Below are 114345 nucleotides of genomic sequence, written 5' to 3'. Positions count from 1 at the left end.
ACTGAAGAAAGGCAAGGGCACGCTGGTGCTGTTCCACGTCACCCCTGAGGCAACCTGGTCGAACCTGCCGATCTCTGGCAGCTTCGTCGAGATGCTGCGCCGCATCGTGCAGCTGTCGCGCAACCAGGGCGCGGCCATCGCCAATGCCGAAGCCGCCGCGGCGTCGCTGGCGCCCTATCGCATGATTGCAGCCGACGGCTCGCTGGTGCCGCCGACGCCGGACGCGCGGCCGCTTGTACCGGGCGCCGGCGCGCTGCCGGTGACTTTTGAAAACCCGCCCGGTCTCTATGGTTCCGAGACAGGTGTATTTGCCCATAATTTGCTTGAAGCCGACAGCACGCTGGCTCCGCTGGCGCGCCCGCAAATCACTGTTCCCATCACCTCGATCCAGTATGCCTTTGACGAATCGCGCAATTTGAAAGGCGCGCTGGTCGCGGCCGCCCTGGTGCTGATGCTGCTTGATACGCTGGCGGTGTTCTGGATGGGCGGCCTGTTTTCACGCCGGCCGCGTCGCGCCGGTGCCGTGGCAACCACCGCCGCGGTCCTTATTGCGCTGGGTAGCCTGTTCGGTCATGCCGACCTTGCCCGCGCCGACGACGCCACGCCGGGAGACGAGGTGGCCATCGAGGCGATTTCGAAGACCCGCATCGCCTATGTGCTGACCGGCGTGCCGGGTGACGATTCGATCAGCCGCGCCGGGCTCGAGGGCCTGACCCGCTTCCTGGTCGAAAAGACGGCACTAGAACCGGGCGAGCCGGCCGGCGTCGACATATCGAGGGACGAGCTGTCGTTCTATCCGCTGATCTACTGGCCGATCGATCCGGCCGCCCCGATGCCCAGCCAGGCCGCCATCGCCCGCATCGACGCCTATATGCAGCAGGGCGGCACGGTGCTGTTCGACACCCGCGACCAGTTCGCCAACGGCATCGGCGCCGATTCGACCAGCCCAGCGACGGAGCGGCTGCGCGACATCCTCGGCAACCTCAACGTGCCGCCGCTGGAACCGGTACCGTCCGACCACGTGCTGACCAAATCCTTCTTCATCCTGCCCGAATTCCCCGGCCGCTTCGCCGGCAGCCCGCTCTGGGTCGAGGCCTCGCTCGACGCCAGCAACGCCGAGAACCGGCCGGTGCGTACCGGCGATGGCGTCTCGCCGATCATGATCACCGCCAATGATTTCGCCGGCGCCTGGGCGGTCGACGAGAACGGCGATCCGCTGCTTCCGACCGTGCCGGCAGACCCGATGCAGCGCATTTACGCGCTGCGCGCCGGCGTCAACATCATGATGTACATGCTGACCGGCAACTACAAATCCGACCAGGTGCACGTGCCCATACTGCTCGAACGGCTGGGGCAGTAAGATGATGTCTTTTATTGCACCTCCGCGGATCGACCCTCCCAGATGGGAGGGTAAGGAATGAATTGGTCGATCTCCTTCGAACCGCTGATCTCCTGGCCACTGCTGGCCTTGGCGCTGGTGCCGCTGGCGCTGCTTGCGCTGGTCGGCCTGTGGTTTCGCCAGCGCGGCTCGGTCTTCCGCTTCGTCGCCCTTCTGGCGCTCGCCGCCGCCCTGTTCAACCCGGTGTTCCTCAACGAGGAGCGCGAGCCGCTGAAAAGCGTCGTCGCGCTGATTGTCGACCGTAGCCAGAGCCAGGATATCGGCGACCGCACCAAGCAGACCGACGAGGCACTGGCCGGGCTGCAGCAGCGTCTTGGCCGCTTCAAGCAGTTCGACGTGCGCGTCGTCGAAGCGGGTAAATCCGAAGCCGCCGAGGAGCGCACCGAGACACGGCTGTTCGGCGCGCTCGAGGGCGCCTTCCGCGACGTGCCGCCGTCGCGCATCGGCGGCGCCATCATGATCACCGACGGCGAGGTCCATGACGCCCCCCCGGCCGCGCCCGATTTCAACGCCCCGCTGCATGCCCTGATCACCGGCAACGACCACGAAAAGGACCGCCGCATCCGCTTCGAGAACGCGCCGCGCTTCGGCCTTGTCGGCAAGCCGCTCGACATGACCTACCGCGTCATCTCGACCGAAAACGAGACCGGCCCGGTCGATGTGCGCGTCTCGGTCAATGGCGAACAGGTCGCGGTCGAGCACGCCACCGTTGGCCAGGCGATGCCGCTGCAGGTAACCATTCCGGGTGCCGGGCGCAACATCGTCGAACTCGCCATCGACCGCGAACCGGGCGAACTGACCGACACCAACAACCGCGCCATCGCGCTCATCGACGGCATTCGCGAGAATCTGCGCGTGCTGCTCGTCTCCGGCGAGCCGCATGCCGGCGAACGCACCTGGCGCAACCTGCTGAAATCCGACGCCTCGGTCGATCTCGTCCATTTCACCATCCTGCGGCCGCCGGAAAAGCAGGACGGCACGCCGATCAACGAATTGTCGCTGATCGCCTTCCCGACCCGCGAACTGTTCGTCGAGAAGATCAAGGATTTCGACCTCATCATTTTCGACCGCTACCAGCACCGCGACGTGCTGCCGATCCTCTATTACGACTACATCTCCGAATATGTCGAAAAGGGCGGCGCGCTGCTGATCGCGGCCGGCCCCGAATATGCCGGCGAAAGCTCGATCGCGCGCACGCCGCTGATGTCCGCCCTGCCGGCGATGCCGACCGGCGAGGTGGTCGACAAGGCCTTCTATCCGCGCCTCACCGAACTCGGCCAGCGCCACCCGGTGACGCGTGGGCTGGATGGCTCCGCCACCGAGCCGCCGCACTGGAGCCGCTGGTTCCGCACCATCGGCGTGCAGAACCCCGAAGGCGCAGTGGTGATGAAGGGCGCCGACAACCGGCCGCTGCTGTTGCTCGACCGCAAGGGCGAAGGCCGCGTCGGCATGCTGCTGTCCGATCAGGGCTGGCTGTGGGCGCGCGGCTTCGAGGGCGGCGGCCCGCATGTCCAGCTCTACCGGCGCATCGCCCACTGGCTGATGAAGGAGCCTGAGCTCGAGGAAGAGCGGCTGACCGCCGACGGCCGTGGCATGGTGCTGGAAATCCGCCGCCAGACGATGGCCGACGATCCCGGCCCCGCGCAGATCATCACCCCGTCCGGCAAGACCTTGACCGTCAAGCTCGATAAATCCGAGCCCGGGGTCTTCCTCGGCAGCGTCGAGACCAGCGAGATCGGCCTCTATCAGGTCGCCAATGGCGACCTCACCGCGCTCGCCCATGTCGGGCCGGTCAACGCACCGGAATTCGCCGACGTCATTTCCACCGAAAGCCGGCTGAAGGCGCCGGCTGAAGCCACCGGCGGCAGCGTGCGCCGGCTGGCGTCGTCCACAGCCCTTGGCAGCGACGTGACGCTGCCCTCCATCGTGCCGGTGCGCTCGGCTGGCGCCGCGTCCGGCAACGACTGGATCGGACTGCGCACCACGGACGACAGCGTGCTCAAGGCCGTCTCGCGCGTGCCGCTGTTCGGCGGCTTCCTCGGCCTCGGCCTGCTGCTTCTGGCAATGGGTTCGATGTGGTACCGCGAAGGACGGTAGGGCTACTCTTCCGGCTCCGTCGTGAACATCAGCGGATAGCCCTTGGCCTTGCCGGCATCGGTGGCACGCGTCGCCTTGGTCTCGGCGACATCCCTGGTGAACACGGCGACGACGCAGACGCCACGCCGATGCGCGGTGATCATCACCCGATGCGCCTGGTCTTCGCTGAGTTTGAACTCGCCCTTCAGCACCGTCACCACGAACTCGCGCGGCGTGAAATCGTCGTTGATGAGGATGACCTTGTAGAGCTTTGGCCGTTCGACCTGCGGCTTGACCTGGACGCGCGGTTTTGTGGTGATTTCAGGCATTGGAACCGACCATTTGCGTAAGCGACCTTCGCCATTCTGGCACCAGCGAAAGCAGCCGTCTATTTTGATCAACGCCGCAAGCCGAGCGCGGCTATTCACACCTATGTGGGAAAGTGTCGTTTGCCGTTCAACGGCCCTGGCGACCGAACATCCGACGGCTTGGAATCTGCCGCGCGGTCGTGGCGGACGGCATATCGGGGCGAAAGCGGTTTCCACCGGCATCCGCCCGGCGTTCCAGCCAGGTCGCGATCGGCCACGCGGCGACGCAGATCAGCGTCGCGCCGGTCAGCACGACCAGCAGCCAGGTCTGTGCCGGCGTGATGTAGTCCCAGCTGGTGGAAATCGCCGGCGCGAACAGCGAAGGCTCGGTGCGTCCGGTGGCCGGATCGGGCACCGGGCTGGCGGTGAACAGGATCAGCACCCTGGCGACGCCGGTGGCAACCAGGCCGCCGATCACCATCGAGCGCAAAATGGACGAAAGCCGCTTCTTCATGCGGATTGTCCTACACGGTCGGCGTTGCAAACGGGTTAAGTGTCAGTCGAGGCGGAAGCTGCCGGTGCCAGACTTCGTCAAGATCAGTTGAACCCATCGACCCGCTTCATCGCCAACGTCAGGGCTTCAGCGGTTCGGACAGGAAGAAGGCCGCTCCAGCCGAAACCAGCTGGAGCGGCCTTGGTCAACAGGCCGGCATTTTGCGCCGGACCTTATTAGGTCTTCGGGGCGTCCTTCTTGACGGCCTTCTCGGCAGCCTTCTTGTGCTTCTTGACGGTCTTCTTGACGACCTTCTTCGGAGCAGCCTTGGCCGGAGCGGCAGTCGCCGGAGCGGTGGTCGTCGAAGCAGCCGGAGCAGCGGTCGTGGTGGCGGCGGCGTTGCCGAGAGCCGGCATCGCGAAGGCGAGAGCGACGGCGAGACCGGTTGCGGAGAGGATGGACTTTTTCATGGCTTCGTTTCCTTTTTATGCGGGCCAAGTTTCGGAGTGTTACTGAACCGGGTCGTTCGGCGTCACTCCAAGCAGCTTCAAAGCACTGGCGAGCATCCGGATGCCCTGCGCCTGTTTCTTGGCGGCGCAGTACCGGTTGCCCTTTCTCTGAAGTGCCTTTGCCGCGGTGACCTGCGTTGCCGTGGCATGGGTTTCGAGGGCTTCATCAAATTGGTGGCTAAGATTGGCGCACCGTTCGCTCCGGGTTGTGAGCGTCACCTTTGCGTCCGATTGTCCGACAGCGGCAGTGACCAGGCAGAAGCCCAGCAACGCACCCAACAAACTGATCGACAACCTTGGCATCGGTTTATCCGTAAACCCGGAGACTAGCGTCGCAGCCGATGACCTGACCGCCACGAGATCAGTTATGCCCTTGAAATTTTTCAGGAGTTTTTCTGAACTGTAGAATTTTGTTTCTGGATTGTGTCTGAGAAAGCCGGTGTGAACCCGTCATAGCCACTGGCCAACATATGGCCTGAATTCTATCGTGTGGGTTGCGACAGAAGGGCTTGGCAATCAAAGACAGAAGGGCTTGGCAACAATGACAGGGCTGCTGTGAAATCCGACGCACACATACTGATCGTCGACGACGACAAGGGTATCCGCGACCTGCTGCAGGAATTCTTCCAGAAACGGGGCCTGCACACCTCGGTTGCCGCCGACGGCATCGAGATGGAGACCATCCTGCGGCGCGTCCAGGTGGACCTCATCGTCCTCGACGTGATGCTGCCCGGCAAGAGCGGGCTGGAGCTGTGCCGCGACCTGCGCGCCCAGTATTCGACGCCGATCATCATGCTGACCGCCGTCACCGAGACGACCGACCGCGTCGTCGGCCTGGAAATGGGCGCCGACGACTATGTGCCCAAACCCTTCGACCCGCGCGAGCTTTTGGCGCGTATCCGCGCCGTGCTCAGGCGCAATGGCGCCGCCGAGCCGAAGCGCGCCACCACCAAGCAGATCTACCGCTTCGCCGGCTGGACGATGGATTGTGCTCGGCGCCGGCTGATCGCACCCGACGATGTCAGGGTCGAACTGACCATGGCCGAATTCAATCTGCTGCAGACCTTCGTCAAGAGCGCGCAGCGCGTGCTGACCCGCGACCAGCTCATCGAGCTGTCCGGCGGCGACAGCGACTATTCCTTCGACCGCAGCATCGACATCCTGGTCAGCCGGCTGCGACGCAAGATGGAGGATGACCCGAAGACGCCCAAGCTGATCCTGACCGTACGCAGCGGCGGCTACCAGTTCCTGCCCGAGACGACCTCCGAATGAGACGTTTCCTGCCGCAGACCTTGCCTGTCTGGGTGCTGCTGATCGTCATTGCCGGCCTGCTGATCAGCCAGGTCGCGACCCTCTATATCGTGTCGCGCGACCGCGCCGCCGCCAACGGCGTCGTCGACCTCTACCGGCTCAACGACCGTGCCTTCTCGCTGGTTCAGCTCATGCATGACGCCAGTCCGGACGAGCGCAAGGCGACGGCGACCGGCCTCTTCAACTCCACTTACGCGCTCACCGTTTCGGACACGCCGGCGGTCACTTCGTCGATCGCCGGCGACGACGAACTGGCCGAACTCGAAGACATCCTCGTCGGCCGGCTGTCGAAATTCGGCATCACCGATGCACGCGTGCGCCGCGATCCGGCGACGCGCGAGGCCGATGACGCGGACGGCACGGCGCCGGGACCCGACATCGGACAGGTCGAGCGTGACCTTCTGGTGCTGGCCGCCGACTTCGCCCAGAGCGACAAGCTGACGGCCTCGCTGCGCTTCGCCGACGGCCAATGGCTGAACTTCACCGAACCGATCACGCCCGTCGGCCCGATCCTGAGCTTCGACAGCCTGCCGCTTTATTCGCTGATCGCAGGGCTGGTGGTGATCATGTCGATCTGGTCGCTGCGCCGGCTGACGGCGCCCTACCGGATGATGGAAACCGCCGTGAACCGGATCGGCAAGGATCTGAAGAGCCCACCGATCGCCGAGAGCGGCAGCCGCGAGGTCCGTGCCGCCGCCAAGGCGATCAACGCCATGCAGGCGAGGTTGCGCGAATATGTCGAGGACCGCGAACATCTGGCGGCGGCATTGGCGCATGATCTGCGCACGCCGATGACCAGGATGCGCCTGCGCCTGGAGCTGTTGCGCAAATCGGCGGTCCGCGAGGCGCTGGCGCACGACCTCGCCGACGTCGAGGGCATCGCCAGCTCGGTGATCGACTTCGCCACCTTCGAGGTGACGGAAGAGAAGAACGAACGCATCGATTTCTGGTCGCTCGTGGAATCGATCGCCGACGGCTATGACGACGTGTCGTTCGACGACGAGACCCGTTCGCGCGGGCTGATCTGCATGGCGCGGCCGGTCGCGCTCAAGCGCTGCGTCACCAATCTGGTGCAGAACGCGGTCACCTACGGCAAGAAGGCGCATCTTTCGCTGCGCCGGTCGGAAGACATGATCCTGCTCACCATCCGCGATGAAGGGCCCGGGATACCGCAGGCACAGATCGACGCCGTGTTCGGCTCGTTCGTGCGCCTCGAACAATCGCGCAACCGCCAGACCGGCGGTCTGGGCCTCGGCCTGACCATTGCCCGCAACATCGCGCGCGCCGCAGGTGGCGAGATCCGCCTGTCCAACAACCCGGGCGGTGGCCTGCTGACGCAACTGCGCCTGCCGCTGGCGGCATAAAAAGCATTCAAGCAGCCTCCGCTGCCCGCGGCGGCGTCCACGAATTTGGCGTTACCGCCGCAGCACCGCGCTCAGCACATCGCGGATGCCGATGGCGCCGACGAAGCGCGACTGGTCGTCGAACAGCGCCACGGGTGCTGTCTGCGAGCGGTGCATGGCCAGCATGACGGTTTTCAGCGAGGTGCCCGGATTGGCCCAGAACACCTGCGCTACTTCCTCGGGCTGGCCTTCGACGTCGGCGCACGACACCCACACCGCCGGCTTGCCGTCGCGTTCGGCCGCCGCCACCAGCCCGTGATCGTCGATCTTGAAGCGCGTCGTCTTGCGGCGGTCGAGCCACACCCAGCCGTCCTTGCCGTGCTCCAGATCGCGACGGTCGCGCATCACGTTCCAGGCGGTCAGCACCGACAGCGGGTTCACATTGGCGATGAAGTCGCGGACATAGTCGTTGGCAGGCCGCAGCACGATGTCCTCCGGCGCGCCGGTTTGCACGATGCGCCCACCCTCCATGATGGTGATGTGGGAGCCAATCTTCAGCGCCTCCTCGAGGTCGTGGCTGACGAAGATGATGGTCTTCTTCAACTCGGCCTGCAGTTGCAGCAATTCGTCCTGCAGCTTGGTGCGGATCAGCGGGTCGAGCGCCGAGAACGGCTCGTCCATCAGCAGGATCGGCGCCTCGGTGGCGAAGGCCCGCGCCAAGCCGACGCGCTGCTGCATGCCGCCCGACAGCTCATGCGCGTATTTCTTCGACCACTGGTCGAGATTGACCAGCTTGAGCTGGCGTTGCACGCGCTCCTTGCGCTCGGCTTCCGGTACGCCGGCGAGTTCGAGGCCGAGACCGACATTCTCCTCCACCGTACGCCAGGGCAAAAGGCCGAACTGCTGGAACACCATCGCCACCTGTTTCTGGCGCAGGCGCCGCAGGGTCGCCTCGTCGCAGGTGACGACGTCGACGGTCTTGTCGCCATCCTTGACCAGCACCTGGCCGCGCGACACCACGTTGAGCCGGTTGACCGCCCGCAGCAATGTCGACTTGCCCGAACCGGAGAGACCCATCAGCACGGAGATTTCGCCCTCGTTCACGGTCAGGCTGGCGCCGGCGCAACCCAGTACATTGCCGGTCTTGTCGAGGATCTCGGCGCGGCTGGCTCCGGCGTCGACCATCTTCAGCGATCCGGCCTGGTCGGCGCCGAAGACGATATCGACGTTCCGGAAATCGACGGCGACGGTCATTTCTTGCCTCCAACGGCGATGCGGGTCATCCGGTCGAGCACGATGGCCAAAACGACGATAGCGAGGCCCGCCTCAAGCCCGAGGTCGATCTTGCGCGAACCCAGCGCCCGGTTGATTTCGGTGCCGAGGCCGCCGGCGCCGATCAGTGCGGCAAACACCACCATCGACAGCGACAGCATGATGCACTGCGTCAGACCGGCCATGATGGTAGGCAGCGCCGAGGGCAGCTCCACCTTCCACAGCAACTGGCTCTTGGTGGCGCCGAACGCCTCGCCGGCCTCGACGATCGACTTCGGCACCGAGACGACGCCGAGATGCGTGAGACGAACCGCAGTCGGGATGACGAAGATGATCGTGACGATGAGGCCGGGCGCATTGCCGAGGCCGAACAGCGTCAGCACCGGGATCAGGTAGACGAAGGTCGGCAGCGTCTGCATCAAATCGAGCACCGGCAGCATGACGCGATAGACCTTCGGCTTGTGCGCCGCCCAGATACCGAGTGGCACACCGATGGCCATCGAGGCGGCGGCGGCGGCAACCACCAGCACCAGCGTCTCTACCGTCTGCTTCCAGAGGTTCTGGTTAAGGATGAACAGCAACCCGAGAAAGACAGCCACGGCCAAGCCTCTCGATCGCTGCAGATAATAGGCAAGCAGTGCAATCAGCGCGATGAGAAGGACCGGGGGTACCAGCAGCAGCGTGTCGACCACTCCGTCGAGCAGGAAATTCAAACCGCCGGAGAGACCGCGGAAGAAGGTGTTGAAATTGTCGGTAAGGAAGGTGAAGAACGCTTTGCCCCATTCGCCTATGGGGATCTTGTAACTGACAAAGAATTTTGAAATCGGATCCATCTTGCCCCTCTTTGACAGTCGCCGTCCTTGCCGGACGGTCATCTTGTCACAGGATATGAAAAAGGGCAGCCCCTTCTAAAGTGACTGCCCTTCTTGATCGGTCACGCCGAACGCAAGACCTGCTCAGCTTCCGAGCGCAGTCTTCACGGCTGCAGCCGCGTCGCCGCCATCGAAAGTGGTCACGCCGGCAATCCATGGAGCAACCGCGTCCGGATGCTTCTTGAGCCAGTCGGTCGCAGCCGTATTGGCATCGGCGCCCTTGAGGATCGCGTCCATTATCTCGCCTTCCATGTCGAGATTGAACTTCAGGTTGGCGATGAATTTGCCGGCATTCGGGCACTCGGTGGTGTAACCCTTGCGCACATTGGTATGCACGGTGGCTGCGCCAAAGCCGCTGTCGCCCATGCCATCGAGATAGGTGATCTTCATGGCACCCATCACCGGATGCGGCGTCCAACCGAGGAACGCGATCCACTCATTGCTCTTGATCGACTGCTCGGCCTGCGTGAGCATGCCAGCCTCCGAGGATTCGACCAGCTCGAAGCCTTCGAGATTGTCCTTCGGGTTCTTGATCATGTCGAGGATGATGCGGTTACCATCATTGCCGGCCTCGATGCCGTAGATCTTGCCGTCGAACTTGTCCTTGAACTTGCCGAGGTCGGTCAGCGTCTTGACGCCGGCGTCCGCGACATAGGTCGGCACGACGATACCGTAGCCGGCGCCACTGAGGTTTTCGCTGATGGTCTCGACCGAACCGTCGGCGGTGTAGTCCTTGATGTCGTTGGTCATCGACGGCATCCAGTTGCCGAGGAAGACATCAAGATCCTTGTTCTTCAGCGACGCCATGGTCACCGGCACCGACAGCTGGATCGTCTGCGGTTCGTAGCCGAGCGCGGTGAGCAGTACCGATGCGACGCCGGTCGTCGCCTGGATGTCGGTCCAGCCGACATCGGAAAGACGCACCGCCTTGCAGCTCGCCGGATCGCCGGCAAAGGCAGCGCTGGTGGACAAAAAAGCCGCCAGGCCGAGGCCGGCGACGAAAGAGTTCATACGCGACATAGACAGTCTCCCATTGTGATTCTTTGGCGAAGCGTAGCTACGGTTTCTATGCCCGCCTTGTTTCGTCAGCCAAACACCATTCTGGTGTGGTTTCAAGCATTAAGACAATCACGATCAACGGCGCGGGCTGGCCAATCAGCGACACATCAGGCGCTTTTGCCATGCCGGACGGTTTTTTCGAAGACGGGCGGGCTTTTTCAGGGGAATGCGGGCGACCGCCCCTCCCCGTATCAGGGCAAGTCGGCTTAAAAGAGCGGCATGGCCAAGCTTTACTTCCACTACGCGACTATGAACGCCGGCAAGACGACGATGCTCTTGCAGGCCTCTTACAATTATCGCGAGCGCGGCATGGGCACGATGCTGTTCGTCGCCGGCCACTACCGCAAGGGCGACACCGGCCTGATCTCGTCGCGCATCGGCCTGGAGACGGAAGCCGAGATGTTCCGCGATGGCGACGATCTGTTCACCCGCGTCGCCGATCATCACGCGCATACGTCAGTGCATTGCGTCTTCGTCGACGAGGCGCAGTTCCTCGAGGAGGAGCAGGTCTGGCAGCTCGCCCGCATCGCCGACCGGCTGAATATCCCGGTCATGTGCTACGGCCTGCGCACCGATTTCCAGGGCAAGCTGTTTTCCGGCTCGCGCGCGCTGCTGGCCATCGCCGACGATTTGCGCGAAGTGCGTACAATCTGCCGCTGCGGCCGCAAGGCGACGATGGTCGTGCGCCTCGGCCCCGATGGCAAAGTGGCGCGCCTGGGCGAGCAGGTGGCGATCGGCAAGGACGTCTATGTCTCGCTCTGCCGCCGTCATTGGGAAGAAGAAATGGGCCGCGCCGCGCCCGACGACTTCATCGGCTTTATCAAGGGCTGACTCTGTCTCTTGGTTTTTGGAGCAATTCCCAGGGGGAGCGCTATGTGCTTTTCTTGGAATTGCACCGGGCTCATACGGTCGAGACACGCCACTTCGGAAACCGCCAACCCAGCCGCACACCCAGCGTCGCCACTGCAATCAGCGCCATGCCGGCAGCCTGCGCCGGTCCGAGCGGATGCCCATAGATCGCCCAGTCGACGATGATGGCGACGACGGGATAGATGAAGGTGATGACGCCGATCACCGGTGTCGTCAGGCGCGGAAAGGCCGAATTCATCAACACGTAGGCGATGCCAGTGTGCAGCACGCCGATGCCGAGCAGCCAGCCCCATGACGCAGGCGCAATATGTTGGCCGATGCCGGCGAACGGGGCGAGCATGACGACCCCAACCAGTGTTTGGCAGAGTACCGTAATTTCGGCGCGCTGCTGACCAAGGCCCTTGGCGAGGATCGTTGTAACGGCGTAGAGCATTGCGCCGCCCAGCGTCAGCGCAATGCCCGGCGCCCAGTTGGCATCGTCGTGGCCGTGCGCGAAGACGAGGCCGCTGGCCAGCACGACGCCGAGAAACGCACCGAGCATCCACAGCAGTTGGTCGAGCGAGATGCGCTCCTTGAGGAAGACGACACCGATCAGGACCACGAAGAACGGCTGGATATGGTAGATAATCGTCGTCGTGGCGATCGATGTCATGGCGAAGCCGGCGAAGAAGGCCGTCCAGCTCAGCACCATGCACACGCCGGCAAGTGCTGCAAGGGCAAGCCGAGACGGCGACAGCGTCCGATCCGGCAGATAGCCGCGCAACAGGCACCATAAGAAAAGGAATATCGCGCCGAACACACATCGCCAGAAGACGACGGCAACGGGATGCAGCCCCGATTCCGTGGCGAAGGCGCCGACCGTACCGGCGATCACCATTGCCAGAGCAAGGCTCGCGGCCGGAAAGCGGGCTGTCGAGGCGTCCGTCATGTGGTGGTTTCCCAGCGATCCCAGCAACCATCTGGTCACTGGCGCCACCTTCAAACAAGCGAATAGATTTGTGATGACCTATTCGATATACTGATAGCACCATGGCCGCGCCACTCGATCTCAATCTGCTGAAAACCTTTGTCGCCGTCGTCGAGAGCGGCAGCCTTTCCAATGCAGCACCCAGGGTCGGCCGCAGCCAGTCGGCGGTCAGCATGCAGATGCAGCGGCTGGAGGAGATGGTCGGCAACCAGCTTCTGGTGCGTGGTCCCAGAACCGTCACTCCCAATGCGATCGGCGAGGATTTCCTGATCTATGCGCGCCGGTTGCTGAAACTGTCGGATGAAGCCTGGGCAAGCGTCACCCGGCCTAAGGAAACAGGCAGCGTCCGCTTGGGGGTGCCCGACGATTATGCCGCCTTCCTCCTGCCGCCCGTGCTCTCACGCTTCGCGGCGGAGCATCCCCTGGTGACGGTGGAGTTGATCTGCGAACAGTCGACCGCGCTGGTGAAGACGCTGGCGGAGGGGCGGCTGGATCTGGCGATCATCACCCGCTTGCCGGAGCAGCCGCTTGAGGTGATCCGGCTGGAACGCTTCGTCTGGGTCGCCTCATCAAACCATGTCGCCTGGGAGACCGATCCGCTTCCGGTCGCCTTGTTCGAACCGGGCTGCGCCGCCAGGATGAATGTTCTGCAGGCGCTTGGCGATGCCGACCGCTCCTATCGCTGTACCTATTCAAGCGCCTCTCTGCTTGGCCTGATCGCCGTCGTCCAGGCCGGGCTCGCGGTGGCTGGCCTCGCCCTGCGCAGCGTACCACCGTCGCTGCGCATCGTCGGCGGCAATGAAGGGCTTCCGGTGCTGCCGGACCTCGAAATCGGCATCCTTCGCAACCCGCTGTCGACGACCCAGGCGGTCGAGCGGCTGAATGATTTCCTGCGCCGCGATCTGGCACAACAGGCCTGACTCGCGGGCCTGTCTTCCGCAATCCCGCCGCGATGCAGCGTTTGTTAAAGCCTCGGTACTATAAGGCCGCCAGCCAGAACTCTCCGGAGGCAGCATGTTTCGAGCCGCTTCGTCCGCCAGCATCCTTCTCCTTGCCAGCTCGCTTGTGGCCCATGCCGGCGGCGACCCGGCCCTGGGCAAGAAGGCCTTCAACCGGTGCATGGCCTGCCATGAAGCAGCCACCGACCGCGACAAGGTCGGTCCGCATCTGCTGGGCGTCGTTGGTCGCACCGCCGGAAGTGCGGAGAGTTTTCTTGGCCGCTATTCCGAGGCGATGAAGAGTGCCGGCGCCGCCGGCCTGGTCTGGGATGAAGCCAATCTCGCCGAGTATCTCAGAGCACCCAAGCTGAAAGTGCCCGGCAACAAGATGGCGTTTGCCGGCCTGGCCAAAGACGACGACATCGCCAACGTCATTGCTTATCTGAAGGCCGATCCCAAGCCCTGATCCGCTGTTCGTCAGCTCTGTAAAGCCGGCTTTCTCCTCGCATATCGCGGCCGCGATTGCTTCGGCGGTTTGCCCAATACAAAGGCATCCGTGCGCCTTCGCCTTGCAGCATGAAAGTTCAATGACAGCTGAACTATGGCTGGTCGGCAAGCTAATCACGCTAAGCCCACGCCTTCACTGGTTTTCAAGACCCTGACGAATTTTTTTGTTTTCACGCCGCCCTTATCTTCACGTCTTTCAATCCCCTGATGCCCCACATATATTCGCCGCTGTTCGCGACCAGCGACGTCATGCCGAAGCGGGAGGCCCCAATGGCGACATTGCAGAATTTCGACGCCGAAATTGCCAAGACCAAGCAGGTCGTGCAGGACATGCGCTCCAAGATCGAGCAATCCGGCACCATGCTTGATACGCTTGCCACATCAGACAAGAAGATCGGCGACGCAAATTTCGACCTCGAGAACGCCCGCATCGAGGATGTGCTGAAGCAGCAGAAGGTGATGGAAGGCAACATTGCCGACCTGATCATCGGGCTGGAGGACGCCACCAACGTCTTCGGCGCCGAGTTCGAGAGCATGAAGAACTACACCGGCTGGGAAAAATTCATTGGCATCTTCTCCAGCCAGAGCAAGCAGCGCATGCGCACCGACCGCGTTCGCAACATGTCGCTGGCCGGCAATCTGCAGGAACTGCTGGTCAAATCCGACACCATCGTCGGCATATTGAAGGCGCAGAAAGAGGTTCTCGACCAACGCTACAAGACCTCGGAAACCAGCCTGTCTCAGGTTATCGAGCGCCGCAAGACCACCATGACCAATCTCGAAGCCGTGCAGAAGCGCATCGAGGAGCTCAACCCGATGCTGCTCGACATCGAAAACAAGATCGCCGCTTCGACCAGCCAGAAAGACCGCACGCAGCTCGAAGGCGAACGCTCCAAGCTGGCGACGGAATACAACGAAAAGCAGGCCAAGGAGCAGGAGCTGCTGGCCGAGAGCCAGACGCTCGAGCGTTACACCTCGATGTTCCAGACCTTCGTCGATTCGCTCAACAACCAGATCGCCGCGCAATCGACGCTGATCAACAAGCTGACCATCGATACCGAGCAGCGCATCGTGCTCTACAAAGCGCTGGAAGATTCGCTGAAGACCGCCGCCCAGCAGGACGTCGCCCACAAGATCAACACGCTGGGCAGCCAGGTCGACAACACCGCCGAGGAAACCATGGCCGGCATCGGTGCTGCTTCGCAAAAGCACATCGGCGACCTGCTCGAGATGCACGAGAAGAACATGGTCGCTACCGCCGACATCCAGCGCCGCAAGAAGCTGGCCGACGATGCCTTTGCCCGCCGCTTCGACGAGGTGCTGAAGAAGCACAATTCGGCGAACTACGTGCAGTCTTAGGAGTGACAGGACTGCCCGCGAGCGCACAGGCATGACCCCCGAAAACGAAACGGCGGCACGGTATTTTTCCGCCATCACGGCCGCACTCAGCGGCCTTGAAGTGTTCATGCGCGACGATCGCTCGCCGCTCTACCGGCATGGCATCGTCGCCAAGATCGTCGCCGAACACATCGCCAGGCTCGACAAGTCGTTTTCCTGCTGGCGCAACCGGCTCGGCTTCATGGACACATTCCACATTTCGCGCGCCGAAAGCGGATTTCCGGTGTTCCAGAACTTGCTCGAACTGGAAAACGACCGACGCCAGGCCGACGCGCGGCTTGCCAACATTCCGCTCGCCGGCGAGTTGCGCGAGGAAATGGCCGACTTCATCCTGCGCCAGAAGGAATTCCCCGCGGCGCTGCAGAAGTCGATAGCCGAGCGGCTTTATCTCGAGGACGTGAAAAGCGAGAACACGTTCGGCCCGTTCACCTTGGCGCAAACGGCCAAGGTCTCGGTCAATCCGAAGACGGGGCGGCCTTATTATCTCGTCCACTGGGCGACGTTCGACGGCAGCGCCAACCTGCCGCTAGTCTACATGGTGACAGTGGAGGATTCGTCCGAAACGATGATTCGCCAGCTTGTCGATAGAAACGGCAAGCTGAACGAGACGATTGACATTCCGCTGCCGGTCGATGGCCTGCTCAATCCCGAGCTTGCCCACCGTTTCGACGATTTCACCGAGAAGAACTCCGCCTACACGCTGTCGCCGGCGACCATCGCGGTCAATCTCGACAAGGATTTCGAGCCGCTGCACCCCAAGCAGCTGCGCCGCGTCGTGCTCGGCCCGTTCTATTCGGCTGGCATTACCGACAACAATTCGACGGTGACCGAGGTACTCGCCAAGGTGCGCAAGCCCGAAAATGCCTGGCTGCTGACCTGGACCATCCAGGAGGTCTATTCCAAGGCCGAGAAGCCCGGCCGCAAGGGCCTGTTTTCCAGCGAGAAGACGACCCAGGAATTCTTCATCAACACCGACGATCTGGAAGCCGCGCGCCAGGGCGTGTCGAGCTATGAAAACCACGCGCTGATCCCGCACGAGGCCTATCAGGCGCTCTACGCCGCCGGCGAGGCACAGAAGATCTTTGCCGGCTACAAGGTTCACATCCTGTCCAACGGACAGGTCATCTCAGACGTCTGACCGTCACACCACGGAGCACCCTTCATGGATACCGGCCTGACCACCATCCCGGAAGCCGCCATCGAGAAGCACCGCGCTACCGCGCAGAGCTTCATCACCCGTGTCGTCGTGCTGGAGGACCCGTCTAGCTCCTCCGGCACAGCACTTGCCGGCACCAACCGCCGCTTCGTTTCGACCGTCTCGGTCGGTTCGGTGCGCCGCACGCGCGAGGTCGAGCTGTCGAAGACCGTCGGCGCCGTTCATCCCGATGATCAGCTGCTGACCATCCCGCAGCACACGCTCCTGTTTCGCGCCCGGCGCGGCACGGCGATCGCGCTGGCAATATCGGACGTCTTTGCCGAGGGCTCGGACCTTGAAAGTCTGCAGGCCAAGAACACCCGCGCGCCGCTCGAAGGCGACGAGGCGTCTACCTTCAAGAAGCTTCTGTCGGCCTCGGCTTACATTTCGGCCTTCAGCCTCGCCTCCTACCTGTTCCAGCTGATCGACAGCGACGGCGAGGCGCCCAACGACAGTCCCGAACCGGACTTCCTGTTCGACACGCCGCAGGATGCGGTGAAGTCGATCCTGGCCGGCCTCGACAAGGCGATCTCGGGATCGTCCGACGACGCCGACCTGATGACAAGGGCGCGTGCCTTCGCCCGCGTCGCCATCGACGGGCTTCTGGCCCGCAAGGGCCGCTTCGACGGCATCGGCCCGTTCGAGAGCGCGCATATCCGTATCGATGCCGACGATTTCACCCTCGATGGTTTCGACGTCGCGCCGGGCAAGCGTTCAAAACCGCTGGTGATGACATTCAAGAAGCCGGAAGAGGTCGTCGGCAATCACATCGCCAAATACCAGTCGGTCAAGCTCGCCAAGATGCTGATGGCCTACGACTTCGAGCGCGAACTCAATCCGTTCGTCGAACTCGGCGGCTTCCTGTTCACCTTCATCGGCGACGGCGCCCCCGGCACCGGCAAGACGACCCTGATCCAGATGATCGCCGGCCTCGTCAACGGCTACTGCCAGGTCGCCGGCTATCCCTTCGCCTACGAGAATTTCGGCGTCGACCAGATCTCGTCCTATCAGGGCAAATCAGGCCAGAACTGCCGCCAGTTCATCAACAATGTGCTGAACCCGCGCGTCATCGGATTCGGCACCATCGACGACATCGACCAGGTGGCGGCGCGCCGCTCAGACGACCGCGCCTCGGCCGGCCAGCAGGAAATCACCGGCGTGTTGATGGATGCCTTCGCCGGTGCCGCGACCGTGGTGCGCGGCAATTGCTCGTTCGGCATGTTCTCCAACTATCCCGAAAATGTCGACGACGCGCTGCGCCAGCGCGCCGGCGCCCGCTGGCTGGTCGACGGGCCGCAGAGCCGCAACGACTACATCGATATTTTTGTCCTGCTGGCGGGAAAAAACCACAAGATCCCGCTCGGCGACCACGATCTCTACGCCGCGCAGGAAATCCAGCGCGCCGTGACCGAAGCCTATGAGGGGCACGAGAAGCCGCAAGAAGACGGGCTGATGAAGGTCTACGAGCGCTACATGAAGGAGAACGGCGCGCCGAAAACGATGGCCGACATCGGCACCTATCTGCACCTGATCAAGGATGCCGAGCCCCGCTTCACCGGCCGCGCCATCAAAAACGTCACCGACGCCATCAAGATGCGCGCCATGGACATCGAGCTTCCCGACGACTGGTTCGAGAAGCCGGAAGTCTTCATGCGCAAGGGTTATGACGAGAAGAAAGCGATGATCGAGGAACTGCGCGGCCCCTTTTCGATGGACATGGTCATGCAGGAGATCAACCGCTACGCCGACTCGGAGTTCCGCTATTCCGACAAGTCCGACGACTCCGCCGTACAAAAGCTGCTGCGCGACGCCCGCCTGCGCGAACGGGCCGCGCGCGAGATGGAGGAGATGAAGAAGAAGGGGCTGTGGAATGCGTGAGTGCGCGCCTACCCCCCTCTGGCCTGCCGGCCATCTCCCCCTCAAGGGGGGAGATCGACTTTCACCATCGCTTTTGCCAATCTTCGACCTATCTGGAGAAGCGACACGGACGACGCTGCCAATCTCCCCCCTTGAGGGGGAGATTGCCGGCAGGCCAGAGGGGGGTGCTGGCACGCTCCTCGGGAGCGATGCACCTTGACCACAAAACCCGCCAAGAAACCCGATCTCCTGCGCGACAACGAGCTGATCTATGGCCGGCTGCTGACGGTCGACGAGCCGCATTTGATCCAGCGCTACAACAAGGCGCTCGCCGCATTCGGCTTGAAGCCGACCAAACTAAAGAGCTTGCAGATCGACCGCACCGGCTTCTCGCCTGAAGTGGCCGAGGAATGCGATGATTATGACTATCTCGATCCCAACGAGGTCAACCGCCGCTTCATCATCCTGACGCCGTCGCAGATCGACCTGCCGGTGGTGCACACCGCCTTCTCCAACACCTCGCAACTGATGTTCGAGTTCATGTCCAGGAACCGGCGCGCCATCGATGCGCTGACGATCAAGGACGTCATCTACGGCGAGATCGAGGATTCCATTCCGAAGGTCAACGACATCGAGGATTTGCTGTCGATCAGCCAGGTCGAATTCAAGGTGCTGTCGGCCGAGGATGTGCTGGGCAAGGCCGCCGAACTCGGCAAGCTCGTGGACCGGCTGAAGCAGGAGCCCGATGCCTGGCGCGACAGCGCCATGCTGAACCGGATGGTGGAGCTTGCCAAGATCTGCGGCGACATCCGCGAGAACGCGCTGGTGCCCGACCAGGTGATCTTCCGCCACAATGCCTACTGGACCAGTCACTTCGGCGGTCTCTACGTGTTCGTCGACCCTGATATAACGACGGTGATCAGCGATCCGGCCGCCCCCGGTTTCCGCCGCTCGCGGCCGTGGCAGGTCAGCTATCTCTCGATCAACGACGCCGACAAGGTGTTCAAGTTCCTCGCCACCACCGGCCGCATCGAGCTGCCGCGTGCCTCCTGGGTGGAGACCTCGGGCTATCTCGAGCACCGCGCCGAGATGGTGGTGCGCGCGCTGATCCGCGATGCCGAGCCGAACCGCAATTTGACCGATGTCGACAAGGTCTGGCTGCAGACCTGGATCCAGAGCCATGCCGACCTGATCACCAGAGACGGCAATTTTCCGTTCCTCAACGCCGCCAAGCGCGAGATCGCCCAACTCGGCCACCTCAAGATCGAGGATGTCTTCCCGCAGCAACGTTTCCTTGTCATCCGCGCCAAGCCTGACCACCCCGACGCCTGGCTGACCAACCGGCTGATCTCGGATTTCGTACCGTCGGACTTCGTTTCGCGCTACATCTTCAACAAGGACGGCTTTTATGAGGACTATGGCGGCTTCAGCGACGCGTGGCGATCGCATGTTGTGGACGTTCTCAAAACCACATATTTGAAGGACAAGGTGGCGTTTCGCACACGCCTCTACGGCCTGACTGACTAGAACGAAATGAATCGTTATGTCGTTCTAACTTCTTGTTTTGGCGCATGATGTTATCCAAAAAGCCTGCAACTTTTTGGCGTCATGCTTTGAGGGGGTGACACAGCCATGCTCGATCCGATCGTGAATTTCTTCACCCGCATTTTCCAGTGGATTGGCCGCGGCATCGGCCTGTTGATCGGCGTCATCCTGTGGCCGTTCCTGTGGGCCGGGCGCTGGTACACGCAGCGCGGCTGGATCCTCAAGGCGGCGGTCGGCCTCGCCCTGCTGGTGCTGATCGGCCTCTACGCCAATTTCTTCTACGCCACCCAATGGTGGAACAATTTCAACCCGAACTATCCCGACACCTACACGTTCGAGAAGCGCAATGTCTCCGCCGGCGAACAGGTCTCCGCCGGCGCCGGCACCGACACCGCCAAGACCTGCGGCAACTCCGGCATTGCCCAGATCGCCGCCGACCTGACCGACTTCAACGTCAACCAGAATGCCTGGATCTCGTCGATGATCCTCTACAAGCTTGGCCTGTTCGGCATCGACTGGGACAACACGCCGTGGATGGACAACAAGGCCTCCTTCCAGCGCGGCATCAACCAGGCGGTGCGGCGCACCGCGACCGAACTCGCTGACAATCTCGGCCGCGTCCGCACCACCTCGCAGATCGACAGCGATCTGCAGAATGCCCGCGGCAACCTGCAGTTCGACGAGGAGACCTGGTATTTCGGCCTGAACCCGTTCGGCCCCAAGACGCCGACACCGAGCTACTATCGCGACGCTGTGCGCATGCTGCGTTCCTTCAACGCTCGCCTTGCTACCTGCCAGGCGACATTCGACGCCCGCGCCGACAATCTGAAACAGTATATCGACCGCATCTCGTCCGACATCGGCTCGACCTCGGCGATCCTCAAGGAACGCGCCGAGAACCACAACAATGGCTGGTTCGACTTCCGCGCCGACGACCGCTACTGGTTCGCCTATGGCCAGCTCTATGGCTATTACGGCCTGATGAAGGGCGCCCAGGCCGACTTCGAGGACGTCATCAAGGAAAAGCATCTGCAGAACCTGTGGGACACAATGGACTCGCAGTTCGTTTCGGCGCTGAAGATCCAGCCTTTCATCATCGCCAATGGCCGCGAGGATGGCTGGCTGTTGCCGACGCATCTGACGACGATGGGCTTCTATGTGCTCAGGGTGCGCTCCAACATGGTCGAAATCAGCAACGTTCTGACGCAGTAGCGCTGTTCCATTAGGGACCAGGCGATGGCGAATTTGCGCCGTCGCCTCTGTCGCATTCCGTGCATTGTGCGGCTGTTTTGAGACGGCGGCGCGGCGTGTCCTCTGGCTTCTATACGGCGCGGCAACGGAGCCAGGAAGAACCGATGACAGGTCGGCCGGTCCGCAGAGGAATTTTCTCTATAGGAAACATAGTTGCATGAAAGTTGACGCCGCGGCAGCGACAGGGTTAGAACATGCCCGCGCCCGGGTCCAACCTGCCTGCGAGTAAGATCAACCCGTCCCCTCCATCGTCCAATCCAGAGGAAAGCCGTCATGGCCGAAGTGAAGTCCGACATCGAGATCGCGCGCGGCGCCAGGAAAAAGCAGATCCAGGAGATCGGCCAGAAGATCGGTATCCCGACCGAACATTTGCTGCCCTATGGCCACGACAAGGCCAAGATCTCAGCTGAATTCATCAAATCGGTGAAGGGCAACAAGGACGGTAAGCTGATCCTCGTCACCGCCATCAACCCGACGCCGGCCGGCGAAGGCAAGACCACGACCACGGTCGGTCTCGGCGACGGCCTGAACCGCATCGGCAAGAAGGCGATCATCTGCATCCGCGAGGCCTCGCTGGGCCCGAACTTCGGCGTCAAGGGCGGTGCCGCCGGCGGCGGCTATGCGCAAGTCGTGCCGATGGAGGACATGAACCTCCACTTCACCGGCGACTTCCATGCCATCACCACGGCGCACAACCTGCTTTCGGCGCTGATCGACAACCACATCTACTGGGGCAATGAGCTCGGCATCGACACCCGCCGCGTCGTCTGGCGCCGCGTCATGGACATGAACGACCGCGCGCTGCGCGAAATCATCTGCTCGCTCGGCGGCGTCGCCAACGGATTCCCGCGCGAGGGCGGTTTCGATATCACCGTCGCCTCGGAAGTCATGGCCATCCTGTGCCTGTCGACCGACCTGAAGGACCTCGAAAAGCGCCTCGGCGACATCATCGTCGCCTATCGCCGCGACAAGTCGCCGGTCTATGCCCGCGACCTCAAGGCCGACGGCGCCATGGCCGTGCTGTTGAAGGACGCCATGCAGCCGAACCTGGTGCAGACGCTGGAGAACAACCCGGCCTTCGTGCATGGCGGCCCGTTCGCCAACATCGCGCATGGCTGCAACTCGGTCGTCGCCACCACGACGGCGCTCAAGCTCGCCGACTACGTCGTCACCGAAGCCGGCTTCGGCGCTGACCTCGGTGCTGAAAAGTTCTTCGACATCAAGTGCCGCAAGGCGGGCCTCAAGCCGGCGGCGGCCGTCATTGTCGCCACCGTGCGCGCCATGAAAATGAATGGCGGCGTCAAGAAGGAAGACCTCGGCAAGGAAAACGTCGAAGCGGTGAAGAAGGGCTGCGCCAATCTCGGCCGCCACATCGAGAACATCCGCCAGTTCGGCGTGCCGGCGGTGGTTGCCATCAACCACTTCTACTCCGACACCGACGCCGAGATCCAGGCGATGAAGGACTATGTCGCCTCGATGGGCGAAGAGGCGATCCTGTGCAAGCACTGGGCGCACGGCTCGGCCGGCATCGAGGATCTCGCCAACAAGGTGGTGGCACTGGCCGAATCCGGTGCTTCGCAGTTCGCGCCGCTCTATCCCGATGCCATGCCGCTGTTCGAGAAGATCAACACCATCGTCCAGCGCATCTATCGCGGCTCGGAAGCGATCGCCGACAAGTCGGTGCGCGACCAGCTCAAGGCCTGGGAAGACGCCGGATACGGCCACTTGCCGGTGTGCATGGCCAAGACGCAGTACTCGTTCTCGACCGACCCGAACCTGCGCGGCGCGCCGACCGGCCACACGGTGCCGGTGCGCGAGGTCAGGCTTTCGGCCGGTGCCGGCTTCGTCGTCATCATCTGCGGCGAGGTCATGACCATGCCCGGCCTGCCCAAGGCGCCGTCCTCGGAAAAGATCTTCCTCAACGAGATGGGCCAGATCGAAGGCCTGTTCTAAAATCCTTCAGTTCAAACCGCAAAGGGCGCCGCAGCGATGCGGCGCCCTTCTGTTTTCGGATAACCCTAAGCAGCGCTGCGCGAGAGCGCCCGCTGGTTGGAGCCGAAGATGGTGTCGCGTTCCGGCAGCGCGCCGGTCTTCAGGCACTCGACCCATTCGGCGGTCTTGAGCACGGCGGCGAAGCGCGACTGCAGGATGATCGTGACCACGCGGTGGATCTCCTCGGCCGAGGCGTAGCCGGCGCTGTTGGCGTAAGGCACCGAGCCGGTCGCATCCGACAGGAACTCGACGGCAAAGCCCATATGCACGGCGTGGATGATGGTCGACAGGTCGCAATTATGCGTCATGTAGCCGACCACCGTGATCGTATCGATGGCGTTGGCGCGCAGCCAGTCCTCGAGGTCGGTGCCGGTGAAGGCGGAGGGCAGGTTCTTTTCGACATAATAGTCGCGCTCACGCTTGGCGATTTCGGGATGCAGTTCGCCGCCATGGCTTCCCCTAGCGAAGATCGGCGATGTCTCGGGCGCCATCTGCTTGACGACCACCACCTTGATGCCAGCAGCAGTCGCTGCATCCATCGCCCGCGCCACATGGACGACGCTGTCGCGGAACGGCGGATGCTGGATGGCAAGACTGCCGCCATCATAGTCGTTCTGCACATCGACGACGATCAGCGCCCGGCGTGGCGTGGTGTTGGCTGGGTCAGACATGGTGTTTTCCTTTCCGGCTCGAATGCGATGGACCGAAAATAGCCGGGTGGCTGGGTTGCCGAAAGTGGCCCAATTGACATCATTCGAAAGAATTGGGACAATCGCATTCAACTGCCGGAAGCACCCATGACCGACCCGATCATTGCCGTCCTCGCCTTCGACGGCATCAGCCCGTTCCATCTTTCCGTGCCCTGCCTGGTCTTCGCAGAGGACAGGACGGCGCTTGGCCTGCCGCGCTTCGACTTCCGCATCTGCGCGGTCAAGCCCGGCCCGATCCACACCGAGGCCGGACTGACAATTGCCGCGCCGCATGGGCTCGAAGGCCTCGACGGCGCCGATATCGTCATCATTCCAAGCTGGCATCATCTCGGCGAGCCGGCATCGCCGCCGCTGATGGAGGCGTTGCGCCGGGCGCACCAACGCGGCGCCTTGATCGTCGGCCTGTGCCTCGGAACCTTCGCCATTGCCGCGGCCGGGCTGCTTTCGGGCCGTCGTGCCGCTACGCACTGGGCCTATTCCGAACAGTTGCAGAAACTCCATCCCGACGTCGCCGTCGACGCTTCGGTGCTCTATGTCGACAATGGCGACATCGTGACCTCGGCCGGCGTCGCCGCCGGTCTCGACTGCTGTCTCCACATCGTGCGCGCCCGCTACGGCGCGGAAGCGGCATTGCGGCTCGCCCGCCAGATCGTTCTTTCTCCGCATCGGCAGGGCGGGCAGGCGCAATTCATCGAGCATCCGGTGGCAAGAAGCGCCGACGCCGACCGCTTCACCCAGGCCCTGGACTCAGTTCGTGCGACGCTTGGCGAGACGCATAGCCTCGACAGCGTCGCCGAGGCCGCTGGCCTGACCCGCCGCACCTTTACCCGTCGCTTTCAGAAATCGATCGGCGCCAGCTTTGGCGATTGGCTGACCAGCCAGCGGATCGAACTGGCGCAGCGTTTGCTGGAAGCGACGGAGAAATCCATGGACATAGTGGCCTTCGAAGCCGGCTTCGGCAGCGCCACCTCGCTGCGCCAGCATTTTTCGGCACGGCTCAAGACATCGCCGGCGCAATACCGGCGGGAATTCTCCAGAAGGACCGATCAGGACGAGCGCATGACGTACGTCCTATCGTCCTGACCTGTTCAGCCTCGCTTGATCGCCCGCGCCGGATTGCCGAGCACCGTGGTGTTCGCAGCCACGTCGCGCGTTACCACCGCCCCCGCACCGACGATGGCACCTTCACCAATGCTGACGCCGCCAAGGATGACGGCTGAGCCGCCGATCCAGGCATTGGCGCCGATCTCGACGGGTCGGGCGATCTCCAGTCCGGCCTGCCGCCCACTGGCCTCCTTGTGATGCTCGGCGCAATAGATCTGCACATTGGGACCGAGCAGCGTTCCCTTGCCGATGCGCACACTCGCTGTGTCGAGGATGGTGCAGCCGGCATTGAGAAAGACCCCGTCGCCGAGAAAGATGTTGAAGCCATAGGCGCAGTGGAACGGCGCCTCGATGCGGGCGCCCTCACCGGCGTTGCCGAGCAAAGTTTTCAAGCCCGGCCCGAGATTGCCGCGCTGCCGCGGCGGCAGGCAATTGTGCTCGAACACCGCGTCACGCGCGACAACACGCAAGGACTCCAGCTCATCATCGAGGCAGGTGTACCATTCGCCGGCCGCCATCTTCACGCGCTCGCTTTCGACCATGACGCGTCTCCAGTTCACGTCCTTGCAAAGCACAAGTGCGGCCAACAGAAAAGCGCCGATGCCAGTACTGGCCAAATATTGGACCTATGGTAGCCTGTGTCTCAAGGCCGTCTTGGCCCGGTGATCGAGGGGGATCGACCATGCTCTACATTCTCGCACTTCTGATCGGCGTCATTGCCGGTCTTCGCGCCATGACGGCGCCGGCTGCCGTTGCCTGGGGCGCTTATCTCGGCTGGCTGCCGGTTGCCGGCACCTGGGCGAGCTTCATGAATCACTGGGCGGCTGTCGGCATCTTCACCATCCTGGCCATCGTCGAACTGGTCACCGACCAGTTGCCGTCGACGCCGAGCCGTAAAGTGCCGCAGCAATTCGGCGCCCGCATCGTCATGGGCGCCTTCACCGGCGCGGTGATCGGCGCGACAGGCGGCGCCACCATCGGCGGCTTGATTGCCGGCGCCATCGGCGCTGTCATCGGCACGCTGGGCGGCGCTGAAGCTCGCGGCCGGCTCGCAGCCGCCTTCGGCAAGGATCCGCCCGCCGCCTTCATCGAGGACGCGGTGGCGATCATCGGCGGTCTGCTGATCGTGGCTGCGGTGGCATGACGACGAAAACCTTCGACGCCATCATCATCGGTGCCGGACAGGCTGGCCCTCCGCTGGCCGGCCGGCTGACGGCCGCCGGCAGGAGCGTGGCGCTGATCGAGCGCAAGCTGGTCGGCGGCACTTGCGTCAACACCGGCTGCATGCCGACCAAGACCATGGTCGCCAGCGCCTATGCCGCGCATCTGGCGCGCCGCGCCGCCGACTACGGCGTGACGCTCAGTGGCCCCGTCGGCGTCGACTATGCCAGGATCAAGGCGCGCAAGGACAAGGTGACGATCGACGCTCGCACCAATCTCGAGACCTGGATTGCCGGCATGGACAAATGCACCCTCTATCGCGGCCATGCGCGTTTCGAATCCGCCAACACGGTGCGCGTCGGCGACGATCTGCTGACCGCCGAAAATATCTTCCTCAACACCGGCGGCCGCGCCTCGGTCCCAGACCTGCCCGGCATCCACGACATCGACTATCTGACCAATTCCTCGATGATGAATCTCGACGTGCTGCCGCGCCATCTCATCGTCGTCGGTGGCAGTTACATCTCGCTCGAATTCGCACAGATGTTCCGCCGCTTCGGCTCGGAGGTCACAGTCATCGAAAAGAGCCCACGCCTGACCGGCCGCGAGGACGAGGACGTCTCTGCCGCCATCCTGTCGATCCTCGAAAACGAAGGCATCGCGGTCCATCTCGGCGCCGACGACATCGCTTTCGCCAGACAAGGCCAGGACATTGCCGTGACCTTCTCCGCCGGCAAACCGCCGGTGGTCGGCTCTCACGTGCTGCTGGCTCTGGGGCGGACGCCCAACACCGATGACCTCGGCCTGGAGAGGGCTGGCGTGGAGGTCGACAAGCGCGGCTTCGTCTCTGTAGACGACCAGTTGCGCAGCAGCGTGCCCGGCATCTGGGCGATGGGCGACTGCAACGGCAGGGGCGCCTTCACCCACACCTCCTACAACGACTACGAGATCGTCGCCGCCAACCTGCTGGACAATGATCCGCGCAAGGTCAGTGATCGCATCGAAGCCTATGCGCTCTACATCGACCCACCGCTCGGCCGCTGCGGCATGACCGAGGCCGCGGTGAAGAAATCCGGCCGTCGCGCGCTGGTCGGCCAGCGGCCGATGACCCGCGTCGGCCGCGCTATCGAAAAGGGCGAGACGCAGGGTTTCATGAAGATCCTGGTCGACGCAGACACGAGGGAGATCCTCGGCTGCTCGGTGCTCGGACCCGGCGGCGACGAGGTTATCCATTGCGTGCTCGACCTGATGTACGCCAAGGCGCCCGTCGACACGCTCGCGCGTGCCGTGCATATCCACCCGAATGTCTCGGAACTGTTGCCCACCATTGCTCAGGAACTGAAGCCGCTGGCTTGACAGCCTGTTGGCGACCCATTTCAAAGCTCTTCCTTTTCTGCATCGCTGCAATGCAGCAATGCCGCTTGCGCACGGCGGCGTCCTTCGCGCAGTCTGGATTTGAACCGATTCAGTCTGGACGCCCCATGCCCTTGCCGATCCTTGCGCTTGCCATTGCGTCCTTCTGCATCGGCACCACCGAATTCGTCATCATGGGCCTGCTGCCCGAGGTCGCGGCCGACCTCGGCGTGTCGATCCCTTCGGCGGGTCTGCTGGTCACCGGCTATGCGCTGGGCGTCGTCTTCGGCGCCCCGATCGTCGCGATGGCCACCGCGCATTTGCCGCGCAAGCCGGTGCTGGTCGGGCTGGCCGTGCTGTTCGTCGTCGGCAATCTGTTTTGCGCCATCTCGCCCAACTACTGGACGCTGATGGCCGCGCGCGTTTTCACCGCGTTCGGCCATGGCGCCTTCTTCGGCATCGGCTCGGTCGTTGCCGCCAGCCTGGTGCCGCGCAACAAACGCGCCAGCGCCATCGCGCTGATGTTCGCCGGGCTGACGCTGTCCAACATCCTTGGCGTTCCCGCCGGAACCGCACTTGGCGAAGCCTTCGGCTGGCGCTCCACCTTCGTTGCCGTGGTCGGTATCGGCCTGATCTCGGTGGCAGCGATCGCCTGGCTGGTGCCGTCCGATGTCGCCCAGCCAAGCGGTGGCGGCTTGCGCGGCGAACTGCGCGTGCTGGGCAAGCTGCAGGTCTGGCTGGCCATGCTGATCGCGGCGCTGACTTCCGCAAGCCTGTTCACCGTCTTCACCTACATCAAACCCTACCTCACCGAGGTGTCGGGCTTGTCGACCTCGGCAGTCACGTGGGTTCTGCTGCTGTTCGGCGCGGGCATGACCATCGGCAACATTATCGGCGGCAGACTGGCCGACTGGAAACTGATGCCGACAGTGATCGGCACGCTGCTGCTGATGGCCCTGCTTTTCGTTGGCTTCAGGCAGTTCGGCGCAATCGCCAGCGTTGCCGTCGGCATCGTCTTCCTGTGGGGCCTGCTCATCTTCGTCGTCGTGCCGCCGCTGCAGATCCGGGTCGTCGAGGCGGCCTCCGAGGGACCGAACCTCGCCGCCACGCTGAACCAGGGCGCCTTCAATGTCGGCAATGCCAGCGGCGCCTGGATCGGCGGCGTAGCCCTTTCCGCCGGTGTTTCCTATGCCAATTTGCCGCTGGTCGGCGCAGCACTCGCTTTGTTGGCGGTCACCGTCGCCGTGCTGTCGCAGGCGCTGGACCGGCGCGCGCCGGTCATCCCGCTCCCGGCTGAATAGTCTCTTGCGCCCATAGCGCGGCGGGCTGGACCAATCGACATAGGCGCCTTCAAATCGCATGTCTTCTGGTCCTTGATGGAGGAAGTCATGCAGAAATCGATCGAGCGCATCGCCGGCGAAAGCGAAGGGGTTTGCTACGAATTCCCGCTGTTCCGCTTCACTGGTTCCGACAAGGCTGCTCCTTCGGCCTATCTGCAGGCGGCGCTCCATGCCGGTGAGTTGCCGGGCGTCGTCGCCATCGACGCGCTGATGCCGATGCTCGCCAGGGCGGAGGCCGAAGGCCGCATCAAGGGCAACCTCACCGTCGTGCCCTGGGCCAACCCTGTCGGCCGGGCGCAATATCATTTCGGCGAGCATCAGGGCCGCTTCCATCTCGGCACGCGCACCAATTTCAACCGCGGCTTTCCGCTGCTCGCCGCGCCCGACACAGCCCTCTTGCCCGACACCACCCTTGGCAGCGTCGACCAGCGGCTGAAGACGCGGCTGGTGCAGCTGTCGTTCGGCCATGACATCGTGCTCGACCTGCACTGCGATGACGAGGGCCTCGCCTATCTCTACGTCCACACCAGCCTGTGGCCTGATATGGCCGATTGCGCCGCGGCCATGGGCGTCGACGCAGTCGTGCTGTGGAGCGAGGACACCGACGGCACCTTCGAGGGCGCCTCGATCATGCCCTACCAGAATGTCCCAGCTGATGTAGCCAAGCTCGACCGCCGCGTCGCCACCACGGTCGAATATCGCGGCATCCTCGATGTCGACGGCGCCTTGGCCGCCTCTGACGCCGACGGGCTCTACCGGCTGCTGACGGCACGCGGCGTGATCGCCGATAGCGCCCTGCCCGCGCCGGGTCCTTTCACCGGCTTCGTGGCGCCATTGGAAAACATCGACATGATGCCGGCGCCACGGGCCGGTGCCGTGCTCTACGACGTGAAACCCGGCGACCGCGTCGCCAAGGGCGCGCGCCTAGCCACCATCGTCCATGCACCGGGTGAAACCGATGGCCGCACCGAAGTGTTTGCGCCGCAGGATGGCATCATCCTGACCCGCCGCTCGCGCCGCATCATCCGCGCCGGCGAGGATCTGTTGAAGCTGGTCGGCGACAGGAAGAGCGCCGACGCCCGGTCGGGGACGCTGGAAGATTGAGAAAGCTTTGCCTCGTAGTTTGCCGAAGCACTCCATAGCTTCGTCATTCTAGGGCGAAGCAAGGAGCGAAGCGACGCGGCGCAGACCCTAGAATCCATGCCGCGACTTCAAAGCGTCGCTACGTTCAGAATTCTGTTCCGCTGCGCCCTTCAACTGAGGTCGCGGCATGGATCCTCGGGTCTCCGCGACGTCGCTTCGCTCCTGCTCCGCCCGTGGATGACGAAGTTGCGAGGCTTCGGCCAATCCCAAACCCGTTGCATGCAGCATCACCGCCTAGCCCGAAATAGCCAGCCGCGCCTTCGCCTCCAGCCATTCGGCCATCTGCCGGTAAGGCACCGGGCCGTGACTGATGCGGGCGACACCCAGTTCCGCCAGCCGCTGGCGCGGCGGCACATGCGCCAGCGCGATGATGTTGACCGGCAACGCGATTGCCTTGCAGAGTGTCTCGATCAGGCCCTCATCGCCAAGGCCCGGCGCAAAGAAGCCGTGCGCGCCAGCTTTTTCGAAGGCCTGTGCGCGCTCTATGGCCTGGTCGAGCAGGGCGTCATCATGCGCATCCGGTTTCGCCTTGAGGAAGATGTCGGTTCGAGCGTTGATGAACGCCGGTATCCCGGAAGCCTTGACGGCCGCCGCCGCGGCTTCGATGCGTTTTACCTGAACAGCGATGTCGTGCAGGCCGCTGCCACCGACAACCTGGTCTTCGAAATTGAACCCAACAGCGCCGGCCCGCAGTGCCGACGTTACCGTGCGAGCAACAATTTCCGGGTCGACGCCGTAACCACCCTCGAGGTCCATGGTCACCGGCAGGTCGACGGCAGTGACGATGCGCTTGATGTTGTCGAGCGCCAGCTCCAGCGGGATTTTCTCGCCATCGGCATAGCCGAAGGCGGCCGCCACCGGCCAGCTTCCGGTGGCGATCGCCTTGGCGCCCGCTTTCTCGACGATCTTGGCCGAACCCGGATCCCAGACGTTGTAGAGAACGATCGGGTTTCCCTTGACGTGGAGGGAATGGAACGTCCGCGCACGCTCGATCTGCTCGGTCATGATTGTTTTCTCGTCTTCCTGCTGTTGATGAACATTCTAAGCGCCATAGCCGGTTCTGGCGATGTACCATGAGGCGCAGAAGCGACAGCCACCGGACAGGCTTTTCAAACCTGTTGCGTATCCTCCCTTTCGCAGCTATGGATTTTGCCATGAACATGCGTTCGATCAAGACCATTTGGTGGTGGGCCTGCTGACAGCGGCCTGTTCGAACACGTGCGCGTGAAAAGAGAGGGTGGCCGCAACGGAAAGTCCGGGCGGCCATTTGTTTTTTCCAAGCCATTCCCGGGTCCGTTGCCCAAGAAGCTGATGGAGACGGCAATGACGATGAAGGTTCTGGAAAACGGCGCGGAAAGTTTCGTGACCGCGGGTGGCATAACCATCACGCGCGCGCGCCACGACCGGCCCTATGCAGGTGCGATTGACGCCTATGTCGACGGCCTGAATTCGCGCCGCGGTGCGGTGTTTTCCTCCAATTATGAATATCCCGGCCGCTACACGCGCTGGGACACCGCCATCATCGATCCGCCGCTGGTCGTCTCGGCGCGCGGCCGTGCCATGCGCATCGAGGCGCTGAACGGCCGTGGCGAGACGCTGTTGCCGGTCATCGGCAAGACGCTGGGCGACCTCGCCGACGTCACCATCGCCGAGACGTCGGAGAAACTGATCCGCCTCGACGTCGCCAAGCCCGGCCGTGTCTTCACTGAAGAGGAGCGCAGCCGCGTGCCTTCGGTATTTACGGTCCTGCGCGCCATCACCGCTCTGTTCAAGACCGAGGAAGACGCCAACCTCGGCCTCTACGGCGCCTTCGGCTACGACCTCGCCTTCCAATTCGACCCGGTCGACTACAAGCTCGAGCGCAAGCCAAGCCAGCGCGATCTGGTGCTTTTCCTGCCCGACGAGATCCTGGTCGTCGACCACTATTCGGCCAAGGCCTGGACCGACCGCTACGACTATGCCGGCGACGGGTTTTCAACCGAAGGGCTGCCGCGCGACGAAATCGCCGAGCCGTTCAAGAGCCCCGACCGCATCCCGCCGCGCGGCGACCATGAACCCGGCGAATACGCCGATCTGGTGCGCAAGGCGATGGATTCGTTCAAGCGCGGCGACCTGTTCGAGGTCGTGCCCGGCCAGATGTTCTACGAGCGCTGCGAGACGCAGCCATCCGAGATTTCGCGCAAGCTGAAGGCAATCAACCCCTCGCCCTATTCCTTCTTCATTAATCTGGGTGAAGGCGAATACCTGATCGGCGCCTCGCCCGAAATGTTCGTTCGCGTCAACGGCCGCCGCGTCGAGACCTGCCCGATCTCGGGCACCATCAAGCGCGGCGACGATGCCATTTCGGACTCCGAGCAGATCCTGAAACTGCTCAACTCGAAGAAGGACGAATCCGAGCTGACCATGTGCTCGGACGTCGACCGCAACGACAAATCGCGGGTCTGCGAGCCGGGTTCGGTGCGCGTCATCGGCCGCCGGCAGATCGAGATGTATTCGCGCCTGATCCACACCGTCGACCACATCGAAGGCCGGCTGCGCGAAGGCATGGATGCCTTCGATGCCTTCCTGTCGCATGCCTGGGCGGTCACCGTGACCGGCGCGCCGAAATTGTGGGCCATGCGCTTCATCGAGCAGAACGAGAAAAGCCCGCGCGCCTGGTATGGCGGCGCGATCGGCATGGTCAATTTCAACGGCGACATGAACACCGGCCTCACCCTGCGCACCATCCGTATCAAGGACGGCATTGCCGAAGTGCGCGCCGGCGCCACATTGCTGTTCGACAGCATTCCCGAGGAAGAAGAAGCCGAAACCGAACTGAAGGCATCCGCCATGCTCTCCGCCATTCGCGACGCCAAGACAGGCAATTCCGCCAGCACCGAGCGAACCACCGCGCGCGTCGGCGACGGCGTCAACATCCTGCTCGTCGACCACGAGGACTCGTTCGTTCACACGCTGGCCAATTATTTCCGCCAGACCGGCGCCAATGTCTCGACCGTCCGCTCGCCGGTGCCGGAGGAAGTCTTCGACCGGCTGAAGCCCGACCTCGTCGTGCTGTCGCCCGGCCCCGGCACGCCGAAAGATTTCGACTGCGCCGCCACCATCAAGAAGGCGCGCGCCCGCGACCTGCCGATCTTCGGCGTCTGCCTTGGCCTGCAGGCGCTGGCCGAGGCCTATGGCGGCGAACTCAGGCAGCTGCATGTGCCGATGCACGGCAAGCCGTCGCGCATCCGCGTTTCCAAGCCGGGCATCATCTTCTCCGGCCTGCCCAAGGAAGTCACCGTCGGCCGCTACCATTCGATCTTCGCCGATCCGGTTCGCCTGCCCGACGATTTCATCGTCACGGCCGAAACCGAGGACGGTGTCATCATGGCCTTCGAACACCGCAAGGAGCCGATCGCCGCGGTACAGTTCCACCCGGAATCGATCATGACGCTCGGCCACAATGCCGGCATGCGCATCATCGAGAACATCGTCGCCCACTTGCCCCGCAAGGCCAAGGAAAAGGCCGCCTGACGATCATGGCCGAAGCCGAGAACACGATGGCGATCGCGGCCAAGGCGGCCGCGAAGCGCAAAATCGCCAATCTCGCCTTCTGGTCGATTATCGTCGCTTTTGTCGTGCTCGCGCTGAAGGCTGCCGCCTGGTACGTCACCAGCTCCGTGGCGCTCTACTCGGACGCCTTGGAATCGATCGTCAACGTCATCGCCTCGGTTGCAGCCTTCTGGGCGATCCAGGTCAGCCACAAGCCGGCCGACCAGGACCACCCTTTCGGCCATCACAAGGCCGAGTATTTCTCGGCGGTGCTGGAAGGCGTGCTGATCGTGCTCGCCGCCCTTTTGATCCTCAACGAGGTCTGGCGCCACTGGCAGACCCCGGCACCGCTCGAACAGCCCTGGGAAGGTCTTGCCGTCAACGGCGTCGCTACAGTCATCAACGCCTTCTGGGCCTGGACGTTGATCCGCGCCGGCAGGGCGGAGAAGTCACCGGCGCTGGTTGCCGACGGCAACCACATCATGACCGACGTGGTCACCTCGATCGGCGTCTTCGGCGGCTTGGTCGGAGCGATCCTGACCGGCTGGCAGATTCTCGACCCGGCACTTGCCGTCCTCGTGGCGCTGAACATCCTGTGGCAGGGCTGGCACGTCATCGGTTCGTCGATGAACGGCCTGATGGACCGCGCCGTCGACACCCAGGAACACATGCGCATCCGCGACGTCATCTCGGCCAATTGCAAGGGCGCGCTGGAGGTGCACGACCTCAAGACGCGCATCGCCGGCCGCGCCACCTTCATCGAGTTTCATCTGGTCGTCGATGCCGACATGTCGGTCGGCGCCAGCCATGTCATCTGCGACCGGATAGAGGACGCGCTGAAGGCCGAAATCCCCTCGGTGCGCGTCACCATCCATGTCGAGCCCGACGACGAGGCCAAGCTCCCCAAGGGCACGACGGCCGTGCCGTTTGCGTGAGGCGGTCTCCCGTCACGACCTTGGAAAATTAGCCAAAGCCCCTCGACTTCGTCATCCACGGGCGGAGCAGGAGCGAAGCTCCGTCGCGGAGACCCGAGTATCCATGCCGCGACCTTGGCCTCAGAGTGCAGCGGAACAGAATTCTGCACCGCAGCAGCGCTCGGATGTCACGGCATGGATCCTATGGTCTGCGCCGCGTCGCTTCGCTCCTTGCTCCGCCATAGGATGACGAAAACGCTGGGTGCTTACGGAGCGCATGCCGATTGCGGCATCGGCTGCAGCCGATAGACCTTGTCGTCGGATTTCGTCTTGCCGTCGGCGGCCTTCGAACACAGGTCGACGATCGCGAGTGCACTGTTGGGATTGGCCAGCATCATCGTGCCATCGGCACCACGCTTGAGGAAAATCTCCTTCTGCGCGATGTCGCAGGAGAAATCGCTCATCTTCGAACTGGCCGCGCAGCGCCACTGGTCGGCTTCGCCCTGGCAGGAATAAGTCTGCGTCACCTCAGCCGATTTCTGCTGTGTGGTGACGGTAACGGCAATGTCGGCGCCGTCTGGCCAGTTGGCGGCGTCGCCACCCGAGGCGAAGGACGCCAGCTCTACCTTGCCGCGGAAAACCCGGATCGACTTGGTGAGCTGATCGGGGTGCGAGCCGAGATGCGCTGCATCGTAGTCGCGCCCATAGCAGAATGTCTGGTCCGGCTTCAGCCGCTCGCGCAGTGGAACCCCGAGCGCAGGGGCGATCGGATCGATGCGCGCGAACTCGGCCTTGCAGGTCACCGCCGGCATCGGGTCGAGGCGGAAATTGTCGTCCTCCGAGCCGAGCGCCTGCCTGTCATACTCCGCTGCGCCAAGCTCCTCTTCCGATCCGGCATCGAGATAGATGTCGGGCTGCAGATCCGAGAGGAACAGCCGGCCCTTGTCGTCGACCTTCAGCGACGCAAGCGTCCGGTCGCATTCCATGCCGCAATGGATCGGGCCTGTCTTGCCGTCCTCGGATGCGTGATTGCACCAGCCGCCGGCCCATTCAGGCGCCTTGGCGCCGCGCACGGTGGTGGCGATGAAAGCATTGTAGGACGTGTCGGAATTCGCGGTCGGTTCCTCGTTCGGCCGGCTGACCGGATCATGGCCGTAGTAGAAGAAGATCCGCGCCACCTTCTGCTTCGGGTGCGCCTTGAGATGCCCCGCATCATAGACGCGGCCGAAACAGGCATCAGCGCCGTTCGGACTGAGTTCGGTGAGCTTCAGCGCATCGTCGGCGGAGGCCGGTCCGGCAAGCAAGCCAAGCAGCGCCGCGCCAAACCCGGCGCCGGCGACTGTCTTCCATTCCCCTGCCCTGAACGCCATGTGATCTCTCCTCCGCATCGACAGGACGCAACGTCAATTTATGCTAGTATTGCGGCCGCAGCCACGCAATTCGCGGCGGGCCGCCAAGCGAAGGAGGATGCCATGCGTCGGCGCGACATGTTCCGCGCGGTTCTTGCCGGAACCGGAACGCTTCTCGGTTTGCGGGCAGCACAGGCAGCCGCCACCGAGCCCACAAGGCAAAAAGTCGCCTACCACTTGAGCGACACCGACAAGGTCAATTTCGTGCTCGGCAACATCAAGAACCACTATGAGGGCACCGGCGGCAATGTCGACATCGTGCTGGTCGTGCATGGTCCGGCCTTGGCCAGCTTCAAGTCGAAGGGAATATCGGCCGCGATTTCCGGGCGCTTCGCCGGCCTGGTGCGGCAGGGGCTGGAATCCCATGCTTGCGCCAACACCATGCAAGGCATGGATATTTCGCTCCCCGACCTGCTCGCCGGGTTTCATGCCGCCGACAAGGGCGGCGTCGTCAAACTCGCCGAACTGCAAGGCCAAGGTTACGCCTATCTGCACCCGTAGAGCGGTTTGCTTGGCGCAAATTCCCCAAGGGAAAGCGCTACTCCTTTTCCCGGGAAACCGTTTCACACGTTTCCTTGAATTGCTCAAAGGCTTGAACACCGGGGTGGCAAGGGCCTACGAAGGACAGGCAGACGTCCCGGAGGAAGAACCGTGCCAGCCACCACACTCAGCATACCCGATCTTGCCGGCAAGGCAGTGCTGGTCACCGGTGCGTCGACCGGCATCGGAGCGGCGCTCGCGCTGGCCTATGCAGCGCAGAAATGCAAGGTGGCGCTGCACTACAATTCGAGTCAAGACGCCGCCGAGAAGCTCGGCCTGACGATTGCCGACAAGGGCGGCGAGGTGTTTCTCGTTCAGGGCGATTTCTCCGTTGCCGCCGATGTCGAGCGCGTCGTCGAGGATAGCGCGCAATATTTCGGCCGCCTCGACGGGCTGGTCAACAATGCCGGCGGCATGCTTGGCCGCATTCCCTATGCCGAGCAGACCGAGGCGCATTACGACGCTGTGATGGATCTCAACGCCCGTTCGGTACTGACTGCTTCGCGCAAGGCGATCCCGTGGCTGAAGAAACAGGGCGGCTTCATCGTCAACACCTCCTCGATCGCCGCCCGCAATGGCGCCGGCGGCGGCGCCGGGCTTTACGGCTCGGCCAAGGCCTTCGTCTCCAATGTGACGCGCGGCATGGCCAAGGAACTGATCGGCTTCGGCATCCGCGTCAACGCGGTGGCGCCCGGCACCATTCTCACCCCGTTCCACGAGCGCTATTCGACCGACGAGCAGATCAAAGGCATGGTCGCCACCATTCCGCAGGGACGCGCCGGCACGGCGCAGGATTGCGTCGGCGCCTATCTGTTCCTCTCTTCCGATCTTCTCAGCGGCTACATCACCGGCCAGGTGATCGAGGTGAATGGCGGCCAGTTGATGCCTTGAACGGCTATCGGCATACTGGCGGTCTGCACGCTCTTGTCGAAACCTCAAAGGGAGACAACGGAATGTACGGACTGATCGGCAAGATGCGGGCGGCGCGCGGCCAGCGCGACGCGGTCATGGATCTCCTGCGCACCAGTACCGGCGCCCTGCCGGGCTGCCTGAGCTATATCATCGCGCGCGACCCCGCCGATGCCGACGCGATCTGGGTCACCGAAGTGTGGACCGACGCCGAAAGCCACAAGGCCTCGCTGCAGCTTCCCGAAGTCCAGGCGGCGATCGCCAAGGCGCGGCCGTTCATCGCCGGTTTTGAATTCCAGGTCGAAACCCACCCTGTCGGCGGCTTCGGCCTGGCCGACGGCAAGACGGGGTGAGTTCGATGCCAACTTTGAGGAGCAACCTTTGACGCAGACAGTAAACATTCGCGATGCGAAAGCCCATCTGTCGCGCCTTGTGAGACGTGCAGCCCAAGGCGAGTCGTTTGTTATTGCCAAAGCCGGCAAGCCGTTGGCCAGAATCGTGCCGATCGAACAACCGGCTCTGCAGGCGCGACGGGTCGGTTTTATGGCCGGCCAGTTTTCCGTCCCCGACGATTTCGACCGCATGGGTCGCAATGAGATAGAGCAACGGTTCGACGCCGGCTTATGAAACCTGTTACTCGACACCTGGACGGGTGAAACAATAGTTTTCTATGAATCGCGGTTCGCATTTTTCGCCCTGCGGGTCTAAGAGCGAAACATGGATTCCTCGGCCGAGCAGCGCTCCCCGGACCTGCCCACACTCGAGCGCATGGCGCGGATGCGCAAGCTCTGGCAGTGGCTTGCCCTGCTGGTTGTTTCCCTGCTGTTTGCCGGCGCGCTGGAACTCGCCACCCTGCCGGCGGCACTGCTGATCGGGCCGATGCTGGCGGCCATCGTCGCCGGCACCAATGGCGCCACGGTGCGCGTGCCGCGCCTTCTGTTCGGCGCCGCCCAGGCGATCGTCGGCTGCCTCGTCGCGGCGTCGATCTCGGCCGACATCTTTCCGGTCTTCTACAAGGAATGGCCGCTGTTTCTCGGCGTCGTGGTGGCGACCGTCACGGCCTCCAGCCTGCTCGGCTGGCTGATCAGCCGCTGGCGCATCCTGCCCGGCACCACCGCTGTCTGGGGCTCGTCGCCGGGTGCGGCCACCGCCATGGTGCTGATGGCCGGTGCCTTCGGCGCCGACCAGCGGCTCGTAGCCTTCATGCAATATCTGCGCGTCATCTTCGTCTCGATGACGGCAGCGCTCGTTGCCAAGATGTTGGTCGACACCTCGGGCGTCGAAATCCCCGCCATCGTCTGGTTCCCGCCGATCGACGCCCAAGCCTTCGCCGCCACCATCGGCATCGCGTTTATCGGCGGCTTGGCGGGAAAGCTGTGCCGGCTGCCTTCGCCCTTCTTTCTCGGCACCTTCGTCTTCGGCACCGTCGTCCATCTCGGCTTGGGCGTGGAAATGCAATTGCCGGAATGGCTGCTGGCTGTCAGCTACGCCATGGTCGGCTGGTCGATCGGGCTGAATTTCACCAGGGCGATCCTGCGCCATGCGACACGCGCGCTGCCGCAGATCATCGCCTCGATCGTGGCGCTGATCGCCTTTTGCGGCGGCCTTGCCTTCATGATCAGCCATCTCCTGGGCATCGATCCGCTGACCGCTTATCTGGCGACCAGCCCTGGCGGCATGGACAGCATCGCCATCATCGCCGCCGCAGCGCAGAACGTCGACATCTCCTTCGTCATGGCCCTGCAGTCGGCACGCTTCCTGATCGTGCTGTTGGTCGGCCCGAGCGTCGCGCGGCTGGTGGCGAGAAGCGTCAGGCAATAGGCAAAACCGACGCCAGAGACGGTCATAAGCCGCGGATTATTCCTCGCCGCCCTCATCCTCGCTTTGCGCGTCGCGGCGCCAGTAGGCGGTGACCAGGTGCCGGTTGCGCGATAGGTTCCATTGCTTGCGCACGATCTTGCGGATCTCCCGGAAATCGCCGAATTCGCATCCGGCCCAGACATAAAGACCGTCGGCAAGCGCCATGTGGCTGCGCTCCCGCAAGGCGGCTGGCAACAGGCCGGCGGTGCCGGCCTCTCGGCCGTGCCGGTAGAGCCAGATGATATCGACATTGTCCCCTTGCGCCAGCGCGATCCGGTCATCCGGGCCATCGACCTCGATCAGTGCCTCGGCGCGGGTTGACGCCGGCAAATGCTCCAAAATCCGGCCGATGGCTGGCAGTGCGGTGTCGTCGCCGAGCAGAAGCAAGGTCTGCGCCACCGGGGCGTCGCCGCCACCGGGTCCGATCATGCCGATCACGTCTCCTGCCTGTGCGCTTTGCGCGAAGGCGGCGGCGGGCGTCTCCTGGCCTGGATGCAACACGAAATCGACGTCGAGCCAACCGCTTGCGGCGTCCACCGCCCGGATCGTGTAGACCCGCACGGCAAGCGCATCGTCGCCAGAAGGCCAGACGATCAAGCCGTCAGCGCCCATCGTCGGCCAAACCAGCCGGCGGCCAGGCGGCGGCAGCAGCAGCCGCATGTGCAGGCCGCCATGGCTAAATCGGCTGAGATCCTTGCCGGCGAAGCGCAGGCGCTGCATGTGCGCCGATATCCGCGTTGACGACATCACCGCGATCTCGCGGAAGAAGACCGGCGTACCGGCGTCGCTGCCGTCACCTTGCCAATGGATGCCCTTGGTCGTGCCGAGATGTTCGGCGACATGGCCGGCGACCGTCATCTTCATGTAGGACAGGCAGGTTTCGTCTGTCGCCGCGACCCGGATCAGCACGCTTTCATCATCAAGCGTAGCGCTCAACGAGCCGTAGTAGAGGCGGAGCTCCCACTGGTCGGCAACGCCAGTGTCAATCTCGAATTCGCTGTGCTCTGCGCGCAGCCGGTCCATCACCAACCTGATCGCCGCGTCGCTGATCCGGGTTTGCGCGCTAAGTTGGTCCATCGCTCAGTCCTTCGCAACAATTCGGCAAGCGCCGCAGCGCCACCGCCGTCAGCGACATGCCACAGCCGCTGCGGCGTTTCCACATAAACTTGATTATCAAATTCATATTTAGCGATGAACGCCTACCGCGCAGCAAGCCGCTCGGGAAGGAAGTCGACGAAGACGCGCACCTTCGGCGACAAATGGCGATTGGAGGGCCACAGCATCCGGAACTGGCCACGGCCGTCGACATGACCGTCGAGGACGGTACGCAGCCTGTCTTCGTGCAGCGCCTCGCGCACCAGGAAATCCGGCATGCAGGCTATGCCGAGGCCGGCGAGCGTGGCGCCCTTCAAGGCTTCCATGTTGTTGCAGGTCAGCATCGAGCGGATCTGCGGTTGGGCGCTTCCGGTAATGAACGGCCACTCCAACAGCCTGCCGCTGTTGAGGAAGCGGAAGTTTATGCCGAAATGCCTGATGAGATCAGCCGGCTCGCCGGGTGTGCCATGGCGGTCGAGGTAGGAGGGCGCCGCGCACAACAGCATGCGAAAGGGCGCAACGGGCCTGGACACCAAGCGTGAATCGGGCAGCTCGCCGCTTCGGATCGCGACATCGATGCCCTCGTCGATGACGTCGACGATCCGATCGTTGAAATCGATGTCGAGCTCTATCTCCGGATAGCGGGCCATGAACTCCGACAGCACCGGCAGCAGCAAATGATAGGTGACGATCGGAGTGGATATGCGCAGCCGCCCACGCGGTGTTTCCCGTGTCCGCGACAGCATCGCCTCGGCATCGCCGATGTCGTCGAGGATGCGGCGCACCCGCTCGTTGAACAGCTTGCCCTCTTCCGTCAGGCCAATGCGCCGCGTGCTGCGCTGCAGGAGCCGCACGCCGAGCTCCTGTTCGAGCCGCGCGACGCTCTTGCCGACGGCGGAAGCCGAGATGCCGAGCGCCCGCCCTGCAGCGACGAAACTGCCGAATTCGGCGGTGCGGGCGAAGGCCAGGAGCCCGTTGAGACGATCCATCGTGTCATTCCATTCGAGCGTTTCAGTCCGATATACCAGGAGATATAACACCATTCTTCCTGAAATGCCGACGACCTATCTTGTCGTCACGACCGGCTCCGCAAACGCGCGGCCGACCGGCGAGTGCTGTTTCAGATAGGGAAATCCATGACTTCTAGGACCACAACCGGCTCTGCCGAGAGATGGCTCGTGCTCTTGTCCGTGTGCCTTGCCGCGATGACGATGCCCTTGACCTTCACCGGTCCGGCCGTCGCTCTGTCGCGCATCGCGGCCGATCTCGGCGGCAGTCCGATCGAGCTCAACTGGGTGACAAACGCCTTCATGCTGACCTTCGGCGCCACCCTGATGGCGTCGGGCGCTCTGGCCGACAATCACGGCCGCAAGCGCCTCTTCCTCCTCGGCCTCTCCCTCTATGTCCTGGCGTCGCTGGGCGCGATGCTGGCGCCGGACATCATCTGGTTTGACATTTTCCGGGCCGCGCAGGGGATCGGCAGTGCGGCCGCCTTCGCTGGCGGCGCCTCGGCACTCGCCCAGGAATTCGAAGGGCCATTGCGGCTGCGCGCCTTCAGCTTTCTCGGCACCAGTTTCGGCGTCGGCCTCGCCTTCGGCCCGATCGCGTCGGGCCTGCTTATCTCTGCATTCGGCTGGCGGTCGATCTTTCTTCTGGTTGCAGCACTCGCGATTGCCGCCGCCATGCTCGGCCTGCGCACCATCAGGGAATCGCGAGACCCGGATGCGACTGGCCTCGACTGGGCGGGAGCCGGCACCTTCACGATCGCGCTGGCGTCGCTGACCTATGGCGTGCTCCAGGCCCCGCAGAGCGGTTGGGCCAATCCCCTTGTCGTCACCATGCTCGCAGCGGCGGTGCTCTTCTTTGCCGCGTTCGTTATCGTCGAGCGACGCGCACAACGGCCGATGCTTGACCTCACGCTGTTTGCCTATCCCCGCTTCGTCGGCGTCCAGTTTCTGGCTGCGGCACCCGCTTACGCCTTCGTCGTCCTGCTCGTCCTGTTGCCGATCCGCTTCATCGGCATCGAGGGCATGAGCGAGATCAAGGCCGGGCAATTGATGATCTGCCTATCAGGCCCGCTGCTGATCCTGCCGATGCTAGCCGGACAGCTGGCGCGCTGGATCGCGCCGGCCACGATCTGCGGCGTCGGCCTGCTTGTCGCTGCCGCCGGGCTTGTCTGGCTGAGCCTGACACCACCGGTCGATAGTGCGCTGGGGGCGCCGCTGATGCTGATCGGCGTCGGCATCGCCCTGCCCTGGGGATTGATGGACGGGCTTGCCGTCAGTGTCGTGCCGAGAGAGCGCGCCGGCATGGCGGTCGGCATCTTCAACACCACCCGCGTCGCCTGCGAGGGTGTGGCGCTCGCGATCGTCATGGCGACCCTTTCCGGCTTTACCGCCGCGCAGGTCGCCGCCGAGGAAACGGCATCTTCGACGGAGGCGGCGGCGGCAGCCCAGCTGCTGGTGACCGGCAATCTCGGCGAAGCAGCACAACATCTGCCCCAAGCCGGAGCCGCTGTTCTGGTCCAGGCCTACGAGACGGCGTTCGACAGGCTGCTGATCGTGCTGGCGGCAATCACCGTCATGACCGCCATCGTCGTCTTCCTTGGCCTGCGTCGCGGATCGGCTTCAGGTGAAAGTGTCGACGTCCAGGCAGTGCCGCAGGAAGGGTAGCAGTCAGCGGACGGCCCCCGCTATCAATCGAGCCTGTGCATCAGGTCCTCATCCAGCCAGCGGCCGAAGAAATAGACCAGTTGCTTGTGCCACCACGGCCAGTCGTGGCTGACATCGCCACCCCAATAATCGACCCAGGCGGGAATGGACTTGTCGCGCAGGATTTGTTCCAACCTGCGCGTCTCGACCAGCATCCGCTCTTCCCATGCGCCCTGCCCGCAGCAGAAGATCAGCCTGAGCGCCTTCAGCCGGGTCAGCAGTTTGGGATCGACGATGCCGGGCAGATAGTCCAGCGGCGAGTTGTAGAAAATGTCGCCCTCGAGCGCTTTGCCGAAGAAGTCGCGCGCCGAATAGACGCCCGACAGCGCGATGATGCCGCTGGCAAGTTCGGGAAAGCGGAAGACGAAGTTCGACGAGTGATAGCCGCCCATCGAACAGCCCGAGAACAGCGGCTTCAGCTTGCGGCCGCCATTGGCCTGCTCGGCTGCGGACAGGAACTCCGGCAGCGCCTCCTCGCGCACATAGCGGAAATAGGCTTCGTGGCGGGCGATGCGATGGGCCGCGTCGGCATGCTTGTCGAAGAAGGATTCCGAATCGACGCCGTCGACCGTGAACAGCTGGATGCGGCCGGTGTCGATGAATTCGGCCAGTGCGCCCACCCCGCCGGAATCCTCGAACTGGTAGAACCGGCCCTGCGAGGTCGGAAACACCACCACCGGCCGGCCGGCATGGCCGTAGCGCTTGTATTCCATGTCGCGGCCGAGCTGGCTCGAGAAATTCTTGTGATAGGAGATGTCCATCGCCTCACGCCTTTTCCGCGTGGATATAGGCGACTGCCTCGCGCAACGCTGCTTCGTCCTTCGAGCGCATCTGATAGGCGTAATTTCCCATGGCGCGGCTGAAAACCTCTTCGATGGCCTGATGGTGGACGATCTTGTCGCGGTGCGCGGCTAGCACGTCCTCATGGCTGTGCAAATAGTGGAGGCGTCGCTTGCGGCTGGCATAGGCGGTGAAGTATTTGCCCTCGTAAGGGCCGCCGGCGGCATCTCTGACCACCATATCGGCCCATGCCGCATAGACGTCGACGTCGAACGTATAGTTGATCGCATCGGTCATCCAGGCGCCGGGCGGACGCATGTTGACCTCCAGCGCGATGACCCGGTCGTCCTTGGTCTCGAACAGCTCAATGTGGAAGAAGCGTTCGCGCACGTCGAACGCCTTCAGTATCTTGCGGCCGGCCTCCTCGATCGCCGGTCTAACCTTGGGAAAGCAGGTGTAGCTCATGTGGCGGTCCTTGTTGACCACCTCCATGATGCTCTGGTCATAGCGATGGCTGGCCGCCAGCACCACCTCGCCGTCGCGGTTGACCAGCCCGTCATAAGTCACCACCAGTCCCTCGATGAACTGCTCCATGACGAAGGTCACGTCCTCGGGCTTGTCCCGGAAGAACTGGTCGAGTTCCTTGGCGTTGGAGATCTTGAAGGTGTTCGATGCGCCGGAACCGCTGTCGGGCTTGACCACCACCGGATAGCCGACGCGCCGGATGAAAGTCATGGCCCCGGCACGGTCGGAGCATTTGCGCTGCGCGATGGTGTCGACGCCACTCTTGCGGAAGAAGGCGCGCATGCGGCTCTTGCGCTTCAGATTCTTCACGAAATCGAGCTTGGTGCCGTAGATGTTGAAGTCGGAGCGGATGTTGGCTTCCAGCTCCAGCCAATGTTCATTGAGCGATTCGAAACGGTCGATGCGGCCCCATTTGTGGATGAAATGCCCCATCGCCCGGAACACCGGATCGTAGTCTTCCATGTCGGCGACACGGTAATATTCCGAAAGCGCCGCCTTCAGCTTGGCGTCGAGTGCGTCATAGGGTGCGTCGCCGATGCCGAGCACCCTGGCTCCGGCCTTCTTCAAACGGTCGCAGAAATCCGCGCCGTTGGCGGGAAAATGCGGGGAGAAGAACACGAAATTCATGGACAACCCCATCGCAACCCGTCGATGCCCAAGTCTGGCGCATTTGCAGCGCCTGGGGAAGGGCACGTGCGGTGGGGACAATATCCAGCAAAATCCGGCCAGCAATGCCAAGGCACCGAACTCGGGTTCCCTCGCAGCCTTCGGCGCGTTGGCTGACGGAGCATCAAACGAAAAACCCGCCTGTGCGGCGGGTCACTGGCGCAGATCAGCACCATGGACAAATATGTACCATAGCTGAGGTCACCGAGTCAAGAAAAAATTCCTATCGTGGAAAGCTGCCGGCACAAAAGCTGCCAACACTGCCGACTCGCTGTCATCAGCATTACCCGCAATGCGGCCCCACTTGCCTCCCACAAGCCGCTCCTATATGAGATCAGCCATGAACACGCGCGCCACCAACGCTTCCCGTCCGACCGGTTTTTCCGGCGAGACCGTGCGCGCGCTGGCTTCGACCCTGCTTCTTCTCGGCCTTATCGGCGATCGCCGGGTTCGCTGAAGGAGCGCCCGGCGGTCGAACCGCCGCGCAAGCGCATGCTCCTTGGCAATCACATCAAGCGAACGAAATTCTGGTAAAGGCGCCGCTCGCCATCAATCCCCCTGAGGGTGGATCCATGAGCCGCCGGGAGAAACGACGATGAACGCACGAGAAGAAATCCGCTCCGATGCCGCGGTAGCCGACACGGATTCGGAACGAAGCATCCAGAACAAGGGCATGTCCGACGCAGCCCGCAAATATCAGCCCTATCCGACCGTCGGCCTCACCGACCGGACTTGGCCTTCGAAGGTGATCGACAAGGCGCCGATCTGGTGCTCGGTAGACCTGCGCGACGGCAACCAGGCTCTGATCGATCCGATGGGCCACGAGCGCAAGGCACGCATGTTCGGCCTGCTGCTCGACATGGGCTTCAAGGAGATCGAGATCGGCTTCCCCTCGGCCTCGCAGACCGATTTCGACTTTGCCCGCTGGTGCATCGAGGAAGGCAACGTGCCCGCCGACGTCTCGCTGCAGGTGCTGGTGCAGTGCCGGCCGGAGCTGATCAGCCGCACCTTCGAGGCGCTGAAGGGCGCCACCAACCCGATCGTCCATTTCTACAATTCGACCAGCGAGCTGCAGCGTCGCGTCGTCTTCGAAAAGGACGTCGACGGCATCAAGCGCATCGCCACCGACGCCGCCAAGATGATCACCGACATGGCGGCCAAGGCCGGCGGAGGCTTTCGTTTCGAGTATTCGCCGGAGAGCTTTACCGGCACCGAACTCGAAGTGGCGCTGGAGATCTGCAACGCCGTCACCGAGATCGTCAGGCCGACGGCGGATAACAAGCTGATCGTCAACTTGCCGTCGACGGTCGAGATGTCGACCCCCAACATCTATGCCGACCGCATCGAGTGGATGTGCCGCAACCTCGACAACCGGGAGAACCTGCTGGTCTCGCTGCATCCGCACAATGACCGCGGCACCGGCATCGCCACCACCGAACTCGGCCTGATGGCCGGCGCCGACCGTGTCGAAGGCACGCTGTTTGGCAATGGCGAGCGCACCGGCAATGTCGACATCGTCACGCTGGCGCTGAACATGTACACGCAAGGTGTCGATCCGTTGATCGACTGCTCCGACATCAACCGGATGAAGGACGTCTACGAATATTCGAACCAGTTGAAGATCCCCGAGCGCCACCCCTATGTCGGCGAACTCGTCTACACCGCCTTTTCCGGTTCGCACCAGGATGCCATCAACAAGGGCATGAAGGCGCTGAAGAAGGCCAATACGAGCCTGTGGGAAGTGCCCTATCTGCCGATCGATCCGGCCGATGTCGGCCGCAGCTACGAAGCCATCATCCGCATCAACTCGCAGTCCGGCAAGGGTGGCATCGCTTATGTGCTGCAGGCCGATTACGGCCTCAACTTGCCGCGCAATCTGCAGATCGAATTTAGCCAGGAAATCCAGGCGATCACCGACGCCGAGGGCAAGGAAGTGCCGGCCAGGCGTATCTACGAGCGCTTTCTCGAGACCTATGTCGATCAGCCGGCCGCGCGGCTGAAATTCCTCGATCACCACACCTATCCCAGCACCGAAATCAAGGGCCGGCGCGTCGTCGAGGCGGTCATCCTGGACAATGGCAAGGAAGTGACGATCTCCGGCACAGGCACCGGTCCGATCGACGGCTTCGTCGATGCGCTGTCGCGCCATGTCGGCGTCGAGATGTCGGTGCTCGACTATTCCGAGCACTCGATGCAGCGCGGCTCGAACGCGTCAGCCATTTCGTATGTCGAGATGGAGTATCCCCAGGGCAAGCTGTTCGGCGCTGGCATCAACACCAACATCGTCGCCGCCTCACTGGAGGCGGTGATGTCTGCCGCGAACCGGATCGTCGGTAAAAAAGCCGGCTGACGCCCGACGGGAACAAAGATCGGAACCCTCCCAACCTGGTGAACGGTTCCGATCTTTCGGGCCATTAACCACCGCGGAATTATCCGGTGGGTACGTGATCGCATAACGGGGTGTATACTTGTGTGGTGGTGCGGGACCTATATGATCGCGCCTCAACCTGTGCCGACTTCGAGAGGATCGACACTTGCAGCATGCCACGCCTGCCGCCCCCGCAGTGCGCGAGACACTGGAGCGACTGCTTGCCAGCCAAACGTTCGGCCGATCCGAACGTGCGCGCAAGCTGCTGCGTTATCTTGTCGAACGTGAACAGGCCGGCGAAGCCGACAGGCTCAAGGGCTTTTCCATTGCCATGGATGTTTTCGGCAAGGACGGCGACTTCGATCCGTCCACCGATGCCGTGGTGCGTGTGCAGGCAGGCAGGCTGCGCGAGCTTCTGCAGCATTATTTTGCCAATGAGGGAATTGCCGAGCCGGTCCGCATCGCCATTCCGCGCGGCGGCTATGTTCCTGCCTATGAATTGAACGCGATCCGCCTGCCGGGTCTTGCCGAGGCTGTTCCCGAACTCAGGCTGGACGGCGCCGTATCCGCCGATCGGTCCAACGAAGCCGGCACGGGCATGCTGGACGCGATGTCTCTGGCTTCCGTACCGTCTTCGCCTGCCCCCTCGGTGGCGCGCCATCTCCGCTTTTTCTGGATGGCGATCGCCCTGGTCATCGCCATGCTGGGCGTACTGATCCTTCGCCAGGGCAGCACTGCCTTGCTGGCAGGCGGCGACATCTCGGCAGCGCCGGAGATCGCTGGCGCAACCGCAAGCGTCACGGCATCGGCAAGGGCTGATGCCCTTCCGCAAGTCTATATCGGACTCAAGGCCGACGGCCCCGACGCCAGCCGTGTCGCCGCATCGCTGCGCGCCGGCCTGAGTGGCTTCGATACCATCGACTTCATCGGCCGCGACACCGTCGGCGATCCGGCTGACGACGCTGCGAGCTTCATATTCGACGTCCTGCCCGGACCGGACGCGGGCGACATCACGATCGAACTGCAAAGCATGGCGTCCGGACGAGTGCTTCTATCGCGCAATCTCACCCCCGCCGACAGCGCACCTGCCGCGGTCGAAGACCGTATCGCCGACATGCTGAGCTCGGCACTCCCCGCCTCCGGCACCATCTACAACTATATTGAGCAGACCGGCACGCCAAACGGCCTGACGCAATGTCTGCTGCTCAACGGCAAATATTATCTCGACCAGAACGCCAGGACCCATGAGGCAGCCTACCGTTGCCTCGAGAAGCTGGCCAATGGTGGAACCAAGTCCTCGCTCGTCTATTCGGAACTTGCTTCCCTGCATCTCGAGGCGGTGTCCGACCATTACGCCTATCCGCCCAATGCGACGATTGAGACAGCCGTCGAGTTTGCCCATCGCGGCGTGCAGATGGGTCCGACCAGCCCTTATGCGCATCGCTCCTACGGCTATGTCAGTTCGCGCCTCGGCAATACGGACGAAGCGATCCGCTGGATGCGCAAGGCCTATGAACTCAACCCCTACGACCTCGGCATGGCCGCCGCTTACGGCTACGGGCTGATCTTCGCCGGACGATATGCCGAGGGAACGCCGATCCTCGATCATGCGGCGGAGACCTTCAGCGGGCACCCGACATGGTGGGACTACGGGCTGTTCGTCGGTGAGTTCATGCTCGGCGACATGAACAAGGCGGTCGCGGCCAGCATGGCACTGAGAACGACGGCAACGAAATCACACTATCTGGCGGCACGGCTGGTCGGCGCCAAGGCAGCCGGACAGGACCACCTGGTGAGCACGCTGCTGAAACAGCTGACCACCGAGTTCCCCAAATTTGCCGCCGATCCGCGGGCGACTTTCGTCGAGCGGAAATATCCGGCCGACCTGACCGACCGGCTGGTCCAGGCACTCCGCGCTGCCGGGCTCGGCAGCCCAAGCTGACACCATCGACGTCCGCGCACTGGCTGCGCCGCGTCCCGATGGATTTCCTGCGCTCCGATCGCCGATTGCCGATTGGTGGCCAAGTTCTGTACACAACCGTACGATCGCGAAAATTTTACTGGTCATCACGTTGGACTAGGAGCAATTCAGCCATCATTGGTGTCGCGCATTCTGCAATAACAAAAAAATCAGCTTTCATGACCGCATCACTTTTTGCCGCCGAAGAGGGTGTTGGCTCGAAGGCCATCGTCCTGCTGCACGGTTTCGGCGGCTGCCATGATGTATGGCGCGAGGTGATTTCCGCCCTGACGCCTTCCACGCATACGCTGGCCTATGATCTGCCTGGGTATGGGATGTCGCTCAATTTTCCCGCCGCCGGTCCGGCCAGGGTGGCGGCCAAGGCCGTGCTCGCCGATCTCTCTGAGCGTCGCCTGAAGCGCGTTCATCTCGTGGGCCACTCGATGGGCGGTGCCGTGGCGGCGCTGATGGCGCTGGCCGAGCCTGAAAAGATAGCCTCGCTGACGCTTCTGGCGCCGGGCGGCCTTGGCCCCGAAATCAATGGACCGCTATTGCGCCGCTATGCCGAAGCCTCGGATCGGTCCGAGATCCGCTCCTGCCTCGCCGTCATGTCGGGACCTTCAGCCCCGCCACTCGAACATATGGTGGACACCCTTTGGGAAATGCGCAGGCGACCCGGCCAACTCGAAAAGCTGGTCGAGATCGCAGCCGCCATGACCGTGGACGGTCGGCAAGGCGTCATCCCGCACGATCGCCTCGATGGACTGAACATGCCAGTGATGGTGGCATGGGGAACCAACGATGCGGTGCTGCCCTTTACCCAGGCGGATGACCTGCCGGCGCATTTTCACGTGCACCACGTGCTGGAGGCCGGCCATATGCTGGCTGAGGAAGCCCCCGGCCTTGTTGCCGAGATCATTCGCCGCAACACCAATCGTCGCGCCAGGCCACATCGCCAGAAATTCGCCGCAGCAGCCAGCTGACCTTTTTCGCGCACGACAACCTTCCTAGGCACCCCGGGGCCGTCGATCTCGCCAGTGCATTTTGCCGGCGGCTGTGTTAACCCAGTCTTAACCAAACCCACGAGGCAGACGCCGATGAAGGAAGCAGGCGAGAAGACCATCGACCAGTCGAGGAAACTGTCCGATGCCATCCGTGATGTGAAAAATGCCTTCGCCGACCGCGACGACGTCGTCGTCGACATGCGCGAAGCGCATCGCATGCGTCTCGATCTGCTTGCCGCCGAGTTGGCGCCGGTTTTTGCCGATGTTCCGGCCGACATGGACAATTTCGACTTTGTCGTCTCGTCCGGCTTGCAGCCGCGCCTGTGGATCGACGCCATCAGCCATGTCGCCATGGGGCGCGACCGCCGGACCTATCGCTTCCTCAAGGACACCCGTATCGGCCGGGTGGTGCTTGCCGAATCCACCGAGATGAAGCCGGTTGCCGATTCCGTGACACGCTATGTCGCCGAGCGCATTGTCGAGCGTCAGAGGATGCTGGAAGGCGGCGTCGAACCGGCCGTCGCCGGCATGAAACGTGCCTATGTGCCGGAAGCCGAACCGCCGCTGCGCGCGACGGCGCGCGGCAAACGCTGGTCGGCCTTTCTGTCCGGGCTTGGCCTTGTGGCTGCCGGTGCCCTGGTCGGTCTTCTCGTGTCCATCGTCCTATTCTGGGACCGCATCGTCGCCATGGTAGTCAGCTTGCGGCCATAGCGGCGCCAGTCACGGCACCGAGTTCCAGCGTCTGCAGATCGGATGGCGGCATGGACGGCCCGGTCAGGCCGCGCCGCGTCAGCCGGATCCGCCAATTGCCCGTCTCGCCGTCAATGTCGAACAGATTGTACTGCGCCGCCGGGTTCTTGCCGCCCGGCGCCTGGCCGGCGGCGGCGACGCCGACCGCTGGGATCCTGACGCCGCGATCGCCGATGAAGAACAGCGACGGCAGATGTGAATGGCCGTGCAGGACAAGGTCGGCGCCGTGGCGGCGAATGATCTTGTTGAAGCGGGCAATGCCGAACAGCCGCTTGTGCTGCGGGACCGCGCCGCGCACCGGCGGATGATGGATCATGATGGCGCGGAACAGCCCCTGTCCGGCGGTATCCCCGAGGATTTTGCCGAGCCGCTTCGCCTGGCCTTCCATGAAGAAACCATTGGCCATGAAGGGTGCCGTGGCGCGCGCCGTCGAGACACCGATCAGCGCGACGTTGCCGCGCACGCGCAGATAGGGAAATGCGTTACGATCGACCGGCGTGTTGACGCCGTCGCCGCTCATCCACGCCGCCCAGGATCGGCAGACCTTGTCGAAGGCGCCTGGCACATAGGCGTCGTGGTTGCCCGGAACGACCGAAACATCATGCGCCGGCCCCAGCGTCTCCAACCAGTGCCTGGCCATCTCGATCTCGCCGTCAAGTGCCAGATTGACCAGGTCGCCGGTGACGGCGAGGTGGTCAGGCGTGTTCGCCTTGATGTCGGCGACGATCGTGTCAATGACCGCATCATGCATATGGCGGCGGCGGTTGCGCTGCCAGTTGACATAGCCGAGCACGCGCTTGGAGGCGAGATCGCGATAGGATACATCGGGGAGCGGCCCCAGATGGACATCGGAAATATGCGCGAGCCTGAACATACAACCTTCATAGGCGACCCGCGCGCGGCTTTCCACCCACGGTTTCGCTATCAATGACGAGCCCTGAAGATGCCTTCCGCCAGACCGGCTGGCCAGGTTTGAGGGCCAGGCTGTTCCATCTCTATTTCGTGCTGCGGAGGCCGATGACGCTTGGCGTGCGCGGCTTGATCCACGACAGGGCGTCCAGGTCCGTCTTCCTTATTCGCCATACCTATGTACCGGGCTGGCAGCTTCCCGGCGGCGGCGTCGAAGTCGGCGAGACGATGAACGAGGCACTGGCCCGTGAACTGGCCGAGGAAGGCAACATCGCTCTCACCGCCCCGCCGGTGCTCAAATCGATGCATTTCAACCGCCGCTCCAGCCGCCGCGACCATGTCGGCTTTTATTTGCTTGAGCATTTCAGCCAGACGGCGCCGAAGCTGCCGGACCACGAAATCGCCGAAGCCGGCTTCTTCCCGCTCGACGGCTTGCCCGAGGGCACGATGCCGGCGACGCTGCGCCGGATCGCCGAGGTTTTTGACGGCGAGCAGCCCTCGCCCTACTGGTAGATCAGGCTGCCGCTTTCTCGAAGCGCGCCCGGTCATGCCGTGCGGCATAATCCAGATCCGGTCCGACAGGCACGATCCGCGTCGGATTGATTGTCTGGTGGCTGCCGTAATAATGCGCCTTGATATGATGCAGATTCACCGTCCCGGCCACATCAGGCACCTGATAGAGATCGCGCAGATAGTTGGACAGGTTCGGGTAGTCGGCGATACGGCACAGATTGCATTTGAAATGGCCGACATAAACCGGATCGAAGCGCACCAGCGTGGTGAACAGCCGCCAGTCGGCTTCGGTGATACGATCGCCGACGAGATAGCGCTGCTTCGACAGCCGCTCCTCCAGCGTATCCAGCGCTGTGAACAATTCACCGAACGCCTCTTCATAGGCACGTTGCGTGGTGGCGAAGCCGGCGCGATAGACGCCGTTGTTGACCGCGGGATAGACCAGCGCATTGATCCGATCGATCTCGCCGCGCAACGCCTTCGGATAGAAATCGAGGCTGGCGTCGCCCCATTCGTCGAAGGCTGAATTCAGCATGCGGATGATTTCGGAAGACTCATTGGAGACGATGGTTTGTTCCTTTTTGTCCCACAGCACCGGCACCGTCACCCGGCCCGAATAGGCGGGATCGGCCTTGGCATAGATCTGGTGCAGGAAGTCGAGGCCGTAAAGCGTGTCGCCCGTGGCGCCATCCTCAGCCAAAAACGTCCAGCCGTTGGCGCCCATGAAATGATGCACCACTGACACCGATATGACGCCTTCCAGCTTCTTCAGCGCGCGAAAGATCAACGTCCGGTGGGCCCACGGACAGGCAAGCGAGACATAGAGGTGATAGCGGCCGGGCTCGGCCTTGAAACCGCGCGTCCGGCCTTCGGCAGGCGCCCCGTCAACGGTGATCCAATCGCGCCATTGTGACTGCGCCCGTACGAACCTGCCACCGTTATCCGCCGTATCATACCAGCGATCCTGCCACCTGCCGTCGACCAGCAATCCCATGCAAATCTCCTTGCGTCCTTTTTGCCTATTTAGGCGCAAGGTTGGCCTGTCGAAGGCGTCAGGTGCTGAACAGACCGTCACTTGGCCGAAACGACGGACAAAAACGGCCGATTGCAGCGGCCGAAAATTGATGCTAGCGGACAATCCGCATGTTCGACTTTGCTTTGATCCGGTTTGACCGACGACGAAAGGGCGCCCGCGCTTGATGAAGCGCTGACTGGCGAATGCTGCCGTTTGCAGCAACCTTCCTCCTTACCGGAACGCAAAGACCATGAGCCTTGCCGACGTGAAATACCTGCCGGAAACCCCGGCGCATGACCTCCAGATCGAAGCCATCAACGACGAAGCCTTCGGGCCGGGCCGCTTTGTGCTGGCCGCCTACAAGATCCGCGAAGCCGGAGGGCACGAACGCTCGCTGTCCTTTGTCGCCGTCGACGGCGACATTGTCGTCGCCTCGGTGCGCATGACCCGCATCGCCGCCGGTGCCGGCCGCGCATTGATGCTCGGGCCGCTCGCGGTACGGCCGGCCTTCAAGAATCTCGGCATCGGCCGCCGGTTGGTGGCGATCGCGCTGGAGGCCGCCGCCCGGGCCGGCGCACCTGCCGTCATGCTGGTCGGTGACGAGCCCTATTACGGGCCGCTCGGTTTCAAGCGGATTCCGCGCGGCCAGATTTCGATGCCGCGCCCCGTCGATCTCGACCGGCTGCTGTCGCACGAGATCGCGCCGGGCGCGGTAGCCAGGCTCTTGGGCGAGGTCGGCCACGCCGATCAGGCCAGGGTGGCCGATCCTACCGCGGCGATGGCTTGACCTTTCCCTTCGATCTGGCGCCTGATCCATCCCACTGTTCCCGAGATCAAAGGATGACGCCATGAACCCGAACGGCCAGATCGCGATCGTCACCGGCGGCGGCTCCGGCCTTGGCGAGGCAACGGCGCGCGCGCTGGCGGCCAAGGGCGCCCGCGTCGCCATCTTCGATGTCGGTATCGATCGCGCGGCCAAGGTCGCGGCCGAGATCGGCGGTATAGCCGTCCAGTGCGACGTCAGCAGCGCCGACAGCGGGACCGCTGCCCTCGCCGACGTTACGGCCAAGCTTGGCCAGCCACGGATCCTGGTCAACTGCGCCGGCATCGCCATCGGCGTGAAGACGATCGGCAAGGATGGTCCCCACCCCCTTGATCAGTATCGCAAGGTGATCGAGGTCAATCTGATCGGCACGTTCAACATGATCCGCCTCGTTGCCGAGCGCGCGTCGAAGCTCGAGCCGCTGCAGGGCGGCGAGCGCGGCGTCATCGTCAACACCGCTTCGGTTGCCGCTTATGATGGCCAGATCGGTCAGGCCGCCTATGCGGCTTCCAAGGGCGGCGTCGTCGGCATGACGCTGCCGGTGGCGCGCGATCTTGCCCGTTCCGGCATCCGCGTCTGCACCATCGCACCCGGCATCTTCAAGACGCCTATGATGGCCGGCATGCCGCAGGAAGTTCAGGATTCGCTGGGCGCCGCCGTGCCATTCCCGTCGCGCCTGGGCGAACCATCCGAATATGCCGCTCTCGCCCTGCACATCGTCGAGAACCAGATGCTGAATGGCGAGACCATTCGCCTCGACGGCGCCATTCGCATGGCGCCGAAATAGAAGGTCATGAGCGCCGGCCTGTCCGCTGCCGCTAAAACCGGTCCGCTGGCCGGGCTGAAGGTGATCGAGATGGCCGGGCTCGGCCCGGTGCCGCTGGCCGGCCTGATGCTGTCGGAGATGGGCGCGCAAGTGTTGCGCATCGAACGGGCGGGGACGAGCCAGTTCCTGTCGCTGCCGGATGAGTACAACATCGACCGCCATGGCCGCGCCGTCCTGCGCCTCGACCTGAAGCGCCGTGAAGGCACCGATCTGTTACTGCGCCTTGCCGAAAAGGCGGACATGTTGCTCGAAGGCTTTCGCCCGGGTGTCATGGAACGGCTCGGCCTCGGCCCGGAAGCGGTGCAGGCGCGTAATCCGGCGCTGATCTACGGCCGTATGACCGGCTTCGGCCAGGACGGTCCGCTCGCCGGCCGCGCCGGCCACGACATCACCTACCTCGCCTATAGCGGCGTGCTGCACGCCATCGGCCATGCCGACGGCCGTCCCGTCCCGCCGCTCAACCTTGTCGCCGACTATGGCGGTGGCGCCATGATGCTGATTGCCGGCGTGCTGGCCGCCCTGTTCCAACGTTCTCGCACGGGCAAGGGTGACGTCATCGACGCAGCGATGGTCGACGGCGCCTCGATGCTGGCGGTGCCCCTGCACGCCTTGACGGCGGCCGGCTTGTGGAGCGACAAGCGCGGCGCGAACCTGCTCGATTCCGGCGCCCCGTTCTACGACACCTATGAGACGGCGGATGGCGGGCACATCGCCATTGGCTGCCTCGAGCCGCAATTCTTCGCCGAATTCGCCAGGCTGCTGCCGCTCGACGAGCACTTTGCGTCCGGCCAGTACGACAAGGCCCTGTGGCCGCCGATGCGCGCCGCCATTGCCGAACGGGTCCGGCAGAAAGCGCGCGACAACTGGGACCTGCTGTTTGCGCAAACCGATGCCTGCGTGGCCCCCGTCCTGTCGCTGCAAGAGGCGAAGCACCACCCGCACAATCGGGCGCGCAACGCCTTCGTGATGGCGGGCGCACTTGAGCGCCCTGCCCCGGCGCCGCGTTTCTCCGGCTCACAGCCGACACCGGCGATCAGGCCCGCCGACAGCGATCTCGCCCCGTCGAAGGTGCTGGCACGTTTCGGGTTTTCGAAAAACGAGATCGACGACCTTGCCAAATCCGGTTTGTTTGACAGATAATTGGAGAAAGAAAATCCACTTATTGAGTGATGCCTTGGACGAGCCGAAGAAGGACGTGATCTGCGAGACGGACGCCGAAGCGATCCGGCTGGCGAAGACGCTTCTGCGCAACGCCCGCTTTGGCGCGCTGGCGGTGATCGAACCGCAAACCGGCTCACCGCTGGCCAGCAGGGTCGGCGTGGCCACCGACATCGACGGCGCGCCGCTGATCCTGGTGTCGATGCTCTCGGCGCACACCGGCGCCCTGCTTGCCGATCCGCGCTGCTCCCTTTTGCTTGGCGAACCCGGCAAGGGCGACCCGCTTGCGCACCCGCGCCTGACACTGGTCTGCCGGGCGGCACGGCTCGATCGCGGATCAAGCGAACACGCCCGCGCCGAGCGCCGTTATCTCAACCACAATCCCAAGGCGAAACTTTACGCCAGTCTCGGCGACTTTTCGATCTTTCGCCTCGAGCCGCAACGCGCCAGCCTCAATGGAGGTTTCGGCAAGGCCTATCATCTCGATCGGTCGGATCTGCTCACCAGCGGGCCGATCGTCGAGGAGCTTGCGGCGAGCGAGCAATCCGCCATCGATCACATGAACGCCGACCATCTTGACGCAATCGCCGTGTATGCCCGGCATTTCGCGACAGCATCCGCCAACGGCTGGACCATTACCGGCTTCGATGCCGATGGCATGGATCTGGTATCGGGTGATGACACTTGCCGGGTTTTCTTCCCGCAACCCCTGGTGGCAGTGCGCGAATTGCGACACGTTCTGGTCGAGATGGCCAAGAGCGGCCGGGCCTCGGTCGACGCCGGAGACTGGACTTAATTATGTTTGATCAAAAGCAACACTTGAGATTTAAATGAAATGCTCTACCTTTTGCTGGTGGCGCTGAATCGCCAGCGTCGGTTGACAAGTGAGTTTATGGAATCAGACGCCATTGCCCCCATGGCGTCGGGATGAACAAGAAGCATGGGGCATCAATGGTCTCGACAAAGCTAATCGTCAACGCCGAATCCGCGGCCGAATTTCTCATGCTGATGGGCAATGAGAAGCGGCTGTTGATCATGAGCTATCTCGCCGACGGTGAAATGTCGGTCGGCGCCATCGCCGAGAAGGTGATGCTCAGTCAATCGGCATTATCCCAGCATCTGGCCAAGTTGCGTGCGCTCGACCTCGTCGACACCCGCCGTGACAGGCAGATGATTTACTATTCCTGCAAATCCGACGCCGTGCGCGAACTGCTTGTCATGCTGGACGGCATTTTCGGCAGCGGCAAGGATGACTTGTCCCAGATGGCGCACCGTTTGCGCCGTGCCGGAACCTGACCACATAGCGCCGATCTCGCCGGTGATTTCAGAGCGACATGCGCCCATCCGGGGCGTACAGAGCTGGCTGATTGTCCCGAATTGTCGCATCGTGCTTTCCAAACAAGGTGAGCGCCGGGAAGCGGTCCGGATTTTCGGGCCGATGCGACGGTCGCGAGGAATGCATGGATCCCATTCGCATCGACGACCCGCAAGATCCGCGCGTCGCTGCCTATCTCGACATTCGCGAGCGTGACCTCGCCGGCCGGCAAGGCCGCTTCGTCGCCGAAGGCAAGGTGGTGCTCGACCTGCTGCTCTCGACCGGGCGCTTTGCCGCCGAATCGATCCTGGTCCTGGAAAACCGGCTGGCAGGTCTCGACAACATCCTGAGCAAGGCGCCCGCCGACCTCCCGGTCTATGTCGCCACCAGCGCGGTGATGGACGCTATCGCCGGATTTCATATGCATCGCGGAATCCTGGCCATTGGCCGCAAGGGAGAGCCGCAGCCGGCCGAAGACCTGCTCGATGGCTTGCCGCCTCGGGCGCTCGTCGTAGTGCTCGTCGGTATCGCCAACCATGACAATGTGGGCTCGATCTTCCGCAATGCCGCCGCCTTTGGCGCTGACGCGGTTCTGCTGGATGCGACATGCTGCGACCCGCTCTATCGCAAGGCGATCCGCGTTTCGGTCGGCGCCGCGCTCAAAATCCCCTTCGCATCGTTCTCCGACACCGCCGGCTTCACAACGATGCTCGCCCGACGTGGCTTCGAACAATTCGCGCTGTCGCCACGCGGGAAGACCGACATCCGCGATGCGCAGCGCAGTAAGCGCCTGGCGCTCTATCTCGGCACCGAGGGCGAAGGCTTGCCGGACAACCTGCTCGCAAGCCTGCGCAACGTGCGGATTACCATGGCGGAAGGCTTCGACAGCCTGAATGTCGCCGCGGCTTCAGCCATCGCGCTGCATCATTTTTCGGCTAGAGCAATTCTAGGAAAAGTGTGAAGCGGTTTTCCGTCCAGAATTGCGTCAAAGCAAAGAGTTAGGGCATTTCGCCGTTTCCGTGAAACGGTGAAATACTCTAAAGAAGCCTGATTCAGCTTGTCGCGTCAGCCTTCTGCAGCGCGCGCACGCGGTCGGCAAGACTGCGGTCATCGTTGCCGGAGCGGGCGTCCGACGGTACCGCCAATGCCTTGGCGATCGGCGAACCAGGCCCCTCGAGCTTGGCCGTCAGATGGACGACCTCCGCCGCCAGTTCGTTCATCTGCTCGCGCAAGGCGGAGCTGCTGTCCGTGGCCTTGGACACTGCCAGTGCGGTGAGATCCGCCTTCAGCCGCTTGTTCTCTCGCGCCAGCGCCGCCAGCCTCGCCTCGAGCTGCTCACGGTCACTGTCGAGCTTGGCGATTGCCTTGTCGAAATCATCGCTCCCCGCGACATCGCCGCCCTTGCCGACCAGCCGCAAGGCTGGCGCGCTGTCTTCGGATTTCGATCTTTCGCGCATGCGTGCCAGTTCCTTTTCGCGGCGGTCGAGTTTGTCTTCGCGATCGGCAAGTGTGGCCAGCAGCCGCTCGACCTTCTTGTCGAGCTCGGCGGTCCTTTTCTTCTCGGCTTTCAGGGCCTCCCGCGCGGCCTTGCTTTCAGCCACGATTTCCTGGCCGCGCCTGTCGGCTTCCTTGCGCTGGCCGCGCAGCATCGCAATGTCACTGGCGAGCTTCTGCATTTCGGACTCTCGCGCCACGAGCTCGATCTGCCGGCTGCTCGAGGAAAAACTGGCGTCGTCATACATGCGCTCCAGCTTTTCCAGCTCAACTGCGCGCTTTTCCAGCTTGCGCTCGGTTTCCTTCAGCCGCTCCGAAAGCTGCTGCAACTCGCCCTCTCGTTGACGCAGCGCTTCGTTCTTCGCGCCCAGCTCGGTCAGCGCCTGGTTCTTGTCCGTCCGCTCGACCGCCAGGCCCTTTATGGCCTCGCGACCGCGATTGATCTCGACGAGTTGTTCGGCCGCCTTCTCTCGCAACGCCTTGACGCCGATTTCCAGGCGGCGCGTCGTCATAGCGTATTCGGCGCGGATGCGATCCTTGTCCGCCTGGATCTCGGTTTGCGTCAGAGGGATCGAGGATTCGACGCGTCTGCGTGTAAGCGCGACCGCACGACGCCATATGGCCGGAGCCACCATGAGCGCCAGAAAGCCAGCGCAGAGAAAGCCGAGGACGAAGAACAGGACCGACTGGACCAAGTGACTACCCGTTGTGGCCGGTAAGCATCAAACCAGATAAACCAAAAGCGCATAGAGCGCTTGACTGTGCCACGTTGACATGGCGGAAATCCAGCGTTGCGGCAAGGGTTTGCCGCAACGCCACGAGTTTAATGCATGTCGACCCAAAAGCGGTCCCGGTTTTGGGCAACGACAGCCAAGGACTTCAGCTTAGAACGGATTCCAGGTGGCGCGCTCGGTAAGCTTCAGATAGCCGAGATTGACGCCAAGCCGGGCACCGACACCGGTGCGGATCGGCACCAAAATCACATTGTTGTTCTTCAGCACGTTGAAGCCGACGCCAGCCACCACATAGGCCGAACCGGCGACGCCGCCATAGCGGTTGTAGAGGCTGCCCACATCGTCGAGATTGTAGACCAGCATCATCACCCGCGACCCCTCGCCGCCGAAATCCCAGCCGAGTGACGGGCCTTGCCAGAACACTTTGTGGTCGCCGGCATTCTTGGTGTAGAGCGTGCCTTCGCCATAGGTCAGGCCACCGATCAGCGCACCCGAGCCTTCTTCGCCCAGCAGATAGCCGTTGGGCAGGCCGTAGGAGGCAAAAATCTTCTCGATCACCGTGGCGAGCCCGCCCGATGTCGCGCCAAAAAATTTGTGACCGGAATCGACAATCTCCTGAGCGGTGTATTCCTGGGCCCGCAGGGCTGAAGTCGAGAAGACGAGAACGCCCAGGAGCGTGACCGCCATTGAGAAGACACGGAGAAAGCTCCGGTCGTAGTATCGGGAAAACATGCTTCCAATCTCCGTCAGGGAGCACCTTCGCCGACGCCTCGCACCCCGTACGGCTCTTTTAGCCGGCCGTTAAGGGTAACTGTTAGGGGCAAACTATGCCGTAATCCTTTTTCAACCATTAAGCTCACACATGAACATGGCGGTTCGAAGGCTGTTTGGGGTCGCTCAAGTGGGGCCGGCAGCCTGCGTGAACACGCCATTTGCCACAACCACAATTTGGATTTGTTGCTGCACGCACGGGCGCTGTGTATTCAGAAAGCCCGAGGAGAGAGTGCGTGATTCGTGTGGCAGGCGACGATCGATCGCCCGGCCACGAGTTGTGAGATTTTGCAGGGATTTTTCGCCGATGGCCGATCTGTTCACCCTTTCCGCACCCGATCTGGCAGCGCTTTTGTGCAGTCGGGTCTGCCACGACATCATCTCGCCGGTCGGCGCGATCAACAACGGGCTCGAATTGCTTGATGAAGGCGGCGCCGACGAGGACGCCATGAAGCTGATCCGCCAGAGCGCCCGCAACGCTTCGGCCCGCCTGCAGTTCGCCCGCATCGCCTTCGGTGCCGCCGGCTCGGCCGGCATGTTGATCGATACCGGCGATGCCGAAGCGGTCGCCATCGCCTTCCTCAAGAACGAAAAGCCGGAACTGACCTGGAACGGGCCCCGCGCGTTGCTGCCCAAGAACAAGGTCAAGCTGCTGCTCAACCTGATCCTCGTCGCCAATGCCGCCATTCCGCGCGGCGGCAAGCTTTCCGTGACGCTGGAAAATCTTGAGACCGAACCGCGTTTCGCGCTTGCGTCGGCTGGCCCGATGCTGCGTGTGCCGCCGAAGTTCCTCGAACTGCATTCCGGCCACAAGCCGGAGGAACCGATCGACGCGCATTCCGTGCAGCCCTACTACACGCTGCTTCTGGCGCGCGAAGCCGGCATGACGATATCGATCCACGCGACGCCGGAAGAAATCGTGCTTTCTGCGGCCTGATTGCGCAGCCGATAAAGCGAAGTATTTCTACACTGAAATCTGTAATTCCAGCTCATCGACTTGGGAGGCATCTGTTCGTCCAGGCAGTGCCAAAGCATTCGCGAATAAAAGCAGGCACCTGCCCATCTTTGTAAAAATTTTACCTAACGCCTTTTCGGCTTCTTTACCAGATTGGCCTATGGTCCGCCCTGGATGCCCCCGACGCTACCGGACTGCCAGAAGGCAAAGAGGACCCGGAAATGAAACGCTGCATGTTCGTCGACGATTCAAGCGTCATCAGGAAGGTTGCAAAACGCATCCTGGGCGGCTCCGAAATGATTGTCATCGAGGCTGCCAGCGGACTTGACGCGCTGGAGATGTGCGCCGCCGACATGCCCGACATCATCGTCGTCGATGGCGCCTTGCCCGACGTACCGGCGGTCGATCTCATCCGTCGCGTCCGCGCCATGGAGAGCCCGATAAGGCCGCAGATCCTGATTTCCCTGGTCGAGCTCGATATTGCTTCGATCATGCGGGCCAAGCGCGCCGGCGCCCAGGGCTATCTCTTGAAGCCGTTCAACCGCCCGCAACTGCTCGAGCGCTTTCGCACCTTGAAGAGCGCACCTGATTCGGCACCCTTGAGCAATTCCAGAAAAAGTGCGTGACGGTTTCCTGCTCGGAAGCCCAAAAACAGACCGTTACCAGCCCGTCATGCAAAAACCCGGCCGAAGCCGGGTTTTTTTTGAAAAGATTCGAACGATTCGTCGCTCAGGCGCTGACGCGAATGTCTTCCGGTTCGCGCAGCACATAGCCGCGCCCCCAGACCGTTTCAATGTAGTTCTGACCGCCCGATGCCGCATCGAGCTTTTTGCGCAGCTTGCAGATGAAGACGTCGATGATCTTCAACTCAGGCTCGTCCATGCCGCCATAGAGGTGGTTGAGGAACATTTCCTTGGTCAGCGTGGTGCCTTTGCGCAGCGAAAGCAACTCCAGCATCTGGTATTCCTTGCCGGTCAGGTGCACGCGCTGGCCGCCGACTTCGACGGTCTTGGCATCGAGGTTGACCACCAGGTCGCCGGTGGTGATGACCGACTGGGCGTGGCCCTTGGAGCGCCGCACGATGGCATGAATGCGGGCAACCAGCTCATCCTTGTGGAACGGCTTGGTCATGTAGTCGTCCGCGCCGAAGCCGAGGCCGCGCACCTTGTCCTCGATGCCGGCCATGCCGGAGAGGATGAGAATAGGTGTCTTGACCTTGGAAAGGCGAAGCGTTCTCAAGACCTCGTAGCCCGACATGTCAGGCAGGTTGAGATCGAGAAGAATGATATCGTAGTCGTAGAGCTTGCCTAGATCGACGCCCTCTTCGCCGAGATCGGTCGTGTAGACGTTGAAACTTTCCGATTTCAGCATCAGTTCGATGCTTTGTGCGGTTGCACTGTCATCTTCTATCAGCAGAACACGCATTTCATTCCCCTTTTCTGCTGCCGGACCATTTCACGACCCGTCCGGACCCGGAGCAGTGGTTGCCTTGTGCAGAGGCTGCCATTGAATGGTTAACAAATCCTAATTTCCCGTCGATGACGGTACCAGATTTTTTAACCTCTTTCTACACCCTCTTGAATCTAATAACGAATCTCAGAACCAAATTCCTAATGCAACACATTAACAACCTGGACTAAGCGACTCCAGGGACTCATCGACGTCGCTTCCGCATCGGTGGCCGGAATTTTTACCCGGCCTTAAGTCCTGACCCGTATGATTAACAATGCCCGTAAACGAATGGTTACCGTCGGCAAAAAACTTTAGGGTTTTGTTTCCCATAGTTCGGGGAAAGGCGGTGGACACGGGTGCGGCCTGGGCGTTTCCAGGTGGTTTGGACGATAGATGCGGGTGTGCGTTTCCGGGAGTACCGAATCATGAAGTCACGTGAAAACCTCGTTCGGCTGAAACAGTTTCAGGTGAATGAGAAGCGGCGGCAGCTGCTGCAGCTCGACATGATGATCGCCGAGTTCGAACGCATGGCCGTCGAACTGGAGCTTCAGATCACCGCCGAGGAAAAGAAGGCCGGCATCACCGACATCAACCATTTCGCCTATCCAACCTTCGCCAAGGCGGCTCGCCTGCGCCGCGACAACCTCAGGAATTCCCAAAGCGACCTCGCGCAGCAGCGAAGCGCCGCCGAATCATTACTCGGCGAAGCTGAAGCGGAGCTTTCCAAGGCGGAAATGCTGGAATCGCGCGACACGAAGATCCGCGAAGCGGAAGTCGGTGGCCGCAGCGCCATGATCGGCTAAGACCTGGCGGTTTGCCGCGCCAACGCCCGCCATCAGGCTGGCGCATTGTCGCGGCTTGCGGCTCCGGCGGGAAAAATGAATCCGCCCTACGCGGCCCAATCCCCTTCACTCTCGGCAATTGCCCTTGCACGGGCATCCTTGATATCCGGCGCATGCTGCTCCGCCCATGACCTGATCTGGGTAAGCAGTCCCGCCAGGTTCTGGCCGAGCTCGGTCAATTCATATTCGACGCGCGGCGGAATGACCGGGAAGATCTCGCGCCGCACCAGGCCGTCGCGCTCGAGCACCCGCAGCGTCTGCGTCAGCATCTTCGGCGTGATGCCTTCGAGCTTGCGGGCGAGCTCGCCATTGCGCAGCCGGCCTTTGCGCAGTGCACAAACCACCAGATAGACCCATTTGCTGGCCAGCATCTCCAGCACGGTGTGCGAAGGACACGTCCGCCGGAACGCATCATAGCCGAAACCGCAATCATCTTCACTATCCATGGGGTGCGTATGTATCAGGAAGGTACATACTGGACAAGAGACTATTACTATCCAAATGATAGTGGCATCAACCGAGCAGGAGACATCTCAATGCGTGCCGTTATCCAGAAATCCGTCGGCGGACCCGACGTCCTTGTCATCGCCGATCAGCCGGATCCCACGCCAGAGGCCGGCGAAGTGCTGGTTCGCGTCAAGGCCGCAGGCATCAATCCGGTCGACGGCGCCGTCCGTGCCGGCTACTACCCCTTGCTCGGCGAGCCGCCCTTCATCCTGGGTTGGGACATCTCGGGAACTGTCGAAGCACTCGGCCCCGGCGTCACCGGCTTCAAGATCGGCGACGAGGTGTTCGGCATGCCGCGCTTCCCCAAGCAGGCGGCGGCCTATGCCGAGCTGGCTGCCGTGCCTGCCGATCAAATCGCACTGAAGCCGAAGGGCGCGGACCACCTCCAGACGGGCGCCTTGCCGCTGGCCGGCCTCACCGCCTGGCAAGGGCTTGTTCGTCACGGCCGACTGAAATCGGATCGGCGCGTATTGGTGCATGCGGGAGCCGGCGGCGTCGGTCATCTGGCGGTGCAGATCGCCAAGGCGCGCAGCGCCTACGTCGTCGCCACGGCCAGCCCGGGCAAGCTCGATTTCGTCCGCAAACTGGGCGCCGACGAAGTCATCGACTACACCAAGGGCGATTTCACCGATCAGATCCGCGACATCGATCTGGTGCTGGATCCAATGGGCGGCGACCACGCCCAACGCTCGCTGAAGGTGCTCAAGCGTGGCGGCGTGCTGGTGTCATTGCTCGATGTCAGCGACAACACAAGGGCCCAGGCCGGCGCGCGAGACATTCGGGTCGAGCGTATGTCCGTCGTGCCCGACAGTGAGGGCCTGCTGGAACTGGCTCGGTTGATCGATGCCAACAAGCTTGCCGTCCATGTGGCGAAGAGCTTCCCGCTGGACCATGCGGGAGCCGCTCACGCCTTCCTCGCCACCAAGCCGATCGGCAAGGTTGTGCTATCGCTCTGAGCGGGAGCGGTGAAAAACAGAAGGGCGCGGGGTTAGCCGCGCCCTTCGTCTAAATTCGCAATGGTCAGTGCCGGTATTGCTGGATGCGTGTGGTGCGCAGCCCGGCAAGGCCATATTCGTCGATCGACGCCTGCCAGGACAGGAATTCCTCGGTGGTGAGCTTGTAGCGTTGGCATGCCTCGTCCAGGCTCAAAAGCCCGCCGCGCACGGCCGCAACCACTTCCGCCTTACGCCGGATAACCCAGCGACGTGTATTGGTCGGCGGCAGATCGGCAATCGTAAGAGGGCTGCCGTCAGGCCCGATAACATATTTGACTCTCGGTCTAACCAGATCGGTCATCGTACTCTCTACAAAAAACTCAAAGACCCAATCCCCGCCACGTTACCGCCACAGCTTTAAAAATTGCCTAAGCAGACCCTAATGACTAGGTAAGGATCATGAACGCCGCGTTAGTCTTTTCGCCGGCATTTGAAACATCTGCCCGCAAACCCTGATTTGCCGGGGAAAATGCATCCCCTGGCCGAGATCGGACGCAACCGGTGAATCGCCCTGCACGCTGGCGCGCCGGTAAAGCTTGACCTATATTCTCGACATTGGCATTGAGGCGCCGTGCAGAACGAAAGCATCATGAACAGTCTCGATCTTCCCGGACGTCCCGAAAACACCCGCATCGTCGTCGCCATGTCGGGCGGTGTCGATTCCTCGGTCGTCGCCGGCCTGCTGAAACGCGAGGGCTACGACGTCGTCGGCGTCACCTTGCAGCTCTACGACCACGGCGCGGCGACGCACCGGGCCGGCTCATGCTGCGCCGGGCAGGACATCGACGATGCCCGCCGTGTCTCCGAGACGCTCGGCATCCCCCATTATGTGCTCGACTACGAGGAACGCTTCCGCAAGGCGGTCATCGATCCCTTCGCCGAGAGCTACGTCGCCGGCGAGACGCCGATCCCGTGCGTTTCCTGCAATCAGACGGTGAAGTTCGCCGACCTCCTGGCCACCGCCAAGGAGCTCGGCGCCGATGCGCTGGCCACCGGCCACTACATTCGTTCCGGCGCCAATGGCGCCCACCGCGCTCTCTACCGTCCGGTCGACGCCGACCGCGACCAGAGTTATTTCCTGTTCGCCACCACGCAGGCACAGATCGATTATCTGCGCTTTCCCCTTGGCGGCCTGTCGAAGCCTCAGGTTCGCGCCATTGCCGAGGAGATGGGGCTGGCGGTTGCCGCCAAGCAGGACAGTCAGGACATCTGCTTCGTGCCGCAGGGCAAGTATTCCGACATCATCGCCAAGCTGAAGCCAACCGCGGCCAATCCGGGCGACATCGTCCACATCGACGGCCGCGTGCTCGGCCGCCATGAGGGCATCCTGCGCTACACGATCGGCCAGCGCCGTGGCATCGGCATCGCTTCCGGCGAGCCGCTTTACGTCGTCCACCTCGATGCCGACCGCGCTCGCGTCGTGGTCGGCCCGCGCGAGGCGCTGGAGACGCACAAGATCTATCTGCGCAATATGAACTGGCTGGGCGACGGACCGCTCACAGACGTCCCTGCTGGCGGCCTGGAGCTGTTCGCCAAGGTCCGCTCGACGCGGCCGCCGCGCCCGGCCGTGCTGCATCATCGTGCCGGTGCCACATGGGTGGAACTGATCGACGGCGAGTCCGGCATCGCGCCGGGCCAGGCCTGCGTGCTCTACTCCGACGACGGCAACGAAGCTCGCGTGTTCGGCGGCGGCTTCATCGAGCGTTCGGAGCGTGGCGCCGAGGCCGAGGCGATGCTGACCCGGCTTGCCGCCAGGCCGGCCCAGATACCTGCCGAATAAGGTTCCCGCCGAATAATCCGCGCTTCAGGAATTCGACTTGGTGTGGGTGACCGTGCCGGCGGTCAGGATGCGCAGCACCCTGATCGCTTCCTCGCCGCTGGTACGCGGTTCGGCACGCGTCTCGATGCACTGGATGAAATGCTCCAGCTCGCGTGTCAGCGGCATGCCCTGGGCAACCGCGACATAGGACGGCTCATTGGTGGTGAAGGCCCATTGGCCGCTGTCCTGCCACACCGCGTGGCGGTAGACGGCTAGCTTGCGTTCCCATGGCTCGACGTCGTCGAACACCGCCATCGCCTTGGTGCCGACCACGGTCAGCCGCCGCTCGCGATAGGGATTGAGACGCGAGGTGAAGAGATGGCTGCGCAGGCCGTTGGGGAAGCGCATGTGCAGATGCGCGAAGTCGCTGAGACTGTCGAGCAGAGCGGCCCCCTCGCCGCGCACCTCGATCGGCTCCGTGCCGGTGATCGCCAGGATCATCGACAGATCGTGCGGCGCCAGGTCCCACAGCGCGTCGTTCTCTGTGTGGAACTTGCCGAGGCCGAGCCGGTGCGAGTGGATGTAGCGGACTTCGCCGAGTTCGCCCTTGTCGATCAGCCCTTTCAGCGTCTCGAAGGCGGGGTGGAACCGCAGGACATGGCCGACCATGAAAACGCGGCCATTGTCCTTGGCCGCCTGCACCGCACGCTCGGCGTCGGCAACCGTCAGCGCGATCGGCTTTTCCACCAGCACGTCCTTGCCGGCCGCGACGGCACGCACGGCAAGGTCGGCATGGAATTGCGGCGGCAGCGCCATGACGATGGCGTCGATATCGTCACGCACGAACAACTGGTCCGGCTCGATCGCCAGGCAGTCCTGCTCGCTGGCGAAGCCTTCTGCGCGGGCCCGGTTGGTGTCGGAGACCGCGTGCAGCGCGCCGAGCGCCTTGAGAGTGCGGATGTGGTTGCTGCCCCAGTATCCGCAACCGAGGACTGCTATGCGCGGCTTCATCTGTTTCAAACTCTAAAAACTCTTGGCCGAGACATAGCGACGTGCCCCTTCGAACTCAACCCCGGCGGCGGCAACCAAATGTCCGCACGGCAAAGCTTTTCGATAATGACGATAAGCCGGCAAGCCGGTTGCTTCGAAGCTTGACAGGCTCACCCTCCCAACCTTATATCCGCGCGACCTTGGCGAACGCCCCCGACATGCCTTTCGATTTGAGGCGGATTTCGGGTCTTTCGCCGCCCTGGCGGGGTAGCTCAGTTGGTTAGAGCACGGGAATCATAATCCTGGGGTCGGGGGTTCAAGTCCCTCTCCCGCTACCACTTCAAACCCCACTATCGTACGCAATGGCCGATTGTGGCGGGCTGCCCAATGCGGTGTCCTGTGCGATAGCGGCTATATCTGACCTTCCTAGTAGAAGCCTTCAGCGACCTACAGCATCTCGCTCAGTGACGCCAATGCGGCTAACGATGCCGTCACCAGACATTCTCGCCGTCACCCACGCGTATCGGCTTCACCCCTCGGGAGTTTCGCGCTCGCCTGCCGGGCTTCGCCTTCGATCTCGATCTTGCTCCGCGCTTGAAGATCGAAGCGCACGGTTACAGTGCGCATGCGCGCATGCAGGACTCCGTCCAGCGTACCGCGCATTTCATGCAGATAAGTCAGCGACGATTTCCCAAGCTTTTCTATAACGCTGCGAACGGTGACCAGAGTTCCCACCGCGGTTTCATGCACGTAGTCGATCTCCATCCTCACATCCGCCCAGCCGAGGGTCGGCGTCAAACGAGGATCGGCAATCCTGCCCAGCAACTGGAAACTGGCGTCATCAAACATGGCCACATAATGACGAACGTTGAGATGGCCCATCGCGTCGCACATCCAAGGATGCACGACGCCGACATAGGTTTCGATGCCGGGCGTCAAAACCCGACCTCGTTTGCGCCCTTGAGATCCAGCAGTTGACGGGCTTCGTCGGGCGTCGCGATTTCGAGCGATAACTCGTTGAGAATGCGCTTTATCTTGGCAACCTGTTCGGCATTGCTCTTAGCGAGCGTGCCCTTGGCGACATAGAGGCTGTCTTCCAAACCGACCCGTACATTGCCGCCCATGATCGCGCCCATCGTGCAGAGATTTATCTGGTGCTTGCCCGCGGCAAGGATCGACCAGAGATAGTCGTCTCCGAACAGCCGATCAGCCGTCCTGCGCATGTGCATCATGTCTTCTGGGTCGGCGCCGATTCCGCCCAGCAGCCCGAAGATCGTCTGGACGAAAAGCGGCGGCTTCAGCAGCTTGCGGTCTAGAAAGTGCGCAAGCGTGTAGAGGTGACTGACATCGTAGCACTCGAACTCGAACTTCGTGCCGTAGGCCTGGCCGACTTCGACGATGATACGCTCGATCTGCTCGAACGTGTTGGAGACGATGCCCTTCTTTGTGTCTTCCAGGTAGCCCTTCTCCCAGTCGTACTTCCAGTCGGTGTATTTCGGCGCGATGTGGTGCAGGGCGAAATTCATAGATCCCATATTGAGCGAGCAGAGTTCCGGCTTCGAAGCGTGCGCGGCTTCAAGGCGCTCTTCGAGGGTCATCTTCAGCCCGCCGCCGGTGGAAATGTTCATCACGGCGTCGGTCTGCTGCTTGATGCGCGGCAGGAAATCCATAAACAGCTTTGGATCAGGGGTAGGCTTGCCGGTCTCCGGATCGCGGGCATGCAGATGGATCACCGACGCTCCGGCTTCGGCTGCTCCGACAGCGGCGTCGACGATCTCGGACGGCGTTATCGGCAGATACGGGCTCATCGTCGGCGTGTGGATCGAGCCGGTGACCGCACAGGTTATGACGACTTTCGGCGATTTCTTCATGGTTGAACTCTCCCTTGTCTGCCTTTTGTTGTTATCTATCGAGCGCGAGGCAATCCTCACGACCACAGCCCAATCGAACCGCCTCGCCCGCATTGAGTTCGGACCGAGACGACGATGCGGCAAGCTTGACAATGAATTTCAGGCCGCCCGCCGTCACAGCGACGAGCCGGATGTGATCCCCGACATAGACGGACTGAACGACGGTTGCCGCAATCACGTTGAGGGCGGTGGAGCCATCGTGCAATAAGGACATGCGCTCGGGCCTGATCGACAGCGTCACCCTGGCGCCCGCAGGGGGCGTCGCGCCAGGGGAAATGGCGTTCAACACCAGATCGCCATCGTCGAGACGGACGGCCACGCCACCGTTTTCACCGCCGGCAACCACCGTGCCGGACATGCGGTTGTTCTCGCCGATGAAGCTCGCCACAAAGCTGCCCGTCGGACGCTCATACAGTTCGCGTGGTGTCGAAAGCTGCTCGATGCGGCCGGCGCTGAACACCGCGATCCGGTCCGACATGGTCAGCGCCTCGGTCTGGTCGTGTGTCACATAAACGAACGTGACGCCAAGCCGGGCATGGATATCCTTGATTTCGAACTGCATCTGCTCGCGCAATTGCTTGTCGAGGGCGCCGAGCGGTTCGTCCATCAGGACAAGATTCGGTTCGAAGATCAGGGCGCGGGCAACCGCGACGCGTTGTTGCTGCCCACCCGAAAGCTGCGCCGGACGCCGGTTGCCGAATTCGGGCAACTGGACCATGTCGAGAACGTTCCTGACACGTCGCGTCACCTCGTCGCGGCTAAGTTTGCGGACCTCGAGCGGGAAAGCCAGGTTTTCGGCGACCGTCATGTGCGGGAAAAGCGCGTAGTTCTGGAACACCATACCGATGCCGCGACGATTGGCGGGAACGTTGTCGATGCGCTGACCGTCAATGAGGATTTCGCCCTCGGTCGTATCTTCGAATCCCGCAAGCATCATCAACGCCGTCGTCTTGCCAGACCCGGAAGGCCCCAGCAGCGTCAGGAATTCGCCGCGCATGATTTCCAGGTCGAGCTGACGCACCGCCTGGGCCGTCTGCCCGTAGCGCTTGCTGACGCCACGAAACTCGACATGAACCGGGCCACGCGGGGATCCGCCCATCACCGCGCCTGCGCCTTGGGATCACGGCGTGCCGAAGCCGGGCGTTTGCGCGCAGGCTGAGCCTCAGCCGCCGCGGCGGCGCGAAGAATGATGTCGGCGGCCTCGCGCAGGTCGGCCACCAGCGCCTTGCGCGCAGCCGCGCCATCGGCGCGACGCAGCGCCGCGAGCATTTCGTCATGATGGTCCAGGCCCAGGCCGTAGGTCACGTCCGAGCGGACGATGTTCAAGAACGGTCCTGCTTGCAGCCACAATTTCTCGATGATTTGCTGGATGAGAGGTGACCGCGCGGCATGGTACATCGTGAAATGGAAGCGCCTGTTCAAGCCGAGATAGCTAGCCATGACATTGCTCTCGACGCATTCGCGCATCAGCCCGTTCAGCTTCGCCAATTCATCGAGTTCTTCGGGCGTGATGGTCGTCGCGGCCCACTCGGCCGCCGTTCCTTCGACGCTGCAGCGCACACGCACCAGATCCGAAATACGCGCCACCGTGGCCTCGGGGACGATGACGCCCCGATTTGGGTGGTCGAACATCGCCTCGTCGCTGACGAGTTGCCGCAAGGCCTCGCGCACCGGCATGGCGCTGGTCCGGTACTGTTCGGCAAGCTGTCGCACGACCAGTCTTTGGCCGGGCAGGAAGTCACCGTTCATCAGTGCTTCCTTCAAGCCCATATGGACACGAACATGAGCTGTCTTTTGCGCGGCCGAGCCGGCATTGGCATCCTTGCGATCCAGCATCAGTTTGTCCGGCGCGGCAGTATTTTGAGGTTGCTCGACAGGAAATCGTCGAATGCGCCGGCGAAGCCGTCGAGTTCGGCGTCGCCGAATGGCAGTGACAACGCCAGCATGCCGCGCGGCGTCACGTAGTACCCTCGCAACAGCATTTCGATATGCCAAAGCGCAATCACCGAAGGATCGGCATCGTCGAGCCGCGCCGGAGTGTCCACCGGCCCCCTGACGAAATGCAGGTTCATCAACGACCCTCGCCCGATGACGATGCCCTCGACGCCACGCCTTTCAAGGGAAACGTTCATCGCTTCACGCAGGCGGTCGCCGCGCGCATTGATCGCGCGGCTCGCCTCTTGCGTCAGCACCTGGGTCAGACCGGTGAAGCCAGCAGCCATGCTGAGAATATTGTTGTTGAACGTCCCGCCATGCGAGAACGAACCGGGCAAAGCCGGATCGAAGCGATCGACGAGGTCGGCGCGTCCACCGAATGCGCCAAAACTGGCGCCGCCGCCGATATACTTCCCGAGCGTCACGAAATCGGGAAAAATCCCATGCGCCCCGTGGAGCGCGCGGTAGTCGAGGCGCGAAGTCATGACCTCGTCGAAAATCAGCAGCGCCCCGGTCTCCTTCGTCGCCGCGCGCAGCGCTTCCAGGAACTCACGCGTCGCCGGGATGCAGCCGCCGCCGCCCATCATCGGCTCGACGATCACCGCGGCAAGCTCGTCGCCCTGTTCCTTTATGAGCGCCACGGCGCCGGCACTATCGTTGTAGTCGGCGAAGACAAAGGGGAACGGTAGATTGAGTGGCGAGCCGCCATGCGCAAAGGTGAGTACACCACCGTGGTAGCCCTCGCGGAATGCGAGTATCTTCGAGCGCTGCGTGATGGCGCGAGCCGCCGAAATAGCCATGATGTTGGCTTCAGTGCCGGAATTGCAAAAGCGAACGCGCTCGATTGCCGGAAAGCGGTCAACCACCGCGGCAGCCAGGCGCGCTTCGTAGCGGTTGGGCGCACCCAGCATGATGCCGCCCTCTATGACGTTCACCAGGGCCGCCGAAATCGCCTTGTCGGAATGACCGTAAAAACCGGCACTGTATTCCGAGACCAGGTCGACATAGATGTGCCCGTCCAGATCGGTCACCCTGCAGCCTTCGCCGGAAACAAACGATACGGGGAATGGCGGATACCATAGAACAGCCCTCGTATTGCCGCCCGGCAACGATGCCGCGGCCTCGTTCTGCCGCGCCAGGCTGTTCGGGTTGGCGTCAGCGAAACGCTGTCGGGCCTCGTCCAGAACAGCAGCGAGACTGACATTGGCGCGCACGTCTCTAGTGCCTTGCAGCATTCGATCAAATCCCTTTGGCTTTTTCACTTTTTTGCACCGTATCGCAAATTCCTGTTGCTAATCAATCCATTTTGCGCTTGAAATTTGATCAAATATACGACGAAAGAAAGGGGAACTGCAATGAGGACTTATCTGCAAGCCGTATCTGCCGCCGCGATCTGCCTCGCGACCTCGAGTTTTGCCGTGTCCGCGGCCGAACCCGTCACAGTGGTCGGCTGGGGTGGTACATGGGATAAGGCCTACAAGGATGGGGTCTGGGACAAGTACACCGAAAAAACGGGCGTTCCGATCGTCATGGAAGAATGGGGCGGCGAGGTCGCCAAGGTGCGTGCCCAGGTGCAGGCGGGCAACATCACTTATGACGTCGTCTCGGTCGAAGCGCCCGCCATGGAAGTCGGCTGCGCCGAAGGCCTGTTCGTTCCGCTGACGCCAGAAATCACAGGCGACGCGGCCAATTATTTGCCGGGCACCCTGCACGAATGCGGCGTCGCGTCTGATACCTGGGCCACGGTCCTTGCCTATAACACAGATGTCTACAAGGGCGACGCCGCGCCGAAGAGCTGGGCGGATTTTTGGAACGTCGAGAAATTTCCGGGAAAGCGCGGCCTCTACCAGCAGGCGCAGTTCACGCTGGAAAACGCGCTGATGGCCGACGGCGTTAAGCGCGAGGACATGTACAAGGTGCTGGGCACGCCGGAAGGCGTCGACCGGGCTTTCGCCATGCTCGACAAGATCAAGGCGCACGTCGTCTGGTGGTCCACAACGACGCAGGGCATCCAGAACCTCGACAGTGGTGAAGTGGCTCTCAGCGACGGGTTCAATGCGCGCATCACCAACGAAGCCATCAACGAGAAGAAGCCCTATACGATCGCATGGGACGCTGGCTTCTTCTATGGCACCGACTACTGGGCGGTGGTGAAGGGCGCGCCGCACCAGCAGGCCGGGCTGGATCTCCTCAAGTGGTTCTCCATCCCTGAAAACCAGGCCGGCTTCTCGAAACTCTATGCCTATGGCACCGGCCGCAAGGAAGCCGCCGACCTCATTCCCGCGAATTGGAAGGCCAACCTGCCGACGTCGCCGGAGCACCTTCAGTACGGCGCCTCCTATGACAACGACTTCTGGACCGAGCACAAGGAAGCACTGGAAGAACGCTTCAAGGCCTGGCTCGCGAAGTAACCTAGGCATGTTGGTCGGGGCAAAGCCGGCTATGAAGCGGCGTCAACGGGGCGGCATGCTCGCCCTGTTGACGGCCCCGCTTATCCTGTTCGTCGTCATTCTGTTTCTGTGGCCGGTGGCGCGCTTCCTCGCTCTGGCCGTCGACAACTCGGATTTCTCGAACAACCTGCCGCGTACAATTGCCGCTCTGGCGGGCTGGAAAGCAGATAGCGGCCTGCCTGGCGAACCCGTCTTTGCAGCACTCGTCGAGGACCTGGCCGACGCGCGGCGCGCCGGGAAGGAAGGCGTCCTGGCGCAACTCGTGAACCAGCGCGTCGTCGGCAGCCGTTTCCTCGTCATCAAGACGGCAAAGGATGCGGCCGACGGCAAGCTGACTATGCGTCCCGTGCGCGACGAGGTGCTCTCCAAACAGGCCGGCTGGAAAGACATCGATCTCTGGCAGGTCATCGCGCGTCAACAAAGCGCGCGAACGGACTATTATCTGCTTGCGAGCCTGGACCTGAAGCGAGGCGCGGACAATTCGATCGAAGCCGTTTCCGCCGACCGCGCCATCTTCGTCGACGCGCTGCTGCGCACGATCTGGATCAGCATCGTGGTGACCGTCATCTGCGCGGTGCTCGCCGTGCCGCTGGCGCAGGCAATTGTCAGCGCGCCGCCGGCCTGGTCGAAGCTCATGTTCGCGCTGATCCTGTTTCCGCTCTGGACATCGCTGCTGGTGCGCACCGTCATCTGGATTATCGTGCTGCAGAAGAACGGACCCGTGAATTCCACGCTGCTTGGCCTCGGCATCGTCAGCGAGCCGCTCAATCTCATTTACACACGCTTTTCGCTCTATTTGGCGATGGTTCAGGTTCTGCTGCCCATGATGGTGCTCTCCGTCGTCGCTGTCATGCGGCGGGTTCCGACCACCTACATGCGCGCGGCACTTTCGCTGGGTGCGCCGTGGCTCACGGCATGGCGCCGCGTGCAGTTGCCGTTGATCCTGCCAGGAATCCTGTCTGGCGGGGCGATCGTTTTTGTCTTCGCTCTCGGCTATTACATCACCCCGACGCTTGTCGGCGGGCCGACCGACCAGATGATCTCCAGCTACATAGCTTTCTACACGAACAGCACACTGAACTGGGGCATGGGTGCAGCGCTTTCGCTGCAACTGCTGATGATCCTCGTCCTGTTTGCGTTGCTGTTCTGGACGGCGTCCGTCCTCTTCCGCCGCAAGGCGCATGTCGCATGAGCGCCGACCGCTTCCGGAAGTGGCTGATGTATGCCTATGCGGCGACGTTGCTGGCGTTCATCATCCTACCCCTGCTGATCGTGATCCCTATGTCGCTGACCTCGAGCAATTCGCTGGCATTTCCGACGCCGGGCTGGTCGCTGCGCTGGTATGCCGAACTGTGGGTCGACCAGCGTTGGCCGAACGCGCTGTGGAACTCGATCGTCATCGGGATATCCACCACGGTTCTGGCGTTGCTGCTCGGCATACCTGCGGCGATCGGACTCGCCTGGGGCAATTTTGCCGGCAAACGGATCCTCTACGCGGTCATCGCCGCGCCCTTGGTGACGCCGGTTGTCATCGTCGGCGTCGCGGCCTTTTCATTCTTCGCCACACTGGGACTCGTCGGCAACAAGCTATCGATCATTCTGGTGCATACGGCGATGGCCGTGCCTGTGATGCTGACGACTGTCGTCGCCAGCCTTTCGACCTTCGACCGGACATTGGTTCGCGCGGCGGCATCGCTCGGCGCCGGCACCATGCGCACATTCTTCAAGGTAGTGCTGCCGCTGATAGCGCCGGGCGTCATTACAGGGGCCATCATCGCCTTCATCATCTCTTTCGACGAAGTCGTCGTCGCAAGTTTCCTCTCGACAGGCGCGGAGCGAACCTTGCCTCGCATGATATTCTCCGGGGTTCGCGAGTCCATCAGCCCTGCTATCGCGGCCGTCGCTGTGCTGCTGATCGCCTTCTCGGCGACCCTGCTTGGTGTCATCGCCATCCTTCAGAGCCGCTCGCAAACTCTCCGCGCAAGGGCATCGGCATGAGACTGGTTCCATCGGTGCAGCAGTTGGAGACAGAGATGACGGCCTGGCGGCGGCATCTGCATGCCAATCCAGAACTCGGCTTCGAAGAGTTCGAGACGGCGCGTTTCGTGGCGGACAAACTGCGCTCGTGGGGCATCGAGACGATCGAAGGCGTCGGTCGGACAGGCGTCGTGGGTACGCTCAGGGGCAGGCTCGGCGCTGGTCGCGGGCTTGGCATCCGAGCCGACATGGACGCCCTGCCGATGACCGAGGCGCGGCCGCTGCCGCATGCGTCCCGCATTCCCGGGAGGATGCATGGCTGCGGCCATGACGGTCACACGACGATGCTGCTCGGCGCAGCCTCGGCGCTTGCCCGCTCGCCCGACTTCGCCGGCACCGTGCATTTCATTTTCCAGCCGGCCGAGGAGGGCCGAGGTGGGGCACTCGCCATGCTGAATGAGGGCCTTTTCGAGCGTTTCCCCTGCGATGAAGTCTACGCGCTGCACAATTGCGAACGGCCGCTGGGCGAGATCGCCGTCCACCATGAGACGGTGGCAGCGGCGGCCGATCGCTTCGAGATCGTCGTGCATGGAAGGGGCGGCCATGCGGCGATGCCGCATCTTGCGATCAATCCACTTCCCAGCGCCGCGCGCATCCTGCTGGCGATAGAAGCCCTGCCCGGACGCCTGACCGATGTGCACTCTCCGGCAATCGTCACCGTTGGCGGCCTGCGCGCCGGCGAAGCCTTCAACACCATCCCCGATGCGGCGTTTCTGACCGGCACCGTGCGCACCTTCGACCATCAGGTTCAAAAGACGCTGGAGACGGCAATCCGCCGCATCGCGAAAAACGAGGCTGAAGCTTTTGGCGCCAGCGTCGATATTCGCTACGAAACGCCCTTCGCGCCGACGATCAACACTCCGGCGCAAGCCGACGCGATGATCGCGATTGCGAACGAGGTGATGGGCTCGGAACGTCTCGTCGTCGATCCGCCTCCCGAGATGGGTTCTGAAGATTTCTGCTACATGTTGGAACAGCGGCCGGGCTGCTATTTCTTGCTTGGCCAGGCGGACGACGCGCACCAGGCCGCCGCGCACGACACCAATTACGATTTCAACGACGCTATCCTGCCGATGGGCGCCAGTCTTTGGGTCAGGCTGGTGGAGCGCCGCCTGTCCGCGGCAGGCGCATCGTGATGCAGTTGCCGGAAAAAGACATCCGCTGGCGGAGCCATTGGCTGCGGCAGGCATTGCCCGAGGACCCGGACCTTGCGCCTCCGCTCGAAGAGACAACGCAGGCCGACATCTGCATCGTTGGCGGCGGGTATCTCGGACTGTGGACCGCCATTCGCCTCAAGCAGCACAATCCAGGCTTCGATGTTGTCATTGTAGAGCGCGACATTTGTGGTGGTGGCCCGAGCGGCCGCAATTCCGGAATGGTGCTTTCGGCATGGACCAAATACAGCGCGCTTGCCGCGCTGCGCGACGGAAACGACGCGCTTTCGATCATCAAGGCATCCGAAGCCGCGATCGGCGGCATCGAGGCTTTCTGCAAGGCAGAGGCAATCGACGCCTGGTTCGATCGCATCGGCTGGATCTGGGGCGCTACGTGCGAAGCACAGCTTGGCGCCTGGGACGACGCGTTAAACAAGCTGGCAGCGCATGGCTACGTTCCGGCGCGGCGAGTTTCGCGCCCTGAGATCGCGGCGATGGCCGGTACGACGAGCCACCTTGGCGGTGCGTTCGACGCTTCGTCGGCAACTGTGCATCCAGGGTTCCTGGTGCGCGGCCTGCGTCGTGCAGCGCTGAACCGCGGCGTTCGGATCTATGAAAAGTCGCCGATGAAGCGGTTTTCACGACGTGGCAAGCTCACGGTGGAAACGGCGAAAGGAACTGTGTCCTGCGGCAAGGTCGTGCTTGCCATGAATGCCTGGTCCGGCGCGATTCCGGAACTGGCCCCTGCGATCTTCAACATCTCCAGCGACGACGCCATGTCACAGCCCATTCCAGACCTTCTCGACAAGGTCGGCTACCGCCGGGCGCCGCTGATGATCGATTCCCGCGTCTTCGTTGGCGGTTGGTCTCCGACGCGCGATGGTCGGCTGTCCGTCGGCGTCAGCGGTGGCGTCATTGGCTTCGGCGGCATCGTCGACCAGCGTTTCCATGGCCTGTCGCCACGGGTCGCCGAAATGCGTCGCGCGCTGCGGGATGGCCACCCAGCGCTCGCCGATTTCCCGCTCGAGACATCGTGGAACGGCCCGATCGACCGGACGGTCAGCGGCGTGCCGCTGTTCGGCGCTTTGCCCGCTAACCGCGATGTCGTCTACGGCTACGGCTTTTCCGGCAATGGCACGACAATGGCTTATATCGGCGGCGAGATCCTCACCGGCCTGCTGACTGACGGCGAATCGGAACTGACGCATTCGGCGCTGGTGCGTCCGGTGGCGCGCGGTTTCCCGCCCGAACCCTTTCGCTTCGTCGGTGCGCATTTCGTCCGTGGCGCGGTGCGTCGGCGCGACGATCTCGAACATGCCGGGCGCAAGCTGGATCCGGTGACGAGATGGCTCGCCGGGATGGCTCCGTCCGGCGTCACTCCCTCCAAAGCCAATCTTCGCGCAAAGAAAGGATGACGATGTCCAAGGCCAAGATTTTCAAGCACAGCGAGTTGACTCTGAAGCCATCAGTCACGCCGACCGGAACGTCGTCGATCGCGCGCGTGATCAATGCCGAGATCAGCCGGACCATGGGCGGTGGCATCGAGTATCTGGAGAACGCCTCGATCGACTGGACCGTGACCTATGACGAGGTGCTGTTCATCCATGAAGGCACGCTGACGATCGAACTGGATGACGGCCGCCACGAATGCCGCCCTGGCGACATCGTCTGGCTGCCCAATGGCACGCATCTGAAATACATCGCAACCGAACGCACCGGCTATTTTTACTGCCTGTACCCGTACGACTGGGCCGCGCGGCAAGGGACGTTAGAACCTTGAAAGTGACAGGCATATCATAGGTTGGCTTTTTACGGCGCCGATCCGCCTGGCAGACGGCGGATTGTCATTATAGCAACATGCATATTAGCTATTCCTTGACAATCTGCCTGGGCTCTGGTTTCCTGATTTAACGGGTGTTTAACCAAGTTCGTTGCGTTTTTTACGGACGGTGTTCGCATGTCGACGTTGGTCGTGGCGGACCCGCGAGGGGTATATCTCGCCGGTCTGGAATGGGTTTTGCAGAAGGCTGGACACGATGTCGTCGCCCAGTGTCGCCGCCCTGTGGACGTTCTCGCTCATGTGGAGCGCCATCAGCCTGATATCGTCATCGTGGGCGTGGATCTCGCGGACCAGCAAACATCAGGTCTCTCCTCACGGCTGAAGGCCGGCAACAGCGCTCTCGGCATCATCTTCATCGTGCAGCCAACCGGCAGGCTCGATGTCAAGGAGATACAGACGCTCGACGTCGACGGCCTGTTTCTGGACGGCATCAGCCACCGCTTTCTCATCGAATGCGTGAATGCGGTGGCGGCGGGCAAGAAGTGGATCGACAACAAGATCGTCCAGCAACTGCTGATGCCCGGGTCGCAGCCGCAGCCAATGTCCCGGCTGACCGGGCGGGAGACCGAGATCGCCGATCTCGTCTCGCGCGGGCTGCGAAACAAGACCATCGCGCAGCGGCTGCATTTATCCGAAGGCACGGTGAAGATGCACCTGCATCACGTCTACGAGAAGCTGCACCTCGGCGGCCGGGCGGAACTGGCCTGGATAACGCACGGCAAAAGCCTCGCCCCCCCCCCAGGAACGGGCCTCCTCTGAAAGCAGCACTTTTTTGACGGGCATCGACGTGAGGCCGGCAGCGGGCCGGAAAGCCGCGCGATGGCATCGGCCGCGATTGCGACAGCCTGCTCTCGGTCCGACCCGCCTGATAACCGGGGCATTGGAGATTGGCTTGGCAGTTGCTGGCTCTCCCCTCCTCCGGTTCCTTCAGCCAAAGAGGCTGGTTGTCGGAAAGCCGCCACAGCATACACCGCAAGCCGCCGCTTTGCATGTCGCCTAGTTTGAGTCCAGAGCCTTGGTGTCTTGAACGTCCGGCCCCTCGAAGGGGGCCGGATCGTCTGCGTTGAAGCTAATGAAGGCTGCGAGAACGTCATCAAACGATGAAGTCCTGGCTTGCGAGGATGCTCAGTGTTTGCGTAGCAGCATCCCCGTCGAGGTCGGTGTTTGCCAGAGTGAATTCGAACGGCTGATCGTCAACTGGGCCCTCGATGCTCGTCGAGAAGTCGAGGATGCGAACACCCGAGTTGGCACCGCCGACGTGGAACTGAACGTAGGCCGTGTCGAAGGCTTGCCCACCATCGTCATCGATGGTCACGGTCTGATTGCCCGAGCGCAAGCCAGTAACGTTTTCGATGGTGTGATCGATCAGATTGCCGCCATCGTCGTAAAGCCACGATTCTACGGTGATGGCGTTGATGTTTCCAATTCCTGCGACCGCGAAGGTTAGATTGTTGATGTCAGACCCGTCCGCAGTGGAGAAGGTGAAGCCCTCGTTGTTATTGATCTGCGAAGCCTGACCGCCTTTCACGCCGAAACCAACTGCATCGGGGTTAAGGTCGTCAGCCGCTACAGTCGGGCCTCCCAGTGGAGTGGTGTTGAACGGCACAAAGGCTGCCTCGGTCGCGTCCGCTGCGGGCGTAGCGTTGAAGATCAGGCCGTCAAAGACGATGCTGCCGGTGTTATCCACCGTGGGTACTGTCAAGGTCTCCTGGGGACCGCCCGACTTGACCGCATTGAAGTTGAGGTCGGACTGCTCACCCTGGGGTGTGAAGAGCACGTCGAAGGTGTATCCCGAGTCGGTCACGTTCAGTTGGTAAAGATCCGTATCGGTGGCCACGTCGTGGTACGTCAGCGTGGTTCCGTCGTTGGTGAGAATCTCCTCGATGTCAGCGCCACCGAGATCGGTATATTGGGTGATGGTGACGTGTGAGCCGTCGGCTCCGGGAGTAAGGTCGAACGTCCCTGTGTCCTGTTGATTGGCGGCCAATCCGACCTGGAACGGCGTTGCATCACCAGTGATGCCGTCGAACGTCGGCCCGGCATCCTCGAACACGAGGTGCGTCCCGAGATCCTCGTGGTTGACGACCGTCACCTCGCTCGATGATGGGAACGCGACTTCAAGGTTCTCAACGCGCACGCCGGAGGTGCTTTGTTTCGTGTCGTAGGTAAATCGAACGTAGATTTGGTCGACGCTATCCTCCGTTTCGATGGTATAATTCTCAAAGGCGGCGCTGCCGGAAGGTAAAGTTACTGTGTCAATGCCATGATCAACTATTGCTCCATCATCGATAGCCCACCACTCAATGTTAACAGTCTTCACGCCGCCTATGCCCTGGATGTCGAACCTGATGCCGCCGATCTCGTTCGCATCCGCATCAGGATCAGAGGAGGTCCAGGCCGCGTCTTGAACGAAGAAGCCCTCATTATGATTCAACTGAGAGGCTTGGCCGCCCTTCACGCCGAAGCCGACGGCGTTGGGGTTCAGATCATCATTGGTTCCGGAGTTGATTGGGACTGTCGTTGGGTCGATCACCGTCCCAGAGAAGATGAGTCCATCAAACCTGGCGCTGTGGTTGTCAGTGGGATCGGCTGTGGCAACTGTGAGTGTCTCCTGCGGGCTACCTGACGGGATTGACGCAAAGTCGAGTGTCTGAAACGTGGTTACGAGTTCGGTGGTCGTTACATCCAGTGTTATTGTGCCATCGGCAAACGACAGGATGTCGTCGTCGTCAATGACAGGAGGATCACCAGGAACGTTGTGCTGCAGCGGTTCGTATTGAATGAGGTAAATTTGCGCCGAGGACAGGTCAGTCTCATCAAGCGCAACCGCGAACGCCAATGCGCCAGCGGGATCGGCGTCACCATTCCCGTCGGCCTCGCGCCCATAAATGATGCCGTCTTGGTTGTAGAGGAAAATTTCCACACCGTCGACGGTAAAGAGGCCGCTCGACGTGCCGTCAGCGGGGATCGACAGCGCCAGATCGGTCGCTCCGGTTGTGTCAAGGAGGGCGGTGTTGACGGCCACCTGCGGGAAGCCTGTCGCGGGGTCGGTAGGACTGATTCCAAGCACGCCGAGAGCGGTGAGCGCGTCGCTCAGCGTCTGGTCGAGGAGGACATCATTATCATCGGTGACGGTCTGTACGCCGATCTGCTCGTCGAGAACGAGATTGGTGGCGGTAATCGTAGTCATAATCTTCCTCCCAATTGTGATCGAGCTGTTCCAGGGTCAGTTGGGATTAGGTCAGGGCGCGCCGAAAATGGTGGATTTCGAGAACCGGAACAGAGCACGCCTTGACGTGCGTAAGTTCCGGAGGCGTAGAAAGCTACGATTGCCCGTCCGCCATCACTTAAGATGCCCCTTGAAATGCTAACAAACCCCAGATGCTCAGGGGTCAATTTGGCGCAGCCTGAGGATGGCAAGTCAACTTTCCGTCTGGTAGTATTCTGACCTATATCGAACGATATATATCGTTTTCGATAGGGTTGCTGTCGTCAGTATAAATGGGAATATTGACCTGGCGGAGAAGCGCCGTAGTGAATGCCGGCGCCGGAGCAAACCATATGTGTCAAAAGCCTTGGCCCGATCGGCGTCGCCCTCTATGTAGGGCACGTCGCTTAGCGCTCGCCGGAGCTTATCGGGTTGCGCAGCCCGGCGAGCGCGGATGAGCTTGGCCGTGTTGGGTGATCAGGCGCGGTTCTTGAAGCGCCCGCACTCATTGACAGTCTCGATGATCTCACAGTGATGCGTGAGACGATCCGAGTTCATCGAGGACGACGAAGCCGAGGCGAGTGAGATAGTCGGCGCGACACTCGGTCTTGAGCTGGTTGAGCAGATCGACGACGTTGCACCTATACCACGTTTACGAAAGCTGCACCTCGGCAGCCGGGCGGAGCTGGCCTGGATGGCGCATGGCAAAGGCGCTGCGCGTCCAGGAACGGGCCTCCTCTGACACCAGCACTTTCAACTGGCATCGACATGAAGCTGGCAAAGGGGCCGGAAAGCCGCGTGATGGCATCGGCCGTGATACCCGCCGCAGCGCCTGCGCCGGCCTGATCTATCGAAAGGTATATATCGTTCGATCAGGTGCGGACATTGATCTCAATACTATCGAACCGGGAATGGACGCCTCCTCGTCGGCGGCGACACAATCGAGGATCAAAGGCCGCAGTTCAGCGCGTCAGCGCGCCAGCGGATGCACTCGGGTAGGGCATCTGGGGGGATCCCCTTTTCTTGATGCGTTCAAAAAGGGGGGAATCTCGATGGCACTCACCAGCAACTTATGGCTGGACTAACTGCAATCCCTTGCGCCGGATGTCACTCCGCACACCAGAGAAATAGCGATGAAAACCAAGCAACAGCCCCCTGCCCTGCAGGTAGTGATGAAAGAGGTCAAACGCGCCATTCGGCCGCTGATCTGGTTCAGCGGAGGCATCAACGTGCTGATGCTGACCGGGGCGCTTTACATGCTCCAAGTCTACCACCGCGTGCTCGGCAGCCATAGCCTGGAGACGCTGGTGATGCTTTCGCTGATGGCGGCGGCCGCGCTCGCGACGCTCGCCGGGTTGGAAGTAATACGCGGGCGTCTTCTGGCCAAGGTCGGTTCCTGGATGAATGCGCGGCTGGGACCGGTTCTGCTGACTGCATCGGTGGAATACGCCGCCTCGGCGCCCGGCCAGGCCAACGCCCGTCCATTGCGCGATCTGGACCAGGTGCGGAATTTTTGCACCAGCCCGAGCGTCTTCCCGATCCTCGACGCTCCTTGGGCGCCGCTGTTTTTCGCTGCCATTTTTGTCATGCACCCATGGCTTGGATGGCTGGCGCTCGGCGGCGGGATCGTCCTGTTCGCTTTGGCGCTGCTCAACGAATACGTCACGCGAAAGCCCTTGACCGAGGCTGCGGGTGCGCAGTCGCGGGCCTATGTGCAGGCCGAGGCTGCAATCCGCAACGCCGAGGTCGTCCAGGCCATGGGCATGCTGAAGCCCCTGTTGGAGGGCTGGAAGGCACAGCAGGACGAGGCGAACAAAGGACAAGTTCTTGCCGCCAACCGGGGTGGGGCCATCGCGGCTATCGCGCGTTGTCACCGGCTGGCCCTGCAAATGGCGATACTCGGCCTCGGCGCCTATCTGGTACTTCGCAACGAGGCCTCGCCCGGTATCATGATCTCCGCCTCGATCCTGATGGGCCGCGCATTGTCACCGGTCGAGCAAGCCATCGGCACATGGAAGGCGACGCTCGGAGCGCGTGCCGCCTACCGGCGTCTCACCGCTGTCGCCGGACAGCACCGGGAATCCACACCGGTTCTGCCGCTACCACGACCGAAAGGCAGGTTCGAGGCCGAGAACATTGTGCTTGCCCGACAGGGTGGCGAACATATCCTGAAAGGCATCAACTTCCGCCTCGAGCCGGGTGAAGCGATGGCGTTGATCGGTCCGAGCGGGGCTGGCAAGACGAGCCTGGCGCGCATACTCGCCGGTGCCTGGCGCCCGTCCGCGGGGCGCGCCTTGCTGGACGGAACGGATGTTGCCCAATGGGCGGCGGAAGACCGTGGCCGTCATGTCGGCTACCTACCGCAGGACATCGAACTCTTCGCCGGCACCGTGTCCGAAAATATTTGCCGCTTCGCGACGCTCAACCCGGCGGTCTTCAACAAGGTGGTCGAGGCCGCGCAGTTGGCAGGAGTCCACGAACTGATCAAGGGACTGCCGAAGGGTTACGCCACCGAGATCGGCGAATCCGGCGCCGTCCTGTCAGGCGGGCAGCGCCAGCGCATCGGGCTGGCGCGGGCACTCTACGGCGACCCCGCGCTGCTTATCCTCGACGAACCCAATTCCAACCTCGACAGAGAGGGCGAGGAGGCATTGATTGCTGCTCTCGGCGTGGCCAAGGCCACAAACACAACCGTTATCCTGATCGCGCACCGCCCCAACCTTTTGGACAAGATAGACAAGATACTGGTGCTCAACAGAGGTCAGCAGGATCTCTTCGGGCCGCGCGACCATGTCTTCAACGAACTCGCCAACCGTGTCAGCAAGGTGGCCCATCTGCCCAAGGCGGCCCAGTTGCCAGCCCTTGAAGTGGTCAAGGAAATCAAAGAGGTCAAGGAAGCATGAGCCGCCCCCCCGGATTGAACGTCGTGCCGCTACCCCTTCCCCCGCCCTCGCTGCTGGAACCGGTGCCGCTGCGTCTCACCGGCGTGACCTGCACCGGGTTCGCGATCATGTTCCTGTTCTTCGGCGTGGCCGGGGGCTGGGCGGCACTGGCGCCGTTGGACAGCGCCGCCGTGGCGCCGGGCGTTATCAAGGTCGCCGGCGACCGCAAGCTCATCCAGCACCTCGAGGGCGGCATCATCGCAGAGTTGAACGCCGCCAATGGGGATATCGTCAAGACCGGCAAGGTCCTCGTCCGGCTCGACAACACGCAGGCAAAGGCGCAGCTCGACCTGATCCAGAACCGGATAGCAACGCGTGAGGCGCTGGCCGCGCGTCTCAGGGCCGAGCGTGACGGCAAGGCCGAGATCGAATTCAATCCGGCGTTGCTCGCAAACCCCGCCACCGCCGTGAAGGACGCGGTGGCCGCACAGCGTGACGTGTTTGCCGCGAAGCACCACAATCTGAAGGACGAGCGGGAAATTCTCGGCCAGCGCCGTCACCAGGTCGAGGAAGAGATAACGGGACTGGAGCAGCTTATCGTCACCGAAGACAAACAGATCGAGGCAATCGAGGATGAAAGCAAAGACCTTGAGGGGCTGCTCAAGAAAGGGCTGACCACCCGCGAACGGAACCTGTTGCTCAGACGCCAACAGCGGGAGATCGAAGGGGAGCGCGCTACCAACATTGCCGCAATCGCCCGTGCCGGAAGCGCCATGGCCGAGATTGATATGCAGATCCTGAACCTCAACACAGTGCGGCTGAACCAGGCCGTCGATGAGTTGAGCAAGGTCGAGGCGGAGTTGTTCGACCTCGGACAGCAGGAGCGCTCCGCCAGGGACGTGCTTGACCGCACCAACGTCGCCGCACCGGTTGACGGCATCGTCATGGACCTGAAGGTCCATACGGCAGGCGGCGTCGTGAAACCCGGTGAGACATTGATGACGATCGTGCCGCTCGGACAACAACTCGTGGTCGAGGCTATGGTCAAGCCGGAGGATGTCGAGACGATCGCACCCGGACAGCTCGCGCGCGTCAGCTTCCCGGCGTTCGCTCGCTACAACCTGCCGCCGCTCGAGGGCGTCGTGGAGATCGTGTCGGCTGACCGCATGGTTGAGGAACGCAGCGGCGCACCTTATTTCGCCGCGACGGTTGTGATCGACAAAAGCGAACTCGGCAAGCTGGAGGGCCGCAAGCTGCTGCCCGGCATGTCGAGCGAGACGATGATCCGGACGGGGGCTCGCACCGTGCTCTCTTATCTCGCCGAGCCAATCACGCAGAACTTCCGCCGGGCCATGCGGGAAAAATAGCCGTAGGCCGCTGAACCGGATTCAGGAAAGCAACATTCGCACGGCCGTGATCGCCAGGAAAAACGCAAAGGCAAGTTTCAGGTAGCGCGGGTTGAGCGCGTGGGCGAGCTTGGCGCCCAAGGGTGCAAACAGAAAGCTCATGGGCGCTATGATGGCAACCGCCGGCAAGCTGACATAGCCCAGGCTGAGCGGAGGCCTGCCTGCAATTGCGAGACCCGACCAGATGAAGCCGGCCACCGCTGGAAGCGCAATAAGCAGGCCAAGCGCCGACGATGTGCCGACGGCCCGGTGCACCGGAAAGGAAAAACTGGAAAGCGTCGGCACCGAGAGTGTGCCGCCGCCAATTCCCATGAGCGAAGAGACAAAGCCGATCACAGCAGCGATCGCGCGGTTGATCCAGCCGCTTTGCGGCAGGTGATCGGAGATCACGAGGTGCTTCGGCAACGCCATGTTGACGGCCACCAGCAGGCCGACGACGCCGAAGACCAGCCGCAAGCCGGCGCCCGGGATGAATTTCGACATGATGCCGCCGACCAGGGCACTGACGAAAATCGCCGGTCCCCACAGAGTGAGCAGAGGCCGATCGACATTGCCGCGCCTGTTGTGCGAACGCATCGACGAGATCGAGGTGGGGATGATGACCGCGAGCGAGGTCGCGACCGCCAGATGGCTGATCACAGCAGGCGAAAAGTGGAACAGGCTAAGCACCCAGAACAGCACCGGGACGATGACGATGCCGCCTCCGACTCCCAGCAGACCGGCGAGCACGCCGGAGGCCATTCCGGTCATGGCCAGGCCAGCGACCAGCATTGCAATCGTCAGCCCGTCGAAAACCGACGTGTCGAATCCGAAGTCCACTGTGATTTCCCTTTGATTGGCCGCGCCCGTCCGCTGCCGCGACCGCGATGCAGGTCGCCCGGAAATGCGCAACAGTTTTTGGGATGCGCTTTTGGTTAGTGGCGCACCATCCCGGCGTCGACATTGAGCGTCTGGCCAGTGATCCAGCGCGCATCGTCGGAGGCCAGGAACGAAACCACGTCGGCGATATGTTCCGGCTGCCCTTTGCCTTTCATGGCCTGAAGCATCTCGACGAAGCCGAACGCCTCGTTGTGCGGGCTCGCCTTGACGCCGTCGCTCTCGATGAGGCCGGGCGTCACCGCATTGGCGGTGATGTTGTATTTGCCAAGCTCGGTGGCGAGCGCCCTGGTGAAACCGATGACGCCACCCTTGGCCGCGACATAGGCCGCCATGTTCGGCGTGCCGGCAAAGAAGGTGTTGGATGCGATGCTGATCACCCGTCCGGCCTTGCCTGCCGCACGCATCTGGTCCGTACCGGCGCGGCTGACGATGAAGGTGCCGGTCAAATTGACGTCGATGATCTTGCGCCAATGGTCGAGATCGACATCGTCCCAGGCGACGAACGGCACGATGCTGGCATTGTTGACCAGGATGTCGATGCCTCCGGTCAGGGTCTGGATTTCGGCGAAGAGCGCCTTGACGGATGCCGAATCGGAAATGTCCGCGGCGATCGCCCTCGCCTTCCCGCCTATCGCCGCGGCCGCCGCCCTGGCGCCTTCGGCATTGATGTCGCTGACGATGACGGTGGCCCCGTCGGCGGCAAGCCGCGCTGCGATCGCCTTGCCGATACCCTGCGCGGCGCCCGTAACCAGGGCCGTCTTTCCCGCAAGCCGTTCAGTCATGAAAGTGCTCCCTCAATCCGTGGTGATGTCTGTTCAGGCGTCGGCGTCGATCACGGCCAGCGCCGCGTCGATACCCTTGCCGATCGCCAGTTTCTGGCCGGCCGCGTTCATGGCGCCGCCCAGTGCCGTCAGCGCCGCGATCGCATAGATCGGCTGGGCTGTCGGTCCCATATGGCCGATGCGTGTCAGCATGCCCAATGTCTCGCCGCGCCCAGACGAAAACACCACGCCGTAACGGGCGCGCGCGGCCTGGCGAAGCGCTTTCTCGTCGACACCTTCGGGCGTGCGGACAGCGGTCGTGGTCGGCGACGCGATGCTATCGCTGGCAGCCCAGATCGACAGACCCATCGCGGCAACGCCGGCGCGCATGGCCTTGGCGGTGAGTGCATGGCGCCCCCACACAGCCTCCGGTCCCTCATTGAGATAGAGGTCGAGCGCGACATCGAGCCCGTTGATCTCCGAGACCGACGGCGTGAATGGAAACGGCTTGTCCCGCGACCACGCATGCTCCCAGTCGACGATGCTGAGCATCGACGCGCGCGGCGCCAGGGGATTGGCCTTCATCTTGGCCCAGGCCCGCTCGCTGACACCCATCATCGTGAGGCCGGGAGGCGCGCCCAGGCATTTGTTCGGGCCAGTGACATAGATATCGGCCTTGCAATCCTCGGGATGCGTCTTCATGCCGCCAAAGGACGAGACGGCATCGACGATGAGGTAACCGCCATGGGCTGAGACCAGCGCGCCGATGGCGTCAATCGGATTGATGGTGCCGGACGGCGTGTCGTGGTGGCAGACGGAAACGACGGTGATCTCCGGATGCGCCTTCAGCATTGCCTCGACCGCCTGCGGATCGATCGCCTCGTTGTAGGGCACCTCGATCTCGAGCAGATGTGGCGAATAGCGCTTCGCCCAATAGCCGAACCCCTTGCCGTAGACCCCGGAGGCAAGATTGAGCACGACATCGTCCGGCGTGATCAGCGAGGCCGCGGCGGCCTCCAGGCCAAGCACCGGCTCGCCATGCAGGATGACCGGCTTGTTCGACAGCCGCATCGCCTTTTGCGCCTTGTCGACCACACCCTCGTAAAAAAGCTGGAACGCCGGGTCGTAGTCGTAGAGCACCGTGCGACCGAGGCCGCGCAGCACTTCGGCATAGGCGTTCACCGGCCCCGCGGTCAGGGTGATGACGGGATCGGCGTGTTCGAGATAGCGCATCGTCTTGTCTCCCGATTGCAGGCGGTCAGCCGTAGAATTGCGTGCCGGTCCTGTAGGTCTTGAAGTTGTCCATGTCGTGCGAGTACATCAACTCGGCGCCATGGTCCTCGGCGAGTTTCTTCACCTTGCGCATCGAATTGACGCCCGCCACCGGATCGATATGGAAGGCCGCCTGGCACAGCGTTTCAAGGCTCTTCTGCGTATAGGCCGCGTCGATGGTGAACATGATCGGCTTGCGCTTGGGGAACTCTACCAGCAGGCTGTAATGGCCGATCGAATGACCGGGCGTCGAGATCAGCCGGACACCCCTGGCAAGCTCGACGTCGCCATCGACGCCTTCAAAGGTCGAGTTCGCCCGTGTCGTGCCCGCCAGCAATTGCCCGGTCGCGCCACGCGCTTCGGCAGCCTCCGCCGAAAAGCTCAGATCGGAATAGCCAAGATGTTCGAAGGGCTCGGGATTGCAGGCCTGCGGCACTTCGGTCCGGTGACAGATCTTCTTGGCATGCGGAAAATACTTGTTGCCGCCGCAATGGTCGAAGTGGAAATGCGAATTGACGACGACGTCGATGTCCTTCGGTTCGAGGCCGAGCAGCGCCAGGGCGCCTGGGATGGTCTGGTGCTTTTCCTGGATCGGCTTTTCGAACGGCAGCACCTTCATCACGTGGTCGTAGTCGTAGCCGGTGTCGATGAGGAACCGACCCTCGGCATGCTCGATCAGGATCGAATAGACGGGGAAGCGCACTTCACCGCCAGGGCCGCGATTCCAGAACACATGATAGCCGTCGAGAACGAGCGAGCCGCCGTCGAGCAGGTAGACCTTGGTATCCGACATTCTTGCCTCCTTTATTGGCGCGGGTCCCGTCCGCGCATGAATTGTGCTCAGCGCGCGCCGCGCTCGTATGGAATGCCGAGCGCCGCCGGCAGGCTGGCGCGCCGGCCGAACAGAACCAGCATGATCATCACCGCCAGGAACGGCAGCATCTGGATGATGTCGGTCGGTATGTTGATGCCGGCCACCTGCATGGCCGTCGTCAGCGACAGGCAGACGCCGAACAGCAACGCGCCGAACAGCACCCAGATCGGGCGACCGCGCGCCAGCATGGCCAGCACGATGCCGAGAAAGCCCGCGCCATTGGTGATGAACGGAATGAACAGCCCAGCCCCGACATTGGCGAGATAGGCGCCGCCGAGCCCAGCCAGCGCTCCGGTCGTCAACACGGCGATGGTGCGGGTCCGCACGACATCGATGCCGGCGACATCGAGCGCGGCCGGCTTGTCGCCTGCCGCCTGCAAATTGAGGCCGAGTTGCGTGCGCCGATAGAGGTAGCTCATGCCGAAAACCAGCGCGACCGCCAGATAGACGATCAGATGATGCTTGAAGAATGCAGGCCCGATGACCGGGATGTCCGAAAGCAGCGGAATGACGGTCGCATCCGCCGCGGGCAGGCGCGGGTAGCTGCGTGAGAACTGGAAATGGTGGAGCAGTGCCGTCAGGCCCTCTAGCCCCAAGGTCAGCGCGATGCCGATGACGATCTGGTTCAGCCCGATGCGCACGCAAAGCAGCGCCATGACAAGCGCCACCGCAGCACCCCCGACGGCACCGGTGAGAAAGCCCAGCCACAGCGACCCGGAATAGAAAGCGCCGACAAAGCCGAGATAGGCGCCGGCCAGCATCATGCCTTCGATGCCGATATTGAGCACCCCCGCCTTCTCGGAGATCTGCTCGCCGAGCCCGGCAAGCAGCAGCGGGATCGCCGCGGTGACGGCGCCGAACAGGAGCGCGCTGAGAAAGACTTCGCTGAACAGCCCGGTCATGCCCTAGGCCCTCCGCGACTGGTTGTATCGGTGATCGAAATGTTCGGCGAGCGCGAGCACGATCAGCACGATGGAAACCAGCACCAGCGTGAAATGATTGGGAACGCCAAGCCGGCGCGCCGCGCTCTCACCGCCGATCGAAAGCACCGAAAGCAGGAACACGAAGCCTATCGCAGCAAAGCCGTTCATGCGGGCGAGAAACACGGCGGGTATCACGGCAAGCCCATAGGCGGGATTCCAGTCGGCGCGGACATTGCCCTGGACGCCGATGATGTCGACGGCGCCGGCAAGGCCGGCCAGCCCGGCCGAAATGGCGAAGACGGCGACGGTCAGGCCGGGGACACCGAGCCCCGAGTGAACCGCCGCGCGTGGATTGGCGCCGACGATCCTCAGCTTCAGCCCGAACGCCGTGCGCGTCATCACCAGATGCACGATGACGATCGCCGCCAGCCCAAGCAGCAGGCCACTGGTGATGGTCGTTTCGAACAGGCGCGGCAACCGGTCTTCCACCGGAAGCGTACGCGTCTGCGGCACGGTCGTGTTGGGGTCGCGAAACGCCAGCTTGACCAGCACATTGGCGAGCGAGGTGCCGAGGAACGTCATCATCAGCGTGGTGATGATCTCGTTGACGCCCTGATAGGCACGCAGCAGGGCCGGCACCAGCGACCAGATCATCGCCACCACCATGGCGATGAGGAACGAGCAGACCAGCGCCAGCCAGGCTGGCATGATCTGAACGAACACGGGAGCGCTGGCAGCCGCCGTCACCGCGCCAAGCAGGAACTGGCCGTCGCCGCCGAGATTCCACATGCCCGCGCGAAAGGCGACGATCAGGCCGGCGGCAAGAAACAGCAGCGGCGCCATGCGCGTCAGCGTCTGCTGGATGCCGAGCGGCGAGAACAGTCCCTTCTCCAGCACGAAGCCATAATAGGCGAGCGGGTCGACGCCGACGGCAAGCAGGATACAGCCGGCTATGACGAGAGCGATGAGGATCGGGCCGAGCGTCATCAGCAGCCGATGCAGGATGTCGCGGCGCGTCGCCGCCCCGCTCGTGGCATCGAGTGCGGTAGCACTGACCGTGGGGGCGGTGTCGATGCTCATGCGGCAAGTCCGATCATCAGGCGACCGACCTTGGTGCGGGCGTCGTCTACGTTCTCGACGGTGCCTACCAAAGCTCCGTCGGCGATGACGGCGATACGGTCGCACATGCCAAGCAATTCCTCGAGGTCGGTGGAGATCAGCAGCACGGCGAGGCCACGCGCCGCCGTGTCGCGGATGCGCTGGCGCGACGCCAATGTGTTGGCGAGATCGAGCCCATAGGTCGGCTTGTTGAAGATCACCACCTTGGCGCCCTCAGCCAGTTCTCGCGCCAGAAGCACCTTCTGGATGTTGCCGCCGGACAGCCGCGCGACAGGCGTCTTCAGGCTCGGCGTACGCACGTCATATTCGCGCACGAGCTGGGCGGCGCGCTTGTCGATCTCCGCGCGTTGCTCGACGCCGTTGCGCCAGAACGGGGCCGCGCCGACCTGCTTGAGGAAGAAGTTGATCGACACCGGGAAGGTTCCGACAGTGCCCTCGCCCAGCCTGTCGTCGGTCAGGTAGCGAAGGCCGCGCCGGCGGCGCTCGCCGACGCTCAGCGTCTCGATGGCGGCGCCTTCCAGCCGCACCGAGCCGCCGGCAGCTGTACGCTGGCCGGCCAGCGCTTCCGCCAGCTGCTTCTGGCCGTTGCCGTCGATGCCGGCTATGCCCAGGATCTCGCCCGGGCGGATGTCGAAGGAGATCGACGACAGGCCCGGTGCATTGTCCGTCGGTGCTACCGCCAGATCCGTAACCTGAAGCAGCGGGGCCGCTTCTGCTCGGGCAGTGCGGACCGGACGCTCGACGGCTTCCGGATCATCCTTCTGCTTGCCGAACATCAATTCCACGATCTCGGAGACGATCTCCTGTTCGCCCAGCGTGCGAAACCGCTCGGGCGGGATCTCTCCGACCTTGCGGCCAAGCTTCAGCACCGAGATGCGGTCGCCGAAGGCAGCCGCCTCCTTGAGCTTGTGGGTGATGAAGACGATCGCCAGGCCCTGCTCGACAAGGCGGCGCATCAGCGCGCCCAGTTCGTCGATACCTTTCGGCGTCAGCATGGAGGTGGACTCGTCAAGGATGAGCAGCCGGCTGTTGCGCAGCATCGCGCGCAGGATCTCGACCTGCTGCTGCTCACCGAGCGACAACTCCGATACCTTGGCTTGAAGCTTGACGGTGATGCCGAGCGTGCCGGTGATCTCGGCGACGCGCGCCGCCAGTTCCTCGGTCCTGGGGCGCTGCCACCACGGCCCGCCAAGCAGGAGGTTCTCCGCCACCGTCAGCGTCGGCACCAGCATCATGTGTTGGAATACGGTGCCGATGCCGAGTGCCAGCGCATGGCGCGGCGACGTGATCGGCGTCGGTTTGCCGTCGACCAGTATGCGTCCTTCGTCCGGCTGCTGCAGGCCGGACAACATGCCGATCAGTGTCGATTTTCCAGCGCCGTTCTCGCCCAGCAGCACATGCACTTCGCCCGGGCGGATCGACAGGTCGACGCTGTCATTGGCAACGATGCCGGGGAACCGTTTGGTCACGCCTTCAAGCGCGACGATGTCGCGCCCGGCAACGGACGATGAAGAAAAACCGCTCATGAAAGCCCAGCACCAAAAAAACGGGAATCGTCCGGAGGGGTGAACGGATCACCCCTCCGGCAGTTGACCGTGATCGCCTTACTGGGCGACGCTGGTCATCAGTGCCCTTACGGCGGCCGCGTCATAGACCGGCTCGACCTTGATCTTGCCGGAAATGACGTCCTCGCGCAGCGCCTGGATTTCCGTCCAGACATTGTCCGGGATCGCAGCGGTCTTCAGCAGCTTGACCGAGTCGTCCTTGAGGCCGATCGTATAGTGTTTGGTGCCGAACGTGTCGGCCTTCAGGTCGGCAATCATCGCCGCATAGACCGGCTCGATGTTCCACACCACCGACGACAGCAGGAAGCCCTTGTCGATCGGTGTCTTGTCGCCGATGACGTCGATAAAATAGACCTTGCCGCCATCGGCTGCCTTGGTCGTCTCGACCGCCTGCAGCATGCCGAAGCTCGAACCGTTGCCCTGGCCGAAGATGATGTCGGCACCGGATGCGATCACGCTTTCGGTGACGCGCTTGCCGCCGGCCGCGTCGCTGTAGGCGGCAGGGCCGATCACCGCATAGGTGATCTTGACGTCAGGGTTCTCCGCCTTCACGCCTTGTGCGAACGCCGCCGACTGCGAATTCCACGATGGCGGTTCGCCCGAGACGACGATGCCGACCGACTTGGAACGCGACACCTTGCCGGCGAGACGGCCGGCCAGATAGGCACCCTCGTGGCCGCTCAGCGTGTAGTCGGCGACGAGGCCCTTCTCCAAGCCGGCTGGCGTGTCGACGATCGCCACCGGAACTTTCAGTTCCTTGGCGATTTCGGGCGCCGAGGTGTTGTAGCCGCTGGCATGAGCGATCAGCAGGCTGGCGCCGTCGGAGGCAAGCTCCCGCAGGGTCGGACGAACGTCGCCATAGCCGAGGCCCTGCGCCACGACCACTTCGACGCCGGCGGCCTTGCCTGCCGCCTTGGCGGCGTCGATGCCTTGCTGGTTCCAGCCATAGTCCGTGCCTTCTTCGGGCGTCAGGATGGCGATCGACTTGACCTCGCCGGCAAGCGCGCCGCTCATCAAGACACCGGTCAATATAACTGCACTTACACTGCTCTTAAGAAGCTTTAACATGTTACCCTCTCTGTTGTTTCACCAATCAATATTCTTATTGTTATTGCGCGAAAGCGAGATAGACTGCCGAGGAAAATTACATTGGAGCTCAGGCAAAGTGAAGATCCGTTATGCCCTTCCGGTGATGCTGGCGTTGTCGTCCTTCGCCAACGCGGTTGAGTTGCACCATGTCACCGTCCGCACCGGCACTGACGGGCTCGACATGGTTCCGTTGACGATTTCGAATGCGGGCAGCGAAGGCCTCTCCTGCAACGCCGACTTCGCCCACTGGTATTCAGCCGGGATCGCAACGATCGAGCCGGGCAAGAAGACGCGCGTCGAACTCTGGTTCGATGTGAAGACCGGCACGTTCACGATCCTCAACGACAAGCGCGAGAACCTGCCCGTCGAGCGGCTGTGGTGCGGTCTGGCGAGCCGAGCATATGCCACCCGCGTGCAGGTCACGCTCGACCGCACCGATGCGGCGAAAGGCGAGCGTGATGTGTCCTGCGCCATGGCGCAGGACAGCCTGGTCTGCCGGTAGGCGCTCATCGAGCTTTCCGTTCGAACACCGCGCACCTCTTATTCTTTTGTCAGGAATGCGTCGGTGAAAACGTCGTCCGCCGACAGAGCCGCCTTGAGCACGCCCTGGTCCGTCAGTGTCTTGAGGGTCTCCTCCCACTGCGTCTTCGTCATCCAGCCGAGACCGTGTTCCTTGGTGTCGGCGCTGCTGAACGTCGATGCGATGTCGGCGTTGATCTGCGCCAGCAGCACGTCCTTCTTGTCCGCATAGCCGGGCGCTGCCTTGGCCGTGATCTCGGCAGCTTCTTCCGGATGAGCCACGACATAGTCGAACGCCTCCCTGTATGCCTTGACGAAGCGGCGCACGACATCCGGCTTGTCCTTGATCATCGCTTGCGAAGTGAACAGGCCCGAGCCATAGGCTTTCCACCCATGGTCCGCCCCCATCATGATGCTGAGCGAGCCGGGGCCTCCGGCCTTAGCCTCCAGTTCGGGAACCTCGGCATCGATATAGCCGACGACCGTCTGAACCCGGCCAAGCAGCAGATAGCTTTCATAGGGAGGCGAGACGCTGTTCAGCGTCATGTCCTTTTCGGTCAGGCCGTTGGCGGCCAGGAAGCCCTTGAAGAAGATGTAGGTGGAGCCGGCCGGATGAATGCCGATGGTCAGCCCCTTGAGGTCGGACGGCTTGGTGAGCTTCAGCGTCTTGGCCAGCGAAATGATCCCCAGCGGCGAGTGCTGATTGACGGCCGCCAGCGCCACGACCGGGACATTCTGCGACCGTGCGACGGCAAGCGTGGGAAGATCGCCGAAGCCGAAATCCGCGTTCTCATTGCCCACCAGCCGCATTGCGTCCGGCGAGCCGGATCCCTTGCGGATCTCGGCCACATCGATGTCGTTCTTGGCGAAGAAGCCCTTTTCCTTGCCGACAAAGAACATGGCATGATTGCCGCGCACCACCCAGTCGAGCTGAACGTTGACCTTGTCCGCCGCCAGAGCAGCGTTGGAAAAACCGAGTGCTGCAACAAACGCCGCGAAGGTAGCGGCCTTGATAAGTGAGCGTCTCAGCATTTTTTGTTCCCTTTTATGAATTTGGTTGATCGAGCGGACCTAGGACTGGCTGAATTTCGGCGCCCACGGCACCACGATGCGTTCGAGGATTTCGGCGGCGTAGTAGAAGGCGATGCCAAGCACGGAAACGAGCAGCAGCGCTGCGAAGACCAGCGCCGTGTCGAGCTGGGTCGAAGCGAACTGGATGACGTAGCCGAGACCGTCCGACGCCCCGGCGAACTCACCGACGATGGCGCCGATCACGCTCAACGTGGCGGCGATCTTGGTTCCGGCCATCAGGTTCGGCAGCGAATGCGGAACACGGATCCTGAACAGGATCTGCGTCGGGCTGGCTCCGACGGAATTCATCAGCGACAGCAGCGAGCGGTCGACCGATTGCATGCCCGCCAGCATCGACAGTGTCACCGGGAAGAAGGCGATGACCAGGATGAGGCCGATCTTGGGCGCCAGCCCATAGCCGAACCAGAGGATGAAGATCGGCGCGAGCGCGACTTTCGGCACGTTCTGGAACAGCACCACCAGTGGATACAGCGCGCGTCCCAGCCAGTCGAAGCGCACGATGACCAGCGCAATGGCAATGCCGACCACGACCGAGACCAGGAAGCCGAACAGGATCTCGCCCGCGGTCACCAGCGTCGCTTGCATCAGCGTGCCCCATTGCGCCACCAGCGACTTCGCGATCTCGGACGGGGCGGGAATGATGAAGGCGGATATGGCAAAGATCCGCACGGCGGCTTCCCACGCCACGATCGTCACCAGCAGCAGGATGACCGCCGGTAGCCAACTGCCGGTCGCCGCACTCCAGCTGGAGGCGAGGCGCGGCTCGGGAAGGTCCGTGATGGGTTGGTCGCTCAAGACGCGCCTCCCGGCTGATGGCTGGAGCGCAGCATGGTTCGCAACTGGACCACCAGCCTGACGAACTCCGGATCTTCGCTGACCGACAGGTCGCGTGGATAAGGCAGCGCAATGTCGAGGCTCTCGGTGATCCGCCCGGGCTTGATCCCCAGCACGTGCACATGACGCGACAGATGGATGGCCTCGTCGATGGAATGGGTGACGAGCACGATCGTCTTGCCGGTACGCTGCCAGATTTCCAGCAGCGACTGCCCCATCGAATCGCGGGTGATGGCGTCGAGCGCGCCGAACGGTTCGTCCATCAGCAGCACCGCCGGATCGAGCGCCAGGGCCCGTGCGATGGCGACCCGTTGCCGCATGCCGCCCGACAGTTCGTTTGGGCGCTTGTGGGCGCTGTCGCCCAGCCCCACCAGTTCCAGCATCTCCTGCCCGCGCGCCCGCAAATCCGAGCGCGACAGCGACTTGTCGGCGATGCCGAGCAGCAGCGACGCATTGTCGACGGCGTTCTTCCAGGGGAGCAGGTTGGCGTCCTGAAAGACGAGGCCGATCATACACTTGCGCGCCGCCTCGACCGGTGCGAGCCCGGCGATCGCAACGCTGCCCTGGGTCGGCTGCACCAGCCCGGCCAGCACCTTGAGCAAGGTGCTCTTGCCGCAACCGGAAGGGCCGATAAGGGAGACAAACGACCCCTTCGGCACAGAGAGATCGATGTTGCTGAGGATCAACTGCCGGGCGATGACCACCGAAACGCCCTTGGCGGAGATCAGATTGTCATGGCGGATATGGGCCGGCCTGTCACCGGCGGCTCGAATGGTTTCAATGCGCATGGCTTGTCGCCCCGCGCGCTTTCGTCGGCCGCAGCCACGCCGTCTTGATGGCGAAGGCACCCTTCACACAAACAGCCGACCGGTGGAACTCCTCGAACCGGCCTGCCCTCTGCGCACCGTTTGACATTAGCTACTCCCGGCCTTCCAGGATGCGCCGCACCGCGACGAGCTTGCGCGCCCGTTCGCCTTGCAGCGCCTTTGTCTGCTCGGGCGTGTAGGCAAACATGCCCTCGCCCGACTTGATGCCGAACTTCAACGCAGCCGTCTTCTCCAGCACCATCGGCGCGACATCGTCGCGGTTGGAGAGATCGGCATTCAGGAAGGATGAGACGGATTTGTAGATATCCAGCCCCGCCATATCGAGCAGCGCCATCGGACCGATGACGGCGATCTTGTAGCCGATGCCCCAGGATACGCAGGTGTCGAGGTCTTCCGGCTCGATGACGCCGCGCTCGACAAGATCAACCGCCTCGCGCAGCAGCGCATAGAGCACGCGGTTCTCGACGAAGCCTGGAACATCCTTCTTCACCACCACCGGCAGCAGGCCGATCGAGCGGATAAGATCGCGGATAACAGCCACGGTTTCAGGTGCGGTCTTCTCGCCGCCGATCACCTCGATCATCGGGATGATGTGCGGCGGGTTCGACCAGTGCATGCCGACCATCCGCTCGGGATGCGAAATATGCGCCTGCAGCTTGGTGATCGGGATGCCCGACGTGTCGGAAGCGACGATGACGGACGGGCCGATCAGCGGATCGATGTCGCGATAGGCCTGCGCCTTGATGTCGATATTCTCGGGCACGTTCTCGATCACCAGTTCGGCGCCATCGACGGCCTCGGCGATCGTCTCGACGAATCGCACGCTGCCGGCGCCTGTCCCGGGCGCCTTGATGTCGAGACGATCGAGCACGCCGCCGGCGAGATCGAGCATGCCGCGGGCACGCTCGACCGACGCCTGTGAAACATCATACGCCGTGACATCGAGGCCGCCGCGCGAAAGCCGCGCGGCGATGCCTGGACCCATCGTTCCCAATCCGATGAGAGCGGCGCGCCTGATCATTATGCGGCCTTTGCGGGAGCAGCAGTGGTTGCCGCCTTGAAGGCCGGCCGGGCGGCGATCGCGGCCACCCAACGCTCCAGATCGGGCATCGACGGCCGGTCGATCTTGAAGTCGACGCAGCGCTTCAGGATCGGCGCGCAGGCGATGTCGGCAAGGGTCAGCTTGTCCAGCGCCAGGAAGTCCTTGCCGGCCAGGTGGCCATCGACGATCTTGAGTTGCGCGACAAGGTCCTTCACCTGTTCCTTGTATTCGGCGGTCTGTTCCTCGGGTGTGAGCTTGGCGCCCTTGAAGGCCGCCAGGTAGCCGGGATTGACCGCCGCCAGCAGGAAATCCATCCAGCGCTCGACCTCGGTCTTTTCCGCCGGCGTGGCGCCATTCAACTGTTCGCCACCGAATGCCGCGAGATAGCGCAGGATGGTGTTGGACTCCCAGATCACGGTGTCGCCGTCGACCAGCGTCGGCACCTTGGAGGTCGGGTTGAGCGCCTTGTATTCCGCCGTCTGGGTGTTCTCGAACTGGCGGCCATAGTCCTCGCGCTTGTAGGATGCCCCAAGCTCTTCGAGCATGAAGAGCACCTTCTGGACGTTGCCTGATGTCTGGCGGCCTAACAGCTTGTACATGTCGTCTCCTCGATTGTGTCCAATGCCTACTTGCTCGCTGGGAGCGGCTTGTAGACGATCGCGTCCATTTCGATCTTGGTGTTGATGACGGCCTTTGCCTCGACGGTCGTGCGCGCCAGCACGGCATCGCCGATCCCTTCGAGGAACGCCTTGTTGTAGCGGCCGAAATCGCGCGTATCCTCGAGATAGGTGGTGATCCGCACGACATCCGACAGCGTCGCGCCCTCATGCGCGATGACGCGCGCGATGGTCTTCAGCGTGGCCAGCGTCTCTTCCTCGATCGTGCCGCTGATCATGTTGTTGTTGTCGTCCTTCGGCACCTGGCCCGAGACGAAGATGAAGTCGCCGGCACGCACCGCCGGATGAAACGGCAGGTTCGGGTTCTTGTTGCCGATGGCGTAATGGCTGGCGGATTTTCGCGTGCTGTCGCTCAATGCCTGCTCCTAGAGAACACTGGTTTCGATGATGTCGACGCCACGGATGCGATCGATCAGGTAGACGATGCCGCGGTCGTCGATGGTCACGTCGTTGGACGAGGAACGCTCCGCCCCCTCGGGCGCGTCGGGCACGAAATGGCCGACCTCCTTTGGCGCGAACGGGTCGGCGATGTCGACGAGGCGCAGCCCCTGCGCGAACCATGCAAACGGAATGATCGTGCCCTTGAACCGTTCGGAAGGCTGATGGCAGCCGGTCATCTGCGGCTGCGGTGAACCATCCGGGTCGAGGCCCGGCACCTGGAAGGTCGAGATCGGCAACGGGTTGGTCTCGTCGGTGATGTCGTAGATCCACGTGAAGGCCGGCGGTGATGGCCGAAGCTTGGCGACGTCCTCGTCCGCCACCACCATGATGTTGCGGCCCTTGAGCGGCTGTGGAATCGGCAGGCAGGTGTGGGTGGGATGCGGAAAGCTCGGGCTCGAATTGACGTGCGAGACCAGCTTCGGCTTGGTGATGTCCGAAATGTCGAGGATGAACAGGCCGTGATGCCAGTAGCTGACATACAGCCGGTCGCCCATGCGCAAAGGATGGTGGCAACGCGGCGTGACATAGTCGTGCCAGGGGTATTCCTCGCCGCCACCCGTCCACTGGCCGGGTATCCACCAGCGTCCGACCTCGACCGGCTTTGTGGGATCGATCAGGTCGAGGATCATCACGATGTTGCCGACATAACCGTCGGCGGTCGGCGAGATGTAGACGTAACGGCCGTCGAAGTCGTAGCGGTGGACGCCCTTGCCGCCGGTTATCCATTTCGAGATGAGCTTGGGCTGTGCCGGCTTGGTTGTGTCGTAGAGTGCCAACCCGCCGCCGAAATCGGCCGGGCCGGCATCGCCAAAGCGCTCGTGGTTGATGATCATCAGCCCGTCCTTGGCGCGCACCTTGTGCGAGTGCCAGCCGGGCGGAACATCGATCGTGGCTATCTTGCGCGGATTGCGCGGGTCGGAAATGTCGACCAGCGTCGTACCGCTCGGCGGCCGCATGTGGCCGATATAGAGGATGTTGCCGTCGACCCAGACCTGGCCGCCGCCTGGGCAGTCGACATGGCCGATCTGCTTGGTGTTGAACGCCGAAACCAAATGCATACGCCCTTGCTGCTGAAACGTCATTTCAATGTCCCCGCCCCCATGGGGGGCGGGGCAGTAGGATGGGAACTAGACGAGACGGAGCAGATCGCCGGCCTGGTTGCGGCCCCAGCGCTTGTAGAGGAGCAGCGCCTTCTGCGTCGGCGCATCGGTGGCGCCGAAGAAGATCACCGGCTCGCTCGACGAGCCGTTGACATGCTCGACCCAGGAACCGCCGGGTATGGCGATGGTGTCGAACTGGTTCCAGTCATATCGTTTGCCGTCGATGATCGAATGGCCGTTGCCGCGGAACGGCGCCAAGAGCAGGCTGGCGGTCTCGCGCTGCGGCAAGGTCTTCTCGCCGGGGCGCAGCATCTGCACGTAGAAATTGATGGTGTGGAAGACGGGTCCGCCGGTCGTCGGATCGACATAGTCGATGACGATGCCTTCATGAGGGTCGCCATCCCAATCCTTGTGAGCGTCTAGGACCGCTTCCATCTTCTCCCAGCGATAGACATACATCGGAGACGACAGGCCGCCGCCGCGCTTGTGGTCGACGAAACGCGGCATCAGGCCGCCCTCGCCATAGATGCGCTGTGAATAGTCACCGGGATAGCGGGCGGTCTGCACCTTCTTCTCGACTTCCTTGCCGTCGACCATCTCGGTGTATTTGTGGTCGAAATGGACGGCGTGCAGCGTTTCGACCAGCGGCAGGTCGAGCACCGACAGGTTGACCGCCTGCTCGCCGCCGACGGTGCCATGATTGTGCCAGGCGTCGTTGGGCGTCAGCACCATGTCGCCGGGGCCGAAGACCACGTCTTCGCCCTCGACGCCGGTGAAGTTGCCCTTGCCGGTCAGGCCGAAGCGGATGGCGCTCGGCGAGTGCTTGTGCGGCGGCATGATCTCGTCGGGATCATTCAGGCGGTAGGCGGTGTACATGGTGCTGACCGATGCACGCTTGGGCGCAAGGCCAGGATTGACCAGGATCAGCGAGCGGCGCTCGCTGTCGTCCATGGTCACCAGTTCGGCGGCGCGTTGCAGCAGCGGCTCGATGTCCGAATAGGACCACACGAAGGGAACGGCCTTCGACGTCGCCATCAGCTGCTTGATCTCGTCATGATCGACGCCTTCCGACGTCGCCCAGAACGGAAACATGTTCTTTGCGTAGAGGGCGTCATAGAGGCCCTTGAGTGCTGCCTTCTTGTTGGTGAGCACATCGTTAGCTGGTTGCGCCAGGGACATATCGGACACCTCTCGTCACGAAGAAAATACTTCTAACCAACTCAACCGTATTCGCATTGGTTTTGCGCGACAATACCCAAATTGCGAATTTTATAAGTTTTTGGTTGAGGTGCATTTTTGAGAGGCAAATGCCCAGAAACAGGCAGAAATAGCCCAAGAATGCTCGAAATATGCCTTGAAATCAGGGCATGAAGCCGCCTCGTCACGGCCAGGCGGAGGCACATGACGGTCCAACCAACGCAGTTTTCAATCTCAACCAAAAGACTTTGGTTGTATTCCGGCCGCCTCTGTCAGGCCGCCACGCTCTGTTGGGCGCGGCTGCGGATCAGATCCGCGGCCTTTTCGGCGATCATGACGACCGCCGCATTGATGTTGCCGCAGACGAGGTCGGGCATGACCGAGGCGTCCACGACACGAAGTCCGGCGATGCCGCGCACCCGCAATTCCGGATCGACCACCGATGCCGCATCGACGCCCATGCGGCACGTGCCGGCCGGATGATGCACGGTGATCGAGGTCTTGCGGATATGCTCGTCGATCTCTTCGTCGCTCTCGCATTTCGGGCCGGGGAAGAACTCCGCACCAACGAACGGAGCCATGGACGGCTGGCTGGCAAGGTTGCGCGCAACACGAAAGCCGGCGCGAAGCGACTGCCAGTCGCGCTGCGAGGACAGGAAATTCTGATGGATCAGGGGCGCGGCGACCGGATCGCTGGACGCCAGCCTGACGCTGCCGCGGCTCTCCGGCTGCACGGCAACGATACGGGTCGCAAAGCCGTCGGCGAACGGCGCCTTGAACGGCGACATGTAAGGCCATGCTCCAAGCGGTGCGGCGGTGAAAAGCAGCTGTACGTCCGGCAACGGCCGGCTTGCGTCGCTCTTCAGGAATGCCACGACGCCGCCAGGCACATCTCCCGAAAAGCCCTTTCCGGTGAGATAGGTCTTGACGAAATCCAGCCCGATACGATCGGCCCGCATCATCTTGAGAAACGGTCCCGGTTGTTTGCGACGATACATCAGGATGACCGAAACATGGTCCTGCAAATTCTTGCCGACCTGCGCACGATCGACTTTCGTCTCGATGCCATGCGCCGCGAGCTCGCCGCTGTCGCCTATGCCTGACAGCATCATCAGCTGCGGCGTGTTGATGACGCCGCCGGCAAGCAGGACCTCGCGCCGCGCCACAACTTCATGGCTCGCCCCGCCTCTGGTGTAGGCAACGCCGGTTGCGCGCCCATTCTTCAGCAGGATCTTCGTCGCCATCGCGCCGGTCAGCACCTTGACGTTGCCGCGACGCATAGCCGGCCGCAGATAGGCGGTCGCGGTCGAGCAGCGGCGGCCGTTCGCAATTGTCATCTGCAGGCGGCCGAAGCCTTCCTGTATGGCGCCGTTGTAGTCGTCGGTCTGCGGATATCCGGCATCACGGCTGGCCGTCGCGAACGCATCGATCAGTTCGTCCTTGTAGCGGCAGAACTGGGTGTTCAGCGGCCCGCTGCCGCCGCGATACCGGCTTTCGCCTCCTTCCCAGCGCTCCTGCTTCTTGAAGTAGGGCAGCACCTTGTCGAACGACCAGTCCGTCAGGCCGCTTGCCGCCCAGCGATCATAGTCGCCGCGATTGCCGCGCACATAAGCCATGGCGTTGGTTGAGGAAGAGCCGCCGATGACCTTGCCGCGCGCGCATTCGACCTTGCGGCCGCCGACATTGGCCTCGGGCTCGCAGAAATACATCCAGTCGTGGCGGCGTTCGGTCAGGATCTTGCCCCAGCCGAGCGGGATGTGGATCATCGGATCGCGGTCCCAATCCCCAGCCTCCAGCAGAAGCACCGACACGGCAGGGTCTTCGCTCAGCCGGTTCGCCAGCACGCAGCCGGCCGATCCCGCACCGACAATGACGTAGTCAAAGGTTTCGCCAGCCGGCATGCGTGATCCTCGGGAGAAAGACGGTCCGCCGCGATGGCAACCGTCGACATGGGCAGTCAACCATCGCGCAACTGGTGTTGTCAACCATTGCGTACAGTTGTAGATTGGTTGAATTGGTTGAGTGCCGTCGAACAGGTTTTCGTGTCACAATATGATGTCGGGACGTTGAGTCGTCGGTCTGCCGATCGGACAGGAGATTTGGTTTTGAGCGCATTCGAGCCGCAGGTCGGACCATCGGATCTCGACGACATCATCGCCGCGGTCCGCCAGTTGCAGCAGGGCGGCGGCAAGCTTCCGTCCGAGCGCGATCTTGCGGAACATCTGAGCGTCAAGCGCCATCAGCTTCGCAAGGCGCTTGAAGTGCTGCGCCTTTCGGGCGACCTCAAACCGGCGCGCGCCAGGCGGGCGCCGACCGCCCTTCCGAGATATGGCGAGGAATTGGTCAGGGTAACCAATCCGATCGAGGTCCTGGAATTGCGCCTGATCATGGAGCCGGGCCTTGCCCGACTGGCGTCGCTGCGCGCCTCTTCTTTCGAGACGGCGCGGATCCTCGACGCGGCAACCACGCCTGAGAACGCCCCGTCGGGTGAGGTCGACTTCGCTTTCCATCTCGCGATCGTTGCCGCGGCCCGCAACCACCTCGCCGCGGAATTCTACAAGATGCTGCGCCAGGTCGGTGTCGATGCGCGGGTGAAGGTTGCGCGCACCGCGGCACCCACCTGCCCCAAGCGGATCGCCCACCGCGACGGCGAGCATCGCCTGATCGCCGAAGCGATCTCGCAGCGCGATCCCGAAGCGGCAGAGACCGCAATGCGCGCGCACCTTTTGTCCGTGCAGAGACAGATCATGGAACGGTCGAATGCCGGCGCCTTTGCCGCGTGATCGTATCAGCTTCCGACATTGAGCCTGTGCGGGGAATTCCAAATTGAAACGTCATTTCGACGTGCTGGTGATCGGTGCGGGATCCGCCGGCTCGGTTGTTGCCAGCCGGCTCAGTGAAGACCGGTCGTGCCAGGTCGGCCTCATTGAGGCCGGGGCGATGCCGGCCGATCCCGACATCGCCGATCCGCTTAAGTGGACGATGCTCCAGGGCCGCGCCTACGACTGGAGCCACCGGACCGTGCCCCAGCCCTTCACCGCCGACCGCATCCATGAATGGCCGCGAGGCAGGATAGTCGGCGGCTCGAGCTGCCTGCATGCAATGGCCTATGTGCGCGGCCATCCCGATGATTTCGAACCCTGGGCGCAAGCCGGCGGCGAGCGCTGGTCCTATCGGGGGTTGTTGCCGGGCTTCATCCGCAGCGAAGCCTTCACCGCCTTCGATGCGCCGACACGCGGCAAGAGCGGCCCGCTGGACGTCTATCTGCCGGACGCCGAGGTCAGTCCGGTCGTGCGTGCCTACATCGCCGCCGGGCGATCCCTGGGCGCTCCCACCCTGAGCGACCACAACAGCGGCGAACTGGTCGGCACCAGTCCCAATTCACTCAATATACGTGACGGCAAGCGCCTGAGCGTCGCCGACGCCTATCTGCCGTCGCAGGTCATGGCGCGGCCGAACCTGACCTTGCTCGCCGGCCACGAGGTCGAGCACCTGGTGCTGGACGGCCACAAGATCACGGGCGTGAGCGTGGTGTGCGAGGGTGAGACCAGGACGCTCTGCGCCGACCGGATCGTTCTTTGCGCCGGCGCCGTATCCACGCCGCTCATCCTCATGCGGTCGGGCATTGGCTGTCCCGATACGCTGAAGCAGGCTGATATACGCTGCCTAGCCGATCGGGGCGATGTGGGCCGCAACCTGCAGGATCATCTGCTGGCTCTCGGAAATGTCTACAGCACGAAAAAGCCGGTGCCGCCCTCCCGCCTGCAGCACTCCGAATCGCTGATGTATCTGCACAGCGACGATCCGACCCGCTCTACGGGAAGTCCCGATATCGTGCTCGCCTGCGTCGTCGCCCCGTCCGCGGCCGAGGGCCTGAAGACCCCGCCCTATGGCTCCGCCTTTACCATCCTGTGCGGCGTCACCCATCCGACAAGCCGAGGGCGCATCACACCAAGCGGGCCGGGCCGCAACGATGCGCCGGTCATCGACCCACATTATCTCGAAACCGAACACGACCGCGCGACATTCAGGATGGCGTTGAAGCGGGCGCGCATGGTCGGCCATCATGCGGCTCTGGACGAATGGCGCGATATGGAGATCCTGCCAGGCGCCCCGGTTCAGTCCGATGCCGAACTCGATGCTTTCATTGCCAGGGCTGCTTCCACCCATCACCATCCGGCCGGCACGTGCCGGATGGGTCGTGACACTGAGGCCGTCGTCGATCCTGACTTGCGGCTGAACGGCTTCGACAATGCCTTTGTCGTCGACGCCTCGGTGATGCCGGCGATCCCGAGCGGACCGATCAATGCCGCGATCGTCGCCGTAGCCGAAACCTGGGCGGCGTCTTCACGGGCTACCCCGTCGTCAGCGTAACCGCGGCCGCGTCCGACAATTCCCCTGGGTTCCGAATGGCTCTGGTTCCCGGCGAATGTCAGCTATGGAGATGCGTCAGTTCAAACGCGGCTCCGTCCTGGACGCCGGCCATGCGCTGCTCGGCGGACCGGAACATGTCCGCGAACTCCACCTGGTTTTCGAACACCACGCCGCCGACCTTGACGGTCAGGGCATCCTCGGTCCCCTTTGGCGCGAAATAGACTTGCGCGATCCGCGCCTCGATACGCTGGCCGATTTCCCTGGCTTCTGCTTCGGTCGCACCGGCGAGGAAAACCCCGAACATCGACGTTCCCATGCGTCCAACCAGATCCTCCGCGCGCACCGACGATTGTATGGTCGAGGCTATGAGCCGCAAGGCTTGATCGCCCCATTCAAGACCAAAGCGCAGGTTGATGGACCGCAGATGCTCCGAATGGATGACCAGGAAGGCGCCCGATTTAGGCCCCGGCACCGACGGCCTTGCCGTTCTTTTTTCGACCATCGACGTGAAGACCGCTCCGTTCAGGCAGCCGGTCGTGGTGTCGAAGGTTGCCGACTTGTCGAGTTCCCGGCGATAGCGACGAAGCTCGATCTGTTTCAATCCAACGAACAGAAAAAGCGGAACACCAAGGACAACAGGCAACAGGATTGCCGTGATCATGCTGCGCCCAAATGGCGTCAGCGCCTCGGAGAACAGGAGCAGATAATTGAGGCCGACGGAAACGCCCAGGATTGCAGTGGTTCCCAGAAAGGTCAACAAAGCGACGCCTTTCCATGCCTGGTCGGTGGTGCTCGCCATAGTCTTTGTCACTGGCCGATCTCCTGTGGATGGGCTGGTATAGGGCCGGTGTGTTGCAATTTCAGTTTCAAGGAACCTTGCAATTTAATCGATTGCGCGATGACCCCATCAAGGCTGCGGACGAAATCGGCTTGCTCCCAATGCATGACCTCGGCTTTGGGAAAAGGACATGCATAAAAGACAGACGCAAAGCTGCGCCCGTGGCGGTGAACAGACAAGCATCAGGGTTGAATGGCAGGCTATTGTGCCGGGCCGAATATGCCCATCTCAGCCTTTCTGGCTGTCGCCTCCGCCTTGCCGTAGATGCCGCTCGGCAGCGCCGTGGCCCAGCCGTTGGAGACAAGCCAGGCGCCAACATCCTGCTTGCCTAGCCTGCATGGCGCGGCGACGGCAAAACGCTCGACGTCCGGAGGTACGAAACAGTGCAGCCCGCGTCCCCTCAGCCAGGAATTGAAAACGGCGCGTGCGCGCAGGCCGCAAGGCCAGGTGACGTCATGAAACGAGCAGGAGCTGTCGAGATCGATGCCTCGCACTCCGCTGATGACCACCTTGCGGCCCATGGATTCGAACATCGCCGACGATGTGGCAACCGGGCGGTAGAGCAAGACCTCCCGCCAATCCCCAGGCATTGGCGTTTTCGGGGGCACGGCGAGACCGAGCTCGCTGAGTGGCGGACGGGGCTCGGTCCGTTCGATCTCAGCGGGATCAAGCCGTGGCGGAGCGATCAGGTCTTGAGCAACCTTGCGCGCCGGCTCCAGGCGCTGTGCGCCGGCTACCGGGGCAACCGGCCGGATAGGCTGCGTATCGTCAACATCCCGCGACGGGGCACGGACAGGCCGATCGACCGAAAGCAACGCCCCACCTTGAATGATCAGCAGTATCCCGGCCAGAAGCAGCAGGCTTCCGAGCGCGATCGCCAAGCGGCTGCGGCCCGGCCTGCCCATCAGCTTGAACAGGATCTCAGGGATTTGCGCCGGTCAGAAACCCGACGTCGATTTGGCAACCAGCTTGAGCGCACCTTTTTCAATCCGATAGAACGGCATCGAGCGTTCGCTGGATCCGTCGGCCCGAAACCGGAACAGGCCGGTCGACCCGCGAAAGCCGTTTGGATTCTCGAGAACCTTTTTGCTGAAGCCATCAGGCCCGATCGCGCTGGCAATCCCTGCCGTCAGGGCAACCATGTCATAGGCATAGGCCACATTGACGTCAGCCGGATAGTTGTATGCCGTCCTGAAGCGGTCGGCGATCGGCCCGGTTTCACTTGGATCGAGCGTGGCGATAAACGCCCCCTCTAAGAGCGGATCCATGGGGTGCTCCAGCCAACGGTTCGTTCCGACGACGGAGACAGTCTTTCCCGGAATGCCCTTCGATTTGAGGGCGGCAAGGACAGGCGACGGACTGCCATTGCCGCTGGCGACAATGACGGCGTCGGGGGCGTCCACGAGTGAGCCCATTTCGTCGACCGCCTTCGCGGCGCCGTCGCCGGCGGAATATCGGAGAGTGACCGCGAGCGCCGCGCCGTAGATGCTGAGGCTGTTTGCGACCCGCTTCTCCATGGCGCCGGCGTTTGGGCCATCCGCGACAAGCAGTACGAACTTCTTGCTGCCTTTCGCGGCTAGTCCCGCAGCGCCCGCGGCGGCGCTGTCCGCTTCGCCAAGGAGCACGGCATAAACCCCGGCGCCACCGGCGAAATTATCGGCGAGCGCCAGGACCGGTGGCCGCTTCGATCCAGACAGCGTGGCAATATGCTGGGCTGCCGTCAGTTCGGTCGGGCCGATCACGACCTTCGAGCCCGTCGTTATGGCCGTTATCGCCATTTTGCCGGCCAGTGCGCTGTCGCCTTTGGTGTCTTCTACCGTCAGCGTAAGCAGTCCATTGCCAATATCCGTCATCGCCAGCTTGGCCGCATCCAGCATCTTCCTGCCGTTTTCGCCCGCTGTTCCGGAGCCGGACAACGGCAGCAGCATCGTGACTTTGGTCGAACCGGTGCCCAGCGACTGGGTCGCCTGGACGGGACCGGTAACAGCGGCCCCATTCTGCCCGGCAGGCGCGGCAACCGCCGCCGGATCGAGCACTTCGGACACGCCGCCTTTCGACTGGCAGCCCGACACGATCGCGGCGAGCGCCAAGGCGATTGCCCATGTCCGCGGACAGTGGACCTGTCGGCCAGCTTCCATGAATGCTCCACCCCTATGTGCCGCCGGATATTGTTCCCGGTCTGGTCTCCAACGCATGTTACGGCGGACTTGCAGTGCCGTCTGTAGTTCTTTTAGCCGCCGAAAAGCCTGCCTCTGAGCGTCCTGATCTGCCTTGCTTGCCCGGCACTTCGATAGTCGGCGCATTTCATGTATCGCGGCCCGGGCACGAACAGGCGGCGCACGCAAACGCCCTTTGCCCCCTTCCCCGGCCAGAATTGGGCAGCGGCTCCACCCTCACCGCCTGAAAAGGCGGAAAAGCCGAACGTCGCCACCGGCAACGGCCCGGTCACTTCAATCCCCTCCCTTGCCAGGATTGCCCGCGCACGCTGGCAGTAGCGGACCGAAAGGGCCGAGAACCGGCTTTCATTGTGCCCGGCGCGATACTTCATGACGGTGGTGCACAGATCGCCCCCGGCCAGCCTGTTGGCCTGTGCAAGATATCTGACTCCCAGCGCGATGTTGGTCGCCGGCGCGCTCAGATCGTCCAGAGAACCTCGAAAGCCGAGCATCCTGGCCGTCGCCGGCATCACCTGCATCAGGCCGACTTCGCCGTCGGCGCCTTGCACGCCGGGATCGAAGCCGCTTTCGATCTCCATCACCGCATGCGCCAGCAGCGGCTCCAGGCCATGGATCGATGCCTGGCAGCTGGCAAATGCCTTGAATGCCTGCCGGGTCCACTCCGTGGCCGGATCACAGCGCACTGCCTGCTTCAGGCCGGACGAAAGCTGTTGTTTCACGGATGGTCGTTCCAGCCAGTTGGCACTGGCCGGCGTGACCGTTTGGACAAGGCCAAGCAACACGATCGCGCCCGCGACCGCCTTCAGGAAGGATCCGTCGGCTGTCATGATGGCCAACAGGCGTGGTTCGCCTAGCCGGTCAGTGCATGTACTCGACCATGCGATCGTGAAAACACTCGCATTTGTTGAGGGTGTCTTCGTCCTTGTAGTTCGTCTTGAGGTAGCCGTAAGCCATGCCGCAGGCGACCTTGGCTTCCGATGCCCAGACGAAGACGGGACGCGACGAGTTGATCCACTCCGAACTGTTGGCGGCGGCGACCGACTCGTCCATCAGCTTCACCACTTGCTGCTTCAGATCGACGATGTTGTCGTTCAGCACCAGGTTGGACGTCCCCACGACACGGCAATAATCGCCGGTCGGGCCATCGATGATGTCGGCGGCATACCCCGTCGACCCGACTGCCAGCAACAGCGTCGCAGCGGAAACCAGCAGTCTTGCAGAACGTTTCATGTTGAGCTCCCCTAGATATTAGCGATGTATAACATAGTCGCGTGGCCGTGCGCCATGGCGTTAAACCACGTTTGCAGTCGTCGTATGCTGGGTTACGCCATCGTCGTAGAGCAGCGTGATGGTGTTGGCAGCGGGCAGGTTCGTCAGCGTTGCCACGTCAATGAAATTGGCTCCGCCGGTTGTCCCATTCGCATCTACGCTGAGCGTGCCCGTCCCCGCATCGTAGTTCACGAAGTCACCGATATTAGCCCCTCCGGGTGCTGTGTCGAACAGCCCGGTCAGGTCGATCTTGTCGCCCTCGCCGCCATTGAAGTCAGTGATGAGATCCTTGATGTCGAGATGATCGAGCTTGAACGTGTCGGCGCCAGTGCCTCCGGTAAGCGTGTCTTGGCCCGCGCCACCGATGAGCAGGTCGTTGCCAGCACCTCCATCGAGCGTGTCGTTGCCAGCACCACCGTCAAGGAAGTCGTTGCCACCTCGCCCAATGATGATGTCATTGCCGCCATTGCCGTTAAGATGGTCGATGCCGGACGTTCCATAGATCTGGTCGGCCAGTGTGGCATCGCCATTCACCGTGATCCCGGGGTCGCCTGGATCATGCGAGAAGAAAGAGAAGCTCACTTTGCGCGCCTGGAAATTGCCGCCATCATTGTCGAAATAAGACAGGGTCCAGTTGTCGCCGACTGACGGCGGATGCGTGATCAGGTAGCTGGCAAGCGTTGTGGAGGTGGCATTGCCGCTGCCGTCCAGAAGGTAAATGTGGTCGTAGTCGACGGTCGCCTTCATCAAACCTGTGGTCGGATCGTAGAACCAGCTCTGCTCGAAAGTCCCAGGGCTGGTGTCATCTTCGACGATCGCGAAGCGATCCGAGCCAATTCTGATTTCGACTTGCACTTCCTGCTCACGATGCGAGCCCGCGCTGCTGTCTCCGTAGACACCCGGATTCCGTTCGCCCAAGGGAATAGGCGTGATGAAAGGCGACTCCTGGAAGTCGGTATAGACCACTACCGTCGAGTTGTGTGGATCAGCCAGGATTGCGCTGACCGTCGCTTGCGACAGGGAGAGCGTTGTGATCTGATCGTTGCCCGACGTAAGCGGACTGTTGCCATTGCCAATCTGCGACGTGTCGCTCGGCAGGCTAGTCGGCGGCACTTCGTGGATGCCGACCGTCTGCGCTATGTGAGTATGACCGTCATATACATCCAGCGACAGGTTGTTGTTGACCGTGTCAGTTTGCGATGCTGTTGGCCGATAAACCAGGTCGTCCAGCAAATCGATACCGCCGGACGGATTGTAGAGCACCGTGCCGGCTGTTAGGGCGACATAGGTCACGCCGTTGAAATAGAATGTGCCGGTGGGGATCGTTCCCGTGGCGGTGACAATGAGGTTATCCCCGTCCGCATCCGTCGGAATGGAAACCAGCAACGGATACCCATTCGGATAGCTAGGCGTGCTCAAGGTCTGCTGCGCCGGGTCGCTCGACATCCAGTTCTGGGTGTTCGCGACAACGGGTGCGTCATTGATGTCCGCCAGGTTGATGGTCAGCGTCGTCGTCGACAGGTCGCCGTCGCCGTCCTTGATGGTGTAGACGAACACGTCCGTGGTGTTGGCGCTGATGCTGTGGGTCGTCGACTGGTAGGTATAGGAGCCGTCGGCGTTGAGGTGCAAGGTGCCGTGCAGGCCGGCAATGTCGGTGTTAACACCGGTCGTCACCGCCGTCGTCGTATTGCCGCCCGCTGCCCGCACGCCGTCGATGGTTGCACCGTCGGCGCCGGCAACGTCATTGACCAGCACGCCCGCCGCCGCCGTCACGGTCAGCAGAGCGCCTTCGTTTACATTGCCAGTGTCGGCATGTGCCGTCGGAATGTCGTCGGTGACGTCGATGGTGATGGTGTTGGTGATCGTGTTGCCGTTGGCGTCGGTCGCCTGGTAGGTGAAGGTCTCGACATTGTTGACGGTGTTGGTGCCGTTGTTGGCATCGGCGCCGTCGACCGGCGTGGTCAGCGTGTAGCTGTAGGTGCCGTTGGCGTTGAAGGTCAGCGTGCCGTGCGTGCCGGTGCCGCTGCCCACCAGGGCGTAGGTGTAGGGGCCGGTGCCGCCCGACACATTGTCGACGACCGTTCCGGCGATGGTCTCGGCGGTGCTCGACGGGTTGCTGCCGATCGGCAGCGCCGCCTCGTTGACCGTCAGGTCGTCATTGGAGGCGGCAAGGCCGCTATCCGACAGGTTGATGGTCAAGGTCGTCGTCGACAGGTCGCCGTCGCCGTCCATGATGGTGTAGACGAAGGTCTCCGTCGCGCCGGCCGGCGGGACCACGTTGGGCAGGCCGTCATAGCTGTAGCTGCCGTTGGCGTTCAGTGTCAGCGTGCCGTAAGTGCCGGGAATGCCGGCGCCAAGCCCGCCGCTCACAGGAACCGCGGTGTTGCTCCCGGCGGCCACGCCGACAACCCCGCCGCCCGCCGCCGCGCCGTCGGCGCCGAACACGTCGTCCGTGCCGTCCGTCAGCACGTTGCCGCTCACGATGCCGCCCTCGACAACGCTGTTGGTGTCGGCATGTGCCGTCGGAATGTCGTCGGTGACGTCGATGGTGATGGTGTTGGTGATCGTGTTGCCGTTGGCGTCGGTCGCCTGGTAGGTGAA

The 114345-nt window shown here is 62.7% G+C and carries 108 protein-coding genes and 1 tRNA gene (1 of these 109 only partly in view); 56 read left to right on the top strand and 53 right to left on the bottom strand.

Translation table 11 applies throughout. From position 1 onward, the window contains the following. Positions 1-1360, top strand: partial view of a DUF4159 domain-containing protein gene (locus tag NKJ11_RS06590; protein ID WP_352610493.1) — the 3' end only. Its footprint begins 1463 nt before the window's first position; 1360 of the gene's 2823 nt are visible here — the last part of the coding sequence; its start codon lies off the left edge, out of view; the stop codon is at positions 1358-1360. Between the two features lie 57 nt (positions 1361-1417). Then, on the top strand, positions 1418-3496 hold the full coding sequence (locus tag NKJ11_RS06585) for a membrane protein (RefSeq protein ID WP_023809856.1): 2079 nt from the start codon (positions 1418-1420) through the stop codon (positions 3494-3496). 2 nt (positions 3497-3498) lie between these two features. Here the strand turns inward: NKJ11_RS06585 and clpS are convergent, their stop codons facing one another. The 4 genes from clpS to NKJ11_RS06565 form a co-directional block, all read right to left on the bottom strand. Further along, on the bottom strand, positions 3499-3804 hold the full coding sequence (clpS, locus tag NKJ11_RS06580; RefSeq protein WP_023809857.1) for an ATP-dependent Clp protease adapter ClpS: 306 nt from the start codon (positions 3802-3804) through the stop codon (positions 3499-3501). Between the two features lie 127 nt (positions 3805-3931). Continuing rightward, positions 3932-4297, bottom strand: coding sequence for a hypothetical protein (locus NKJ11_RS06575; RefSeq protein WP_023809858.1), 366 nt, complete (start codon positions 4295-4297; stop codon positions 3932-3934). A 215-nt stretch (positions 4298-4512) separates the two neighbouring features. Next, the gene (locus NKJ11_RS06570) at positions 4513-4746 is read right to left on the bottom strand and encodes a hypothetical protein (RefSeq protein ID WP_013529962.1); all 234 of its coding nucleotides are present in this window, start codon (positions 4744-4746) and stop codon (positions 4513-4515) included. A 39-nt stretch (positions 4747-4785) separates the two neighbouring features. Beyond that, positions 4786-5088, bottom strand: coding sequence for a hypothetical protein (locus tag NKJ11_RS06565; protein ID WP_023809859.1), 303 nt, complete (start codon positions 5086-5088; stop codon positions 4786-4788). 252 nt (positions 5089-5340) lie between these two features. Here NKJ11_RS06565 and NKJ11_RS06560 point away from each other — a divergent pair, with 252 nt between their 5' ends. Together NKJ11_RS06560 and NKJ11_RS06555 are read left to right on the top strand one after the other, a co-directional pair. Beyond that, the gene (locus tag NKJ11_RS06560) at positions 5341-6057 is read left to right on the top strand and encodes a response regulator (protein ID WP_013529960.1); all 717 of its coding nucleotides are present in this window, start codon (positions 5341-5343) and stop codon (positions 6055-6057) included. Beyond that, positions 6054-7460 carry an ATP-binding protein gene (locus NKJ11_RS06555; RefSeq protein ID WP_023809860.1) on the top strand — a complete coding sequence of 469 codons (1407 nt, stop codon included), beginning with the start codon at positions 6054-6056 and terminating at the stop codon, positions 7458-7460. Before NKJ11_RS06560 ends, NKJ11_RS06555 begins: the two co-directional genes overlap by 4 nt. Before the next feature lie 51 nt (positions 7461-7511). On the opposite strand, the gene choV is transcribed toward NKJ11_RS06555, so the two are convergent. The 3 genes from choV to NKJ11_RS06540 form a co-directional block, all read right to left on the bottom strand. Beyond that, a complete protein-coding gene (gene choV / locus NKJ11_RS06550) occupies positions 7512-8693 on the bottom strand; it encodes a choline ABC transporter ATP-binding protein (RefSeq protein ID WP_023809861.1) in 1182 nt (393 codons plus the stop codon). Beyond that, positions 8690-9544 (bottom strand): choline ABC transporter permease subunit, encoded by an 855-nt coding sequence (choW, locus tag NKJ11_RS06545; protein ID WP_127266555.1) that lies wholly within the window; start codon positions 9542-9544, stop codon positions 8690-8692. The genes choV and choW overlap by 4 nt, the downstream gene beginning before the upstream one ends. A 123-nt stretch (positions 9545-9667) precedes the next feature. Beyond that, positions 9668-10603 carry a choline ABC transporter substrate-binding protein gene (locus tag NKJ11_RS06540; protein WP_023809863.1) on the bottom strand — a complete coding sequence of 312 codons (936 nt, stop codon included), beginning with the start codon at positions 10601-10603 and terminating at the stop codon, positions 9668-9670. A gap of 258 nt (positions 10604-10861) precedes the next feature. On the opposite strand from NKJ11_RS06540, the gene NKJ11_RS06535 reads away from it, so the two are divergent. Beyond that, positions 10862-11473 (top strand): thymidine kinase, encoded by a 612-nt coding sequence (locus NKJ11_RS06535; protein WP_023809864.1) that lies wholly within the window; start codon positions 10862-10864, stop codon positions 11471-11473. A 70-nt stretch (positions 11474-11543) separates the two neighbouring features. Here NKJ11_RS06535 and NKJ11_RS06530 read toward each other — a convergent pair whose 3' ends face one another. Further along, a complete protein-coding gene (locus NKJ11_RS06530) occupies positions 11544-12440 on the bottom strand; it encodes a DMT family transporter (protein WP_128303731.1) in 897 nt (298 codons plus the stop codon). A gap of 101 nt (positions 12441-12541) precedes the next feature. Here NKJ11_RS06530 and NKJ11_RS06525 point away from each other — a divergent pair, with 101 nt between their 5' ends. The 8 genes from NKJ11_RS06525 (at position 12542) to NKJ11_RS06490 (ending at position 23123) form a co-directional block, all read left to right on the top strand. Next, positions 12542-13399, top strand: coding sequence for a LysR substrate-binding domain-containing protein (locus NKJ11_RS06525; protein ID WP_128303730.1), 858 nt, complete (start codon positions 12542-12544; stop codon positions 13397-13399). A gap of 94 nt (positions 13400-13493) precedes the next feature. Continuing rightward, complete coding sequence (locus NKJ11_RS06520; RefSeq protein ID WP_352610496.1) at positions 13494-13883, top strand: c-type cytochrome; 390 nt, start codon at positions 13494-13496, stop codon at positions 13881-13883. Between the two features lie 311 nt (positions 13884-14194). Beyond that, positions 14195-15283 (top strand): hypothetical protein, encoded by a 1089-nt coding sequence (locus NKJ11_RS06515; RefSeq protein ID WP_127266549.1) that lies wholly within the window; start codon positions 14195-14197, stop codon positions 15281-15283. 31 nt (positions 15284-15314) lie between these two features. Beyond that, positions 15315-16460 (top strand): hypothetical protein, encoded by a 1146-nt coding sequence (locus NKJ11_RS06510; RefSeq protein ID WP_352792939.1) that lies wholly within the window; start codon positions 15315-15317, stop codon positions 16458-16460. Positions 16461-16484: 24 nt separating this feature from the next. After that, entirely contained in the window at positions 16485-18395 is a 1911-nt protein-coding gene (locus NKJ11_RS06505; RefSeq protein WP_352610500.1) for an AAA family ATPase, read from the top strand. A gap of 195 nt (positions 18396-18590) precedes the next feature. After that, positions 18591-19901 (top strand): DUF6638 family protein, encoded by a 1311-nt coding sequence (locus NKJ11_RS06500; RefSeq protein ID WP_352610501.1) that lies wholly within the window; start codon positions 18591-18593, stop codon positions 19899-19901. 105 nt (positions 19902-20006) lie between these two features. After that, positions 20007-21131, top strand: a complete 1125-nt coding sequence (locus tag NKJ11_RS06495; protein ID WP_013529949.1) for a DUF2333 family protein — start codon at positions 20007-20009, stop codon at positions 21129-21131. A gap of 312 nt (positions 21132-21443) precedes the next feature. Continuing rightward, positions 21444-23123: a formate--tetrahydrofolate ligase gene (locus tag NKJ11_RS06490; protein ID WP_023809872.1), complete on the top strand. Its 1680-nt coding sequence runs from the start codon at positions 21444-21446 to the stop codon at positions 23121-23123. A gap of 65 nt (positions 23124-23188) precedes the next feature. On the opposite strand, the gene NKJ11_RS06485 is transcribed toward NKJ11_RS06490, so the two are convergent. After that, entirely contained in the window at positions 23189-23833 is a 645-nt protein-coding gene (locus NKJ11_RS06485; protein ID WP_352610502.1) for a cysteine hydrolase family protein, read from the bottom strand. A gap of 126 nt (positions 23834-23959) precedes the next feature. Between NKJ11_RS06485 and NKJ11_RS06480 the strand changes: the two genes are divergently transcribed. Further along, entirely contained in the window at positions 23960-24955 is a 996-nt protein-coding gene (locus NKJ11_RS06480) for a GlxA family transcriptional regulator (protein ID WP_352610504.1), read from the top strand. 5 nt (positions 24956-24960) lie between these two features. Here NKJ11_RS06480 and NKJ11_RS06475 read toward each other — a convergent pair whose 3' ends face one another. After that, positions 24961-25518: a sugar O-acetyltransferase gene (locus NKJ11_RS06475; protein ID WP_352610505.1), complete on the bottom strand. Its 558-nt coding sequence runs from the start codon at positions 25516-25518 to the stop codon at positions 24961-24963. 140 nt (positions 25519-25658) lie between these two features. Here NKJ11_RS06475 and NKJ11_RS06470 point away from each other — a divergent pair, with 140 nt between their 5' ends. From NKJ11_RS06470 to NKJ11_RS06455, 4 genes are all read left to right on the top strand, one after another. Continuing rightward, entirely contained in the window at positions 25659-26120 is a 462-nt protein-coding gene (locus NKJ11_RS06470; protein WP_352610506.1) for a DUF4126 domain-containing protein, read from the top strand. Beyond that, entirely contained in the window at positions 26117-27493 is a 1377-nt protein-coding gene (locus NKJ11_RS06465; RefSeq protein ID WP_352610507.1) for an FAD-containing oxidoreductase, read from the top strand. Before NKJ11_RS06470 ends, NKJ11_RS06465 begins: the two co-directional genes overlap by 4 nt. A gap of 125 nt (positions 27494-27618) precedes the next feature. Further along, positions 27619-28791, top strand: a complete 1173-nt coding sequence (locus NKJ11_RS06460; RefSeq protein WP_292702147.1) for an MFS transporter — start codon at positions 27619-27621, stop codon at positions 28789-28791. Between the two features lie 87 nt (positions 28792-28878). After that, entirely contained in the window at positions 28879-29934 is a 1056-nt protein-coding gene (locus tag NKJ11_RS06455) for a succinylglutamate desuccinylase/aspartoacylase family protein (protein ID WP_352553384.1), read from the top strand. 273 nt (positions 29935-30207) lie between these two features. Here NKJ11_RS06455 and NKJ11_RS06450 read toward each other — a convergent pair whose 3' ends face one another. Beyond that, positions 30208-30978, bottom strand: coding sequence for an isocitrate lyase/PEP mutase family protein (locus NKJ11_RS06450; RefSeq protein ID WP_023809880.1), 771 nt, complete (start codon positions 30976-30978; stop codon positions 30208-30210). 318 nt (positions 30979-31296) lie between these two features. Between NKJ11_RS06450 and NKJ11_RS06445 the strand changes: the two genes are divergently transcribed. Together NKJ11_RS06445 and NKJ11_RS06440 are read left to right on the top strand one after the other, a co-directional pair. Next, a complete protein-coding gene (locus tag NKJ11_RS06445; RefSeq protein WP_352610508.1) occupies positions 31297-33486 on the top strand; it encodes an anthranilate synthase in 2190 nt (729 codons plus the stop codon). A gap of 5 nt (positions 33487-33491) precedes the next feature. Next, complete coding sequence (locus tag NKJ11_RS06440) at positions 33492-34439, top strand: cation diffusion facilitator family transporter (protein ID WP_352610509.1); 948 nt, start codon at positions 33492-33494, stop codon at positions 34437-34439. 245 nt (positions 34440-34684) lie between these two features. Here NKJ11_RS06440 and NKJ11_RS06435 read toward each other — a convergent pair whose 3' ends face one another. After that, positions 34685-35788, bottom strand: coding sequence for a hypothetical protein (locus tag NKJ11_RS06435; protein ID WP_352792938.1), 1104 nt, complete (start codon positions 35786-35788; stop codon positions 34685-34687). A 102-nt stretch (positions 35789-35890) separates the two neighbouring features. Between NKJ11_RS06435 and NKJ11_RS06430 the strand changes: the two genes are divergently transcribed. The 5 genes from NKJ11_RS06430 to NKJ11_RS06410 all read left to right on the top strand — a co-directional run bounded on the left by NKJ11_RS06430 (position 35891) and on the right by NKJ11_RS06410 (position 39097). Continuing rightward, entirely contained in the window at positions 35891-36328 is a 438-nt protein-coding gene (locus NKJ11_RS06430; RefSeq protein WP_023809884.1) for a DsrE family protein, read from the top strand. A 150-nt stretch (positions 36329-36478) separates the two neighbouring features. After that, positions 36479-37258, top strand: coding sequence for an SDR family NAD(P)-dependent oxidoreductase (locus tag NKJ11_RS06425; RefSeq protein ID WP_023809885.1), 780 nt, complete (start codon positions 36479-36481; stop codon positions 37256-37258). 62 nt (positions 37259-37320) lie between these two features. Continuing rightward, positions 37321-37629 (top strand): putative quinol monooxygenase, encoded by a 309-nt coding sequence (locus NKJ11_RS06420; protein WP_352792937.1) that lies wholly within the window; start codon positions 37321-37323, stop codon positions 37627-37629. A gap of 28 nt (positions 37630-37657) precedes the next feature. Continuing rightward, complete coding sequence (locus tag NKJ11_RS06415) at positions 37658-37903, top strand: type II toxin-antitoxin system Phd/YefM family antitoxin (RefSeq protein WP_023809887.1); 246 nt, start codon at positions 37658-37660, stop codon at positions 37901-37903. A 90-nt stretch (positions 37904-37993) separates the two neighbouring features. Continuing rightward, positions 37994-39097 (top strand): AbrB family transcriptional regulator, encoded by a 1104-nt coding sequence (locus NKJ11_RS06410; protein ID WP_352792936.1) that lies wholly within the window; start codon positions 37994-37996, stop codon positions 39095-39097. A 36-nt stretch (positions 39098-39133) separates the two neighbouring features. On the opposite strand, the gene NKJ11_RS06405 is transcribed toward NKJ11_RS06410, so the two are convergent. Beyond that, positions 39134-40213, bottom strand: a complete 1080-nt coding sequence (locus NKJ11_RS06405) for an SIP domain-containing protein (RefSeq protein ID WP_352792935.1) — start codon at positions 40211-40213, stop codon at positions 39134-39136. Between the two features lie 122 nt (positions 40214-40335). Continuing rightward, entirely contained in the window at positions 40336-41220 is an 885-nt protein-coding gene (locus NKJ11_RS06400) for a LysR family transcriptional regulator (RefSeq protein ID WP_352792934.1), read from the bottom strand. A 147-nt stretch (positions 41221-41367) separates the two neighbouring features. Here NKJ11_RS06400 and NKJ11_RS06395 point away from each other — a divergent pair, with 147 nt between their 5' ends. Further along, positions 41368-42903, top strand: coding sequence for an MFS transporter (locus NKJ11_RS06395; protein WP_352792932.1), 1536 nt, complete (start codon positions 41368-41370; stop codon positions 42901-42903). A gap of 23 nt (positions 42904-42926) precedes the next feature. Here NKJ11_RS06395 and NKJ11_RS06390 read toward each other — a convergent pair whose 3' ends face one another. Beyond that, complete coding sequence (locus NKJ11_RS06390) at positions 42927-43703, bottom strand: esterase family protein (RefSeq protein ID WP_352792930.1); 777 nt, start codon at positions 43701-43703, stop codon at positions 42927-42929. A gap of 4 nt (positions 43704-43707) precedes the next feature. After that, complete coding sequence (locus NKJ11_RS06385) at positions 43708-44874, bottom strand: ATP-grasp domain-containing protein (RefSeq protein ID WP_023809892.1); 1167 nt, start codon at positions 44872-44874, stop codon at positions 43708-43710. Between the two features lie 712 nt (positions 44875-45586). Between NKJ11_RS06385 and leuA the strand changes: the two genes are divergently transcribed. The 4 genes from leuA (at position 45587) to NKJ11_RS06365 (ending at position 50956) form a co-directional block, all read left to right on the top strand. Continuing rightward, positions 45587-47263 carry a 2-isopropylmalate synthase gene (gene leuA / locus NKJ11_RS06380; RefSeq protein ID WP_352674810.1) on the top strand — a complete coding sequence of 559 codons (1677 nt, stop codon included), beginning with the start codon at positions 45587-45589 and terminating at the stop codon, positions 47261-47263. Between the two features lie 184 nt (positions 47264-47447). Beyond that, positions 47448-49223: a tetratricopeptide repeat protein gene (locus NKJ11_RS06375; protein ID WP_352792928.1), complete on the top strand. Its 1776-nt coding sequence runs from the start codon at positions 47448-47450 to the stop codon at positions 49221-49223. Between the two features lie 197 nt (positions 49224-49420). Further along, entirely contained in the window at positions 49421-50224 is an 804-nt protein-coding gene (locus NKJ11_RS06370) for an alpha/beta fold hydrolase (protein WP_352793017.1), read from the top strand. A 114-nt stretch (positions 50225-50338) separates the two neighbouring features. Further along, positions 50339-50956 (top strand): hypothetical protein, encoded by a 618-nt coding sequence (locus NKJ11_RS06365; protein WP_352553357.1) that lies wholly within the window; start codon positions 50339-50341, stop codon positions 50954-50956. Here the strand turns inward: NKJ11_RS06365 and NKJ11_RS06360 are convergent. Continuing rightward, positions 50940-51869, bottom strand: a complete 930-nt coding sequence (locus NKJ11_RS06360) for a metallophosphoesterase family protein (RefSeq protein WP_128303702.1) — start codon at positions 51867-51869, stop codon at positions 50940-50942. The two genes, NKJ11_RS06365 and NKJ11_RS06360, sit on opposite strands and share 17 nt — an antisense overlap. Before the next feature lie 53 nt (positions 51870-51922). Between NKJ11_RS06360 and NKJ11_RS06355 the strand changes: the two genes are divergently transcribed. Further along, complete coding sequence (locus NKJ11_RS06355) at positions 51923-52417, top strand: NUDIX domain-containing protein (RefSeq protein ID WP_352792927.1); 495 nt, start codon at positions 51923-51925, stop codon at positions 52415-52417. A 1-nt stretch (position 52418) separates the two neighbouring features. Here NKJ11_RS06355 and NKJ11_RS06350 read toward each other — a convergent pair whose 3' ends face one another. Then, positions 52419-53411, bottom strand: a complete 993-nt coding sequence (locus NKJ11_RS06350) for a glutathione S-transferase family protein (protein ID WP_352792925.1) — start codon at positions 53409-53411, stop codon at positions 52419-52421. A 271-nt stretch (positions 53412-53682) separates the two neighbouring features. Between NKJ11_RS06350 and NKJ11_RS06345 the strand changes: the two genes are divergently transcribed. From NKJ11_RS06345 to NKJ11_RS06320, 6 genes are all read left to right on the top strand, one after another. Then, positions 53683-54219 (top strand): GNAT family N-acetyltransferase, encoded by a 537-nt coding sequence (locus tag NKJ11_RS06345; protein WP_352674685.1) that lies wholly within the window; start codon positions 53683-53685, stop codon positions 54217-54219. Between the two features lie 61 nt (positions 54220-54280). Beyond that, positions 54281-55042 carry a 3-hydroxyacyl-CoA dehydrogenase gene (locus tag NKJ11_RS06340; protein ID WP_128303701.1) on the top strand — a complete coding sequence of 254 codons (762 nt, stop codon included), beginning with the start codon at positions 54281-54283 and terminating at the stop codon, positions 55040-55042. 6 nt (positions 55043-55048) lie between these two features. Continuing rightward, positions 55049-56221 carry a CaiB/BaiF CoA transferase family protein gene (locus NKJ11_RS06335; protein WP_352792923.1) on the top strand — a complete coding sequence of 391 codons (1173 nt, stop codon included), beginning with the start codon at positions 55049-55051 and terminating at the stop codon, positions 56219-56221. A gap of 34 nt (positions 56222-56255) precedes the next feature. Next, positions 56256-57035, top strand: coding sequence for a HugZ family pyridoxamine 5'-phosphate oxidase (locus tag NKJ11_RS06330; RefSeq protein ID WP_352793016.1), 780 nt, complete (start codon positions 56256-56258; stop codon positions 57033-57035). A 155-nt stretch (positions 57036-57190) separates the two neighbouring features. Then, positions 57191-57535, top strand: coding sequence for an ArsR/SmtB family transcription factor (locus NKJ11_RS06325; protein ID WP_023760638.1), 345 nt, complete (start codon positions 57191-57193; stop codon positions 57533-57535). A gap of 164 nt (positions 57536-57699) precedes the next feature. Then, complete coding sequence (locus NKJ11_RS06320; protein ID WP_352721701.1) at positions 57700-58515, top strand: TrmH family RNA methyltransferase; 816 nt, start codon at positions 57700-57702, stop codon at positions 58513-58515. Between the two features lie 91 nt (positions 58516-58606). Here NKJ11_RS06320 and NKJ11_RS06315 read toward each other — a convergent pair whose 3' ends face one another. Next, entirely contained in the window at positions 58607-59743 is a 1137-nt protein-coding gene (locus tag NKJ11_RS06315; protein ID WP_352630089.1) for a coiled-coil domain-containing protein, read from the bottom strand. Positions 59744-59932: 189 nt separating this feature from the next. Further along, positions 59933-60469 carry a DUF1134 domain-containing protein gene (locus NKJ11_RS06310; RefSeq protein WP_245273156.1) on the bottom strand — a complete coding sequence of 179 codons (537 nt, stop codon included), beginning with the start codon at positions 60467-60469 and terminating at the stop codon, positions 59933-59935. Between the two features lie 391 nt (positions 60470-60860). On the opposite strand from NKJ11_RS06310, the gene chpT reads away from it, so the two are divergent. Then, positions 60861-61490, top strand: a complete 630-nt coding sequence (gene chpT, locus NKJ11_RS06305; protein WP_024504504.1) for a histidine phosphotransferase ChpT — start codon at positions 60861-60863, stop codon at positions 61488-61490. Positions 61491-61729: 239 nt separating this feature from the next. After that, positions 61730-62134: a response regulator gene (locus tag NKJ11_RS06300; RefSeq protein WP_032901484.1), complete on the top strand. Its 405-nt coding sequence runs from the start codon at positions 61730-61732 to the stop codon at positions 62132-62134. 103 nt (positions 62135-62237) lie between these two features. On the opposite strand, the gene ctrA is transcribed toward NKJ11_RS06300, so the two are convergent. Continuing rightward, the gene (ctrA, locus tag NKJ11_RS06295; protein ID WP_006203583.1) at positions 62238-62933 is read right to left on the bottom strand and encodes a response regulator transcription factor CtrA; all 696 of its coding nucleotides are present in this window, start codon (positions 62931-62933) and stop codon (positions 62238-62240) included. Between the two features lie 452 nt (positions 62934-63385). Between ctrA and NKJ11_RS06290 the strand changes: the two genes are divergently transcribed. After that, positions 63386-63763, top strand: a complete 378-nt coding sequence (locus NKJ11_RS06290; protein ID WP_013529907.1) for a flagellar export protein FliJ — start codon at positions 63386-63388, stop codon at positions 63761-63763. 86 nt (positions 63764-63849) lie between these two features. On the opposite strand, the gene NKJ11_RS06285 is transcribed toward NKJ11_RS06290, so the two are convergent. Then, a complete protein-coding gene (locus tag NKJ11_RS06285) occupies positions 63850-64248 on the bottom strand; it encodes a winged helix-turn-helix transcriptional regulator (RefSeq protein WP_023809911.1) in 399 nt (132 codons plus the stop codon). Positions 64249-64338: 90 nt separating this feature from the next. Here NKJ11_RS06285 and NKJ11_RS06280 point away from each other — a divergent pair, with 90 nt between their 5' ends. Continuing rightward, positions 64339-65265 carry an NADP-dependent oxidoreductase gene (locus NKJ11_RS06280; RefSeq protein WP_023809912.1) on the top strand — a complete coding sequence of 309 codons (927 nt, stop codon included), beginning with the start codon at positions 64339-64341 and terminating at the stop codon, positions 65263-65265. A gap of 64 nt (positions 65266-65329) precedes the next feature. Here NKJ11_RS06280 and sciP read toward each other — a convergent pair whose 3' ends face one another. Then, complete coding sequence (sciP, locus tag NKJ11_RS06275) at positions 65330-65605, bottom strand: CtrA inhibitor SciP (protein WP_013529904.1); 276 nt, start codon at positions 65603-65605, stop codon at positions 65330-65332. 288 nt (positions 65606-65893) lie between these two features. On the opposite strand from sciP, the gene mnmA reads away from it, so the two are divergent. Further along, complete coding sequence (gene mnmA / locus NKJ11_RS06270; RefSeq protein ID WP_352792922.1) at positions 65894-67084, top strand: tRNA 2-thiouridine(34) synthase MnmA; 1191 nt, start codon at positions 65894-65896, stop codon at positions 67082-67084. A gap of 24 nt (positions 67085-67108) precedes the next feature. Here the strand turns inward: mnmA and NKJ11_RS06265 are convergent, their stop codons facing one another. Further along, on the bottom strand, positions 67109-68074 hold the full coding sequence (locus tag NKJ11_RS06265; protein WP_352792921.1) for a Gfo/Idh/MocA family protein: 966 nt from the start codon (positions 68072-68074) through the stop codon (positions 67109-67111). 240 nt (positions 68075-68314) lie between these two features. Here NKJ11_RS06265 and NKJ11_RS06260 point away from each other — a divergent pair. Further along, positions 68315-68391, top strand: a tRNA-Met gene (locus NKJ11_RS06260). Positions 68392-68563: 172 nt separating this feature from the next. On the opposite strand, the gene NKJ11_RS06255 is transcribed toward NKJ11_RS06260, so the two are convergent. The 5 genes from NKJ11_RS06255 to NKJ11_RS06235 are packed head-to-tail and all read right to left on the bottom strand — an operon-like array spanning position 68564 to position 73133. Continuing rightward, positions 68564-68992, bottom strand: coding sequence for an acyl-CoA thioesterase (locus NKJ11_RS06255; protein WP_352630095.1), 429 nt, complete (start codon positions 68990-68992; stop codon positions 68564-68566). Next, entirely contained in the window at positions 68989-69924 is a 936-nt protein-coding gene (kce, locus tag NKJ11_RS06250) for a 3,5-dioxohexanoate:acetyl-CoA acetone transferase (protein ID WP_352440332.1), read from the bottom strand. The genes NKJ11_RS06255 and kce overlap by 4 nt, the downstream gene beginning before the upstream one ends. A 31-nt stretch (positions 69925-69955) precedes the next feature. Next, a complete protein-coding gene (locus NKJ11_RS06245; protein ID WP_352792920.1) occupies positions 69956-71062 on the bottom strand; it encodes an ABC transporter ATP-binding protein in 1107 nt (368 codons plus the stop codon). After that, positions 71062-71799 (bottom strand): GntR family transcriptional regulator, encoded by a 738-nt coding sequence (locus NKJ11_RS06240; RefSeq protein ID WP_352630102.1) that lies wholly within the window; start codon positions 71797-71799, stop codon positions 71062-71064. The genes NKJ11_RS06245 and NKJ11_RS06240 overlap by 1 nt, the downstream gene beginning before the upstream one ends. Next, on the bottom strand, positions 71799-73133 hold the full coding sequence (locus NKJ11_RS06235; RefSeq protein ID WP_352630104.1) for an aspartate aminotransferase family protein: 1335 nt from the start codon (positions 73131-73133) through the stop codon (positions 71799-71801). Before NKJ11_RS06235 ends, NKJ11_RS06240 begins: the two co-directional genes overlap by 1 nt. Before the next feature lie 120 nt (positions 73134-73253). Here NKJ11_RS06235 and NKJ11_RS06230 point away from each other — a divergent pair, with 120 nt between their 5' ends. From NKJ11_RS06230 to NKJ11_RS06200, 7 genes are all read left to right on the top strand, one after another. Further along, a complete protein-coding gene (locus NKJ11_RS06230; protein ID WP_352630106.1) occupies positions 73254-74309 on the top strand; it encodes an ABC transporter substrate-binding protein in 1056 nt (351 codons plus the stop codon). Positions 74310-74340: 31 nt separating this feature from the next. Next, the gene (locus tag NKJ11_RS06225; protein ID WP_164893116.1) at positions 74341-75540 is read left to right on the top strand and encodes an ABC transporter permease; all 1200 of its coding nucleotides are present in this window, start codon (positions 74341-74343) and stop codon (positions 75538-75540) included. Further along, positions 75537-76346, top strand: coding sequence for an ABC transporter permease (locus NKJ11_RS06220; protein WP_128306010.1), 810 nt, complete (start codon positions 75537-75539; stop codon positions 76344-76346). Before NKJ11_RS06225 ends, NKJ11_RS06220 begins: the two co-directional genes overlap by 4 nt. Continuing rightward, positions 76343-77521, top strand: coding sequence for an amidohydrolase (locus tag NKJ11_RS06215; protein ID WP_352630108.1), 1179 nt, complete (start codon positions 76343-76345; stop codon positions 77519-77521). The genes NKJ11_RS06220 and NKJ11_RS06215 overlap by 4 nt, the downstream gene beginning before the upstream one ends. Continuing rightward, positions 77521-78954, top strand: coding sequence for an NAD(P)/FAD-dependent oxidoreductase (locus NKJ11_RS06210; protein ID WP_352440328.1), 1434 nt, complete (start codon positions 77521-77523; stop codon positions 78952-78954). Before NKJ11_RS06215 ends, NKJ11_RS06210 begins: the two co-directional genes overlap by 1 nt. A gap of 2 nt (positions 78955-78956) precedes the next feature. Continuing rightward, positions 78957-79319 (top strand): EutQ-related cupin domain-containing protein, encoded by a 363-nt coding sequence (locus NKJ11_RS06205; RefSeq protein ID WP_164893115.1) that lies wholly within the window; start codon positions 78957-78959, stop codon positions 79317-79319. A 177-nt stretch (positions 79320-79496) separates the two neighbouring features. Beyond that, positions 79497-80138, top strand: coding sequence for a response regulator transcription factor (locus NKJ11_RS06200; protein ID WP_352792918.1), 642 nt, complete (start codon positions 79497-79499; stop codon positions 80136-80138). Between the two features lie 334 nt (positions 80139-80472). Here NKJ11_RS06200 and NKJ11_RS06195 read toward each other — a convergent pair whose 3' ends face one another. After that, positions 80473-82569, bottom strand: coding sequence for a hypothetical protein (locus NKJ11_RS06195; protein ID WP_352792917.1), 2097 nt, complete (start codon positions 82567-82569; stop codon positions 80473-80475). 719 nt (positions 82570-83288) lie between these two features. On the opposite strand from NKJ11_RS06195, the gene NKJ11_RS06185 reads away from it, so the two are divergent. The 3 genes from NKJ11_RS06185 to NKJ11_RS06175 are packed head-to-tail and all read left to right on the top strand — an operon-like array spanning position 83289 to position 86836. Further along, positions 83289-83672 (top strand): hypothetical protein, encoded by a 384-nt coding sequence (locus NKJ11_RS06185; RefSeq protein ID WP_352792916.1) that lies wholly within the window; start codon positions 83289-83291, stop codon positions 83670-83672. Positions 83673-83720: 48 nt separating this feature from the next. After that, positions 83721-85490 (top strand): type I secretion system permease/ATPase, encoded by a 1770-nt coding sequence (locus NKJ11_RS06180; RefSeq protein ID WP_352440324.1) that lies wholly within the window; start codon positions 83721-83723, stop codon positions 85488-85490. Beyond that, positions 85487-86836 carry an HlyD family type I secretion periplasmic adaptor subunit gene (locus NKJ11_RS06175; protein WP_352792915.1) on the top strand — a complete coding sequence of 450 codons (1350 nt, stop codon included), beginning with the start codon at positions 85487-85489 and terminating at the stop codon, positions 86834-86836. The genes NKJ11_RS06180 and NKJ11_RS06175 overlap by 4 nt, the downstream gene beginning before the upstream one ends. 21 nt (positions 86837-86857) lie before the next feature. Here NKJ11_RS06175 and NKJ11_RS06170 read toward each other — a convergent pair whose 3' ends face one another. The 8 genes from NKJ11_RS06170 to NKJ11_RS06135 all read right to left on the bottom strand — a co-directional run bounded on the left by NKJ11_RS06170 (position 86858) and on the right by NKJ11_RS06135 (position 95282). After that, positions 86858-87694 carry a sulfite exporter TauE/SafE family protein gene (locus tag NKJ11_RS06170; protein WP_352792914.1) on the bottom strand — a complete coding sequence of 279 codons (837 nt, stop codon included), beginning with the start codon at positions 87692-87694 and terminating at the stop codon, positions 86858-86860. Between the two features lie 95 nt (positions 87695-87789). Further along, positions 87790-88536, bottom strand: a complete 747-nt coding sequence (gene pldH, locus NKJ11_RS06165) for a pyridoxal 4-dehydrogenase, SDR-type (RefSeq protein ID WP_352792912.1) — start codon at positions 88534-88536, stop codon at positions 87790-87792. A 33-nt stretch (positions 88537-88569) separates the two neighbouring features. After that, positions 88570-89748, bottom strand: coding sequence for a pyridoxamine--pyruvate transaminase (gene ppaT / locus NKJ11_RS06160; RefSeq protein ID WP_352792910.1), 1179 nt, complete (start codon positions 89746-89748; stop codon positions 88570-88572). A gap of 25 nt (positions 89749-89773) precedes the next feature. Beyond that, positions 89774-90580: a 4-pyridoxolactonase gene (gene pldA / locus NKJ11_RS06155; protein WP_127290290.1), complete on the bottom strand. Its 807-nt coding sequence runs from the start codon at positions 90578-90580 to the stop codon at positions 89774-89776. A gap of 47 nt (positions 90581-90627) precedes the next feature. After that, positions 90628-91563: a putative B6 ABC transporter permease subunit 1 gene (locus NKJ11_RS06150; RefSeq protein WP_128305800.1), complete on the bottom strand. Its 936-nt coding sequence runs from the start codon at positions 91561-91563 to the stop codon at positions 90628-90630. A 3-nt stretch (positions 91564-91566) separates the two neighbouring features. Further along, the gene (locus NKJ11_RS06145) at positions 91567-92664 is read right to left on the bottom strand and encodes a putative B6 ABC transporter permease subunit 2 (protein ID WP_352792909.1); all 1098 of its coding nucleotides are present in this window, start codon (positions 92662-92664) and stop codon (positions 91567-91569) included. Continuing rightward, entirely contained in the window at positions 92661-94229 is a 1569-nt protein-coding gene (locus tag NKJ11_RS06140) for a putative B6 ABC transporter ATP-binding protein (protein ID WP_128305801.1), read from the bottom strand. The genes NKJ11_RS06145 and NKJ11_RS06140 overlap by 4 nt, the downstream gene beginning before the upstream one ends. A 78-nt stretch (positions 94230-94307) precedes the next feature. Beyond that, positions 94308-95282: a putative B6 ABC transporter substrate-binding protein gene (locus NKJ11_RS06135; protein WP_245486387.1), complete on the bottom strand. Its 975-nt coding sequence runs from the start codon at positions 95280-95282 to the stop codon at positions 94308-94310. Between the two features lie 151 nt (positions 95283-95433). Between NKJ11_RS06135 and NKJ11_RS06130 the strand changes: the two genes are divergently transcribed. Then, a complete protein-coding gene (locus NKJ11_RS06130) occupies positions 95434-95859 on the top strand; it encodes a hypothetical protein (protein ID WP_128305803.1) in 426 nt (141 codons plus the stop codon). 38 nt (positions 95860-95897) lie between these two features. On the opposite strand, the gene NKJ11_RS06125 is transcribed toward NKJ11_RS06130, so the two are convergent. From NKJ11_RS06125 to NKJ11_RS06085, 9 genes are all read right to left on the bottom strand, one after another. Beyond that, positions 95898-96908 (bottom strand): ABC transporter substrate-binding protein, encoded by a 1011-nt coding sequence (locus NKJ11_RS06125; RefSeq protein WP_352792908.1) that lies wholly within the window; start codon positions 96906-96908, stop codon positions 95898-95900. Between the two features lie 39 nt (positions 96909-96947). Further along, positions 96948-97763 (bottom strand): ABC transporter permease, encoded by an 816-nt coding sequence (locus NKJ11_RS06120; protein ID WP_023809932.1) that lies wholly within the window; start codon positions 97761-97763, stop codon positions 96948-96950. After that, positions 97760-98590 carry an ABC transporter ATP-binding protein gene (locus NKJ11_RS06115; protein WP_023809933.1) on the bottom strand — a complete coding sequence of 277 codons (831 nt, stop codon included), beginning with the start codon at positions 98588-98590 and terminating at the stop codon, positions 97760-97762. Before NKJ11_RS06115 ends, NKJ11_RS06120 begins: the two co-directional genes overlap by 4 nt. 130 nt (positions 98591-98720) lie before the next feature. After that, positions 98721-99650 carry a 5-formyl-3-hydroxy-2-methylpyridine 4-carboxylate 5-dehydrogenase gene (gene fhmpcd1 / locus NKJ11_RS06110; RefSeq protein WP_352610530.1) on the bottom strand — a complete coding sequence of 310 codons (930 nt, stop codon included), beginning with the start codon at positions 99648-99650 and terminating at the stop codon, positions 98721-98723. Beyond that, the gene (locus NKJ11_RS06105; protein ID WP_023809935.1) at positions 99650-100270 is read right to left on the bottom strand and encodes a glutathione S-transferase family protein; all 621 of its coding nucleotides are present in this window, start codon (positions 100268-100270) and stop codon (positions 99650-99652) included. The genes fhmpcd1 and NKJ11_RS06105 overlap by 1 nt, the downstream gene beginning before the upstream one ends. Before the next feature lie 26 nt (positions 100271-100296). Then, on the bottom strand, positions 100297-100704 hold the full coding sequence (locus NKJ11_RS06100) for a RidA family protein (protein ID WP_023809936.1): 408 nt from the start codon (positions 100702-100704) through the stop codon (positions 100297-100299). A gap of 9 nt (positions 100705-100713) precedes the next feature. Beyond that, positions 100714-101871: an LVIVD repeat-containing protein gene (locus NKJ11_RS06095; protein ID WP_050592656.1), complete on the bottom strand. Its 1158-nt coding sequence runs from the start codon at positions 101869-101871 to the stop codon at positions 100714-100716. Between the two features lie 45 nt (positions 101872-101916). Continuing rightward, positions 101917-103068: a cupin domain-containing protein gene (locus tag NKJ11_RS06090; RefSeq protein WP_027039500.1), complete on the bottom strand. Its 1152-nt coding sequence runs from the start codon at positions 103066-103068 to the stop codon at positions 101917-101919. Between the two features lie 290 nt (positions 103069-103358). Next, on the bottom strand, positions 103359-104987 hold the full coding sequence (locus NKJ11_RS06085; RefSeq protein ID WP_128305807.1) for a GMC family oxidoreductase: 1629 nt from the start codon (positions 104985-104987) through the stop codon (positions 103359-103361). Positions 104988-105191: 204 nt separating this feature from the next. Here NKJ11_RS06085 and NKJ11_RS06080 point away from each other — a divergent pair, with 204 nt between their 5' ends. Next, a complete protein-coding gene (locus NKJ11_RS06080) occupies positions 105192-105869 on the top strand; it encodes a FadR/GntR family transcriptional regulator (RefSeq protein WP_023809939.1) in 678 nt (225 codons plus the stop codon). A 43-nt stretch (positions 105870-105912) separates the two neighbouring features. Continuing rightward, a complete protein-coding gene (locus NKJ11_RS06075) occupies positions 105913-107460 on the top strand; it encodes a GMC family oxidoreductase (RefSeq protein WP_023809940.1) in 1548 nt (515 codons plus the stop codon). 58 nt (positions 107461-107518) lie between these two features. Here NKJ11_RS06075 and NKJ11_RS06070 read toward each other — a convergent pair whose 3' ends face one another. From NKJ11_RS06070 to NKJ11_RS06045, 6 genes are all read right to left on the bottom strand, one after another. Further along, entirely contained in the window at positions 107519-108271 is a 753-nt protein-coding gene (locus NKJ11_RS06070; protein WP_128305808.1) for a GGDEF domain-containing protein, read from the bottom strand. Positions 108272-108498: 227 nt separating this feature from the next. Continuing rightward, positions 108499-109179, bottom strand: coding sequence for a thermonuclease family protein (locus NKJ11_RS06065; protein ID WP_352792907.1), 681 nt, complete (start codon positions 109177-109179; stop codon positions 108499-108501). Between the two features lie 57 nt (positions 109180-109236). Then, complete coding sequence (locus NKJ11_RS06060) at positions 109237-110436, bottom strand: type 1 periplasmic-binding domain-containing protein (protein ID WP_128305810.1); 1200 nt, start codon at positions 110434-110436, stop codon at positions 109237-109239. Between the two features lie 92 nt (positions 110437-110528). Further along, entirely contained in the window at positions 110529-111302 is a 774-nt protein-coding gene (locus NKJ11_RS06055; RefSeq protein ID WP_352793014.1) for a lytic transglycosylase domain-containing protein, read from the bottom strand. A 31-nt stretch (positions 111303-111333) separates the two neighbouring features. After that, positions 111334-111705, bottom strand: a complete 372-nt coding sequence (locus tag NKJ11_RS06050) for a hypothetical protein (RefSeq protein WP_023809946.1) — start codon at positions 111703-111705, stop codon at positions 111334-111336. Positions 111706-111765: 60 nt separating this feature from the next. Then, positions 111766-114345 (bottom strand): cadherin-like domain-containing protein (locus NKJ11_RS06045; protein ID WP_352792905.1); only part of this gene is annotated, 2580 nt, incomplete at its 5' end.

The sequence above is a fragment of the Mesorhizobium sp. M0243 genome (assembly GCF_040321775.1).
Classification (GTDB): Bacteria; Pseudomonadota; Alphaproteobacteria; order Rhizobiales; family Rhizobiaceae; genus Mesorhizobium.
Note: the sequence above shows the minus strand (reverse complement) of the source record. Positions and strands in the feature narration are given on the sequence as shown.

Coding starts and splice junctions, on each gene's coding strand:
- NKJ11_RS06585 (WP_023809856.1), top strand. CDS start 1,418: ATGAATTGGTCGATCTCCTTCGAACCGCTGATCTCCTGGCCACTGCTG.
- clpS (WP_023809857.1), bottom strand. CDS start 3,804: ATGCCTGAAATCACCACAAAACCGCGCGTCCAGGTCAAGCCGCAGGTC.
- NKJ11_RS06575 (WP_023809858.1), bottom strand. CDS start 4,297: ATGAAGAAGCGGCTTTCGTCCATTTTGCGCTCGATGGTGATCGGCGGC.
- NKJ11_RS06570 (WP_013529962.1), bottom strand. CDS start 4,746: ATGAAAAAGTCCATCCTCTCCGCAACCGGTCTCGCCGTCGCTCTCGCC.
- NKJ11_RS06565 (WP_023809859.1), bottom strand. CDS start 5,088: ATGCCAAGGTTGTCGATCAGTTTGTTGGGTGCGTTGCTGGGCTTCTGC.
- NKJ11_RS06555 (WP_023809860.1), top strand. CDS start 6,054: ATGAGACGTTTCCTGCCGCAGACCTTGCCTGTCTGGGTGCTGCTGATC.
- choV (WP_023809861.1), bottom strand. CDS start 8,693: ATGACCGTCGCCGTCGATTTCCGGAACGTCGATATCGTCTTCGGCGCC.
- choW (WP_127266555.1), bottom strand. CDS start 9,544: ATGGATCCGATTTCAAAATTCTTTGTCAGTTACAAGATCCCCATAGGC.
- NKJ11_RS06540 (WP_023809863.1), bottom strand. CDS start 10,603: ATGTCGCGTATGAACTCTTTCGTCGCCGGCCTCGGCCTGGCGGCTTTT.
- NKJ11_RS06535 (WP_023809864.1), top strand. CDS start 10,862: ATGGCCAAGCTTTACTTCCACTACGCGACTATGAACGCCGGCAAGACG.
- NKJ11_RS06530 (WP_128303731.1), bottom strand. CDS start 12,440: ATGACGGACGCCTCGACAGCCCGCTTTCCGGCCGCGAGCCTTGCTCTG.
- NKJ11_RS06525 (WP_128303730.1), top strand. CDS start 12,542: ATGGCCGCGCCACTCGATCTCAATCTGCTGAAAACCTTTGTCGCCGTC.
- NKJ11_RS06520 (WP_352610496.1), top strand. CDS start 13,494: ATGTTTCGAGCCGCTTCGTCCGCCAGCATCCTTCTCCTTGCCAGCTCG.
- NKJ11_RS06515 (WP_127266549.1), top strand. CDS start 14,195: ATGGCGACATTGCAGAATTTCGACGCCGAAATTGCCAAGACCAAGCAG.
- NKJ11_RS06510 (WP_352792939.1), top strand. CDS start 15,315: ATGACCCCCGAAAACGAAACGGCGGCACGGTATTTTTCCGCCATCACG.
- NKJ11_RS06505 (WP_352610500.1), top strand. CDS start 16,485: ATGGATACCGGCCTGACCACCATCCCGGAAGCCGCCATCGAGAAGCAC.
- NKJ11_RS06495 (WP_013529949.1), top strand. CDS start 20,007: ATGCTCGATCCGATCGTGAATTTCTTCACCCGCATTTTCCAGTGGATT.
- NKJ11_RS06490 (WP_023809872.1), top strand. CDS start 21,444: ATGGCCGAAGTGAAGTCCGACATCGAGATCGCGCGCGGCGCCAGGAAA.
- NKJ11_RS06485 (WP_352610502.1), bottom strand. CDS start 23,833: ATGTCTGACCCAGCCAACACCACGCCACGCCGGGCGCTGATCGTCGTC.
- NKJ11_RS06480 (WP_352610504.1), top strand. CDS start 23,960: ATGACCGACCCGATCATTGCCGTCCTCGCCTTCGACGGCATCAGCCCG.
- NKJ11_RS06475 (WP_352610505.1), bottom strand. CDS start 25,518: ATGGTCGAAAGCGAGCGCGTGAAGATGGCGGCCGGCGAATGGTACACC.
- NKJ11_RS06470 (WP_352610506.1), top strand. CDS start 25,659: ATGCTCTACATTCTCGCACTTCTGATCGGCGTCATTGCCGGTCTTCGC.
- NKJ11_RS06465 (WP_352610507.1), top strand. CDS start 26,117: ATGACGACGAAAACCTTCGACGCCATCATCATCGGTGCCGGACAGGCT.
- NKJ11_RS06460 (WP_292702147.1), top strand. CDS start 27,619: ATGCCCTTGCCGATCCTTGCGCTTGCCATTGCGTCCTTCTGCATCGGC.
- NKJ11_RS06455 (WP_352553384.1), top strand. CDS start 28,879: ATGCAGAAATCGATCGAGCGCATCGCCGGCGAAAGCGAAGGGGTTTGC.
- NKJ11_RS06450 (WP_023809880.1), bottom strand. CDS start 30,978: ATGACCGAGCAGATCGAGCGTGCGCGGACGTTCCATTCCCTCCACGTC.
- NKJ11_RS06445 (WP_352610508.1), top strand. CDS start 31,297: ATGACGATGAAGGTTCTGGAAAACGGCGCGGAAAGTTTCGTGACCGCG.
- NKJ11_RS06440 (WP_352610509.1), top strand. CDS start 33,492: ATGGCCGAAGCCGAGAACACGATGGCGATCGCGGCCAAGGCGGCCGCG.
- NKJ11_RS06435 (WP_352792938.1), bottom strand. CDS start 35,788: ATGGCGTTCAGGGCAGGGGAATGGAAGACAGTCGCCGGCGCCGGGTTT.
- NKJ11_RS06430 (WP_023809884.1), top strand. CDS start 35,891: ATGCGTCGGCGCGACATGTTCCGCGCGGTTCTTGCCGGAACCGGAACG.
- NKJ11_RS06420 (WP_352792937.1), top strand. CDS start 37,321: ATGTACGGACTGATCGGCAAGATGCGGGCGGCGCGCGGCCAGCGCGAC.
- NKJ11_RS06410 (WP_352792936.1), top strand. CDS start 37,994: ATGGATTCCTCGGCCGAGCAGCGCTCCCCGGACCTGCCCACACTCGAG.
- NKJ11_RS06405 (WP_352792935.1), bottom strand. CDS start 40,213: ATGGACCAACTTAGCGCGCAAACCCGGATCAGCGACGCGGCGATCAGG.
- NKJ11_RS06400 (WP_352792934.1), bottom strand. CDS start 41,220: ATGGATCGTCTCAACGGGCTCCTGGCCTTCGCCCGCACCGCCGAATTC.
- NKJ11_RS06395 (WP_352792932.1), top strand. CDS start 41,368: ATGACTTCTAGGACCACAACCGGCTCTGCCGAGAGATGGCTCGTGCTC.
- NKJ11_RS06390 (WP_352792930.1), bottom strand. CDS start 43,703: ATGGACATCTCCTATCACAAGAATTTCTCGAGCCAGCTCGGCCGCGAC.
- NKJ11_RS06385 (WP_023809892.1), bottom strand. CDS start 44,874: ATGAATTTCGTGTTCTTCTCCCCGCATTTTCCCGCCAACGGCGCGGAT.
- leuA (WP_352674810.1), top strand. CDS start 45,587: ATGTCCGACGCAGCCCGCAAATATCAGCCCTATCCGACCGTCGGCCTC.
- NKJ11_RS06370 (WP_352793017.1), top strand. CDS start 49,421: ATGACCGCATCACTTTTTGCCGCCGAAGAGGGTGTTGGCTCGAAGGCC.
- NKJ11_RS06365 (WP_352553357.1), top strand. CDS start 50,339: ATGAAGGAAGCAGGCGAGAAGACCATCGACCAGTCGAGGAAACTGTCC.
- NKJ11_RS06360 (WP_128303702.1), bottom strand. CDS start 51,869: ATGTTCAGGCTCGCGCATATTTCCGATGTCCATCTGGGGCCGCTCCCC.
- NKJ11_RS06355 (WP_352792927.1), top strand. CDS start 51,923: ATGACGAGCCCTGAAGATGCCTTCCGCCAGACCGGCTGGCCAGGTTTG.
- NKJ11_RS06350 (WP_352792925.1), bottom strand. CDS start 53,411: ATGGGATTGCTGGTCGACGGCAGGTGGCAGGATCGCTGGTATGATACG.
- NKJ11_RS06345 (WP_352674685.1), top strand. CDS start 53,683: ATGAGCCTTGCCGACGTGAAATACCTGCCGGAAACCCCGGCGCATGAC.
- NKJ11_RS06340 (WP_128303701.1), top strand. CDS start 54,281: ATGAACCCGAACGGCCAGATCGCGATCGTCACCGGCGGCGGCTCCGGC.
- NKJ11_RS06335 (WP_352792923.1), top strand. CDS start 55,049: ATGAGCGCCGGCCTGTCCGCTGCCGCTAAAACCGGTCCGCTGGCCGGG.
- NKJ11_RS06325 (WP_023760638.1), top strand. CDS start 57,191: ATGGTCTCGACAAAGCTAATCGTCAACGCCGAATCCGCGGCCGAATTT.
- NKJ11_RS06320 (WP_352721701.1), top strand. CDS start 57,700: ATGGATCCCATTCGCATCGACGACCCGCAAGATCCGCGCGTCGCTGCC.
- NKJ11_RS06310 (WP_245273156.1), bottom strand. CDS start 60,469: ATGGCGGTCACGCTCCTGGGCGTTCTCGTCTTCTCGACTTCAGCCCTG.
- chpT (WP_024504504.1), top strand. CDS start 60,861: ATGGCCGATCTGTTCACCCTTTCCGCACCCGATCTGGCAGCGCTTTTG.
- NKJ11_RS06300 (WP_032901484.1), top strand. CDS start 61,730: ATGAAACGCTGCATGTTCGTCGACGATTCAAGCGTCATCAGGAAGGTT.
- ctrA (WP_006203583.1), bottom strand. CDS start 62,933: ATGCGTGTTCTGCTGATAGAAGATGACAGTGCAACCGCACAAAGCATC.
- NKJ11_RS06290 (WP_013529907.1), top strand. CDS start 63,386: ATGAAGTCACGTGAAAACCTCGTTCGGCTGAAACAGTTTCAGGTGAAT.
- NKJ11_RS06285 (WP_023809911.1), bottom strand. CDS start 64,248: ATGGATAGTGAAGATGATTGCGGTTTCGGCTATGATGCGTTCCGGCGG.
- NKJ11_RS06280 (WP_023809912.1), top strand. CDS start 64,339: ATGCGTGCCGTTATCCAGAAATCCGTCGGCGGACCCGACGTCCTTGTC.
- sciP (WP_013529904.1), bottom strand. CDS start 65,605: ATGACCGATCTGGTTAGACCGAGAGTCAAATATGTTATCGGGCCTGAC.
- mnmA (WP_352792922.1), top strand. CDS start 65,894: ATGAACAGTCTCGATCTTCCCGGACGTCCCGAAAACACCCGCATCGTC.
- NKJ11_RS06265 (WP_352792921.1), bottom strand. CDS start 68,074: ATGAAGCCGCGCATAGCAGTCCTCGGTTGCGGATACTGGGGCAGCAAC.
- kce (WP_352440332.1), bottom strand. CDS start 69,924: ATGAAGAAATCGCCGAAAGTCGTCATAACCTGTGCGGTCACCGGCTCG.
- NKJ11_RS06245 (WP_352792920.1), bottom strand. CDS start 71,062: ATGGGCGGATCCCCGCGTGGCCCGGTTCATGTCGAGTTTCGTGGCGTC.
- NKJ11_RS06240 (WP_352630102.1), bottom strand. CDS start 71,799: ATGCTGGATCGCAAGGATGCCAATGCCGGCTCGGCCGCGCAAAAGACA.
- NKJ11_RS06235 (WP_352630104.1), bottom strand. CDS start 73,133: ATGCTGCAAGGCACTAGAGACGTGCGCGCCAATGTCAGTCTCGCTGCT.
- NKJ11_RS06230 (WP_352630106.1), top strand. CDS start 73,254: ATGAGGACTTATCTGCAAGCCGTATCTGCCGCCGCGATCTGCCTCGCG.
- NKJ11_RS06225 (WP_164893116.1), top strand. CDS start 74,341: ATGAAGCGGCGTCAACGGGGCGGCATGCTCGCCCTGTTGACGGCCCCG.
- NKJ11_RS06220 (WP_128306010.1), top strand. CDS start 75,537: ATGAGCGCCGACCGCTTCCGGAAGTGGCTGATGTATGCCTATGCGGCG.
- NKJ11_RS06215 (WP_352630108.1), top strand. CDS start 76,343: ATGAGACTGGTTCCATCGGTGCAGCAGTTGGAGACAGAGATGACGGCC.
- NKJ11_RS06210 (WP_352440328.1), top strand. CDS start 77,521: ATGCAGTTGCCGGAAAAAGACATCCGCTGGCGGAGCCATTGGCTGCGG.
- NKJ11_RS06205 (WP_164893115.1), top strand. CDS start 78,957: ATGTCCAAGGCCAAGATTTTCAAGCACAGCGAGTTGACTCTGAAGCCA.
- NKJ11_RS06200 (WP_352792918.1), top strand. CDS start 79,497: ATGTCGACGTTGGTCGTGGCGGACCCGCGAGGGGTATATCTCGCCGGT.
- NKJ11_RS06195 (WP_352792917.1), bottom strand. CDS start 82,569: ATGACTACGATTACCGCCACCAATCTCGTTCTCGACGAGCAGATCGGC.
- NKJ11_RS06185 (WP_352792916.1), top strand. CDS start 83,289: ATGGCAAAGGCGCTGCGCGTCCAGGAACGGGCCTCCTCTGACACCAGC.
- NKJ11_RS06180 (WP_352440324.1), top strand. CDS start 83,721: ATGAAAACCAAGCAACAGCCCCCTGCCCTGCAGGTAGTGATGAAAGAG.
- NKJ11_RS06175 (WP_352792915.1), top strand. CDS start 85,487: ATGAGCCGCCCCCCCGGATTGAACGTCGTGCCGCTACCCCTTCCCCCG.
- pldH (WP_352792912.1), bottom strand. CDS start 88,536: ATGACTGAACGGCTTGCGGGAAAGACGGCCCTGGTTACGGGCGCCGCG.
- ppaT (WP_352792910.1), bottom strand. CDS start 89,748: ATGCGCTATCTCGAACACGCCGATCCCGTCATCACCCTGACCGCGGGG.
- pldA (WP_127290290.1), bottom strand. CDS start 90,580: ATGTCGGATACCAAGGTCTACCTGCTCGACGGCGGCTCGCTCGTTCTC.
- NKJ11_RS06150 (WP_128305800.1), bottom strand. CDS start 91,563: ATGACCGGGCTGTTCAGCGAAGTCTTTCTCAGCGCGCTCCTGTTCGGC.
- NKJ11_RS06145 (WP_352792909.1), bottom strand. CDS start 92,664: ATGAGCATCGACACCGCCCCCACGGTCAGTGCTACCGCACTCGATGCC.
- NKJ11_RS06140 (WP_128305801.1), bottom strand. CDS start 94,229: ATGAGCGGTTTTTCTTCATCGTCCGTTGCCGGGCGCGACATCGTCGCG.
- NKJ11_RS06135 (WP_245486387.1), bottom strand. CDS start 95,282: ATGAGCGGCGCGCTTGCCGGCGAGGTCAAGTCGATCGCCATCCTGACG.
- NKJ11_RS06125 (WP_352792908.1), bottom strand. CDS start 96,908: ATGCTGAGACGCTCACTTATCAAGGCCGCTACCTTCGCGGCGTTTGTT.
- NKJ11_RS06115 (WP_023809933.1), bottom strand. CDS start 98,590: ATGCGCATTGAAACCATTCGAGCCGCCGGTGACAGGCCGGCCCATATC.
- fhmpcd1 (WP_352610530.1), bottom strand. CDS start 99,650: ATGATCAGGCGCGCCGCTCTCATCGGATTGGGAACGATGGGTCCAGGC.
- NKJ11_RS06105 (WP_023809935.1), bottom strand. CDS start 100,270: ATGTACAAGCTGTTAGGCCGCCAGACATCAGGCAACGTCCAGAAGGTG.
- NKJ11_RS06095 (WP_050592656.1), bottom strand. CDS start 101,871: ATGACGTTTCAGCAGCAAGGGCGTATGCATTTGGTTTCGGCGTTCAAC.
- NKJ11_RS06090 (WP_027039500.1), bottom strand. CDS start 103,068: ATGTCCCTGGCGCAACCAGCTAACGATGTGCTCACCAACAAGAAGGCA.
- NKJ11_RS06085 (WP_128305807.1), bottom strand. CDS start 104,987: ATGCCGGCTGGCGAAACCTTTGACTACGTCATTGTCGGTGCGGGATCG.
- NKJ11_RS06060 (WP_128305810.1), bottom strand. CDS start 110,436: ATGGAAGCTGGCCGACAGGTCCACTGTCCGCGGACATGGGCAATCGCC.
- NKJ11_RS06055 (WP_352793014.1), bottom strand. CDS start 111,302: ATGACAGCCGACGGATCCTTCCTGAAGGCGGTCGCGGGCGCGATCGTG.
- NKJ11_RS06050 (WP_023809946.1), bottom strand. CDS start 111,705: ATGAAACGTTCTGCAAGACTGCTGGTTTCCGCTGCGACGCTGTTGCTG.